This is a genomic window from Streptomyces sp. NPDC006551 (assembly GCF_040611675.1).
Classification (GTDB): Bacteria; Actinomycetota; Actinomycetes; order Streptomycetales; family Streptomycetaceae; genus Streptomyces.
The window spans coordinates 48519-161353 of record NZ_JBEXOT010000006.1 but is presented as its reverse complement, the minus strand read 5'-3'; the positions used below and the strand labels follow the sequence as shown (position 1 = coordinate 161353).

At 72.2% G+C, this 112835-nt stretch carries 101 protein-coding genes, 3 tRNA genes and 2 pseudogenes; 58 read left to right on the top strand and 48 right to left on the bottom strand.

Annotated elements, in window-relative coordinates:
* The first annotated feature begins 32 nt into the window (after positions 1 to 32).
* On the top strand, positions 33 to 806 hold the full coding sequence (locus tag ABZY12_RS09580) for a potassium channel family protein (protein ID WP_356888725.1): 774 nt from the start codon (positions 33 to 35) through the stop codon (positions 804 to 806).
* On the opposite strand, the gene ABZY12_RS09575 is transcribed toward ABZY12_RS09580, so the two are convergent.
* The gene (locus ABZY12_RS09575) at positions 787 to 1173 is read right to left on the bottom strand and encodes a peptidase inhibitor family I36 protein (protein WP_356888724.1); all 387 of its coding nucleotides are present in this window, start codon (positions 1171 to 1173) and stop codon (positions 787 to 789) included. The genes ABZY12_RS09580 and ABZY12_RS09575 overlap by 20 nt on opposite strands.
* 155 nt (positions 1174 to 1328) lie before the next feature.
* Positions 1329 to 2951 (bottom strand): MFS transporter, encoded by a 1623-nt coding sequence (locus tag ABZY12_RS09570; protein ID WP_356888723.1) that lies wholly within the window; start codon positions 2949 to 2951, stop codon positions 1329 to 1331.
* Positions 2952 to 3077: 126 nt separating this feature from the next.
* Here ABZY12_RS09570 and ABZY12_RS09565 point away from each other — a divergent pair, with 126 nt between their 5' ends.
* The 7 genes from ABZY12_RS09565 (at position 3078) to ABZY12_RS09535 (ending at position 11193) form a co-directional block, all read left to right on the top strand.
* A complete protein-coding gene (locus ABZY12_RS09565) occupies positions 3078 to 3707 on the top strand; it encodes a TetR family transcriptional regulator (protein ID WP_356888722.1) in 630 nt (209 codons plus the stop codon).
* Positions 3708 to 3839: 132 nt separating this feature from the next.
* On the top strand, positions 3840 to 5051 hold the full coding sequence (locus tag ABZY12_RS09560; protein WP_356888721.1) for an alpha/beta hydrolase: 1212 nt from the start codon (positions 3840 to 3842) through the stop codon (positions 5049 to 5051).
* A gap of 75 nt (positions 5052 to 5126) precedes the next feature.
* Positions 5127 to 5978, top strand: a complete 852-nt coding sequence (locus ABZY12_RS09555; RefSeq protein WP_356888720.1) for a DUF4429 domain-containing protein — start codon at positions 5127 to 5129, stop codon at positions 5976 to 5978.
* 468 nt (positions 5979 to 6446) lie between these two features.
* Positions 6447 to 7682: a histidine kinase gene (locus ABZY12_RS09550; RefSeq protein ID WP_356888825.1), complete on the top strand. Its 1236-nt coding sequence runs from the start codon at positions 6447 to 6449 to the stop codon at positions 7680 to 7682.
* Complete coding sequence (locus ABZY12_RS09545; RefSeq protein WP_356888719.1) at positions 7679 to 8365, top strand: response regulator transcription factor; 687 nt, start codon at positions 7679 to 7681, stop codon at positions 8363 to 8365. Before ABZY12_RS09550 ends, ABZY12_RS09545 begins: the two co-directional genes overlap by 4 nt.
* A gap of 654 nt (positions 8366 to 9019) precedes the next feature.
* Positions 9020 to 10000 (top strand): alpha/beta hydrolase, encoded by a 981-nt coding sequence (locus ABZY12_RS09540; protein ID WP_356888718.1) that lies wholly within the window; start codon positions 9020 to 9022, stop codon positions 9998 to 10000.
* Entirely contained in the window at positions 9997 to 11193 is a 1197-nt protein-coding gene (locus ABZY12_RS09535; protein ID WP_356888717.1) for an acyltransferase, read from the top strand. Before ABZY12_RS09540 ends, ABZY12_RS09535 begins: the two co-directional genes overlap by 4 nt.
* A 67-nt stretch (positions 11194 to 11260) precedes the next feature.
* Here the strand turns inward: ABZY12_RS09535 and ABZY12_RS09530 are convergent, their stop codons facing one another.
* Positions 11261 to 12271: an aldo/keto reductase gene (locus ABZY12_RS09530; protein WP_356888716.1), complete on the bottom strand. Its 1011-nt coding sequence runs from the start codon at positions 12269 to 12271 to the stop codon at positions 11261 to 11263.
* Between the two features lie 4 nt (positions 12272 to 12275).
* Positions 12276 to 12689: a MerR family transcriptional regulator gene (locus ABZY12_RS09525; RefSeq protein WP_356888715.1), complete on the bottom strand. Its 414-nt coding sequence runs from the start codon at positions 12687 to 12689 to the stop codon at positions 12276 to 12278.
* A 52-nt stretch (positions 12690 to 12741) separates the two neighbouring features.
* On the opposite strand from ABZY12_RS09525, the gene ABZY12_RS09520 reads away from it, so the two are divergent.
* Entirely contained in the window at positions 12742 to 13557 is an 816-nt protein-coding gene (locus ABZY12_RS09520; RefSeq protein WP_356888714.1) for a serine hydrolase domain-containing protein, read from the top strand.
* On the opposite strand, the gene ABZY12_RS09515 is transcribed toward ABZY12_RS09520, so the two are convergent.
* The 5 genes and pseudogenes from ABZY12_RS09515 to ABZY12_RS09495 all read right to left on the bottom strand — a co-directional run bounded on the left by ABZY12_RS09515 (position 13547) and on the right by ABZY12_RS09495 (position 19654).
* Positions 13547 to 14281 carry a hypothetical protein gene (locus ABZY12_RS09515; RefSeq protein ID WP_356888713.1) on the bottom strand — a complete coding sequence of 245 codons (735 nt, stop codon included), beginning with the start codon at positions 14279 to 14281 and terminating at the stop codon, positions 13547 to 13549. The two genes, ABZY12_RS09520 and ABZY12_RS09515, sit on opposite strands and share 11 nt — an antisense overlap.
* The gene (locus tag ABZY12_RS09510) at positions 14278 to 15732 is read right to left on the bottom strand and encodes a HAMP domain-containing sensor histidine kinase (protein ID WP_356888712.1); all 1455 of its coding nucleotides are present in this window, start codon (positions 15730 to 15732) and stop codon (positions 14278 to 14280) included. Before ABZY12_RS09510 ends, ABZY12_RS09515 begins: the two co-directional genes overlap by 4 nt.
* Positions 15729 to 16412 carry a response regulator transcription factor gene (locus ABZY12_RS09505; protein ID WP_356888711.1) on the bottom strand — a complete coding sequence of 228 codons (684 nt, stop codon included), beginning with the start codon at positions 16410 to 16412 and terminating at the stop codon, positions 15729 to 15731. Before ABZY12_RS09505 ends, ABZY12_RS09510 begins: the two co-directional genes overlap by 4 nt.
* A gap of 696 nt (positions 16413 to 17108) precedes the next feature.
* A pseudogene (murJ, locus tag ABZY12_RS09500) lies at positions 17109 to 18434 on the bottom strand (murein biosynthesis integral membrane protein MurJ); the annotation flags it as partial.
* 44 nt (positions 18435 to 18478) lie between these two features.
* Positions 18479 to 19654, bottom strand: coding sequence for a peptidoglycan bridge formation glycyltransferase FemA/FemB family protein (locus ABZY12_RS09495; protein ID WP_356888710.1), 1176 nt, complete (start codon positions 19652 to 19654; stop codon positions 18479 to 18481).
* Positions 19655 to 19841: 187 nt separating this feature from the next.
* Here ABZY12_RS09495 and ABZY12_RS09490 point away from each other — a divergent pair, with 187 nt between their 5' ends.
* Entirely contained in the window at positions 19842 to 21038 is a 1197-nt protein-coding gene (locus tag ABZY12_RS09490) for an Ig-like domain-containing protein (protein WP_356888709.1), read from the top strand.
* Between the two features lie 10 nt (positions 21039 to 21048).
* Here ABZY12_RS09490 and ABZY12_RS09485 read toward each other — a convergent pair whose 3' ends face one another.
* Positions 21049 to 21705, bottom strand: coding sequence for a pirin family protein (locus tag ABZY12_RS09485; RefSeq protein ID WP_356888708.1), 657 nt, complete (start codon positions 21703 to 21705; stop codon positions 21049 to 21051).
* A 107-nt stretch (positions 21706 to 21812) separates the two neighbouring features.
* Here ABZY12_RS09485 and fasR point away from each other — a divergent pair, with 107 nt between their 5' ends.
* The 5 genes from fasR (at position 21813) to fabF (ending at position 26699) form a co-directional block, all read left to right on the top strand.
* Positions 21813 to 22994 carry a fatty acid biosynthesis transcriptional regulator FasR gene (gene fasR / locus ABZY12_RS09480; RefSeq protein ID WP_356888707.1) on the top strand — a complete coding sequence of 394 codons (1182 nt, stop codon included), beginning with the start codon at positions 21813 to 21815 and terminating at the stop codon, positions 22992 to 22994.
* Positions 22995 to 23083: 89 nt separating this feature from the next.
* Positions 23084 to 24004, top strand: a complete 921-nt coding sequence (locus tag ABZY12_RS09475; protein ID WP_356888706.1) for an ACP S-malonyltransferase — start codon at positions 23084 to 23086, stop codon at positions 24002 to 24004.
* Between the two features lie 16 nt (positions 24005 to 24020).
* The gene (locus tag ABZY12_RS09470; protein WP_356888705.1) at positions 24021 to 25052 is read left to right on the top strand and encodes a ketoacyl-ACP synthase III; all 1032 of its coding nucleotides are present in this window, start codon (positions 24021 to 24023) and stop codon (positions 25050 to 25052) included.
* Between the two features lie 56 nt (positions 25053 to 25108).
* On the top strand, positions 25109 to 25357 hold the full coding sequence (locus tag ABZY12_RS09465) for an acyl carrier protein (protein ID WP_215067269.1): 249 nt from the start codon (positions 25109 to 25111) through the stop codon (positions 25355 to 25357).
* Positions 25358 to 25436: 79 nt separating this feature from the next.
* Positions 25437 to 26699 (top strand): beta-ketoacyl-ACP synthase II, encoded by a 1263-nt coding sequence (fabF, locus tag ABZY12_RS09460; RefSeq protein ID WP_356888704.1) that lies wholly within the window; start codon positions 25437 to 25439, stop codon positions 26697 to 26699.
* Between the two features lie 264 nt (positions 26700 to 26963).
* On the opposite strand, the gene ABZY12_RS09455 is transcribed toward fabF, so the two are convergent.
* Positions 26964 to 27458, bottom strand: coding sequence for a DUF3145 domain-containing protein (locus ABZY12_RS09455; protein ID WP_356888703.1), 495 nt, complete (start codon positions 27456 to 27458; stop codon positions 26964 to 26966).
* A gap of 270 nt (positions 27459 to 27728) precedes the next feature.
* On the opposite strand from ABZY12_RS09455, the gene ABZY12_RS09450 reads away from it, so the two are divergent.
* Entirely contained in the window at positions 27729 to 28607 is an 879-nt protein-coding gene (locus ABZY12_RS09450; RefSeq protein ID WP_356888702.1) for an SGNH/GDSL hydrolase family protein, read from the top strand.
* Between the two features lie 11 nt (positions 28608 to 28618).
* Positions 28619 to 29548 (top strand): aldose epimerase family protein, encoded by a 930-nt coding sequence (locus ABZY12_RS09445; protein ID WP_356888701.1) that lies wholly within the window; start codon positions 28619 to 28621, stop codon positions 29546 to 29548.
* A 51-nt stretch (positions 29549 to 29599) separates the two neighbouring features.
* Here ABZY12_RS09445 and ABZY12_RS09440 read toward each other — a convergent pair whose 3' ends face one another.
* Positions 29600 to 32122 carry a glycoside hydrolase family 3 C-terminal domain-containing protein gene (locus tag ABZY12_RS09440; RefSeq protein WP_356888700.1) on the bottom strand — a complete coding sequence of 841 codons (2523 nt, stop codon included), beginning with the start codon at positions 32120 to 32122 and terminating at the stop codon, positions 29600 to 29602.
* 149 nt (positions 32123 to 32271) lie between these two features.
* Between ABZY12_RS09440 and ABZY12_RS09435 the strand changes: the two genes are divergently transcribed.
* From ABZY12_RS09435 to ABZY12_RS09425, 3 genes are all read left to right on the top strand, one after another.
* Entirely contained in the window at positions 32272 to 32907 is a 636-nt protein-coding gene (locus tag ABZY12_RS09435) for a TetR/AcrR family transcriptional regulator (RefSeq protein ID WP_356888699.1), read from the top strand.
* 110 nt (positions 32908 to 33017) lie between these two features.
* Positions 33018 to 34274, top strand: a complete 1257-nt coding sequence (locus ABZY12_RS09430) for a pyroglutamyl peptidase (protein WP_356888698.1) — start codon at positions 33018 to 33020, stop codon at positions 34272 to 34274.
* A gap of 41 nt (positions 34275 to 34315) precedes the next feature.
* Positions 34316 to 35026: a carbon-nitrogen hydrolase family protein gene (locus tag ABZY12_RS09425; RefSeq protein ID WP_356888697.1), complete on the top strand. Its 711-nt coding sequence runs from the start codon at positions 34316 to 34318 to the stop codon at positions 35024 to 35026.
* A gap of 61 nt (positions 35027 to 35087) precedes the next feature.
* Here the strand turns inward: ABZY12_RS09425 and ABZY12_RS09420 are convergent, their stop codons facing one another.
* Both ABZY12_RS09420 and ABZY12_RS09415 read right to left on the bottom strand, forming a co-directional pair.
* The gene (locus tag ABZY12_RS09420) at positions 35088 to 35918 is read right to left on the bottom strand and encodes a pectate lyase (RefSeq protein WP_356888696.1); all 831 of its coding nucleotides are present in this window, start codon (positions 35916 to 35918) and stop codon (positions 35088 to 35090) included.
* Positions 35919 to 35929: 11 nt separating this feature from the next.
* The gene (locus tag ABZY12_RS09415; protein WP_356888695.1) at positions 35930 to 36757 is read right to left on the bottom strand and encodes an EI24 domain-containing protein; all 828 of its coding nucleotides are present in this window, start codon (positions 36755 to 36757) and stop codon (positions 35930 to 35932) included.
* Between the two features lie 111 nt (positions 36758 to 36868).
* On the opposite strand from ABZY12_RS09415, the gene ABZY12_RS09410 reads away from it, so the two are divergent.
* Positions 36869 to 39415, top strand: a complete 2547-nt coding sequence (locus ABZY12_RS09410) for a M14 family zinc carboxypeptidase (RefSeq protein WP_356888694.1) — start codon at positions 36869 to 36871, stop codon at positions 39413 to 39415.
* 70 nt (positions 39416 to 39485) lie between these two features.
* Here ABZY12_RS09410 and ABZY12_RS09405 read toward each other — a convergent pair whose 3' ends face one another.
* Positions 39486 to 39908 (bottom strand): organic hydroperoxide resistance protein, encoded by a 423-nt coding sequence (locus tag ABZY12_RS09405; protein ID WP_356888693.1) that lies wholly within the window; start codon positions 39906 to 39908, stop codon positions 39486 to 39488.
* A gap of 63 nt (positions 39909 to 39971) precedes the next feature.
* The gene (locus tag ABZY12_RS09400) at positions 39972 to 40991 is read right to left on the bottom strand and encodes an NADP-dependent oxidoreductase (protein ID WP_356888692.1); all 1020 of its coding nucleotides are present in this window, start codon (positions 40989 to 40991) and stop codon (positions 39972 to 39974) included.
* Positions 40992 to 41113: 122 nt separating this feature from the next.
* Between ABZY12_RS09400 and ABZY12_RS09395 the strand changes: the two genes are divergently transcribed.
* Positions 41114 to 41548 carry a MarR family transcriptional regulator gene (locus ABZY12_RS09395; protein ID WP_356888691.1) on the top strand — a complete coding sequence of 145 codons (435 nt, stop codon included), beginning with the start codon at positions 41114 to 41116 and terminating at the stop codon, positions 41546 to 41548.
* 7 nt (positions 41549 to 41555) lie between these two features.
* Here the strand turns inward: ABZY12_RS09395 and ABZY12_RS09390 are convergent, their stop codons facing one another.
* A complete protein-coding gene (locus ABZY12_RS09390) occupies positions 41556 to 42341 on the bottom strand; it encodes a hypothetical protein (RefSeq protein WP_356888690.1) in 786 nt (261 codons plus the stop codon).
* Between the two features lie 122 nt (positions 42342 to 42463).
* On the opposite strand from ABZY12_RS09390, the gene ABZY12_RS09385 reads away from it, so the two are divergent.
* The 6 genes from ABZY12_RS09385 to ABZY12_RS09360 all read left to right on the top strand — a co-directional run bounded on the left by ABZY12_RS09385 (position 42464) and on the right by ABZY12_RS09360 (position 50137).
* Positions 42464 to 43144: a hypothetical protein gene (locus ABZY12_RS09385; RefSeq protein ID WP_356888689.1), complete on the top strand. Its 681-nt coding sequence runs from the start codon at positions 42464 to 42466 to the stop codon at positions 43142 to 43144.
* A gap of 144 nt (positions 43145 to 43288) precedes the next feature.
* Positions 43289 to 44341: a rod shape-determining protein gene (locus ABZY12_RS09380; RefSeq protein WP_356888688.1), complete on the top strand. Its 1053-nt coding sequence runs from the start codon at positions 43289 to 43291 to the stop codon at positions 44339 to 44341.
* 45 nt (positions 44342 to 44386) lie between these two features.
* Complete coding sequence (locus ABZY12_RS09375; protein ID WP_356888687.1) at positions 44387 to 45910, top strand: GAF domain-containing protein; 1524 nt, start codon at positions 44387 to 44389, stop codon at positions 45908 to 45910.
* A 133-nt stretch (positions 45911 to 46043) separates the two neighbouring features.
* The gene (locus ABZY12_RS09370; protein WP_356888824.1) at positions 46044 to 47240 is read left to right on the top strand and encodes a NarK/NasA family nitrate transporter; all 1197 of its coding nucleotides are present in this window, start codon (positions 46044 to 46046) and stop codon (positions 47238 to 47240) included.
* A gap of 49 nt (positions 47241 to 47289) precedes the next feature.
* A complete protein-coding gene (locus ABZY12_RS09365; RefSeq protein WP_356888686.1) occupies positions 47290 to 48768 on the top strand; it encodes an acyl-CoA synthetase in 1479 nt (492 codons plus the stop codon).
* Positions 48761 to 50137 (top strand): carboxyl transferase domain-containing protein, encoded by a 1377-nt coding sequence (locus ABZY12_RS09360; protein WP_356888685.1) that lies wholly within the window; start codon positions 48761 to 48763, stop codon positions 50135 to 50137. Before ABZY12_RS09365 ends, ABZY12_RS09360 begins: the two co-directional genes overlap by 8 nt.
* A gap of 25 nt (positions 50138 to 50162) precedes the next feature.
* Here the strand turns inward: ABZY12_RS09360 and ABZY12_RS09355 are convergent, their stop codons facing one another.
* The 3 genes from ABZY12_RS09355 to ABZY12_RS09345 form a co-directional block, all read right to left on the bottom strand.
* Positions 50163 to 51416: an MFS transporter gene (locus ABZY12_RS09355; RefSeq protein WP_356888684.1), complete on the bottom strand. Its 1254-nt coding sequence runs from the start codon at positions 51414 to 51416 to the stop codon at positions 50163 to 50165.
* A complete protein-coding gene (locus ABZY12_RS09350; RefSeq protein WP_356888683.1) occupies positions 51413 to 51868 on the bottom strand; it encodes a GNAT family N-acetyltransferase in 456 nt (151 codons plus the stop codon). The genes ABZY12_RS09355 and ABZY12_RS09350 overlap by 4 nt, the downstream gene beginning before the upstream one ends.
* Before the next feature lie 81 nt (positions 51869 to 51949).
* The gene (locus ABZY12_RS09345; protein ID WP_356888682.1) at positions 51950 to 52432 is read right to left on the bottom strand and encodes a MarR family transcriptional regulator; all 483 of its coding nucleotides are present in this window, start codon (positions 52430 to 52432) and stop codon (positions 51950 to 51952) included.
* Between the two features lie 106 nt (positions 52433 to 52538).
* Here ABZY12_RS09345 and ABZY12_RS09340 point away from each other — a divergent pair, with 106 nt between their 5' ends.
* Positions 52539 to 52955, top strand: a complete 417-nt coding sequence (locus ABZY12_RS09340) for an organic hydroperoxide resistance protein (protein WP_356888681.1) — start codon at positions 52539 to 52541, stop codon at positions 52953 to 52955.
* Positions 52956 to 53081: 126 nt separating this feature from the next.
* Here ABZY12_RS09340 and ABZY12_RS09335 read toward each other — a convergent pair.
* The 3 genes from ABZY12_RS09335 to ABZY12_RS09325 all read right to left on the bottom strand — a co-directional run bounded on the left by ABZY12_RS09335 (position 53082) and on the right by ABZY12_RS09325 (position 53473).
* Positions 53082 to 53155: transfer RNA gene (locus tag ABZY12_RS09335), tRNA-Ile, on the bottom strand.
* 167 nt (positions 53156 to 53322) lie between these two features.
* Positions 53323 to 53395, bottom strand: a tRNA-Asn gene (locus ABZY12_RS09330).
* 5 nt (positions 53396 to 53400) lie between these two features.
* Positions 53401 to 53473 (bottom strand) — tRNA-Asn (locus ABZY12_RS09325).
* Positions 53474 to 53642: 169 nt separating this feature from the next.
* On the opposite strand from ABZY12_RS09325, the gene ABZY12_RS09320 reads away from it, so the two are divergent.
* The 4 genes from ABZY12_RS09320 (at position 53643) to ABZY12_RS09305 (ending at position 59260) form a co-directional block, all read left to right on the top strand.
* On the top strand, positions 53643 to 53957 hold the full coding sequence (locus ABZY12_RS09320) for a YtxH domain-containing protein (RefSeq protein ID WP_356888680.1): 315 nt from the start codon (positions 53643 to 53645) through the stop codon (positions 53955 to 53957).
* A 108-nt stretch (positions 53958 to 54065) separates the two neighbouring features.
* Positions 54066 to 55505, top strand: a complete 1440-nt coding sequence (locus ABZY12_RS09315) for an FGGY family carbohydrate kinase (RefSeq protein ID WP_356888679.1) — start codon at positions 54066 to 54068, stop codon at positions 55503 to 55505.
* 54 nt (positions 55506 to 55559) lie between these two features.
* Positions 55560 to 57293 carry an ABC transporter ATP-binding protein gene (locus tag ABZY12_RS09310; protein WP_356888678.1) on the top strand — a complete coding sequence of 578 codons (1734 nt, stop codon included), beginning with the start codon at positions 55560 to 55562 and terminating at the stop codon, positions 57291 to 57293.
* Positions 57293 to 59260 carry an ABC transporter ATP-binding protein gene (locus ABZY12_RS09305; protein WP_356888677.1) on the top strand — a complete coding sequence of 656 codons (1968 nt, stop codon included), beginning with the start codon at positions 57293 to 57295 and terminating at the stop codon, positions 59258 to 59260. Before ABZY12_RS09310 ends, ABZY12_RS09305 begins: the two co-directional genes overlap by 1 nt.
* Before the next feature lie 6 nt (positions 59261 to 59266).
* Here ABZY12_RS09305 and ABZY12_RS09300 read toward each other — a convergent pair whose 3' ends face one another.
* From ABZY12_RS09300 to ABZY12_RS09275, 6 genes are all read right to left on the bottom strand, one after another.
* Positions 59267 to 60490, bottom strand: coding sequence for an RNA polymerase sigma factor (locus tag ABZY12_RS09300; RefSeq protein WP_356888676.1), 1224 nt, complete (start codon positions 60488 to 60490; stop codon positions 59267 to 59269).
* A gap of 212 nt (positions 60491 to 60702) precedes the next feature.
* Entirely contained in the window at positions 60703 to 62595 is a 1893-nt protein-coding gene (gene dnaG, locus ABZY12_RS09295) for a DNA primase (RefSeq protein WP_356888675.1), read from the bottom strand.
* Positions 62596 to 62662: 67 nt separating this feature from the next.
* Positions 62663 to 63922 carry an FAD-dependent oxidoreductase gene (locus ABZY12_RS09290; protein WP_356888674.1) on the bottom strand — a complete coding sequence of 420 codons (1260 nt, stop codon included), beginning with the start codon at positions 63920 to 63922 and terminating at the stop codon, positions 62663 to 62665.
* A gap of 152 nt (positions 63923 to 64074) precedes the next feature.
* Positions 64075 to 65367 carry a deoxyguanosinetriphosphate triphosphohydrolase gene (locus ABZY12_RS09285; RefSeq protein ID WP_356888673.1) on the bottom strand — a complete coding sequence of 431 codons (1293 nt, stop codon included), beginning with the start codon at positions 65365 to 65367 and terminating at the stop codon, positions 64075 to 64077.
* A 37-nt stretch (positions 65368 to 65404) separates the two neighbouring features.
* Positions 65405 to 66319: a sirohydrochlorin chelatase gene (locus tag ABZY12_RS09280; RefSeq protein WP_356888672.1), complete on the bottom strand. Its 915-nt coding sequence runs from the start codon at positions 66317 to 66319 to the stop codon at positions 65405 to 65407.
* Positions 66320 to 66408: 89 nt separating this feature from the next.
* A complete protein-coding gene (locus ABZY12_RS09275; protein ID WP_356888671.1) occupies positions 66409 to 67101 on the bottom strand; it encodes a hypothetical protein in 693 nt (230 codons plus the stop codon).
* A 78-nt stretch (positions 67102 to 67179) separates the two neighbouring features.
* On the opposite strand from ABZY12_RS09275, the gene ABZY12_RS09270 reads away from it, so the two are divergent.
* The 3 genes from ABZY12_RS09270 to ABZY12_RS09260 all read left to right on the top strand — a co-directional run bounded on the left by ABZY12_RS09270 (position 67180) and on the right by ABZY12_RS09260 (position 71009).
* Entirely contained in the window at positions 67180 to 67941 is a 762-nt protein-coding gene (locus ABZY12_RS09270) for an aquaporin (RefSeq protein WP_356888670.1), read from the top strand.
* Between the two features lie 91 nt (positions 67942 to 68032).
* Complete coding sequence (locus tag ABZY12_RS09265) at positions 68033 to 68749, top strand: ElyC/SanA/YdcF family protein (RefSeq protein WP_356888823.1); 717 nt, start codon at positions 68033 to 68035, stop codon at positions 68747 to 68749.
* Between the two features lie 97 nt (positions 68750 to 68846).
* The gene (locus tag ABZY12_RS09260) at positions 68847 to 71009 is read left to right on the top strand and encodes a molybdopterin oxidoreductase family protein (protein ID WP_356888669.1); all 2163 of its coding nucleotides are present in this window, start codon (positions 68847 to 68849) and stop codon (positions 71007 to 71009) included.
* Here the strand turns inward: ABZY12_RS09260 and ABZY12_RS09255 are convergent.
* Genes ABZY12_RS09255 through ABZY12_RS09235 form a run of 5 tightly spaced genes read right to left on the bottom strand, consistent with a single transcriptional unit; the run spans position 70963 to position 76043 of the window.
* On the bottom strand, positions 70963 to 71433 hold the full coding sequence (locus tag ABZY12_RS09255; RefSeq protein WP_356888668.1) for a gamma-glutamylcyclotransferase family protein: 471 nt from the start codon (positions 71431 to 71433) through the stop codon (positions 70963 to 70965). The two genes, ABZY12_RS09260 and ABZY12_RS09255, sit on opposite strands and share 47 nt — an antisense overlap.
* Positions 71430 to 71753, bottom strand: a complete 324-nt coding sequence (cutA, locus tag ABZY12_RS09250; RefSeq protein ID WP_356888667.1) for a divalent-cation tolerance protein CutA — start codon at positions 71751 to 71753, stop codon at positions 71430 to 71432. Before cutA ends, ABZY12_RS09255 begins: the two co-directional genes overlap by 4 nt.
* 40 nt (positions 71754 to 71793) lie before the next feature.
* Positions 71794 to 73668 carry an ABC transporter ATP-binding protein gene (locus tag ABZY12_RS09245; protein ID WP_356888666.1) on the bottom strand — a complete coding sequence of 625 codons (1875 nt, stop codon included), beginning with the start codon at positions 73666 to 73668 and terminating at the stop codon, positions 71794 to 71796.
* The gene (locus ABZY12_RS09240) at positions 73665 to 75398 is read right to left on the bottom strand and encodes an ABC transporter ATP-binding protein (RefSeq protein ID WP_356888665.1); all 1734 of its coding nucleotides are present in this window, start codon (positions 75396 to 75398) and stop codon (positions 73665 to 73667) included. The genes ABZY12_RS09245 and ABZY12_RS09240 overlap by 4 nt, the downstream gene beginning before the upstream one ends.
* A gap of 15 nt (positions 75399 to 75413) precedes the next feature.
* On the bottom strand, positions 75414 to 76043 hold the full coding sequence (locus ABZY12_RS09235) for an NAD(P)H-dependent oxidoreductase (protein WP_356888664.1): 630 nt from the start codon (positions 76041 to 76043) through the stop codon (positions 75414 to 75416).
* Between the two features lie 78 nt (positions 76044 to 76121).
* Here ABZY12_RS09235 and ABZY12_RS09230 point away from each other — a divergent pair, with 78 nt between their 5' ends.
* The 3 genes from ABZY12_RS09230 (at position 76122) to ABZY12_RS09220 (ending at position 78380) form a co-directional block, all read left to right on the top strand.
* Entirely contained in the window at positions 76122 to 76943 is an 822-nt protein-coding gene (locus ABZY12_RS09230; protein WP_356888663.1) for an aminotransferase class IV, read from the top strand.
* 169 nt (positions 76944 to 77112) lie between these two features.
* Positions 77113 to 77610, top strand: coding sequence for a hypothetical protein (locus ABZY12_RS09225; protein ID WP_356888662.1), 498 nt, complete (start codon positions 77113 to 77115; stop codon positions 77608 to 77610).
* A gap of 140 nt (positions 77611 to 77750) precedes the next feature.
* Complete coding sequence (locus tag ABZY12_RS09220) at positions 77751 to 78380, top strand: class F sortase (RefSeq protein ID WP_356888661.1); 630 nt, start codon at positions 77751 to 77753, stop codon at positions 78378 to 78380.
* Here ABZY12_RS09220 and ABZY12_RS09215 read toward each other — a convergent pair.
* Positions 78375 to 79154: a TSUP family transporter gene (locus ABZY12_RS09215; protein WP_356888660.1), complete on the bottom strand. Its 780-nt coding sequence runs from the start codon at positions 79152 to 79154 to the stop codon at positions 78375 to 78377. The two genes, ABZY12_RS09220 and ABZY12_RS09215, sit on opposite strands and share 6 nt — an antisense overlap.
* Positions 79155 to 79425: 271 nt before the next feature.
* Between ABZY12_RS09215 and ABZY12_RS09210 the strand changes: the two genes are divergently transcribed.
* The 5 genes from ABZY12_RS09210 (at position 79426) to ABZY12_RS09190 (ending at position 85245) form a co-directional block, all read left to right on the top strand.
* Positions 79426 to 80823: an FAD-dependent oxidoreductase gene (locus tag ABZY12_RS09210; RefSeq protein WP_356888659.1), complete on the top strand. Its 1398-nt coding sequence runs from the start codon at positions 79426 to 79428 to the stop codon at positions 80821 to 80823.
* Between the two features lies 1 nt (position 80824).
* Positions 80825 to 83362, top strand: a complete 2538-nt coding sequence (gene nirB / locus ABZY12_RS09205; protein WP_356888658.1) for a nitrite reductase large subunit NirB — start codon at positions 80825 to 80827, stop codon at positions 83360 to 83362.
* A gap of 6 nt (positions 83363 to 83368) precedes the next feature.
* A complete protein-coding gene (gene nirD, locus ABZY12_RS09200; protein ID WP_356888657.1) occupies positions 83369 to 83710 on the top strand; it encodes a nitrite reductase small subunit NirD in 342 nt (113 codons plus the stop codon).
* A 38-nt stretch (positions 83711 to 83748) separates the two neighbouring features.
* Positions 83749 to 84333, top strand: coding sequence for a TetR family transcriptional regulator (locus ABZY12_RS09195; RefSeq protein ID WP_356888656.1), 585 nt, complete (start codon positions 83749 to 83751; stop codon positions 84331 to 84333).
* Positions 84334 to 84435: 102 nt separating this feature from the next.
* On the top strand, positions 84436 to 85245 hold the full coding sequence (locus tag ABZY12_RS09190; RefSeq protein ID WP_356888655.1) for an SDR family oxidoreductase: 810 nt from the start codon (positions 84436 to 84438) through the stop codon (positions 85243 to 85245).
* 22 nt (positions 85246 to 85267) lie between these two features.
* Here ABZY12_RS09190 and ABZY12_RS09185 read toward each other — a convergent pair whose 3' ends face one another.
* Positions 85268 to 85678 (bottom strand): VOC family protein, encoded by a 411-nt coding sequence (locus tag ABZY12_RS09185; protein WP_356888654.1) that lies wholly within the window; start codon positions 85676 to 85678, stop codon positions 85268 to 85270.
* Positions 85679 to 85821: 143 nt separating this feature from the next.
* Complete coding sequence (locus ABZY12_RS09180; RefSeq protein WP_356888653.1) at positions 85822 to 86277, bottom strand: group III truncated hemoglobin; 456 nt, start codon at positions 86275 to 86277, stop codon at positions 85822 to 85824.
* 71 nt (positions 86278 to 86348) lie between these two features.
* Between ABZY12_RS09180 and ABZY12_RS09175 the strand changes: the two genes are divergently transcribed.
* Positions 86349 to 86948: a hypothetical protein gene (locus ABZY12_RS09175; protein ID WP_356888652.1), complete on the top strand. Its 600-nt coding sequence runs from the start codon at positions 86349 to 86351 to the stop codon at positions 86946 to 86948.
* On the opposite strand, the gene ABZY12_RS09170 is transcribed toward ABZY12_RS09175, so the two are convergent.
* Positions 86890 to 87984 (bottom strand): hypothetical protein, encoded by a 1095-nt coding sequence (locus tag ABZY12_RS09170; protein ID WP_356888651.1) that lies wholly within the window; start codon positions 87982 to 87984, stop codon positions 86890 to 86892. The two genes, ABZY12_RS09175 and ABZY12_RS09170, sit on opposite strands and share 59 nt — an antisense overlap.
* A 68-nt stretch (positions 87985 to 88052) precedes the next feature.
* Positions 88053 to 89351 carry a hypothetical protein gene (locus ABZY12_RS09165; RefSeq protein ID WP_356888650.1) on the bottom strand — a complete coding sequence of 433 codons (1299 nt, stop codon included), beginning with the start codon at positions 89349 to 89351 and terminating at the stop codon, positions 88053 to 88055.
* A gap of 272 nt (positions 89352 to 89623) precedes the next feature.
* On the opposite strand from ABZY12_RS09165, the gene ABZY12_RS09160 reads away from it, so the two are divergent.
* Complete coding sequence (locus tag ABZY12_RS09160; RefSeq protein ID WP_356888649.1) at positions 89624 to 90784, top strand: alkaline phosphatase PhoX; 1161 nt, start codon at positions 89624 to 89626, stop codon at positions 90782 to 90784.
* On the opposite strand, the gene ABZY12_RS09155 is transcribed toward ABZY12_RS09160, so the two are convergent.
* From ABZY12_RS09155 to ABZY12_RS09140, 4 genes are all read right to left on the bottom strand, one after another.
* On the bottom strand, positions 90754 to 91776 hold the full coding sequence (locus ABZY12_RS09155; protein ID WP_356888648.1) for a winged helix-turn-helix domain-containing protein: 1023 nt from the start codon (positions 91774 to 91776) through the stop codon (positions 90754 to 90756). The two genes, ABZY12_RS09160 and ABZY12_RS09155, sit on opposite strands and share 31 nt — an antisense overlap.
* A 541-nt stretch (positions 91777 to 92317) precedes the next feature.
* A complete protein-coding gene (ppdK, locus tag ABZY12_RS09150) occupies positions 92318 to 95029 on the bottom strand; it encodes a pyruvate, phosphate dikinase (protein ID WP_356888647.1) in 2712 nt (903 codons plus the stop codon).
* A 429-nt stretch (positions 95030 to 95458) separates the two neighbouring features.
* Positions 95459 to 96595, bottom strand: coding sequence for a tRNA dihydrouridine synthase DusB (gene dusB / locus ABZY12_RS09145; RefSeq protein ID WP_356888646.1), 1137 nt, complete (start codon positions 96593 to 96595; stop codon positions 95459 to 95461).
* Positions 96596 to 97510 carry a helix-turn-helix domain-containing protein gene (locus tag ABZY12_RS09140; RefSeq protein ID WP_356888645.1) on the bottom strand — a complete coding sequence of 305 codons (915 nt, stop codon included), beginning with the start codon at positions 97508 to 97510 and terminating at the stop codon, positions 96596 to 96598.
* A gap of 197 nt (positions 97511 to 97707) precedes the next feature.
* Between ABZY12_RS09140 and ABZY12_RS09135 the strand changes: the two genes are divergently transcribed.
* Positions 97708 to 99084, top strand: a complete 1377-nt coding sequence (locus ABZY12_RS09135; protein WP_356888822.1) for an MFS transporter — start codon at positions 97708 to 97710, stop codon at positions 99082 to 99084.
* Positions 99085 to 99198: 114 nt separating this feature from the next.
* Here the strand turns inward: ABZY12_RS09135 and ABZY12_RS09130 are convergent, their stop codons facing one another.
* Positions 99199 to 99408 carry a DUF6243 family protein gene (locus ABZY12_RS09130; RefSeq protein WP_356888644.1) on the bottom strand — a complete coding sequence of 70 codons (210 nt, stop codon included), beginning with the start codon at positions 99406 to 99408 and terminating at the stop codon, positions 99199 to 99201.
* A 250-nt stretch (positions 99409 to 99658) separates the two neighbouring features.
* Between ABZY12_RS09130 and ABZY12_RS09125 the strand changes: the two genes are divergently transcribed.
* Complete coding sequence (locus ABZY12_RS09125; RefSeq protein WP_356888643.1) at positions 99659 to 100684, top strand: aldo/keto reductase; 1026 nt, start codon at positions 99659 to 99661, stop codon at positions 100682 to 100684.
* Between the two features lie 44 nt (positions 100685 to 100728).
* Positions 100729 to 101313 (top strand): TetR family transcriptional regulator, encoded by a 585-nt coding sequence (locus ABZY12_RS09120; protein WP_356888642.1) that lies wholly within the window; start codon positions 100729 to 100731, stop codon positions 101311 to 101313.
* A 70-nt stretch (positions 101314 to 101383) separates the two neighbouring features.
* Here the strand turns inward: ABZY12_RS09120 and ABZY12_RS09115 are convergent, their stop codons facing one another.
* Positions 101384 to 102766: a glycine--tRNA ligase gene (locus ABZY12_RS09115; RefSeq protein WP_356888641.1), complete on the bottom strand. Its 1383-nt coding sequence runs from the start codon at positions 102764 to 102766 to the stop codon at positions 101384 to 101386.
* A gap of 165 nt (positions 102767 to 102931) precedes the next feature.
* On the opposite strand from ABZY12_RS09115, the gene ABZY12_RS09110 reads away from it, so the two are divergent.
* From ABZY12_RS09110 to ABZY12_RS09095, 4 genes are read left to right on the top strand one after another with little or no spacing between them, the layout of a single operon-like run.
* Positions 102932 to 103945, top strand: a complete 1014-nt coding sequence (locus tag ABZY12_RS09110; RefSeq protein WP_356888640.1) for a metal ABC transporter substrate-binding protein — start codon at positions 102932 to 102934, stop codon at positions 103943 to 103945.
* Positions 103946 to 103974: 29 nt separating this feature from the next.
* Complete coding sequence (locus tag ABZY12_RS09105) at positions 103975 to 104739, top strand: metal ABC transporter ATP-binding protein (RefSeq protein ID WP_356888639.1); 765 nt, start codon at positions 103975 to 103977, stop codon at positions 104737 to 104739.
* A gap of 2 nt (positions 104740 to 104741) precedes the next feature.
* A complete protein-coding gene (locus ABZY12_RS09100; protein ID WP_356888638.1) occupies positions 104742 to 105632 on the top strand; it encodes a metal ABC transporter permease in 891 nt (296 codons plus the stop codon).
* A gap of 48 nt (positions 105633 to 105680) precedes the next feature.
* Positions 105681 to 106091, top strand: coding sequence for a transcriptional repressor (locus tag ABZY12_RS09095; protein ID WP_356888637.1), 411 nt, complete (start codon positions 105681 to 105683; stop codon positions 106089 to 106091).
* A gap of 87 nt (positions 106092 to 106178) precedes the next feature.
* On the opposite strand, the gene ABZY12_RS09090 is transcribed toward ABZY12_RS09095, so the two are convergent.
* Complete coding sequence (locus ABZY12_RS09090) at positions 106179 to 107051, bottom strand: isoprenyl transferase (RefSeq protein WP_356888821.1); 873 nt, start codon at positions 107049 to 107051, stop codon at positions 106179 to 106181.
* A gap of 19 nt (positions 107052 to 107070) precedes the next feature.
* The gene (recO, locus tag ABZY12_RS09085; protein WP_356888636.1) at positions 107071 to 107820 is read right to left on the bottom strand and encodes a DNA repair protein RecO; all 750 of its coding nucleotides are present in this window, start codon (positions 107818 to 107820) and stop codon (positions 107071 to 107073) included.
* Between the two features lie 129 nt (positions 107821 to 107949).
* Between recO and ABZY12_RS09080 the strand changes: the two genes are divergently transcribed.
* Positions 107950 to 108297, top strand: a complete 348-nt coding sequence (locus ABZY12_RS09080; RefSeq protein WP_356888635.1) for a hypothetical protein — start codon at positions 107950 to 107952, stop codon at positions 108295 to 108297.
* The gene (locus ABZY12_RS09075) at positions 108294 to 108554 is read left to right on the top strand and encodes a hypothetical protein (RefSeq protein WP_356888634.1); all 261 of its coding nucleotides are present in this window, start codon (positions 108294 to 108296) and stop codon (positions 108552 to 108554) included. Before ABZY12_RS09080 ends, ABZY12_RS09075 begins: the two co-directional genes overlap by 4 nt.
* Positions 108555 to 108563: 9 nt before the next feature.
* On the opposite strand, the gene ABZY12_RS09070 is transcribed toward ABZY12_RS09075, so the two are convergent.
* Positions 108564 to 108779 carry a hypothetical protein gene (locus ABZY12_RS09070; protein ID WP_356888633.1) on the bottom strand — a complete coding sequence of 72 codons (216 nt, stop codon included), beginning with the start codon at positions 108777 to 108779 and terminating at the stop codon, positions 108564 to 108566.
* A 633-nt stretch (positions 108780 to 109412) separates the two neighbouring features.
* On the opposite strand from ABZY12_RS09070, the gene ABZY12_RS09065 reads away from it, so the two are divergent.
* From ABZY12_RS09065 to ABZY12_RS09055, 3 genes and pseudogenes are all read left to right on the top strand, one after another.
* A complete protein-coding gene (locus ABZY12_RS09065; RefSeq protein ID WP_356888632.1) occupies positions 109413 to 110246 on the top strand; it encodes a hypothetical protein in 834 nt (277 codons plus the stop codon).
* A gap of 138 nt (positions 110247 to 110384) precedes the next feature.
* On the top strand, positions 110385 to 111761 hold the full coding sequence (locus ABZY12_RS09060) for an FAD-dependent oxidoreductase (protein ID WP_356888631.1): 1377 nt from the start codon (positions 110385 to 110387) through the stop codon (positions 111759 to 111761).
* Between the two features lie 145 nt (positions 111762 to 111906).
* Positions 111907 to 112835: pseudogene (locus ABZY12_RS09055) on the top strand (hypothetical protein); the annotation flags it as partial.

The following is a 112835-nucleotide window of genomic DNA, read 5'->3' as shown; positions in this document are numbered from 1 at the left end:
GCGGGCGAAGGCGCCCCCGCGTCCCGCCTACCATGCCCGGCATGAAGGAACGCTGGGAGAAGCACACCCAAACGCCACTGCTGGCTCTGGCAGTGGCGTTCGGCGTCGCGTACGCCATACCGATCGTGGCGCCGGACGCCGACCGCTGGGTCCACGAACTGTGCCTGGCCGTGGAGTGGGTCGTGTGGGGTGCGTTCGCCGTCGACTACGTCGTACGGCTGGCTCTGGCACCCGCCAGGTGGACCTTCGTCCGCAGGCACCCGCTGGACCTGCTGGCGGTGCTGCTGCCGCTGGTTCAGCCGCTGCGGCTGCTGCGTCTGGTCTCGACGCTCCTCCTCGTGGGTCGGCGGTCCCGGATGGCCCCGCAGATCACGCTCACCACCTATGTGGCGGGCGCGGTGGTGGGGCTGCTGATGTTCGGCTCCCTGGCCGTGCTCCATGTGGAGCGCTCGGCCCCCGACGGGAACATCAAGACGCTCGGCGACGCGGTGTGGTGGTCGTTCACCACGATGACGACGGTGGGCTACGGCGATCACGCCCCGACCACCGGTCTCGGCCGTGTCCTGGCCGTGGGCCTGATGCTGTCGGGGATCGCCCTGCTGGGTGTGGTCACCGCCAACATCGCCGCCTGGTTCATCTCCCGCTTCGAGCGGGACGACGCGGCCGATCGCCGGCAGACGGAGCTCCTGGAGACGCTGACGCGCGAGGTGAGGGAGCTGCGGGCCGAGGTGGCCCGCCTCTCGGCACCCGCCGTGCCCGCCGCCGTGCCCGAGCAGGCCGGACCGGCTACCGCTCCCAGATCTTGAAGGCTCTGACCTGGTACGGGGTCTGGGGCACCCACACCCCGCGGCCCGGATAGGTCTCGAACTCGCCGGTCTCCGCGCACTCGGCCGACTGGTAGACGGTGACGGGCCGTCCGGTCCGGTTGGCCAGGGCCTGGGCCGTTTCGCCCGCGGCCAGTGGCACACAGCTCTCGATGTCGGTGTCCGACAGCTCGTGCGTGTGCGCCTTCCCCTTGAAGTCGGCCTTTGGCCAAAGGCAGAGCTGGCCGGGTGCGCAGGCGCCGAGCCGGGGCTGCGGCGCGGCCGTGGCGGGCGTGGCCGGTGTGCCCGCCAGGAGCGTGGTGAGGAGGGCCGCCATCAGGGCGGCCGTGAGAACGGTCTTCGTACGCATGTCGTTACCCCCGCCGTTTCGTCACTCTCTGTAACCAAAACTCTGGCCCCCCTGACCGCCCGATGGGAAGGGGGTTCGGTCCGGTTCACCCGGATAGGTGCATGCCCCCGCCGGACCGGGTCCGGCGGGGGCATGCGTACACCCGTCACCTCACGTCAGATGTGGGCGCCGCCCGCACCCGCCTCCGCGTTCTCGCCGCGCTTGGTCAGCGTGGCGACCAGCGCCGCGACGACGGCGACGACACCGGCGACGGTGAAGGCCAGGCCCATGCCCTGCATGAACGTGTCGTGGATGACGCCGCCGATGGTGTCGAAGAGGTCCGGGGTCATACCGGGCGCCTTGGCCAGCTCCGGCGGGACCATGCCGAACTCGGCCGCCTGCTCCAGCTGGGGGTCGGCCGGCACGGGGATGCCGGCGTCCTTCCAGTTCTCCTCGAAGGCGCTGGAGACCTTGGAGGACATGACCGCGCCGAGCACGGCCGTACCGAGCGCGCCGCCGACCTGCATCGCGGCCTGCTGCAGACCGCCGGCGACGCCGGAGAGCTCCAGCGGGGCGTTGCCGACGATGACCTCGGTGGCGCCGACCATGACCGGGGCGAGGCCCAGACCGAGGAGGGCGAACCAGAGGGACATCGCGAAGGTGCCGGTCCCCTCGGAGAGGGTGATCATGCCGAACATCGAGGCGGCCGTGCAGACCATGCCGCCGACCAGCGGGATCCGCGGGCCGAACTTGGTGATCAGCGCGCCGGCCAGCGGCGAGGAGACGATCATCATCGCGGTCAGCGGCAGCAGGTGCAGACCGCTGTCGACCGGGCTGAGGCCCTTGACGCCCTGGAGGTAGAAGGTCACGAAGAACAGGCCGCCCATGAAGGCGAAGGCCATCAGGACCATCAGCACCACACCGGCCGACAGCGGGATCGAGCGGAACATCGCCAGCGGGATGAGCGGCTCCTTGACCTTCGTCTCCCAGAGGGCGAAGAGCGCGAAGAGGAGCACCGCGCCGCCCAGGAAGCCCCAGGTGTTGCCGCTCGCCCAGCCCCAGGACTCACCGGCCTTGATGATGCCCCAGATGAGGGACCCCATCGCCGCGGAGAGCAGCAGGATGCCGAGGACGTCGAAGGAGCGCGGGGCGTTCTGGGCGCGGTGGTCCCTGAGGATCACCACGCCGAGGACGAGCGCGAGGACGCCGACCGGCACGTTGATGAAGAAGACGGACTGCCAGCTGACATGCTCCACGAGCAGGCCGCCGACGATCGGGCCGCCCGCGGTGGAGGCGCCGATGACCATGCCCCAGATGCCGATCGCCATGTTCAGCTTCTCGGCGGGGAAGGTGGCGCGGAGCAGGCCGAGCGCCGCCGGCATCAGCAGCGCGCCGAAGAGGCCCTGGAGGACGCGGAACGCGACCACGAGCCCGATCGAGTCGGAGAGGCCGATCGCACCGGAGGCGGCGGCGAAGCCCGCGATGCCGATGAGGAAGGTCTGCCGGTGCCCGAAGCGGTCCCCGAGCTTCCCGGCCGTGATGAGGGCGACGGCCAACGCCAGCAGATAGCCGTTGGTGATCCACTGGACCTGGGCGAGTGACGCGCCGAGGTCCGTCTTGATGGCGGGGTTGGCGATCGCGACGATCGTGCCGTCGAGCGCCACCATCATCACGCCGACAGCGACGGCGAACAACGTCAGCCAGGGGTGGCCTCGCAGTCCCTTCGCCGGGGCCGGCGCGGGCTCCCTGGCACCCCCTTGACCCTGCGGGGCCTTTTCCACGGTGGTCTGACTAGTCATACCGGCGAGGCTAATGTCAGCCACTGACAATTGACAAAGCAATTCATGCGTCGGTAACTGTCACGTAGCTCACAGGTACCCTGAGCTGCACACAGCGTCGGAAAGTGGCGGAAAGAGGACCATGCGGTGACGGTTTCCGGGCTGCGGGAACGAAAGAAGCAGCGCACGCGCGACGCGCTGCTGCGGGCGGCCTTGGAGCTGTTCACGACCCAGGGGTACGAAGAGACCACCGTGGACGAGATCGCCGACGCGGTCGAGGTCTCCCAGCGCACCTTCTTCCGCTACTTCGCCTCCAAGGAGGACGCGGCCTTCGCCGTCCAGAAGATGGTGGAGGAGCGTTTCGTCCGGGCACTGGCCGAGCGACCCGCCGAGGAAGGCCCGCTCGACGCGATGCGCAACGCCGTGCTCAGCTCCTGGGACACCATCGGCGAGGCGATCATGGAGGTCGTGCCCGTCGAGCTGTACCTGCGGACCTTCCAGATGATCGAGTCGACACCCGCCCTGCTCGCCACCCATCTGCGCAGGACCACCGAGATGGAGGAGGCCATCGCCCGGCTGATCGCCGAACGCGAGGACCTGGACGTGGACGAGGACCCACGCCCCCGGATCGCGGTGGCGGCGTTCAGCGGCGTCATGCGGGTGACGGGCCAACTGTGGGGCCGGGGCACCGACCCGACCCTCGAGGCGATCCGCGCGCTGACCGAGCGCTACCTGGACCACCTGGGCCCGGCGCTCGAACCGCACTGGCGCGACTGACGACCGGTCAGGGGCCCCGAGCCGAGCGGGGCGTGCGCCCGCGCGCACGGAGCGTCACCCCCTCCCGTTGGCGGTGTGATCCCGGTCACCGCACGCACGGCGCCCTCCACGCGTCTTCTAGGGTGTGGCGCAGTGACTTCTCTCGACTCCTCCCCCACCCTCTCCGTCTGGCGCATGCTGCTCGCGCTGGCCGTGGTGTTCGTCCTCCTGGCGACCTCCGGCTGGACGACGCTGCGTGATCAGCGCGGGCCAGTGGGGGCGCGGGAGACCGCGCTCGCCTCCTGGACGCACGGCAGGATCGGCCACCGGGCGCTGCCCGACCCCGCCGCCCCCGCCCGTACGATCGCCGCGTTCTTCCGGTCGATCGGCCCGGCCCAGGGCGCCCGCCTCGCCGACGCGCACCCCTTCGTCGTCGGCAACCTCAACGGCGCGCCCCTCACCCTCCGCTACCGCGCCAACCGGCTCTCCCTCGCCCACGCCCTCGGCGCCGAGCGGGGCAGGGTCGAGGACCCCCGGCTCTCCGCGACCGGGCGCCACGAGGCCCTGCGCCGGGTGCACCGCTTCGCGTCGCTCATGCGGCAGGACCGCCAGATCCTCGCCTTCGACCCGACCGGCCCCGGTCGTACGGCCGAGGTGCTGGGCGATCTGGAACGGGCGCAGCGGGTCTCGGTGATCGTGCCCGGCGTCGACACCAATCTCCTCACCTTCCAGAAGACCCACCGCAAGTACTCGGCGCCGGCCGGGATGGCCGAATCGCTGTACGCCGCCGAACGCCGGGCCGCGCCCCGCGCCCGTACCGCCGTGATCGCCTGGGCCGACTACACCGCGCCCGTCGGGGTCGGCATCGACGCGGCGATCGGACGGCTCGCCGCGATCGGTTCCGTACGCCTGGTGGACATGGTCGCGGCCCTGCCCGGCGGCTCGCGCGTCAGCATCTTCTGCCACAGCTACGGCTCCGTGCTGTGCGGGGTCGCCGCCCCCCGGCTGCCCGCCCGGGTGACGGACGTGGCGGTCGCCGGAAGTCCCGGCATGCGGGTGGAGAGCGCGGCCGAACTGGCCACCCGCGCCCGGGTGTGGGCGATGCGGGACGCGGACGACTGGATCCGGGACGTGCCCAATCTGGACCTCGGCGGGGTGGGGCACGGGGCGGACCCGGCGGAGCCGGAGTTCGGGGCACGGCTGCTGTCGGCGGCCGGGGCGACCGGCCACGCGGGCTATTTCGAGCCGGGCACGGACAGCCTCGACAACTTCGCCGCGATAGGCGTCGGTTCGTACCGCAGCCTCACCTGTGCGGGCACCGACAGCGCTTGCCGCAGCGGAATCTCCGGTGCGGAAGGTGCCTGACGCGCGTAGAGCCCACGGGTTTCGGGCCCCCTCTCAGGGGCGACGCGCGGGCGCCCGACGCATACGATGAGGCACATGGGTGATGTGCTGGCCGGAATTCATGCCACCTGGGAGTTCGAGAGCGACGCCGTCGTCATCCGCTTCGAACGGGGGATCCGCACACCGAAACTGTTCCAGACGCTGCGCGAACGACGCATCCCGCACGAGGCGTTGGCGTCGGTGACGCTCGCCCCGGGCAAGCGGGGCACGGTCGTGCTGCACGCGGTGCCCAGACCGGGCGCCGATCCCCTGATGGAAGCGGCCGCGGGACAGCTGAAGGAAGGGCGCGACCCGTACCGGCTGGTGCTGCCGGCCGAGCGGGAGACCTTGGCGGAGTACTACGGGGACGAACTGAGAACGCTGCTCACCCCGGGGGCGGGGCCGTCGGAAGGGTTCCTGGTCGCGGCACCGGAAGGACCGCAGTCCTTCAAGGCCTTCGACGGGAAGGCGATCTTCGACGGCTCCTCGGAGGTCTCGTTCCGCTGGTTCGGCACGGGCGCCTCCTCGGAGAAGTGGAAGGCGGGCGACCAGACCTTCTCGGTACGGGAGCTCAGCGGGGTCGAGTGGCGCTCGCCGGACGTCTTCGACGGGTACCTGCGGCTGCTGCCCCGGGGCGGTGAACCGCGCCACGCGCAGGCGGACCGGGACCCGGCGGCCGTCGTCTTCGGCCTCGGCTACGGCCTGGTCCACGAGTCCCTGCCGTTCGCGGCGGCGGTCCTCGCGGCGATCCGGGGCGCGGGCCGGGCGGCGGCACCACTGGAAGCGGAACGGTTCGACCCCGCGGGGGTGGCCGAACGGATCCGGCATCTGGGGGAGCTGCACGATGCGGGCCTGGTGACGGACGAGGAGTTCACGGCGAAGAAGGCGGAGTTGCTGGCGCAGCTGTGAGGGGGCGGCGGGGGCGGTCGGCCTCGCGGCTCGCGGTGGGCGGGCGGCCTCATGGTTGACGGCTCGCGGTGGGCGGTCGGCCCTCATGGTTCGCGGCTCGCGGTGGGCGGTCGGCCTCGCGGTCGGGCTGTCTGTGCCGACTGCCTCGCGAGGGGCTCGCGGCTCATGGTCGACAGCTCGCGGTGGGCGGGCAGCCTCGTCGTCGGCGGCCTCGCGGGCGGCGCGGCCGGGATGTCGGGCCGTCGCCGGCCCACTGAGCGCGTCGGGCCCCTTCGCCCGGCGGCCCCGCCTCATACCCCGGTACGAGTCCGGGTCCAGCCCCTCGGTATGACGCTCCGCCGCGTCCCCTCTGCCTAACCTGAGCGGGCCATGCGTACCGACACCCCTGACACCACGCTCCCGGACTCCGCCGGACTCCCGTCCCGCGCCGCGCGCGCCGCCCGTCTCCTCTCCCCCGCCCGGGACGTCATGCAGGCGCTCGGCGTGGCGCTCGCGACGCCCACCCAGCCGGGCGCCCCGCTGCTCGCCCAGGCGCGGAAGCGCTGGCTGCGGCTGCTTCCCTACGGGGTGGCCTTCGCCTTCGTCGCCACGCTGCTCCCCGTCACCATCACGGTCCTCGCCCAGGACTACCAGGTCAACGGCGCCCTCGCCGGTGCCCTCGCCACCGCCCAGGCCGCGCCGCTGCTGCTCGCCGTGACCCGCCCCCTCCAGGCGTGGTGGATCATCGGGACCGCCGACATCGCCGGCGCGCTGCTGATGCTCCCGGCGGACGGCCTCGACGGGCGCTCCTGGCCGTGGACGCCGATGGTCGTCATCGGCTACCTCGCCCTGATGCTCGCCCTCGGCCTGCGCGAGTCGCGCCGGGCGCTGCTGGGGGTGTGGCTGGTGACCGGCGCCGCCGGGTTCCTCTTCGAACTGCTCTCGCGGCAGCACACTGACGGCATCCACATCCTCCTCTTCGTGCTGAGCGGCGTCGTCCTGCTCATCACGGCGACGCTCCGCGAGCGCGGCGACGCCGAGCGCCGGACGGCGGAGGAACGGGCACGCACCACCCTCCTGGAGGAGCGGGCCCGCATCGCACGGGAGTTGCACGACGTCGTCGCCCACCACATGTCGGTGATCACTGTCCAGGCGGACTCGGCGCCGTACCGGATCCCCGGCCTGCCGGAGGCGGCGCGGGAGGAGTTCACCTCGATCGCGGCGAGCGCGCGGGAGTCGCTCGCCGAGATGCGACGGCTCCTCGTGGTGCTGCGCAACGAGGGCACGGAGGGAGAGCGGGCCCCGCAGCCGGGGCTCGACCGGCTGCAGCAGTTGATCGAGGCGACGGTACGGGCGGGGGTGCCGGCCGAGCTGTCGATGGCGGCGGACCTCCGGGGTCTCAGCGAGGTGCCGCAGGCGGTGGACCTGTCGGCGTACCGGATCGTGCAGGAGGCGCTGGCCAACGTGGTGCGGCACGCGCCGGGGGCGCGGACCCGGGTGTCGGTCCGCGCGGAGGACGACTGGCTGGACGTGCTCGTCGTCAACGCCCCCGTGCCCGGGCGCACTTCGCCGCTGGAGGGCGGGACGGAGACCGGCCACGGGCTGGTCGGGATGCGGGAACGCGTACGGTTGACCGGCGGCACGCTGGACGCCGGGCCGCTGCCGGACGGCGGCTTCCGGGTCGCGGCCAGGCTCCCGCTGCGTACGAAGGACGAACGCCCGTGACCATCCGCGTGATCATCGTCGACGACCAGGCCATGGTGCGGGCGGGGTTCGCCGCGCTGCTCGCGGCGCAGGCCGACATCGACGTGGTGGGCGAGGCGCCGGACGGGCGGGCGGGCGTGGAGGTGGCCCGGTCGACGCGTCCGGACGTGGTGCTGATGGACGTACGGATGCCGGAGATGGACGGGCTCGCGGCCGCGCGGGAGGTCCTCTCGCCGCCGGTGGGTGTGGTGCACGTGCCGAGGGTGCTGATGCTGACCACGTTCGACGTGGACGACTACGTGTACGAGGCGCTTCGCGCGGGGGCGTCGGGCTTCCTGCTGAAGGACGCGCCGCCGGCGGACCTGATCGCGGCGGTGCGGGTGGTGGCGGGGGGCGAGGCGCTCCTGGCGCCGTCGGTGACGCGCCGCCTGATCGCCGACTTCGCCGCGTCGCGGCCGGCGCCGCGGGCGGACCGGGCGGCACTGCGGCTCAACGGCCTGACGCCGCGCGAGACGGAGGTGCTGGAGCTCATCGCGCGGGGGCTGTCGAACCAGGAGATCGCGGCGCGTCTGGTGCTCGCCGAGCAGACGGTGAAGACGCACATCGGGCGGGTGCTGGCGAAGCTGGATCTGCGGGACCGGGCGCAGGCGGTGATCTTCGCGTACGAGTCGGGGCTGGTCACGCCGGGGGACGCGGGGCGCTGACGCGGCCGGCGGCGCGGGGCGCTGACGCGGCCGGCGGCGCGCGGGGCCGGCGGCCGCCGCGCGGGGGCCTCTCCCCCACCCCGCCCCTTTCCGAAACCCTGACGGGACCTGGGGCTGCGCCCCCGTACCCCCGGGCGCGCCGGGGCGGCGCCACCCTGCGGCGCACCGATGCGCGCGGCCTCGGACTCGCGCCCCGAGTGGGCGGTGGGACCGTCGCGGAAGGCCCCGGCACCCCGAAGCGGCGCCACTCTGCGGCGCACCGATGCGCGCGGCCTCGGACTCGCGCCCCGAGTGCGCGGCGGGGCCCTGACGGAAGGCCCCAGTCCCCCGAAGCGGCGCCGATCGGCGCACCGAGTTTGCGGGGCCTCGCCTCGGGGCGTACGTGGCGCCCGGGCGGGCCCCCAAGGCGGGCAGAAGCCCCGCCCGAGCACCCCGTCACAAACGCCCCCACCCGGCAGCCGCGGTCGGCGTCGGGGCGCTCGCATGACGGTTTCTCCTGGGGAAATCCTCACCCCCGCGCGGGGGTTCGCGCCCCGTACACCCCCTACTGGGGTAGCAGCGCGGAGTTGGCGCTCCGGTGTGACGTGCCGTCACCCATGACCTTCCTACCTTCCTCTCGCCACGAACGAGAGACAGGAAGAGGGAGGGCAGGCTATGCGCCGCTATGCGAGGACCCTGGTCACCGTCGCGCTCACCACCACGGTGGTGACCGGGACGGCCGGGTGGGCGTCCGGGAGTGCGCAGCAGGCCGTGACCGGGGTGCCGGTCGGGACGGAGGCCTGGCGGGCGGAGGGGCTGCCCGATCCGGCGCGGATGACGGCCGCGCAGGTCGCCGCGTACTTCCGGGGGTTGGGCCCGGCCCGGCAGCGTGAACTCGTCCGCGCGCACCCCTCCGTCGTCGGGAACCTCGACGGCGCACCCCTTCCCCTTCGGTACGAGGCCAACGCCCTGACCGCGGGATCCCGTTACGCCGGGCGCCAGATCCTCGCCTACGACCCCCGTGGCCGGGGGCAGGTCGCCCTCGTCCAGGGGGACCTGGCCAGGGCCGAGCACGTCGCCGTCGTCGTACCCGGGTCCGACATCGACGCCGCAAACATCACGCCCCTCACCGACAAGGCCGACGCCCTGCGCCGCGCCGCGGGCGACGACACCGCCGTCGTCGCCTGGGCGGGCTACACGACCCCCGTCGGCGTCGGCGTCGACGCCGCCACCGGGAAGCTCGCCGAGGCCGGGGCCGAGCGGCTGACCCGCCTCGCCGACGGGCTCGACGCCGTCGGCGCCGCCGAGCCGGCCGTCTTCTGCCACAGCTACGGCTCCGTCGTCTGCGGCCTCGCCGCCCACGACCTGAAGGCCAAGGACCTCGTCGTTCTCGCCTCCCCCGGCATGCGCGCCGACAACGTCCGCGAGCTGCGCACCCCCGCCCGGGTCTGGGCCGCCAAGGACCCCTCCGACTGGATCGGCAAGGTCCCGAACGTCCGGTTCGCGGGGCTCGGCCACGGCGAGGACCCCACCGACCCCGCCTTCGGCGCCCGCCGGGTCCCCGCCGACGACGCACGGGGCCACGACGGCTACTTCGCGCCCGGCACCGGTTCCCTCCGTACCTTCGCCGCCATCGCCCGGGGTGAGGTCCGATGAACCGCCTCGCCGAGAAGATCGAGGGCCGGACGCCGGCCCACCGCGACCGGGCCGTGGACGGCCTGCGCGCCCTCGCCCTGCTCGCCGTACCGACCGGGCACTGGCTCCTCGGCGGCTTCACCCTCTCCTCCGACGGCGCCCTGCACAACGCCAGCCCGCTCTCGGCCTTCGGCGGACTCGCCCCGGTCAGCTGGATCCTCCAGATGCTGGGGATCTTCTTCCTCGTCGGCGGCTACGCCTCCGTCCTGTCGTACGCCGGACGGAAGGGCTCCACCGGCGACTGGCTCAAGGCGCGCCTCGCGCGCCTCGGCCGCCCCGTCCTCGGCGTCACCGCCGTCTGGGCTCTGCTGCTGCCGCTGCTGCACCATGGGTTCGGGGTCCCCGGCGACACCCTGCGGACGGCGTCCACGCTCGTCATCCAGCCGCTCTGGTTCGTCGGCGTGTACACGATCGTCACCGCCCTCACCCCGCTCTGCGTCCGGGCCGCCCGCCGGCTGGGCGCCTGGGCGGCCGCCCCGCTGCTCGGCTCCGTCGCCGTCGTCGACCTCCTGCGCTACGGGCCGTACGCCGAGGCGGTGCCGTCCTGGCTGAGTGCGCTCAACATCCTCCCCGGCTGGCTCTTCGCCTACCAGCTCGGCGTCTCGTGGGCCGAGGGCCGGATCACCCGGCGGCACGCCTGGGGCCTGCTGCTCGGCGGCGGGGCGCTCTTCGCCGCCCTGCTCCTCGTCTTCGGGTACCCCGCCTCGATGGTCGGCGTCCCCGGCGAGGCCCGTACCAACTCCCACCCGCCGTCGCTGCTCGTCCTCGCCCTCGCCGCCACGCAGAGCGGCGCCGCGATCCTCCTGCGGGACCGGCTCGGGAAACTGCTGAAGCGGCCCGCGCTGTGGGCGCCGGTCGTCGTGATCAACCTGTCGGCGATGACGATCCTGTGCTGGCACCAGACGGCGATGCTCGCCGCCGCGATCCCCGCCTCGTACGTGGGTGAGATCCCCGGTCTGGTCGGCGCGCCCGACACCGTCGGCTGGATCGCCGCCCGGCTGGCCTGGATGCCGCTCTTCGCCGGACTGCTCGTTCTCGTCGGGCGGTACGCGCGCGGCTTCGAGTCCCCGTGGACGCGGACCGGCACGGCGCGGCGGGCGGCGGCGGGACTCCTCGCGGCGGGCTTCGCGGTCTTCGCCCTGGGGCTGGCGTGAGGCAGCCGCGCACGGTTCACGCCGGGGTCGTGCGAGGGTCTGCCAACGCGCCGGTCCCCGGCGGGCGTTACTCCCGCGCCGCCGAGGTGAAGCTCATGTCCGGGTACCGGTCCCCCGCCACCTCGGCGGCGATCGGCTCCAGTTCCGCGAGCTCCGCCTCCGTCAGCGTGATCCGGGTGGCCGCCGCGTTCTCCTCCAGGCGGGCGCGCTTGCGGGTGCCGGGGATCGGGACGACCGTCAGACCGTGCACCGAGGACCGCTGCTGCACCCAGGCGAGGGCGATCTGCGCGGCCGTCGCCCCGTGCGCCGCCGCGATCTTCAGGACCGGCGCGAGGAGCGCCGCGTTCCGCTCCGCGTTCTCCCCCGTGAAGCGGGGCTGGTACTGGCGGAAGTCGCTGCCCGACAGGTCCTTCGAGGCGTCCACGAAGGCACCGGTCAGGAAGCCCCGGCCGAGCGGGGAGTACGGCACGAAGGTGACGCCGAGATCCGCCGCCGCGCCGACGGCGCTGCGCTCCACGTCGCGCGAGAACAGCGACCACTCCGACTGCAGCGCGGCGATCGGATGCACGGCGTACGCCTCCCGCAACTCCGCGCCCGTGACCTCGCTCAGGCCGAGGTGGCGCACCTTGCCCTCTCGTACCAGCTCCGCCATCGCGCCGACCGACTCGGCGAGCGGGACGTCCGGGCTCCGCCGGTGCATGTAGTAGAGGTCGATGGTGTCGACGCCGAGACGGCGCAGGCTGGCCTCGGCGGACTTCCTTATGTACGCGGGGTCGTTGTTGATCCCCCGGTAGTGCGGGTCGTCGGCGCGGCGCTCGATCGCGAACTTGGTGGCGAGGACGATCTCGTCGCGGTGCGCGGCGACGAACGGGGCCAGGAACTCCTCGTTGGCCCCCTGCCCGTACACGTCCGCGGTGTCGATCAGGGTGACACCGGCCTCCAGGGCCGCGTCGAGGGTGTCGCGGGCGGCGGCCTCGTCGGTGTCGCCGTAGAACTCGCTGATGCCCATGGCACCGAAGCCCTGGACGCCGATCTCCGGTCCGTCCGTGCCCAGCCGGACCGTGGAAATCCTGCTCATCGGGTCATGCCTTCCCGTAGTGACTGATCTTGAGGTCCAGAACGGCGAGCGTGTCGTGGAGTTCCTCGATCCGGGACAGCACGTCCCGCCGGGTGGTCTCCAGGAGCTCGCGCCGTTCGGCGAAGGTGTGGTCGCCCTCCCGGACCAGCTCCGCGTACCGGACCATCGAGGCGACCGGCATCCCGGTCAGCCGGAGCTTGCCGACGAAGGTCAGCCAGCCCAGGTCGCGGTTGGTGAAGCGCCGCTGGCCGGTGTGCGAACGGTCGACGTGCGGCATCAGCCCGATCCGCTCGTACCAGCGCAGGGTGTGCGCCGAGAGCCCGGTCCAGGCGGCCACCTCGCTGATCGTGTAGCGGTCCTGACCGTCCGGCCGCGGAAACGCGGGGTCCTGCGAGATGGTGCCTGCGATCACGCTCATGGCCTCCACGCTAGAACCTTGGAGTGCACTCCAAGCAAGTAGGCTCGGCCACATGCAGAGCCTGGCGTTGATCGAGAACTGGCCCGTCCCCACCGCGGCCGCCGCCGTCGTCCGCGCGGACGGCACCCTGGCCGGGTCCCACGGCCCCACCGGGCAGCGGTTCCCGCTCGCCTCCGTCACCAAGCCGCTCGCGGCGTACGCCGTCCTCGTCGCGTACGAGGAGGGGGCGATCGACCTCGACGAGCCGGCCGGGCCCGAGGGCGCGACCGTCCGGCACCTGCTGGCCCACACCTCGGGCCTCGCCTTCGACGAGCCGAAGGTCATGGCCGCGCCGGGTGCGCGCCGGATCTACTCCAACAGCGGCTTCGAGGCGCTCGGCGACCATGTCGCCAAGGCCACGGACATCCCGTTCGCCGACTACCTCCACCAGGCGGTCCTGGAACCGCTGGGCATGACGTCGACGACGCTGGAGGGCTCTCCCGCCAAGGACGCGGTGTCGACCGTCGACGACCTGGTGCGGTTCGCGGCGGAGGTGCAGGCGCCCCGGCTGCTCGACGCCCGCACGGTGCTCGACGCGATGACGGTGACGTACCCCGGCCTGACCGGCATCCTGCCGGGCTACGGCCATCAGAAGCCCAACGACTGGGGGCTCGGCTTCGAGATCCGGGACTCCAAGTCGCCGCACTGGACGGGGGCCTCGTCCTCCCCGCGTACGTTCGGGCACTTCGGCCAGTCGGGCACGTTCCTGTGGATCGACCCGGACGCGCGGGCCGCGTGCGTGGCGCTGACCGACCGGGCCTTCGGCCCGTGGGCGGTGGAGGCGTGGCCGCCGTTCACGGACGCTGTGCTGGCCGAGCTCAGGGCGTAGGGGAGGCCGAGGGCGCGCCCGTCGCGCCGGGCGGTCGGGCGGTCGTGGCGGCGCCATCGGTGCCGGAGGGCTGCGGAGAGGTGCCATCGGTGCCGGAGGGCTGCGGAGAGGTGCCCGGCTGTGTCGACGAGGGCGCGCCGACCAGCAGATCGTCACAGCGGTCCTCGGGCAGCGTGCCGCCGGGACCGCTCAGGACGACGGAGGCGCGGCCGTCGATGTCCTCGGCGTAGGCCGCGGTGCACACCAGCTGGCGCAGCGCGGTGCCGTCGAGTCCGTCGAGGGCGAAGGAGACGTCGACCCGTAGCCGGAGACTGCCGCCCGGGCCGCCCTTGTCGGCCTTCGATGTGATCTGGCCCTCCTTGCCGACCGGGGACAGCCGGGTGGACAGACCGGCGGCCCGGTCGTCCTCGTTCGGTCCGGCGAGCAGGGCGGCGAGCGTCTTGGCGGCGATGAGCCCGCCACCGCGGCGGTATTCGGGGGCCACGTCCGGCCCCAGCTCGTACTCCTCCCCCAGTCCGTCGAGGGGCCAGCCCCTCTCACGGGCGACCGGCATCAGCCGGCCGTCGGCGTCCACGAAGAAGAGGAGCATCCGGCTCTGGGGGACCGGCACGACGGCGACGGTCGCCGGCCCGCCGGCCTCCACGACGTCGGTCTCCCGGATACCGCAGCCGGCCAGCGCGAGTGTGCCCGCGAGGGCGGCGGCCAGCCGCCTCCCGCGCCTCACAGCGGGATCCGAACGGTGAAGAGGCCACCGCCGTCGGGGTGGTTCCCGGCGGTGACCGTGCCGCCGTGCAGCCGGACGTTCTCCAGGGTGATGGCGAGGCCGAGTCCGCTGCCGGCGGAGCGGGTGCGGGCGGGGTCGGCCTTGAAGAAGCGGTCGAAGACGTGCGGCAGGACCTCGTCGGCGAGGCCCGGCCCCCGGTCGGCGACCTCGGTCACCAGCAGGCCGCCCTCGGTGTACACCCGTACCGTCACCGGCGGCTTCCCGTGGCGCAGCGCGTTGCCGATGAGGTTGGCGACGACGACGTCGAAGCGGCGCGGGTCGAGGCGGGCGCGCACGCCGTCGGGCAGCTCGGTGCGGACGAGCGACGGGTCGGTCCAGTGGCGGTGCTGGAGGGTCTTGCGGACGCAGTCGGCGGCGTCCACCTCGTCGGTGTGGAGCTCGGCGGCGCGCGCGTCGAAGCGGGAGATCTCCATGAGGTCCTCCACGAGCACGGCGAGTTTGCCGGTCTCGGCGCTGATCAGCCGTACCGCCCGGGCCGTGTCCGTGTCGAGGCCGGCGGCGTCCTCGTCGAGCACCTCGGTGACGGCGAGCATGCCGGCGAGCGGGGTGCGCAGTTCGTGGGAGACGTCGGAGGCGAAGCGGCGGGCGCGGGCCTCGGCGTGCTGGAGTTCGACGACGGAGCGTTCGAGTGCGGCGGCGGATTCGTTGAAGGTGCGGGCGAGATCGGAGAGTTCGTCACTGCCCTTGGCGTGGATGCGGGTGTCCAGCCGGCCCTGGCCCATGGAGTCGGCGGCCCGGCGCAGCTCCCTGACCGGGCGCAGGACACTGCGAGCGGCGAGCAGAGCGGGGATGAGGGCGATGGCGAGGGCGGGCAGGGCGCCGTCGCGGGCGGCGAGGACCATCGCCTCGACGTTGGACTCCTCGGCGTCGAGGTCCATGACGGCGTAGAAGACGAGGCCGGTGCGGTGCAGGCTGTCGCTGCTGGCCCCCGTTCTGAAGACGGCGGGTACGGCGACGGTGAGATAGGGCCGGCCGTCCTTGACCACCCGCTGGAAGCTGCCCTGCACGGAGGCCCGGGCGCGGGCGCGGAGTTCGGCGGTGATGACGGTGGAGGTCGGGCGGTCGGTGGAGGAGACGCGCAGCGAGCCGTACTCCGCGTAGACGCGCCAGGTGCGGGGCTTGCCCTGCCGGGCGATGTGCTGGAGGACCGGTCGCAGGGACTCGGCGTCGACGGGCAGCTGGATGCCGAGGACCTCGACCTGCTCGCGGAAGGCGGACACGGCGGTGTCCTGGGCCTGTTCGAGGATGGCGTTGCGGGCGGCGCGGTAGGTGAGGGCGGCGGTGGTGCCGCAGCCCACGGCGGCGACGAGGAGGAAGGCGAGGACGAGCCGCGTGCGCAGCCCGAAGGCGCGGCTTCGGACGCGGCGTGGCCGCAGGGCGCGGCGGCTCACAGCGGGCCGAAGCGGTAGCCGAAGCCGCGCAGGGTCTGGATGTAGCGGGGGGCGCCGGAGGGGTCCTCGATCTTGGTGCGGAGGCGGCGGACGCAGGCGTCCACGAGGCGGGCGTCGCCGTGGTAGCTGTGCTCCCAGACGTGTTCGAGGAGCTGCTGGCGGCTGAAGACCTGCTCGGGCGCGGCGCTGAGGTGGAGGAGGAGCTTCAGCTCGGAGGGGGCGAGGGCGAGGCGTTCGCCCGACTTGGCGACGGTGAGTCCGGCCCGGTCGACGGCGAGATCGCCGTGGAACTCGACGGCCGGCCGGCCGGTCCCCGGCTCCTCGATGCGGCGGAGCACGGCGCGGATGCGGGCCTCGATGACCTCGGTACGGGCGGGCTTGACGATGTAGTCGTCGGCGCCGGCCTCCAGGCCCACGACCACGTCGAAGTCGTCGCCGCGCGCGGTGAGCATGATGATCGGCAGTTGGCTGTTCTCGCGGACCCGGCGGCAGACCTGGACCCCGTTCATGCCGGGGAGCATCAGGTCGAGCAGCAGCAGATCCGGCCGGAACTCGTCGAGGGCGGCGAGACCCGCCTCGCCGGTCGCGGCGGTGCGGACCTCGTGCCCGCGGCGGCGCAGACCCAGTTCGACCCCTTCGCGTACGGAGGGGTCGTCTTCTATGAGGAGGACGCGAGGCATGGTGTGGAGTATCCCAAGGGTGGGGGGAGCCGGCCGTCAGCGGCGGGGGCGCAGGCGTCCGGCGGCGGTGGTCAGGAGGGTCTGGAGCTCGGTGAGGCGGAGGGGGCGGGCGAGGCCGGCGAAGACGGCGAGGATCGTCGCCGCCCCGGCCCCGCCTGCGGCGAGCGGACCCGCCGGCGCGACGGCGTCGACGACCCCGACCGCGAAGCCGGCCGCCGGCACGGCCGCGACCAGCAGCCGCGCGAGCGCCCGCCCATCACCGCGGCCCTCGACCCCGGACGCTCCCGGCACCGGGTGCACGGCGGGGGCGACGCCCGGTGCCGTACCGCCGCCGTCGGCACTGGCACCCGGGCCGCCCGCCGCCGGCCAGGCGTAGGGCGCCGCAACCGCCGGGCCGTCCGGCGCTCCCGCACCCGCCGAGGTGGCCGGCGCCGCGACGGCCGGGGCGGCGCCCGGTGCCGTACCGTCGTCGGCGGCCCCGGGCGCCGGGCCGTCTCCGGCAGTCGGCCGACCGGCCGGCCCGGCCGGGACACCGGCAACCGGCGGCCACCCGTCCGCCGGAACCGCACCCGCGGACGCGCCCGTCGGGCCGCCCGCCTGCCCGGCCGCCGGAACCGCACCCGCACCCGCCGTCGGCGCCGAGGCGTTCGCCACGCACGCCACCCCCGCCGGGCCCGCCTCGCCCGTCGCGAGCCGTGCCAGGCGGCGGCGCAGGACGTACGCCGTGAGGGCCCAACCCGCCCACAGGGCCGTGGAGTAGCCGAGGGACAGGCCCGTCACCGTCCAGCGGGCGGGGAGGAGGGTCGCGGCCGTCAGGGAGAGGGTGGCGTTGAGTGCGGCGATGACGAGGTTCAGAAGGAAGGGGGTGCGGGTGTCGCGCAGGGCGTAGAAGGCGCGGGTGCAGACGTACTGGCCCGACAGGGCGATCAGGCCGGGCGCGAGGGCCATCAGGATCCAGGCCATCGACCGGACCGCCTCCGCGTCGGTCCTGCCGTACTGGAAGACGAGGGCCATCAGCGGCACCGCCAGCGCGAACAGGGCGCACGCCGCAGGCACGATCGCCGCCGCACTGGTGCGCTGTGCGTACGACACGTCCCGCCGCACCCGCGCGTGGTCGCCGTCCGCCGCCGCCGCACTCATGCGGGGCAGCAGCGCGGTGACCAGGGCGACGGTGACGATGCCGTGCGGCACGGCCCACAGCAGGTAGGCGTTGTTGTACGCGGCGAGGCCGGCGCCCTCGGCGACACGGCCGGCCGCGGTGGCGATCCGGGTCGTCAGCCAGTACGCGGCCTGGTTCGTGAGGACGAGCAGCACCAGCCAGCCGGCCGACCGCAGCGGCGCCGCCAGCCCGCTGCCGCGCCAGTCGAAGCGGGGCCGCCAGCGGAATTCGGCGGCGCGCAGCGACGGCACGAGCGCGAGGGCCTGGAGCGCGATGCCGGCGGTGGTGCCCCAGCCGAGCAGCGCCGTCTCGCCGGCGGTGAGCTCGCCGCTGTCGGTGACGGCGAGGTACAGCCCGAAGACGGCCACGACGACCACGTTGTTGAGGACCGGCGTCCACATCATCGCGCCGAACCGGCCGCGCGCGTTGAGCACCTGCCCGAGCAGCGTGAACAGCCCGAGGAAGAAGATCTGCGGCAGGCAGTACCGGGTGAAGGCGACCGTCATGGACGCCTGCGCGCCGGTGTAGCCGGTGTACGCCTCGACGATCGCGGGCGCCGCGTACACCGCGCCCGCGGTGAGCGCGGCGAGGGCGAGAACGCAGACGGTCAGCAGCCGGTCGGTGTAGGCGGCGCCGCCGTCCTCGTGCTCCTTCGCGGCCTTGACCAGCTCCGGTACGAAGACCGCGTTGAGCGCGCCGCCGAGCAGCAGCATGTACACGATGGTGGGGACGGAGTTGCCGACGGAGTAGCCGTCGGCGACGAGCCCGGTGCCGAGGGCGGCGGCGACGACCGCCGAGCGGACGAAGCCGGTGGCGCGCGAGACGAGCGAGCCGGCGGCCATGAGCGCGCCGCTGCGCAGCACGGACGGGGCCCGGCGCTCCGTCGGGCGCTCCGCGAGGACGGCCGTCACCGACGGGCCAGGTACGCCTGGAAGGCGCGGTACAGCGTGTGGTTGGTCGTGCCGTCCATGGGTGTCTCCCACTCCCCCAGCGTCTCGACGGCCTGCCCGCCCGTGCCGAGCTTCCAGCGCAGCAGACCGTGGGCACGGACGTCCGGATCAAGGGTGGAGGGTATCCCGCGCATGTCGTAGACGTGGGCGCCGAGGGCGTGGGCGTCGAGCATCATCCGCCACTGCAGGGCGTTGGAGGGACGGACCTCGCGGCGGTGGTCGGCGCTGGCGCCGGTCTGGTACCAGACGCGGCGGCCGACGGTGATCATCGTGTGGGCGGCGAGGATCTCGCCCTCGTGGCGGGCGAGGTAGAGCTTCATCCGGCCCGGTTCCTCCGCGTTCAGGACCGCGTACTGGCGTTCGTAGTACGCGAGGGAGCGGCCGAGCCGGAAGCCGTCGCGCTCCTCGGTGATCCGCAGGAGGCGGTAGAAGTCGGGCAGGTCGGCGGCGGAGCCGACGACGACCTCGACGCCCGCCTTGCGCGCCTTGCGGACGTTGCGCCGCCACTCCTGGTTGAGGCCGTTCCACAGGTCGTCGGTGGTGCGGCCGGCGAGGGGCACCTGGTAGACGTGGCGGGGCTGGGCGTCGGCACCGTCCGTGCCGTCGGCGGAGTCCCCGCCGCAACGGCGCCAGCCCCGCGCCCGCAGCCGTTCGGCGACGGCGGTGCCGAGCGGGTCCACCTCGTCGGCGAGGACGTCGGCGAGACGCCGGCCGGGCCCGGTGTTCGCCTTGAGGGTGGCGGCGTTCCAGCGGCGGAAGGCGGGCGAGGGCCCGATGCGTACGGCGAAGGCCCCGGCGGCCCGCAGATGGCCGAGCAGCGGGGTGAGCCAGCCGTCCATGTCCGGGTCGGTCCAGTCGGCGACCGGCCCTTCGGGGAGGTAGGCGAAGTACTTGCGGGTGCCCGGGAAGGGGCGCAGCAGGACGAGGGCGACGCCGGTGAGTTCGCCGGACGCCGGCCCCCATCCGAGGAGTTGGTGGCGCCAGCCTTCCTTGACCGCGGCCCAGGAGGGCAGTTGGAGGAAGCCGGCGCCGGCGCCGGTCCTCGTGAGGAAGGCGCGGTACGCCTCGGCGGTGAGGGGCTCCGGGCTGATGGGGGCGCGGTGCGGTGCGGCCGTCACGAGCAGAGCTGACACAACGTGAGCCTCCTGGTTCCGCCCCTCGGTCGGGGGGCGCACAGGATGCTCACAGCCGTCCTTGACCGGTCCGCGCGGTGAATGTGACCGGACGATGACCATTCCTCTGCAGCCCTTGTCACACGGCACCGGGGGCGCGTACGGCGGCCTACAGTCCGGGCATCCCACGACTTTTCCGGAGGCTTCCGTGATTCCCGTACGCCTGCGCCCGCGCGCCCGAATACGCCCCGTAGTCGCGGCCGTCGCACTGTGTTCGGCCCTGACCGCCTGTACGGCGGGGGCGGCCGAGCCGACGGGGGCGGTGGGCGCGCCCCGCGCCACCGGGAGCCCGGCCCTCCCGGCGAAGGTGACCGTGGTGAAACCGGCGGCCGGCCGGACGGTGACGGTCACCGCCTCGGGCGGCACCTTGACGGCGGTGAAGGTCGTGGACGCCGAAGGCGGGGTGCTCGCGGGTCGCACGGCCGCCGACGGGACGTCCTGGGTCTCGGAGCGCAAGGCGGTGCCGGGCACCTCGTACCGCGTGGAGGCGACGGCCCGTACCGCCGACGGCAAGGAGTCGACGAGCCGGTCGGCGTTCTCGACGCCGGAGGCGCCGCTGGTCAACAAGCTGACGCTGGCGCCCGGGAAGGACACCACGGTGGGGATCGGGCATCCGCTGTCGATCGTCTTCGACCGGCCGGTGACGCACAAGGCGGAGGTGGAGAAGCACCTCAAGGTGACCACCTCGAACGGCACGGTCGGTTCCTGGGGCTGGCTGAAGGACTGGTCGGGCAAGGACCGGGTGGACTGGCGGCCCAAGGAGTACTGGAAGCCCGGGACCCGCGTGACCCTCGACGCGCGGCTCGACGGGACGGACTCGGGCGGGGGCTGGTTCGTACGGGACTACCGCACCGGGTTCACCGTCGGAGCGGCGCAGGTCGTCAAGGTCGATCTCGACCGCAAGCGGCTCGCCCTGGTCCGGGACGGCAGGACGGTGCGCACGATCCCCGTCTCGGGCGGTACGCCGGGCGGCGACAAGCGGTCGTGGCGGGGGACGGCGGTGCTGATGGCGAAGGAGGGCACGATCAACATGAACTCGGAGACGGTCGGGCTCGGTGACGCGTACGACAAGATGGTCGACCACTCGATGCGGCTGACGTGGTCGGGGATGTACGCCCACGCGGCACCGTGGAACGCGAGGTGGTTCGGGCGCGCGAACCGCAGTTCGGGCTGCATCGGCATGAGCGACGCCGACGCGTCGGCGTTCTACGCGGCGGTCCGGGTCGGCGACCCGTTCGAGATCACCGGCGCGGACACCAAGGGCACGGTGGCTCCGGGCAACGGCTACGGCGCGTGGAACCTGACCTGGGAGCAGTGGAAGGCGAAGAGCGCGCTCGGCGGCTGATCCCCGCGCCTCACGGCGCGCGCATCTCCCAGAGGAGGACCTCCGCGTCGGCGGTCGCGAGGAGTGCGAGGTCCTCGGCTCCGGTGACGCGGGCCGCGTCGCCGGGGGCGAGCTCCTCGCCGTCGAGGCGGACGGTGCCCCGCACGACGTGCGCGTACAGGAAGTCGGCGTCGGGGACCGCGGTCCGCTCGCCCGCCGCCAGGCGCCGGACGTGCAGCATCGCGGCCGCCTCCGGAAGCGCGTACGGGGTCGAGTCGGCGATCCCGCGCACGATCTCGTACGAGGGGTCGCCACCCGGCTCCAGGGGCGCGAGCCACATCTGGACGAAGACCAGCGGCACGTCGGCGTCGTTGCGCTCCTCGTGCCGTACGCCCGCGGCGGAGCTGAGCCGCTGGACGTCCCCTGGGCGGACGACGGTGGTGTGACCGGCCGAGTCGTGGTGGGTCAGCTCGCCCTCGACGACCCAGGTGACGATCTCGGTGTGACGGTGCGGGTGCTCGTCGAACCCGGCGCCGGGCGCGAGCCGCTCCTCGTTGCAGGCGAGGATCGCGCCGAAGCGGAGGTTGTCGGGGTCGTAGTGCGCCCCGAACGAGAACGCGTGCCGTGTCTCGATCCCGGAGCCGGGGTCTCCTCCGGGATAGCGGTCCCCGGCACGCTGAATGCTCATCACGGCAGTCACGGTATCCGCTGCGCCCACCCGTTCCGCCCCGGCGGGACAAAGGCCCACAACCCCCCAGGCCGCACATCGGCGTCCCGATGAGGCACCCTTGGTCCGTGCCTGAACCCACGAACGCCGCTCATCCGCACCCCGCGACCCTGAAGCGCCTCGAACAGTCCTCCGGGCGGCTCGCCGCCAACGCCATTGCCCGCATGGACGAGACGCTGCCGTGGTATCGCGCGATGCCGCCCGAGAACCGGTCGTGGATCGGGCTGGTCGCCCAGGCCGGTATCGCCGCGTTCACCGAGTGGTTCCGGCATCCCGAGACCCCGCAGGCCATCTCCACCGACGTCTTCGGCACCGCCCCCCGCGAACTGACGCGCGCGATCACCCTGCGCCAGACCGTCGAGATGGTCCGCACCACCATCGAGGTGATGGAGACCGCGATCGAGGAGGTCGCCGCCCCCGGCGACGAGTCCGTCCTGCGTGAGGCGCTCCTCGTCTACGCCCGTGAGATCGCCTTCGCGACCGCCCAGGTCTACGCCCAGGCCGCCGAGGCACGCGGCGCCTGGGACGCACGCCTCGAATCGCTCGTCGTCAACGCCGTCCTCTCCGGCGAGGCCGACGAGGGCGCCGTCTCCCGCGCCGCCGCCCTCGGCTGGAACTCGCCCGACCACGTCTGCGTCGTCCTCGGCACGGCCCCCGACGGCGACAGCGAGCTGACCGTCGAGGCGATCCGCCGCGCCGCCCGGCACGCCAAGCTCCAGGTGCTGACCGGCGTCCTCGGCGACCGGCTCGTGGTCATCGCCGGCGGCAACGACAACCCGCTCCAGGTCGCCAAGGCCCTGATCGGGCCGTACGCGGCGGGGCCGGTCGTCGCCGGGCCCGTCGTGCCCGACCTGCTCGCCGCGACCCGGTCCGCGCAGGCGGCCGCCGCCGGACTCAAGGCGTGTTCGGCCTGGCAGGACGCCCCGCGCCCGGTCCTCGCGGACGATCTGCTGCCGGAGCGCGCGATCGCCTCCGACCCCTCGGCTCGCGAACAGCTGGTGGAGGAGATCTACAGACCGCTGGAGGAAGCGGGATCGGCGCTCCTCGAAACACTGAGCGTCTATCTGGAGCAGGCGAGCAGCCTCGAAGGCGCCGCGCGGATGCTCTTCGTCCACCCCAACACCGTGCGCTACCGGCTCCGACGTGTGACCGACGTCACCGGTTGGTCACCCTCCGATGTCCGTTCCGCCTTCACGCTGCGGATCGCGCTGATCCTGGGGCGCTTGGCCGACGGAGATCCGCAGTCCTAGACTTTTGTCGAACACCAACAATTCCCCCGACGGTTCTTCGTCCTTGTCCCCACGGGCGCCCGGGACCGTCCGCAAGAGAGAGTGTGAGGGTGCTCGTACTCGTCGCTCCCGGCCAAGGCGCTCAGACGCCCGGCTTCCTGACCCCCTGGCTCGAACTGCCCGGCGCCGCCGACCGCGTCGAGGGCTGGTCCGAAGCCATCGGACTCGACCTCGTCCACTACGGCACGAAGGCCACCGCGGACGAGATCCGCGACACCGCCGTCGCCCAGCCGCTGCTGGTCGCGGCCGGCCTGCTGTCCGCCGCCGCGCTCGGCGAGGGCGCCCCCGGCGCCGTCGCCGGTCACAGCGTCGGTGAGATCACCGCCGCCGCGTTCGCCGGTGTCCTCGACGACACCGCCGCGCTGCGTCTCGTACGGACGCGTGGTCTGGCGATGGCCGAGGCCGCCGCGATCACCGAGACCGGCATGTCGGCGTTGCTCGGCGGCGACCCCGAGGTGACCGTCCCGCACCTCGAGAAGCTCGGTCTGACCCCGGCCAACGTGAACGGCGCCGGCCAGATCGTGGCTGCCGGAACGTTGGAGCAGCTCGCCGCCCTCGCGGAGGACAAGCCCGAGGGCGTCCGCCGGGTCGTCCCGCTCCAGGTCGCCGGCGCGTTCCACACGCACCACATGGCCCCCGCGGTCGCGAAGCTGGAGGCGGCGGCGAAGGAGCTGACCGTCGCCGGCCCGACCGTGCGCTACGTCTCGAACAAGGACGGCCAGGTCGTCACCGAGGGCGCGGAGATCATCGCGCGTCTCGTCGGCCAGGTCGCCAACCCGGTCCGCTGGGACCTGTGCATGGATACCTTCCAGGCGCTGGGCGCCACCGCGCTGATCGAGGTGTGCCCCGGCGGCACCCTGACCGGTCTCGCCAAGCGCGCGCTCCCGGGTGTCCGCACGGTGGCCCTGAAGACCCCCGACGACCTCGACGCGGCCCGCACGCTGATCGCCGAGACTGCAAGCGCAGCCTGAGAAGGAGCCGAGAAGCATGTCGAAGATCAAGCCCAGCAAGGGCGCCCCGTACGCGCGGATCCTGGGTGTCGGCGGCTACCGCCCGACCCGGGTCGTGCCCAACGAGGTGATCCTCGAGAAGATCGACTCGTCCGACGAGTGGATCCGCTCGCGCTCCGGTATCGCCACCCGCCACTGGGCCTCTCCCGAGGAGACCGTCGCCGCGATGTCGGTCGAGGCCTCGGGCAAGGCCCTCGCCGACGCCGGGGTCGACCCCGAGCAGATCGGCGCCGTGATCGTCTCGACGGTCTCGCACTTCAAGCAGACCCCGGCCGTGGCCACCGAGATCGCCGACCGGATCGGCGCCGGGAAGCCGGCCGCGTTCGACATCTCCGCCGGCTGCGCGGGCTTCGGCTACGGCCTGACGCTCGCCAAGGGCATGATCGTCGAGGGTTCCGCCGAGTACGTCCTCGTCATCGGTGTCGAGCGGCTCAGCGACCTGACCGACCTGGAGGACCGCGCGACGGCCTTCCTGTTCGGCGACGGCGCCGGCGCGGTCGTCGTCGGCCCCTCGGACGAGCCGCACATCGGCCCCTCGGTCTGGGGTTCGGAGGGCGACAAGTCCGAGACGATCAAGCAGACCGTGCCGTGGAACGAGTTCCACGTCGGCGACGTCTCGAAGCTGCCCCTCAACGAGCAGGGCGAGATCAAGTTCCCCGCCATCACGCAGGAGGGCCAGGCGGTCTTCCGCTGGGCCGTCTTCGAGATGGCGAAGGTCGCCCAGCAGGCGCTGGACGCCGCCGGCATCACGGCGGACGACCTGGACGTCTTCATCCCGCACCAGGCGAACATGCGGATCATCGACTCGATGGTGAAGACTCTGAAGCTGCCGGAGCACGTGACGGTCGCCCGTGACGTCGAGACCACCGGCAACACCTCGGCCGCCTCGATTCCGCTCGCGATGGAGCGGCTTCTGGCGACCGGGCAGGCGAAGAGCGGCGACACCGCGCTCGTCATCGGCTTCGGGGCGGGTCTCGTGTACGCCGCGACGGTCGTTACCCTCCCCTAGGCACCCCGGATCCTCCGGAAGCCCCTTACCGAAGCAATCACAGAAGGAGCGCCAACATGGCCTTCACCCAGGAAGAGATCGTCGAAGGTCTCGCGGAGATCGTGAACGAGATCGCCGGCATCCCGGCCGAGGACGTCCAGCTGGACAAGTCCTTCACCGACGACCTGGACGTCGACTCGCTGTCCATGGTCGAGGTCGTTGTCGCCGCCGAAGAGCGCTTCGACGTCAAGATCCCGGACGAGGACGTCAAGAACCTCAAGACGGTCGGCGACGCGACCGACTACATCCTGAAGCACCAGGGCTGATTCGGCCCCTGCTGACTCGGTCTGCCACCCGGCGGTGGCGCCGTCATTCGACCATCACACACGTGGAGAAAGAATTCCTGTGAGCTCGACCAATCGCACCGTGGTCGTCACCGGTCTCGGCGCAACCACACCGCTGGGTGGCGACTCCGCATCGACCTGGGAAGGTCTGATCGCGGGACGCTCCGGCGTCAAGCCCCTCGAGGGTGAACGCTTCGCCGAACTGCCCGTCCAGATCGCCGCGCCCGCCGCGGTCGACCCGGGTGAGGTTCTGCCCCGTCCGCTGGCCCGCAAGCTGGACCGTTCGGCGCAGTTCGCGCTGATCGCGGCCCGCGAGGCGTGGGCCGACGCGGGCTACACCGCTCCGGCCGGTGAGGACGAGAAGATCGCGCCCGAGCGGCTCGGCTCCGTCATCGCCTCCGGCATCGGCGGTGTCACGACGCTGCTCGACCAGTACGACGTGCTGAAGGAGAAGGGCGTCCGCCGCGTCTCCCCGCACACCGTTCCCATGCTGATGCCGAACGGCCCCTCCGCCAACGTCGGTCTGGAGGTGAACGCCCAGGCGGGCGTGCACACTCCGGTCTCCGCGTGCGCGTCGGGCGCCGAGGCGATCGGCTACGCCGTCGAGATGATCCGTACCGGCCGGGCCGACGTGGTCGTGGCCGGTGGCACGGAGGCGGCGATCCACCCGCTGCCGATCGCGGCCTTCGCCAACATGATGGCGATGTCCAAGAACAACGACGAGCCCACCAAGGCCTCGCGTCCGTACGACACCGCCCGTGACGGCTTCGTGCTCGGCGAGGGCGCCGGGGTCGTGATCCTCGAGTCCGAGGAGCACGCGAAGGCGCGTGGCGCGCGGATCTACTGCGAGGTGCTCGGCCAGGGCCTGTCGGCCGACAGCCACCACATCGCGCAGCCCGAGCCGACGGGCCGGGGCATCGCGGCCGCGATGCAGAACCTGCTGGACACGACGGACCTCAAGCCGTCCGAGGTCGTCCACCTCAACGCGCACGCCACGTCGACGCCGCAGGGCGACGTCGCCGAGATCAAGGCGCTGCGGAAGGTCCTGGGCGACGACCTGGACCATGTCGCGATCTCCGCGACGAAGTCGATGACGGGTCACCTCCTGGGCGGCGCGGGCGGCATCGAGACCGTCGCGACGGTCCTGGCGCTGCACCACCGGGTCGCCCCGCCGACGATCAACGTCGACGACCTGGACGAGAACGTCGACGCCGACATCGTCCGCGACGAGCCGCGCGACCTGCCGCAGGGCACGATCGCCGCGATCAACAACTCGTTCGGCTTCGGCGGCCACAACGTCGTGCTGGCGTTCCGCACGGTCTGACACTCGGTCACGTGCGAGGCCCGCCTCCGGCCCGGGGGCGGGCCTCCGCCATGTCCGCCGGACGGAGTCCGGCACAGCGCCCCGAAGCCCGCGAAGCGTCGCGAGGGGCGCACGAGGAAGAGGCCAACTCGTTCGGCTTCGGCGGCCACAACGTGGTGCCGGCGTTCCGCACGGTCTGACCGACACTCACGTATGAGGCCCATCCCCGGCCGGGGTGGGCCTCCGCCATGTTCGGACGGGGCGTCAGCCGCCCGGCAGGGCTCCTCAGACGACCTGGTGGAGCCAGCGGACGGGGGCGCCTTCACCCGCATAGCGGAAGGGCTCCAGTTCGTCGTCCCAGGGCTTGCCGAGCAGCTTGGCGATCTCCGCCTCCAGCTGCGTCTCGCCCTGCGCCGAGCGGGCCAGGGCGGCCCGCAGGCGGTCCTCCGGGATCAGGATGTCGCCGTGCATGCCCGTCACCGCGTGGAAGATGCCCAGTTCGGGGGTGGCGCTGTAGCGCTCGCCCTCGGCGGTGGGGCAGGGCTCCGCGGTGACCTCGAAGCGGAGCATCTGCCAGCCGCGCAGCGCCGAGGCGAGTTTGGAGGCGGTGCCGGTCTCGCCCTGCCAGGAGAACTCGGCTCTCCAGGTGCCGGGGGACGCCGGCTGACGGATCCAGTCGAGCTGGACTCTCGCACCCAGGACACCCGCCACCGCCCATTCGACGTGCGGGCACAGCGCGCGCGGTGCGGAGTGAACGTACAGAACTCCACGTGTCGTCACCGGGACCTCCAGTGTGGGACGAGGTTCGCCTTTCCCAGCGGCCTCAGTAAACAGCATCGGGAGTAAAACTTCGCAAACCCCCGAAAAAGGGACAGCATGTGACGTGATGTAATTTACCGGAGCCGGTTGGCAAAGGTGCCTCTGGTTCGACGGGGAAAAGCTACCGTGCCGCACCGCCCTTGGGGTGACGTACGGTCGGTCCGGAGGCGGGTGAACACCAAGCTTTCACTCGCCAGGACGCCGAACGAACGCCGAAGGAGGAGCCGGGGCATGCGCGGCCCACATCGTTTCCGTACCGCCGTCGCCTCCGCGGCGGCGCTGCTGCTGGGCGCGGGCGGGCTGTCCGGCTGCGACGCGGCGGCGCCGTCCGTACGGGCGAAGCCGAGGCCCGCTGTTGTCTGGGACCCCTCCCCCTCCTCCGTGGCCGCCGTCGGCGACTCCATCACCCGCGCCTTCGACGCCTGTGCGGTCCTGGCGGACTGCCCGGAGGTCTCCTGGGCCACCGGCACGGACGCCGCGGTCAACAGCCTCGCCCTGCGGCTCCTCGGCCCGGAGCGGGTGACCGCGCACAGCTGGAACCTGGCGCGGACCGGGGCCCGGATGGCGGAGCTGCCGGGGCAGATGGAGCAGGCCGCCGCCGCGAAGCCGGAGCTGGTGACGGTGATGATGGGCGCGAACGACGCCTGCCGGGACCGTACGGACCTGATGACCCCGGTCGCGGAGTTCCGTGCCTCCTTCGCGGCGGCGCTGGCCGCGCTGCGGACGGGCGCGCCCAAGGCGCAGGTGTACGTGGCGAGCGTGCCGGACCTGATGCGGCTGTGGTCGACGGGGCGGGTCAGTGCGATGGGCCGGGAGGTCTGGAAGCTGGGGCTCTGCGCCTCCATGCTGGCCGACCCCCAGGATCTGAGCGCGGCCGCCGAGCGGCGCCGGACGCTGGTGCGGGACCGGGTGGTGGCGTACAACACGGCCCTGAAGGAGGAGTGCGCGAAGGACGCGCGCTGCCGGTACGACGGCGGGGCGGTCTTCGCCTTCCGTTTCGGCGGGGTGCAGCTCAGCCCCTGGGACTGGTTCCACCCGAGCAGGGACGGCCAGGCGCGGCTCGCGGAGATCGCCCACCGACAGGTGACGGCGCTGAATCCGCCCGCGTAGGGTTCCGGATCATGAGGATCACGAGTGAGCCCTTCGGTTCGGTCGACGGCACGGGCGTGCGGCGCTGGACGCTCGAACGGGGCGGCGTGCGGGTGCGGGTGCTGACGTACGGCGGCATCGTCCAGTCGGTCGAGACGCCGGACCGGGACGGCGCCCGGGGCGAAGTGGTCCTCGGCTTCCCCGATCTGGAGGGATATCTGAAGCAGCCGGAGCCGTACTTCGGCGCCCTGGTGGGGCGTTACGCCAACCGGATCGCGGACGGCACCTTCACCCTCGACGGCCGGACGCACCGGCTGGCCCGCAACGGCGGTCCGCACAGCCTCCACGGCGGCGAGCGCGGCTTCGACAAGCACGTGTGGGACGCGGAGGAGGTCACCCACGGGATCAGGCTGTCGCGGGTGAGCCCGGACGGCGAGGAGGGCTTCCCCGGCCGCCTGGAGGTCTCGGTGACGTACCGGCTGAAGGAGGACGGGACGCTGCGGATCGGCTACCGGGCGATCACGGACGCCCCGACGGTGATCGCGCTGACGAACCACTCGTACTGGGACCTGGGCGGGGAACACGAACTGCGGGTCTCTGCCGGGCACTTCACCCCCACGGACGGGACCGGGATCCCGACCGGGGAGATCGCCCCGGTGGCCGGCACCCGGCTCGACTTCCGTACGGCGCGGCCGGCCGGGGTCGGGATCGACGACAACTTCGTGCTCGACGCGGGCGCCGTGGACGCCTGCGAGCTGTACTCGCCCGTGACCGGGCGCGTGGTGACGGTGCGGACGACCGAACCGGGGCTCCAGGTGTACGCGGACGCGATGTTCTCCGGGATCGCCCTGGAGACCCAGCACTTCCCCGACTCGCCGAACCGGCCGGAGTTCCCGTCGACGGTGCTGCGGCCCGGCGAGGTCTACCGATCCACCACGCACTTCGACTTCGGGACGCGCTGAAGCCCCGGGGCGGCTGTCAGGTTCCGCCCCGGGGCCGGTCATAGCGGGCTCCTAGACGTTCAGCGTGGCCGTCAGGCGGGTGTCGGCCAGGGAGTGCGCCGCCCTGACCTCGTACGTACCGGGGACGAAGGTCCAGTCGTTCTTCTCCTCGTCCCAGATCTCGAAGGCCCTGCGGGGCAGCGGGATCTCGACCTCGACGGACGCGCCGGCGGCGGCCTCGACGCTCGCGAAGCCGGCCAGCCAGCGCGCCGGACGCTCGATCGGGTCCGATGCCGCCGCGAGGTAGATCTGGACGACCTCGCGGCCGGTGCGGGTGCCGGTGTTGGTGATCCGGACCGTGGCCTTCCCCGTGGTCGTCTCCAGGGAGTCGTACGACCAGGTGGTGTAGCCGAGGCCGTGACCGAAGGCGTACGCGGGGACGGCGCCGGCCCTGTCCCAGGCGCGGTAGCCGATGAACACGCCCTCGTCGTAGGCGAGTTCGCCGTCGGTGGGGGTGGTCGCGGTGACCGGGGCGTCGGCGAGGGCGGCGGGCCAGGTGGTGGGCAGGCGTCCGCCGGGCTCGGCGGCGCCGGTCAGGACGTCGGCGAGCGCGGCACCGCCCTCCTGGCCGGGGAACCAGCTGAGCAGGATCGCGGCGACGTCCTCGCGCCAGGGCATCTCGACCGGGGAGCCTGCGTTGACGACGACGACGGTGTTCGGGTTGGCGGCGGCCACGGCCCGTACGAGATCGTCCTGGCGGCCCGGGAGGGCGAGGTCCGTGCGGTCGAAGCCCTCGGACTCGACGCGCTCGGTGGTGGCGACGACCACGACGGCGGTGTCGGCGGCGCGGGCGGCCTCGACGGCTTCGGCGATCAGTTCGTCGGGGTCGCGGCGCGGACCGAGGTGGACGAAGGAGAACATGACGGCCGGCAGCGGGGCGGCGAACTCCTTGTCGAGCGGGTGGAGGAGCGACACCTCGACGCTCTCACCCGCGGTGAGCGCGACCTTGGCGCGTTCGACGGGGGCGCCGAAGAACGCCTCGAAGGGGTCGGTCTCCGGCCCCATCGACTGGACGCCGTCGAAAACGGCCTCACCCGCGACGGTGAGGGTGAAGGCACCGAGGCCCCGGGTGCCGAAGGAGTGCTCACCGCTCTCGCGCGGGGTGAACGTGCCGACGACCTCGACGGAGGCGAGGGCCTCGTGGGTGACACCGGCCGGGAGGTCGTCGCCGATCCACTGGACCTGGCCGTTGGGCAGGCTGCCCTCGCCGAGGACCTTGCCCTCGGCGTCGCGGCAGACCGCGCGGAGGGTGAACCCCTGCTCGGCGGGGGCGAGTTCGTCGCTGGGGTCGGCGCCGATGGAGAAGGTCAGGGCGCCTTCGCGCAGGGCGGCGGTGAGGCCGTCGAGCGGGGAGACGGTGTGGTCGGGGAAGACCTGGGCGGAGCCGCCGCCGAGAACCCGGGCGTCGCGGGCGGCCGCGCCGGAGAGGGCGACCGTACGGCCGGGCTTCAGGGGCAGGGCCGCGCTCCCGTCGCGTACGTCCTCGTGCGCCCCGCCGCGCGCCTCCCCGCGCACCCCGTGGCGTTCCTCGTTGCGGACGAGGACGAAGCCTCGGTGGGCGATCTCGCGAGCCAGCGCGTCGCCGTCGAGGGGGGCCGGGGGCTCGGTGACGACCGGCGGGGCGCCGTCGAGGGCGCCGACGCGGGCGGCGAGCCGCAGGACGTTGCGTACCGCCGTGTCGACGGCCGACTCCTCGACCTCGCCCGCGCGGACGGCGGCGGCGAGCGCCTCGCCGTAGACGGTGTGCGGGCCGGGCATGGCGACGTCGAGGCCGCCCTCGATGTCGCCGGTAGTGGAGCGGGCGGCCATCCAGTCGGAGACGTTGAAGCCGTCGAAGCCCCACTCACCGCGCAGGACCTCGTTGACGAGGTGGTGATGCTCGGTCATCGTGACGCCGTTGACCTGGTTGTAGGCGGTCATGATGCCCCAGGGCCGGGCGTTCTCGACGATGGCCTCGAAGGGGGCGAGGTAGAGCTCGCGCAGCGGGCGCGCGGCGATCTTGTTGTCGACGGTGAAGCGGTCGGTCTCGGCGTCGTTGGCGACGAAGTGCTTGACGGTGGTGCCGACGCCGCCGTCCTGGACGCCCTGGACGTAGCCGGTGCCGATCTCGCCGGTGAGGTACGGGTCCTCGCTGTACGCCTCGAAGTGGCGGCCACCGAGCGGGGTGCGGTGCAGGTTGACGGTGGGGGCGAGGAGGACGTGGACGCCCTTGCGGCGGGCCTCCTGGGCGAGGAGGCGGCCGGCACGGCGGGCGAGCGCCGGGTCCCAGGCGGCGGCGAGGGCGGTCGGGGACGGCAGGGCGACGGAGGGGTCGTCGGCGGTCCAGCGGACGCCGCGGACACCGATCGGACCGTCGGACATGACGAGGGACCGCAGGCCGATCTCGGGCAGGGCCGGGAGCGACCACATGTCCTGTCCCGCGAGCAGCCGGGTCTTGGTGTCCAGGTCGAGCCGGGCGAGGGCCGCCTCGACGGCTCGCTCGCGGGCGGCGTCCCCGCCGGCGTCCGTACCGCCCTCCGCGCTGATCTCTGCCACGGCCGTACCTCCTCGTCGAAGTGCTGAGGGGCCCATGGTGACGCTCGTACCTGTAGATCGGTAGGTTACGTTATTTATTCGTTACTTTAGGATGACGTACGGTCCTCTGCGACGGGACCTCCGGAAGGGACCACGAAAGGGGCCGGGCGATGGTGCGGGCCAGGAGCGAGGAGCGGCGCGCGGACATCCTGCGGGCGGCCCTCGAAGTGATCGCCGAGCGCGGCTACCGCGGCGCCTCGCTGGCCTCGGTCGCCGAGCGGGTCGGCCTGACCCAGCAGGGGCTGCTGCACTACTTCCCGACGAAGGAGGCGCTGCTCGTCGCGGTCCTGGAGGAGCGCGACCGGTGGGACACCAGCGGCGGCCGGGGGCGGGAGGGCTGGCGGCTCGACCTGCTCGACTCCCTCGTGGAGTACAACGCGATGCGGCCGGGGATCGTGCAGACCTTCTCCGCGCTGCTCGGCGAGAGCGTGACCGACGGCCACCCGGCGCGGGAGTTCTTCACCGAGCGGTACGCCCAGGTCCGCGGGGAGATGGCGAAGGTCCTGCGGATGGAGTTCGGCGAGCGGCTGCCGGGCGGCCTCACCCCGGAGCGCGCCGCGCCCCTGCTCACTGCGGTGATGGACGGGCTGCAGTACCAGTGGCTCCTGGATCCGGCCGCGGTGGACATGCCCGCGGCGTTCCGGGACTTCCTGGCGCTGCTGCGGGGCGACGGGGACGTCCGAGGCGACCGAGGCGACCCAGGCGACCCAGGCGACCGAGGCGACCCAGGCGACCGAGAAGGGTGACGCGACGGGGACGTCCGAGGCGACGGCGCCGCGGCCCATGGGACGTATGAGGGCGCCGTAGCGCAAGTCGCGGGCGGGACGGGATACTTCGCGGGCCCGTTCCCGGTCCCATGGAAGGCTCGCCCGTGCCCCGGATACGCACCGCCTCGCTCGGACTCGCCCTGCTCACCACCGCTCTCGCCTTCGTCTCACCACCGGCCTCGGCCGACACGGGCGGCGACACCGGCACGGTCGAGGAGGCCCGGCTCGACCGGGCCGCGCCCCAGGAGATCCTGCGGCGCAGCGGATTCGACACCGTGGCACCGGAGTTCGGCCGCGCGCTGGCGGGTGCGGACTCCTACCGGGAGGCCGAACGGGCTGTCGCGCACCAGGCCGCCCGCCTGTGGCGGCGCGCGGTCGACCGCGCCCAGGGCCGGGGGCCCGCGCACGGGGACCTCAGCCGGGACGACGACCGGCCGCTGTACTGGGCACGGCTCGGCATGACCCGCGAACTGCGCACCTGGAGGCCGGAGTTCGTTCTCGACGACGCCGCTCGGGCCCGGCTGCTCGACCGGCTCGAACGCTCCTCGCGCGGCCAGGACTCGATCCACCACCCGCCGGGCAAGGGCGTCAAGCGGGTGCTGATGACCGGCTTCGACCCGTTCACGCTCGACCGTGACGTACGGATCGGCAATCCGTCCGGGGCGACCGCGCTGGCCCTGGACGGCACCTGGATCCGTACGGCGGACGGGACCCTCGCCCGCGTCGAGACGGCCGTCTTCCCGGTTCGCTGGGCCGACTTCGCCGACGGCACGGTGGAGCGGACGCTGCGCGCACACCTGCCGCGCGTGGACCTGTTCACCACCGTGAGCCAGGGACGGGTGGGCCGCTTCGACATCGAGCGGTTCAACGGGGCGTGGCGGGGCGGCTTCCCCGACAACGAGAACCTCTCCCGTACGGAGACGGTCCCGGTCGCGGACCCGGCGACCCAGCCGCAGTGGACGTCGACCACCCTCCCGTACCGCGCGATCGTGGCGGCGGACACCGGGCGCTTCCCGGTGTACGACAACACGGCGGTGACCGAGATCCCGGCCGGGTCGACCGTGCCGGTGGCCCACCCCGACGGGCCGACGGAGGGCTCCACAGCCCGGGCTGGCGGCGGCGGTGACTACCTCTCCAACGAGATCGCCTACCGGGCCACGCTCCTGCGCGACCGCCTCGGACTGCGGGAGCTGCCCGGCGGCCATGTCCACACGCCGGTCCTCCGGTTCGGGGCGGGCAACACCGATCCGGCGACGGGCTCGGTCACCGATCCGGAGTTCGTACGGAACCGGCTCGACATCATCGCGCAGGTGAGGGCGGTCATCGGGGTGGCCGCCTCCTCCTGAAGGGGTTCCCCAGGGGCCGGGGCGGCGGAGATGATGGCGGCATGATCGTCGCAGCAGCGCAGTTCACCCCGGTCCCGGGGGACATCGATGCCAACGTCCGCACCATGGCGGACCTGATCCGGTCGGCCGGCGCCGAGGGCGCCCGGCTCGTCGTCTTCGCCGAACTGTCCCTCACCGGGTACGAGCCGACCCTCGTCCACGGCGACCCGGGGCTCCACCTCGCCGAGGACGACGCCCGGCTCGCCCCGCTCCGGGACGCCTGCCGCGCCGTCGCGGCGGCGGCCGTCGTCAACGGGCCGGTGCGGACGGCGCACGGCCGGCCCGGCATCACCTCGCTGGTCGTCGGACCGGACGGCGGCCTGCTGACCCGCTACGACAAGCGGCATCTCTACGGCTTCGAGCAGGAGGTCTTCGCCGCCGGCGACCGGGACGGCCGGTTCACCCTCGACGGCGTCCGGTTCGCTCTGGCCACCTGCTACGACAACCGCTTCCCCGAGATCGCGGAGCGTGCCGCCGCCGACGGCTGCCGGGTCTATCTGGCGAGTTCGGTGCTCACGGTCGACAACGACTCGTTCGAGAAGGTCTATCCGGTACGCGCGCGGGACTTCGGGCTCCAGGTGGTGATGGCCAACGTCCTGGGCCGTAACGAGGCGGGCGTGTGCGCGGGGGCGAGCGGCGCCTGGGGCACGGACGGCGAGCGGATCGCCGACGCGGGGACCGTGGACCCGGGGTACGCCCTCGCCGACGTCTGACCCGCGGCGGAAGCCGTGGGCGGGGGCCCGCCGGCCGCCGCCGGCGGGCTCCCGCTCCCCGTCACTCGTAGGAGAGGTCGGAGGCGGTGTAGCGGCAGGTGACGCCGTCGGGACCGGAGCCGATCTCGGTCGGCTCCTTGCCCGTGTTGTTTCCGGTGAACCGGACGCACGGCTTGATCTTCTTCTTGGCGTCGCCGTGGATGCGGACCTCGCGCAGGGCCGCGGTGTCGCCGTAGTTGGCGTTGACGCCGACGATCGACCCGCCGGGAGCGGTGACGTCCACGTCGTTGATGATGATCGAGCGCTTGTACTGCTTCTTGCAGTTGCCGCAGGAGCGGACCAGCTTGCCGAAGTCCGACACCTGGAACTTGGTCACGACCAACTTGCCCGCGCCGTTGAACTGGAAGACCTTGTCCGAGGCCTTCCGGGCGCCGCCGCCGTACACCGTGTAGACCGCCGAGGCCGACGTGCCCTTGAACGTGGCGGCGTCCTCGCCGACGTCCTCCCACCAGACGTTCTGCAGCGTGCAGCTGCCCAGGCAGTGGATGCCGTCGGCGGCCGGCGAACCGATGATCACGTTCTTGAGGACGGCGCCGTCCTTGAGCACGAAGATCGGGTCCTGGCCTTCGCCCTGGCCACCGGAGCCGAGCTCGCCCGTGCCGTAGAACCGCTTCATACCACCGTCGTACGGGCCCGAGACCTCGATGGTGCTCGGGACCGGCTTGCTGCCCTTCGCCTCGGGCCAGGCCGTCGCCGCGCCGGCCGGGGACAGCAGGCCGCCGGCGACGACGGCCGCGCCGGTGATGCCGAGGGCGGCCAGACCACCGATCAGAGCCCGACGGCGACCTGTGCGCCGCCTGTGCCGAGTGCGCTGTTCAGCTTGTGCGTTCATGCGTTCTTCCTTCAGTGGGGGAGATCGTGCCTCTCCTTGTCGCCACCGGAAGAAGAAACGTTGCCGCCCGTCGGGGTGCCGTTCCCGTCGTCGCCGCGCGCCGACTCCCCCGTCAGCTCGCGGGCCATCAGCGTGGCCCCGGCGACCGCGCCGGGCATGAGGAAGACCGCTACGAACGGCACCAGGAAGGAGACCGCCAACGGGACCCCGAAGCCCAGGGTCAGCATGCGCCGGCCGCGCAGCATCCGCAGCCGGTCCTTCAGTTCGACGCCCCGGCGCTGGAGGGCGACGGACGTCAGCTCATGGGCGAGGAAGAAGCCGGAGACGCAGAAACCGATGACCGGGACCACCGTCTGGCCGACGACGGGGATGAAGCCGCAGGCGAAGAGGAGCACGCCGTAGAACGCGACCCGGAGCAGCACCTTGAGGCTGTCCCGCGCCGAGATCCACAGCTCGCGCCAGAGCGGCAGACCGGACTCGGGGACGTCTCCGCCCTCCGTGCGGTCGACCTGCTCGGAGAGCGACTCGTAGAACGGCTGGCCGACCAGGAGCGTCACCGCGGTGAAGGTGATGACCGCGAGGAAGAGCCCGAAGACGAAGACGAGGGCGGTCAGGAAGCCGCGGAACAGGCCCTGCCAGGGCGAGGTCCAGTCGTCGGCGAACGGGGTCGCCCAGGCCGTCAGGTCGTCGGCGCCGTAGCCGAGGCCGATGAGCGCGCCCCCGTACAGGACGAGGGTGACGAGTCCCGGCAGCAGGCCGAAACCGAACCACCGCCCGTGCCGGCCGACCCACTTCTGACCCCGCACCAGATAGCCGAAACCGGCCCCGAAATCGCGCATGCGATCACCCTATCGGGCCTGCGGCGCAGGCCCCCTTGTTGTCCGGGGCACGACAGGGTAGACCCCTGCGTACTGATCACTCGACTGATCACCTACGGAGGTTGCGTACGTATGGCGAAACCCGGACCCGTCCTGATCACGGCCGCCTGCACCACCCTCGGGGCCCTTCTCCTCACCGCGCTGCCCGCGAACGCCGCACCACCCGGGCCGCGTGATCCCCGTCCCGTACGCGAAGGAGCCGGCCGTGACACGGCCGTGCCGCCTCTTCTCGGCCCGTCCGCCGCGCGGGGGGAGGGCCTTCTCGGGGACGTTCCTCTCGCGGACGGCCCCACCTCCGTCCCGGGAGCGTCTCCGCACAAGGACGGCGGGTATCCGCGCCGTACCGTCCTGACCGCCCCGGCCGCCGACCCGGCCGACAAGTCGATCAAACTGGGCCTGGCGCCGTACCACTCCCTCGCACCGCGCCTCAACGCGCTGCAGCGACTGGGCGACCGGGTGAGCGTCGAGGTCGCCGGGCGCTCGGCCCGGGGGCACGAGCTGTATCTGGTCACCGTCACCGCCCCGGAGTCCGCCGCTCAGGCGCGCGAGCAGGAGCGGATGCGGGAACGGATCGAGAACGCTCCGTTCGCGGCCGCCAAGGACCCGCGCATCAAGGCCGCGTACAAGACGCCGGTCCTCATCAACAACAACATCCACGGCAACGAGTGGGAGGGCACGGACGCGGCCCTGGAACTCGTCGAGGAGCTGGCCCGCGCCACCGACCGCAAGACGGCGGCGCTGCTGGCGACGACCCGCGTCCATCTGAACGTGACCGCCAACCCGGACGGCCGGATCGCCGGGACCCGCGCCAACGGCAACGGCTTCGACCTCAACCGGGACTTCATCACCGCCTCGCAGCCCGAGACGCGTGCGATCCGGCGGATCGCCATCGACCGGCAGCCGGCCGTGATGCTCGATCTGCACGGGTACGTCAACGGCACGCTGATCGAGCCGACTACCCCGCCGCACGGCGAGAACTACGAGTACGACCTCTTTCTGAAGAACTCCTACGCCAACGCGCTCGGCATGGAGAAGGCGGTCAACGGCCTCGGCTACACGGCGGCGAAGGACGGCGTGGAACCGGCGGTCATCCCCTTCCGGGACTGGCCGGAGGGCTGGGACGACTGGCCGCCGATCTTCACCCCGCAGTACATGCCCTTCCAGGGGGCGGTCGCCGCGCACACCATCGAGTTCCCCATGACCGTGAACAACGCGGCGTACGAGTCGCTGCCGGTGGCCGAACTGCGCCGCCGGGCGGCGATCAACGTCGACGTGGCGGGGGCGGCGATGCGCGCCACGCTCGACTACGCGTACCGCAACCGCGCTTCGGTGATCGCCGACCAGATCGAGACGTTCCGGCGGGGCGCGGCGGGCGAGGCGCAGCGGCCGGTGTCCGAGGAGACGGTGCCGGGCGTGCCGGGGATCGGCCCGGAGGACGTGTACACGACCTCCTTCCCGCGCGGGTACGTGATTCCGGCGGGCCGGTCGCAGCGGAGCGCGGTGGCGGCCGCCCGGCTCGTCGACCATCTGGTCGCCAACGACGTACGGGTGGGGCGGACGGCCGACGGCTCGTACGTCGTCGACCTGCGCCAGCCCAAGCGCGGGATGGCGAACGTGATCCTGGCCGAGGGCCGGGACATCAGCGCGGACGTGTCGACGATGTACGACATCTCGGGGTGGAGCCTCGGGCTGCTGTGGGGCGCGACCGTGCGGAAGGTCACCGACGGCCCGCTGCCCGCCTCGGTGCGCGCGGTCCGCTCCGCCGCCCCGACCGGCCGTGTGGCACCCTTCGGCGATCTGCTGCTGCGGCTCGACGACCCGAGGGAGCTGGCGGCGGTCAACGCGCTGCTGGCGCGGGGTGTGAAGGTGCGCCGGACGGCGGACGGCTCGGCGGTCGTGCCCGCGTCGGCGCGGGGCGCGGCGCGGAGCCTCGCGGACCGCTTGGGGGTGGTGTTCCGGGCGACGAAGGAGCGGGGCACGGCGCCGCTGGAGCGCACCAGGGTCGCGGCCTCGGTGACGGCCGGTGAGCTGTTCGCGCTGCGGGAGATGGGCTTCGAGGTGGTGCCGGTGTCGACGGAGACCCTGAACGCGGGCTTCGACTGGTCTACGGCCGAGGTCCTGTTCGTGTCGCGGGGCCTGGACCACGGGCGGCTGACCCCGGCGGCGCGGGAGGCGCTGCGGGCGAGCGGCGTGGGGGTGGTGGGCATCGGCTCCGCGGGCGCGGCGTTCAACGCGGCGGCGGGGCTGCTGCAGGCCACGGCCGTGGAGGGCAACGGGGACGCCAACGGTGTGGTGGCGGTCCGCAACGCGGGCGGGGCGATCACCGGGGGCGCGCCGGGGCACACCTTCGTCTACTCCCCGCTGTGGTTCACGCGGCTGGGGGCGGGGGTGCGCGCCGAGCAGACCTACGGGCCGGGCAGCCCGCTCGTCTCGGGCCACTGGCGGGCTTCGGGCGCCGAAGGCCGGGGCGGCCCCGCCGACGCGGCGGGGCAGGCGTCGGTGGTGAGCGGGACGGCGGCCCATGGCGCGCCCGTGGTGCTGTTCGGCACGGAGCCGCTCTTCCGGGACCACCCGAAGGGTGTGTTCGCACAGGTCGGGCGGGCTCTGCTGACGCGGTAGCGCGGCGGGGAAGGAAGAAGGCCGCACCCCGGTCGGTCGGGGTGCGGCCTCTCCCTAGGGTACGCGCAACTCAGACGGCCAGCTCGACCGTGATGTTGCCGCGCGTGGCCTTGGAGTACGGGCAGACCTGGTGGGCCTTCTCGATCAGGCTCTTCGCGGTCTCGGCGTCCACGTTCGGGATGGTCGCCGAGATCTTGACGATGATGCCGAAGCCGTCGTCGTTCTTGCCGATGCCGACCTCGGCGGTGATCGTCGAGCCGGAGACGTCGGCGTTCTCGTTGCGGGCCACGACGCCCAGCGCGCCCTGGAAGCAGGCGCTGTAGCCGGCGGCGAAGAGCTGCTCGGGGTTGGTGCCGGCGCCGGAGCCGCCCATGGCCTTGGGCGGGTTGACGACGACATCGAGCTGACCGTCGTCGGTGGCGACCCGGCCGTCGCGCCCGTTCTCGGCGGTGGCGATGGCCGTGTACAGGACGTCGGACTGCTGTATGGACATCTGAGTCTTCCTTCTGCTGTTTCGCCGCGACTCGCGCCCACGATCGCGACGGCTGAGGAGAGACTAGCCGGTCACCGAAACGATCATCTTCCCGGTGTTGTCTCCGCGGAGCACACCGAGGAAGGCCTCGACCCCGTTCTCGACGCCCTCCACGAAGGTCTCGCGGTACTTCAGCTCGCCGGAGCGCAGCCAGCCGCCGACCTCCTGGACGAACTGCTCCTGGAGGTCGTAGTGGTCGCCGACGAGGACGCCCTGGAGGCGCAGCCGCTTGCCGATGATCATGGCCATGTTGCGCGGCCCGGGCACCGGCTCGGTGTCGTTGTACTGCGCGATCATGCCGCAGATGGTGGCGCGGCCGTGCACGTTGAGCGAGGAGATCGCGGCCTCGAGGTGGTCGCCCCCGACGTTGTCGAAGTAGACGTCGATGCCGTCGGGTGCGGCCTCGCGGAGCTGGTCGCGGACGGGGCCGTTCTTGTAGTTGAAGGCGGCGTCGAAGCCGTACTCCTCGACCAGGACCTTGACCTTCTCGTCCGAGCCGGCGGAGCCGATGACCCGGGAGGCGCCCTTGAGCTTCGCCATCTGGCCGACCTGGCTGCCGACGGCGCCGGCCGCGCCGGAGACGAAGACGGCGTCGCCCTCCTTGAAGGAGGCGACCTCGAAGAGACCGGCGTAGGCGGTCAGGCCCGTCATGCCGAGGACGCCGAGGTAGGCGGAGAGGGGGGCCAGCTCGGGGTCGACCTTGGTGGCGTGCCGGGCCGGGACGTCGGCGTACTCGCGCCAGCCGAGGCCGTGCAGGACGTGGTCGCCGACGGCGAAGCCCTCGGCGTTGGAGGCGACGACCCGGCCGACCGCGCCGCCGTCCATGGGGTGGTCGAGCTTGAACGGCGGGATGTACGACTTGACGTCGTTCATCCGGCCGCGCATGTACGGGTCGACGGAGAAGTGCAGGTTGCGCACCAGGATCCGGCCCTCGGCGGGTTCGGCGACGGGCGTCTCGCGCAGGGCGAAGTCCGCCGGGGTCGGCCAGCCGTGCGGGCGGGCGACGAGGTGCCACTCACGGCTGGACGCGGGAAGTACGGACATGAGCACGGCCTCCTGGGAAACGTTCACAACGAGAAAGCTTCACGCTGCGGATACTTAACAACGTGAAACAACCATGCTCCTGGATATTTCATGTTGTCAAGTATCTGGGTACGATGACGTCCATGGCCACCCCACGGACAGACCCCCTGACGCGCGAAGTCGTCGAGCTGATCGGCAGCGTCGTCGCGCGGTACTACGAGGAGTACGAGCAGGCGGCCGCGCAGCACTCGCTGACCGGCGCCCAGGCCCGGGTCCTCGGACTGCTCTCCCTGGAGCCGGTGCCGATGCGCAAGATCGCCCAGAAGCTCAAGTGCGAGCCGTCGAACGTCACCGGGATCGTCGACCGGCTCGAATCGCGCGGCCTGGTGGAGCGGCGCCCCGACCCGGCCGACCGGCGGGTCAAGCTGGCCGCGCCCACCCCGGAGGGGCTGGACACCGCCCGTCGGCTGCGGGACTCCCTCGACTTCGCCCGCGAGCCGCTCGGACAGCTGACGGTGGTCGAGCGCACGCTGCTGCGGGACCTGCTCAAGCGGATGCTGGGCGAGGACTTGGTGTAACCCGCGCCTACCAGCACCAGAAGAGGACGCAGGTCGTCTTGGCGGGGGCGGGCGTCGGGGACGGGGGCGGCGTCGTCGCCCCGTCGCCGGGGCGGCCCGTGGGCGTGGGACCGGGCGGCGAGGAGCTGTCCCCCGGGGTGGGTTCGCCGGCCGACGGCGAGTCCGACGCGGACGGCGAGTCGGAAGGTGAGGCTTCGTCCGGCGGGCCCGTGGCGCCGCCGTCGGAGCCCTCCGAGCCGTCGCCAACCGAGCCCGGCCCCGAGCCGCCGGAGGCGGCGACCGAGGGCTCGCCCGGGACGGGAGCCCGCGAGCCCGCCGGGGAGACGGAGGCCGGTTTGTCGACCGGGCTCGGCCCGTCGGACGGCCCCGTGCTCAGCGAGGGCACCGGAGGCAGCGACGTCTCGACGACGTCCTCCTCCTCGACCGCGGTGGCGACCCTGCCCTTCTCGGGCGCCAGGGCCAGCTTCGCCATGCTCACCGTTCCGGCCGCGAGCACGATCCCGAGGGTGCCCACCAGGACATTGCGGCCCTTGCGACTGCGCCCGCGCCTGCCCTTGCGCGCGGCCCCTCGCCCGGCCGCGGCGGGCCCGGCGGCGCCCCGGCGCGCGGCACGACGGCCTGCCGAGGGCGCGCGCGGAGGCTCGACGACGTCCAGTTCGTAGACGTGTTCGGCCTCGGCCGCGTACTCGGTGGCACGAGGGGCTTCGTACCGCAGCTCCTCGACGGGGGTTCCGCACCCCGCACAGGCGAGGGCGCCGTTGAGATGCCGTCGGCACTGTTGGCAGTAGTCCATGGCGCCCGCAGGCTACGTGTCCCGCGGACAACACAGGTAGCCGTGAACGTGAGGATCCTGTGAGGGAATCCCGATTCACCGGCGCGCCGTCACCAATCTCCCGCTTCGGGCAGGATGGGCCCATGGAGTCACCGACGAGCGGATCGGGCGGACCACCCGAATCGGGCGGACCCTCCCGTTCCACCCACTCCGCCGGAGCCCCAGGACCCACCGAATCCACGCCATCCGCTCGGTCCGCCCCCTCCGCCGAGCCTTTCGGTCCGCGCGAGTTCCAGCTCGTCCTGCTGCGCCGGATGGCCGACCACCAGCCGGACCTGGCCGAGGACGCGCGGCGCGCCCTGGGCGCCTCCCGCACCGAGATGCGGGAGGCCAACCGGAGGTGGCAGGCATGGACTCGTGCCCGGCGCGGACCGGGTGAACTCCACCGGTACCGTTCGGCGCTCGGCGAGCCCGAGTCCCGCCATGTCGTCGAGGCGTACTCCGCCGAGATCCTGCGGTGGCCCCTGCCGCTCTGGCCCGACCTGCGCTGGGAGGTCGCGATCGGCCCGATCGGCCGCCGCACCCCCACCCAGGTCTGGGGCCGGGGCCTGGTCCGCGCGCCGGGCGCGCCCGCCCCGGAGCTGCGCACGGAGGCCGATCTGCGGCCGTGGAGCTGCACCCTGGCCGAGGTCGGGAACGCCTTCCCGCCGGCCCGCCCGCGCGAGGGCAGCGCGCCCACCCGCCTCCAGCTCGACTTCACCCTCCCCGACGGCACCCGGCGTACGGCCGAGTTCACCTGGGGCCTGTTCCAGCGACTCCTCTGACCTGCCGCCGACCGGAGGCGCACCCCCGGGCGGCTCAGCCCAGCGCGCGCCGCGGACGCCGGAAACGCACGATGCGAACAGAACGCCGAAGCACACCGCGTACCACCTCGCTCCGTGCCGGCACCGCACTCCGGAGGATCTGCCGTGACCGTCAGTCTTGAGCAGCTGCGCCGCTGCCATGTCGCCGTCGACCTGGGCGCCGCCCGCACCCGGGTCTTCGTCAAGGGCGCCGGCCTCGTCGTCGACGAGCCCAGCGTCGCCGCCGTGAACACCCGTACCGGCGCGCTGATCGCCGTCGGCGCGCTGGCCGAGAAGATGACCGGCCGCACTCCGGACTACATCCGGGTCACCCGGCCCGTCTCCGGCGGCACCGTCGTCGACATCGAGATGGCCCAGCGGATGCTCCGCCACCTCCTCGGCGAGAAGCTCCGCCGCCAGCTGCGCCGCAAGCCCCGGCTGCGCGCCGCCGCCTGCACCCCGCACGACAGCGACCCGCTCGCCCAGCGCGCCGCCGTCGAGACCCTGGTCGGCCTGGGAGCGCGACGGGTGGAGCTGGTCGACACCCTGATCGCGGCGGCCGTGGGCTGCGGACTCCCCGTCGAGCAGCCCACCGCCACCATGATCATGGTGTGCGGGGCGGCCACCACCCAGGTCGCGGTGCTGTCGCTGGGCTCGATCGTCACCGCCCAGCGCATCCCGGTCGGCGGCGACGCGATCGACCACGCCGTCATCCAGCACCTGCGCCACCAGCACGAGCTGATGCTGCCCAGCCAGTCGGTCCGCCCGCTGCAGCTGGCCCTCAGCGGCAACGGCCTGACCCTCCAGGGCCCGGCCTCCACCGAGATCCACGGCCGGGACGTCGCGACCGGCCTGGCCCGGTCGGTGACCGTCGACACCGCCGCCGTACGGGACGCCATCCACACCCCCCTGACGGCCGTCCTCGACGGCATCGGCAAGATCCTGCGCGAGTGCCCGCCCGACCTGGTGGCCGATCTCGCCGAACGCGGCATCATGATGGTCGGCGGCAGCGCGCTGCTGCCGGGCCTCGACCAGATGCTCCGCGAGGCGACCGGGATGCCGGTGCACATCGCCGAACGGCCGGACGTGTGCTCGATCCTCGGGCTCGGCGCGATGCTGGAGGGCAAGATCCAGCCGATGGTCCTCGACCCGCTGGACCCGCTGACGGACGCGGAATGACCGCCCCGACGTTCCGATTTCTTCCGCTTGTACGACAATGAACCCATGTCGATCAAGGACGCGGACGGTCCGGCTCCCCGGCTGCCGACTCTGCTCGAAGCGGTCCTCAGCGTCGGCACCGACCTCGAACTGCGGGCCACGCTCCAGCACATCGTGGACTCCGCGGCCGAGCTGACCGGGGCCCGCTACGGTGCGCTCGGGGTCGTCGACCCCGAGCGCCGCCGCGTCACCGAGCTGTTCACGGCCGGATTGACGGAGGCGGAACGGCAGCGGATCGGCCGCCTCCCCGACGGGCGCACCGGGGTCATCGGGGCTCTGCTCCAGGACCCCCGGCCGCTGCGGCTCGACGATCTGACGACCGATCCACGCTCCTGCGGGGTCCCGGCGGGGCATCCCGCGATGCACTCCTTCCTCGGCGTCCCGATCCGCGTGCACACCGAGGTGTTCGGCAATCTCTATCTGACCGAGAAGCGGGGCGGGCCCTTCACCGAGGAGGACATCGCCCTGCTGCGGGTCCTCGCCTCCCAGGCCGGGATCGCGATCGGCAACGCCCGGCTCTACGAGACCGCCCGGCAGCGCGAGCGCTGGATCGAGGGCGCGGCCGCGGTGACGACGGCCCTGCTCACCGGCGAGCCGGCCGAGGACGCGCTGATGACCGTCGCCGAGCGGGCGCGGCTGCTGGCGGACGCCTCGGCCGGGGTCGTCCTGCAGCCCACCGCCGAGGGCGGGATGGAGATCGTGGCCGCCTCGACGGTCGACGACCCCGGGGACCTGATCGGTACGACGATCGCGCCCGGCTCCCCCGTACTCACACAACTGCTCGGCGGGGAGCCGGTGTTCGTCGAGGACTCGGCGACCGATCCCCGGATGACGACGCATGTACGGTCGCGCTTCGGGCCCTCGATGATGCTGCCGCTCCAGAGCGGCGGAAGGCTCATCGGCACCCTCGCCCTGCCCCGGCGGCGCGGCGGCGCTCCGTACTCGGCGGTGGACCGGCTGCTCGCCTCGCAGTTCGCCTCCCAGGCCGCGCTCGCGCTGGTCCTGGCGGACGCGCGGAACGACCGGGAACGGCTCGCGGTGTACGAGGACCGGGACCGGATCGCGCGCGACCTGCACGACCTGGTCGTCCAACGGCTCTTCGCGACGGAGATGATGCTGGAGTCGACCCGGCGGCGGGCGGCGGAGTCCTCCGAGGAGAACGCGCTCCTCGGCCGGGCGGTGGACGAACTCGACTCCACGATCCAGGAGGTGCGGACCACCATCTTCGCCCTCCAGCAGCCACCGGCGGACGCGCCGGCCTCCTTCCGGGGCCGGGTGCTGCGCGAGACGGGCGGCGCGGCGGCCCTGCTCGGCTTCCAGCCCTCGGTCCACTTCTCCGGCGCCGTCGACACCCTCATCGAGCCCGGGGACGCCGACGGGCTCCTCGCCGCCCTGCGCGGCGCGCTGGCGGCGGCCCACCGGCGGCCGGGCGTCACCGCCATCACGGTCGAGGTGGCGATGACGCCGGCCGGCCCGCGGCTGACGGTGGCGGACGACGCACGGCCGCCGACGACGGTGAACTGGCCCTGACCGCCGTCCCAGCGGCATCCCCGCGCGCACCCCGTACGGCGCAGTCCGGCGCGCCCGTCCGGACGGCGCGGACTTGACTGGTGGGGTGGACACCGTCGCGAAGCCCTCCCCAGCCGCGTACCGGAACCTGGTGATGGCCACGATCGGCTTCACGCTCACCTTCTGGGCGTGGGCCCTGATCGCGCCGCTGGCCGGCTGGTACGGCGACCGGCTGGAACTGAACTCCTTCCAGCAGTCGTTGCTGGTCGCCGTCCCCGTCCTGGTCGGCTCCGTCGGCCGGATCCCGGTGGGCGCGCTCACCGACCGCTACGGCGCCAGGCTGATGTTCCCGCTCGTGTCGGCGCTCACGATCGTGCCCGTCCTGCTGCTGATCCCGGCGAAGAACTCGTACGGCGCGATGCTCGCCGTCGGCTTCCTCCTGGGCCTGGGCGGCACGACGTTCGCCATCGGCATCCCGCTGGTCAACTCCTGGTTCCCGCCCGCCGAGCGGGGCCTCGCGCTCGGTGTCTTCGGCATGGGCATGGGCGGGGTGGCCCTCTCCGGCTACTTCACGCCGCGCATCGCCCGGCACGGCGAGGATCTGCCCTTCCTCGTCGTCGCGATCACCCTCGCCGCCTACGCCGTCCTCGCCTTCCTCCTCATCACCGACCGCCCCGACCGGCCGGTCCCCACCGCCTCCCTCGCGTCCCGGCTGGGCAGGGCGGGACGGCTGCGGGTGACGTGGGAGCTGTCGGCGCTGTACGCGATCGGGTTCGGCGGCATCGTCGCCTTCGGCGTGTACCTGCCCACGTACCTGAAGACCTGGTACGCGCTCGACCCGACCGACGCCGGCACCAAGGCGGCCGGGTTCGCTCTGGTGACGGTCGTCTTCCGGCCGTTCGGCGGCTGGCTCTCCGACCGGGTCCACCCGGCGCTCGTCACCGCGGGCGCCCTCGGCCTCGTCGCCCTCTTCGCCATCGTCCAGGCCTTCGACCCGGCCCTGAACCCGGGCGGCACCGTCGCGCTGCTGTGCATGGCCGCCGGGCTCGGCACCGCCAGCGGTTCCGTCTTCGCGCTGGTCGCCCAGGTCACGCCGCAGCCGCAGGTCGGCAGCGTGACGGGCATCGTCGGAGCGATGGGCGGGCTCGGCGGGTTCGTGCCGCCGCTGGTGATGGGCGCGATCTACAGCGCCGAGGACTCGTACTCGATCGGCTTCATGCTCCTGTCCGACCTCGCGCTCGCCGGCTGTGTGTACGCCTACGGCCGGATGCGGACCATCAGGCCCACGGAGGACGCGGGCGGCGGCGGGCGACCGCCCGAGGTGAGCAAGGTCGCAGCGCCCCGCACCTGACGCGCGGGCAGAATGCTTTCGGCATCCCTCGACGCGAGGAGAACGACCGATGAGCGCGCTCTTCCCGGCCCTCGCTGCCGGTCCGGCCCCCGCGGGCGGTTCGGCCGGTGGTGACCGGACCGCGCTGCGCTGCGGCGCCGACGCACTGACGTACGACGAACTGGGCGCGGCCGCGGGCGCGCTGGTCCCCCGGCTGAAGGACGCGGGCCGGGTGGCGGTCTGGGCCACGCCCACCGCGCGGACGGCGGTCGCGGTGGTGGCGGCGCTCCTCGCCGGGGTTCCGGCGGTCCCGCTCAATCCGCGCACCGGCGAGCGGGAACTGGCGCACATCGTCGGTGACAGCGCGCCCGGCCTGGTCCTCGCCGGCGCGGAGGACGACCTGCCCCCGGGGCTCGCGGCCCTGGAGCGGATCGACGTGGACGTGCGGGCCCGGGGCCCGTTGGCGGTGGAGCCGGACTCGGCCGAGTCCGCCGCCCTGGTCGTCTACACCTCCGGCACCACCGGGCCGCCCAAGGGTGTGGTGCTCTCCCGCCGCGCGATCGCCGCCTCGCTGGACGCCCTGGAGGAGGCGTGGGCGTGGACCGCGGACGACGTCCTCGTGCACGCGCTGCCGCTGTTCCACGTCCACGGCCTGATCCTGGGCGTTCTCGGCCCGCTGCGCCGCGGCGGGTCGGTGCGGCATCTGGGCACGTTCTCGGTGCGGGGCGTGGCCGACGCGCTCGGGAAGGGCGGCGGCACGATGCTGTTCGGTGTGCCGACGATGTACCACCGGCTGGCGGACGCGCTGGACGAGGACCCGGCGCTGGTACGGGCGTTGCGCGGGGCGCGGCTGCTGGTCTCCGGCTCGGCGGCGCTGCCCGTCCACGACCACGAGCGGATCGCGGCGGCGACGGGCCGTCAGGTCGTCGAACGGTACGGGATGACCGAGACGCTCATGCTGACGAGCGTGCGCGTGGGCTCGGGCCCGCGGCCCGGGTCGGTGGGGCTGCCCCTGCGGGGCGTGGAGCTGCGGCTCGTGGAGGAGGACGGGACGGAGATCGGGTCGGACGACGGGGAGGCCGTCGGTGAGATCCAGGTCCGGGGACCGAACCTCTTCACGGAGTATCTGAACCGGCCGGACGCCACGGCCGCCGCCTTCGACGGGGACTGGTTCCGCACGGGCGACATGGCGGTCCGGGACCCCGACGGGTCCGTACGGATCGTGGGCCGCAAGGCGACCGATCTGATCAAGAGCGGCGGTTACAAGATCGGTGCGGGAGAGATAGAGAACGCGCTCCTCGACCACCCGGCGGTGCGGGAGGCGGCGGTGACCGGCGAGCCCGACCCGGACCTGGGCGAACGGATCGTGGCCTGGGTGGTCCCGGCGGACGCGGCGCGCCCCCCGGCCGCCGAGGAGCTCGCCGGACATGTGGCGGCCCTCCTCGCCCCGCACAAACGCCCCCGGGCGGTGCGCTTCCTTTCCGCCCTGCCGCGCAACGACATGGGCAAGGTCCTGAAGAAGGCGCTCCCGGAGGCCGGCCGTGGGTGAGCCGGCGGGGGCGGTGGGGCGACCCTCGGCCCGTGAGGCGATCGCGCTGGTCACGGACGACTTCGTGGGCGCGCCGGGTGGCGCCGAGGGGCCGCCGGAACCGGATGGCCCTCTCGCCTGGGCCGGTTACGGCGCCGCACGCGCGCGTGCCCGCGAGCTGACCGGGGAGGACGAGTCCGTCGTCCACGGCACGGCGACGATCGGCGGCCGCCCCTGTGTCCTGGTGGCGTTCGAGTTCGGCTTCCTGGGCGGCTCGCTGGGGCTGGCGGCCGGTGACCGGCTGGTCGCCGCCTACCGCGCGGCCCGGGAGCGGCGGATTCCGCTGGTCTCGCTCGTGGCGACGGGCGGCAGCCGGATGCAGGAGGGCATGGTCGCCCTGACCCAGCTCCAGCGCGTGGCCGCCGAGACGGTACGTCTGAGGGAGTCCGGCGTCCCCCATGTCGCGGTTCTCCGCGACCCCGCGACCGGCGGCGGCTGGGCCACCGTCGGCGCCGGCGCGGACGTCGTCCTCGCCCTGCCCGCCGCCCAGGTCGCCTTCGCGGGCTCCCGGGTCCGCCCCCGGGACGCCGACCCGGCGGCCTACACGGCGGAGGACCAGGCGGCCCACGGCCATGTGGACGCGGTCGTCCCCCCGGAGGAGCTGAGGAGCACGCTGTCCCGCTGGCTCCGCCTCCTGACGGGCGGCCGGGACCCGGCCTCGGCTGACCCGCCCGCCCCCGCTCCGCCGCCCCACGCGCCCGCCGACGCGGCACCGCCCGGAACCGGGTGGGAGGCGGTCGGGCGGGCACGGGACCCGGGGCGGCCCCGGGCCGGGGCGTATCTCGACGCGTACTTCGACGAGCGGGCGGCGATCCGCGGCGACCGGGCCGGCGGGGTGGACCCGGCCGTGGAGTGCGGGTTCGGACTCCACCGGGGGCGGGTCGTCGCCTACGCCGCGCAGGACGGCACGGCGACCAGGCCCGCCGGTTTCCGGACCGTGGCCCGGCTCGTGCGGCTCGCGGCCCGGCTCGGGATCCCCGTGCTGACCCTGATCGACACGCCCGGCGCCGCCAACGACGCCGAGGCCGAGCGGGCCGGGGCCGGCCCCGCCATCGCGGAGGCGTTCGCCGCGATCGCCGAGGCCCGCACTCCCGTCACCTCCCTCCTGATCGGCGAGGGCGGCTCCGGCGGCGCCCTCGCCCTGGCCGCCCCCGGCAACACCTGGGCCACGCCGAGCGGTTACTTCTCGGTGATCGCGCCCGAACTCGCCGCAGCGATCCTCAAGCGCGACGCCACCCATGTCCCGGCGACCGCCGACCAGTTGCGGCTGCGCCCTCAGGACCTGGTCGAACTGGGCGTCGTCCGCGGCATCGTGACCCGCGGCGCGTGACCAGCCGCCGCGCGGTGAGGCCGGTTCAGGCGGTCGGGTCGACGGCGTCGTACCGGCGGAAGCCGCGTCCGTACAGGGCGAGCAGACCGACGGCGAGGACGCAGGCGATTCCGCCGCCGGTGATGGCGACGGCGGGCGAGGTGAGGTCGGCGACCGAGCCGGCCAGGAAGTCGCCGAGCCGCGGGCCGCCCGCGACGACCACGATGAAGACGCCCTGGAGTCTGCCGCGCATCTCGTCCGGGGCGGCGACCTGCATCATCGTGTTCCGGAAGATCATGGAGACGGTGTCGGAGTAGCCGGCCAGGGCGAGGAGGATCAGCCCGAGCCAGAGCTCACGGGTGAGGCCGAAGGCGGCGATCGCGGTGCCCCAGCAGGCGACGGCGAGCAGGATGGCCTGGCCGTGGTGGCGGATGCGGCCCTGCCAGCCGGACAGGACTCCGCCGAGGAGCGCCCCGGCCGCGGGGGCGGCGGCGAGCAGCCCGGTGGTGCGTGCGTCGCCGTCGTACCAGACCACGGCGACGACCGGGAACAGCGCGCGCGGATGGGCGAGGATCATCGCGCAGAAGTCCGAGAAGAACGTCATCCGCAGGTTGGGGCGGGTGGCGAGGAAGCGAAGCCCGTCGAGGACGGAGGCCCGCTTGGTGCCGGTCCGGTCGGGGAGCATGGCGGGCAACCGCCACATCGCGTACAGCGCGGCGAAGAAGGCGACGGCGTCGACGAGGTACGCGGTCTGGTAGCCGGCGACGCCGACGATGAGGCCGCCGAGGCTCGGGCCGACGAGGGTGCCGAACGTCGTCGTCATGGAGTTGAGCGCGTTGGCGGCGCGCAGCTGCTCGGGCGGCAGCAGCCGGGGGATCATCGAGGTGCGGGCGGGCGAGTTGAGCGCGGCGCAGACGGACTGCAGGGCCACGATCGCGTACAGGAACCAGACCCGGTGGAACCCGGCGAACGCGGCCGTGGCGAGCGCGGCGGACAGCACGGCGGAGCCGGCGGCGCTGAACAGCCCCAGCTTGCGGCGGTCGACGGTGTCGGCGATGGCGCCGCCGTACAGCCCGAAGACGATCAGCGGGACGAGCGAGAAGAGGCCCACGAGGCCGACGGAGAACGGCGAGCGGGTGATGTCGTACACCTGGAGCGAGACCGCGAGGGCGGTCATGCCCTGGCCGACCCAGGAGATCGTGTTGCCGAACCAGAGGCGGCGGTAGTGCGCGGAGGTCCGCAGCGGCGTGAGGTCGGCGAAGAGCCGCCGGCGCTCGGGGGCGGGGGCGGGCGCGCTCACGCGACGTCGAACCGGAGCTCGGGCCTGGCCCAGTAGATCCGGCCGGTGGGCGCGACGGTGCCGGTCCGGTGAGCGCCGGTGCGCAGATAGAAGTCCTCGGCGGGCGGATGGGCGACCACCTTGACGGACGCGATCCCGGCCGCGCGGGCCTCCCCGACCATGTGCTCCATGAGCATCCGTCCGATGCCGCGTCCCTGGGCCTCGTCGGCGACGAAGGCGAGGTCGAGCTCGGCCTCGCCGCCGTCCTCCAGGACCAGGGCGTAGAACCCGAGCACCCGATCGCGCTCGTCGACGGCGACGTGCACGCGGTGGTGCTCGATGTACGGACCGCCGACGACGTACCCGTCGACCATCACGGCGTAGTCACCGCGGTAGGCGCCGGATTTCCGGACGAGCCGCGTGAGCCGCTGGGAGTCGTCGGCGGTGGCCCGCCGGAGGGAGAGGGAGGACATGGAAGGGAGTATAGGGGCGAAGGTGTCTTAAGGTCCTTACAATTCTCCCGCTCGCGTGGGCGAGGACCCGCAGGCCGGCCCTCAGCCGCAGGCGGTCAGGTCGTCCGGGTCGACGGTGTCGAGGCGGGCCGCCAGGTCTGCCAGCTGGACGCGCAGCGCGCGGATCTCCTCCAGCGACATGCCCGTCGCGGCGGCGATCCGCCGCGGCACGCCGAGGGCCTTCTCCCGCAGCTCGGCTCCGCTCGCGGTGACCCGGGCGGTGACGGAGCGCTCGTCCTCGGCGCTGCGTCGCCGCTCCACGTATCCGACCGCCTCCAACCGCTTGAGGAGCGGCGACAGCGTGCCCGAGTCCAGCCTCAGACGCTCCCCGATCCCCTTCACCGGCAGTTCACCGTGCTCCCAGAGCACCAGCATCACCAGGTACTGCGGGTAGGTGAGGCCGAGTTCCTTGAGGGCGCCGCGGTAGATCCCGTTGAACGCGCGGGTGGCGGCGTGCAGCGAGAAGCAGATCTGGTGGTCGAGCCGGAGGAAGTCCTCGTCCCGGGCCGTGTCGAGCGTCTCCATGCCTCCAGGTTACGCGAGACCCGATTCAATTGCGCACAACTCAATTGTGCGCTATCAATGACAGGGCACCCCACCGCACACCCGTGGACAGAAAGAGAAGTCACCGATGAACGCGATCTACACCGCCGTCGCCACCGCCAACGGCCGCGAGGGCCGCGCCGTCAGCTCCGACGGCCACATCGACCTCCCGCTCGCCCACCCCCAGGCCCTTGGCGGCAACGGCCAGGGCACCAACCCCGAGCAGCTCTTCGCCGCCGGCTACGCGGCCTGCTTCGCGAGCGCCATGGGTGTGATCGCGCGCCAGGAGAAGATCGACATCACGGACGTCTCGGTGACGGCCGAGGTCAGCATCGGAAAGGACGAGGCCGACAACGGCTTCGGTCTCGGGGTCGTCATGCGTGCCGAGTTCCCCGACCACCTCCAGGGCGAGCCGGGCCGCGAGCTCCTGGAGAAGACCCACGCCTTCTGCCCGTACTCGAAGGCCACCCGCGGCAACATCCAGGTGGACCTCGTCATCGAGTAGTCCCGCGAATCAGCCGTCCGGGCGACGGCACGAAAAACCCCCGGCGTGTCGTACGTGTCGTACGTCACGCCGGGGGCATTGTGGTCGCCGTACAGGTGGAAACGTTCCTGCTTGCGCGACCCCGGGTGGGGCGGGTGGGACTCGAACCCACGGCCGACGGATTATGAGTCCGCTGCTCTAACCGGCTGAGCTACCGCCCCTTGACGGCGTGGCGCGTACATGTGTGCGCGCCGTCTGCCGCAGCATAGCCGCTCATACGATCTCTTGCTGTGGATGGTCGACTACGCCTGACCTTGAGGACTTCCCCCGGCACGCCATGGTTCCCGGAGACAAGAAAGAGGACCCCTAAGGGTCCTCTTTCTCTCTGCTCCCCCGGCTGGACTCGAACCAGCAACCCTCCGGTTAACAGCCGAATGCTCTGCCAATTGAGCTACAGGGGATCGCGCTCCCCCGACTGGACTCGAACCAGTAACCTGCCGGTTAACAGCCGGCTGCTCTGCCAATTGAGCTACAGGGGATTGCTGCGGTTGCACCGAACGTACCCACCTCGGGTGTTCCGGGCGGCGCTCGTTCGCTGCGACACATACATTAGCGCAAGCAGGGGGGTGCTCCGCCAATCGGTGTGCCGTGGGCGCTCGTGGGCACCAGTGAGACATCAGGGAAGCTCCAGGGAAGGGTGGTGCCGCCGTGCGGTACAAGCTGACGTTCGTCGTGGGACTGGCCCTCGGTTACGTCATCGGCACTCGGGCCGGTCGCGAGCGCTACGAGCAGTTGAAGAAGTCGGCACGAGATCTCACCCAGAACCCGGCCGTGCGCAACGCGGCCGAGTCGGCCGCCCAGACCGGGCGCGAGGTCGCGGGCAAGGCGATGCACGTCATGAGCGACAAGGTCGGCGACAAGCTGCCCGCGTCGGTCACCGACCGGGTCCACGCCCTGCGCCGGCACAACGGTCATGTCAACACCAACGCCCCCGAGGACGACTGGGGCACCAGCAACACCTGACGATCCGGTGATCACCCGAGCGGGCGGGGCCCGGCGCCGCGCTCGAAAACGCGTGCCTTACCCCCCGCTCGGTCCCCCTACTCCTCCGCGTGCGGCAGAATCTTCGGCATGGGGATAGTCGCCGGTCTGGACAGCTCTGCTGGTTTCACACGCATCGTCGTCTGCGACGCGGACACGGGAGCCGTACTGCGGCAGGGCCATGCCCCGCATCCCGGCGAGCCGAAGGCCGCCGACGTCGATCCACAGGCCTGGCTGCTCTCGCTCGGTGAGGCGGCGTCCGGCGGGCTCCTCGAAGGCGTCCAGGCCATCGGCGTCTCCGCCCAGCAGCACGGGCTCGTACCGCTCGACGCGCAGGGCGGCCTGGTGCGGCCCGCCATGGTCGGCAACGACAAGCGGGCGCAGGTGGCCGCCGCCGACCTCGTCGAGGCCCTCGGCGGACGGCAGGCCTGGGCCGAGGCCGTCGGGTCGGTCCCGCAGGCCGGTCAGCCCGTCGCCAAGCTGCGCTGGCTGGCCCGCACCGAGCCGGAGAACGCCCAGCGTGTCGCGATGATCCTCCAGCCGCACGACTGGCTGGTCTGGCAGCTGCTCGGGCGGCCCGTGCGGCGCACCACCGACCGCGGCGCCGCGTCGGCGACCGGCTACTGGTCGGCCGGCTCCGGCTCCTACCGCCCCGACCTGGTCGAGCTGGCCCTCGGCCACCAGGCCGTACTGCCGGAGGTCCTCGGCCCCGCCGATGCCGCCGGCACTACCCCCGAGGGGCTGCTGATCTCCGCCGGCACGGGCGAGACGATGGCCGCCGCCTTCGGGCTCGGCCTCGGGCCCGGCGACGCGGTCGTCTCCCTCGGCGCCTCCGGCTCCGTGATGGCGGTGCACCACCAGGCGCTCGCCGACCCGCAGGGCATGATCACCTCCTTCGCCGACGCGACCGGCATGCACCTGCCGGTGGTGCACACCTCCAACGCGGTACGGGCGCTGCGCGGCAGCGCCGAGATGCTGGGCGTGGAGAACCTGGAGGAGCTGTCGGCGCTCGCTCTGAAGTCGACGCCCGGCGCCTCGGGCCTGGTCCTCCTGCCCTACCTGGAGGGCGAGCGGACCCCGCGGCTGCCGCACACCGCCGGCACGCTCAGCGGTCTGCGCCGCGAGTCCATGAAGCCCGAGCACTTCGCGCGGGCCGCCTTCGAGGGCATGCTCTGCTCGCTCGCCGACGCCATGGACGTGCTGCGCGGCCGGGGCGTCGAGGTGCGCCGGGTGTTCCTGCTCGGGGCGGCGGCCGAGCTGCCCGCCGTCCAGGCCCTCGCGCCGGCGGTCTTCGGCGCGCAGGTCGTCGTCCCCCAGCCGGCGGACTACACCGCGCTCGGTGCGGCCCGGCAGGCCGCGTGGGCGCTCGGGGTCTCCCGGGGCACGCTCTCGCCGGCCGCGCCCCCGGCCTGGCAGGGCGCGGCGGCCCAGATCTTCGAGCCCGGCGAGGAACTGGCGGTGGGTCAGGCGGTGCGACAGCAGTACGCGGCGACCCGGGACCAGATCCACCCGGGCGCGTTCGGCTCCTGAACACGCGCCTAAACCAGTCGTAACGTCCGCGGGGCGCGGGCGATAGTAGAACCCGTGCTCATAAGACTTCTCCGAACCCATCTCGGACCGTACAAGAAGCCCATCGCCCTGCTGGTGCTCCTGCAGCTGCTGCAGACCTGCGCCTCCCTCTACCTGCCCACCCTGAACGCCGACATCATCGACAACGGTGTCGTGAACGGGGACACCGGCTACATCCTGCGCTTCGGTGCGCTGATGATCGCGGTCTCCGTGCTGCAGGTCGTCTGCAACGTCGGGGCGGTGTACTACGGGGCACGGACCGCCTCCGCGCTCGGCCGGGACGTGCGCGCCGCTGTCTTCGAGCGGGTGCAGTCCTTCTCGGCCCGGGAGGTCGGCCAGTTCGGCGCGCCCTCGCTGATCACCCGTACGACCAATGACGTCCAGCAGGTGCAGATGCTGGTCCTGATGGCGTTCACCCTGATGGTCTCCGCGCCCATCATGTGTGTCGGCGGCATCATCATGGCGCTGGGGCAGGACGTGCCGCTGTCGGGTGTGCTGCTCGCCGTGGTGCCGGTCCTGGGCATCGCGGTGTCGCTCATCGTGAAGAGGATGCGGCCGCTGTTCCGGACCATGCAGGAGCGGCTCGACACGGTGAACCGGGTGCTGCGCGAGCAGATCACCGGCAACCGGGTGATCCGGGCGTTCGTGAAGGACGACTACGAGCGCGAGCGGTTCAAGGGGTCGAACACCGAGCTGACCGATGTGTCGATGGCGACCGGACGGCTGATGGCGCTGATGTTCCCGACCGTGATGACGGTCGTGAACGTCTCCAGCGTCGCGGTGGTCTGGTTCGGGGCGCATCGCATCGACAGCGGCGGGATGGAGATCGGCGCGCTGACCGCCTTCCTCGCCTATCTGATGCAGATCGTGATGGCCGTGATGATGGCCACCTTCATGTTCATGATGGTGCCGCGCGCCGAGGTGTGCGCCGAGCGCGTCCAGGAGGTCCTCTCCACCGACAGCAGTGTCGTACCGCCCGCGGAGCCGGTGCGCGAGCTGCGGCGGCGGGGGCATCTGGAGGTACGGGGCGCCGACTTCCGCTACCCGGGTGCCGAGGAGTCCGTCCTCAAGGAGATCGAGCTGGTCGCCCGGCCTGGCGAGACGACCGCGATCATCGGCTCGACGGGCAGCGGCAAGTCCACCCTGCTGGGTCTGGTGCCGCGGCTGTTCGACGTGACCGGCGGCGAGGTGCTCGTCGACGGGGTGGACGTGCGCAGGCTCGATCCCGGGCTGATGGCGCGGACGGTCGGGCTCGTCCCGCAGAAGCCGTATCTGTTCTCCGGGACGGTGGCGACGAATCTGCGGTACGGAAATCCCGACGCGACCGACGAGGAGCTGTGGCACGCGCTCGAGGTCGCTCAGGCGGCCTCGTTCGTGAAGAAGCTGGACGCCGGGCTGAACGCGCCGATCGCGCAGGGCGGGACCAATGTGTCCGGCGGACAGCGCCAGCGGCTCGCGATCGCCCGGACGCTGGTGCAGCGGCCTGAGATCTATCTCTTCGACGACTCGTTCTCGGCGCTCGACTACGAGACGGACGCCCTGTTGCGGGCCGCGCTGGCCGAGGAGACGGCGGACGCGACCGTGGTGATCGTCGCCCAGCGGGTGTCGACCATCCGGGAGGCCGACCGGATCGTGGTCCTCGACGAGGGCCGGGTCGTCGGCACCGGACGCCACCACGAACTGATGGCGGGCAATGAGACGTACCGGGAGATCGTGCTCTCCCAGCTGACCGAGGCGGAGGCAGCCTGATGGCCGGTCCTGGCGGACGAATGATGGCCGGCGGCGGCCCCGACCAGCGGTCCATGGACTTCAAGGGGTCCGGCAAACGGCTGCTGAAGGCCCTGGCGCCCGAGCGGGGCGCGCTGTGGCTGATGCTGATCGCCTGTCTGCTCAGCGTGGCGGGCGCGGTGGTCGGGCCGAAGATCCTCGGCAAGGCGACCGACCTGGTCTTCGCGGGCGTGGTAGGACGGCAGATGGCCGACGGCACCACCAAGGCGCAGGCGCTCGACGCGCTGCGGGCCAAGGGCGACCACGGGATGGCCGACATGCTGTCCGGGGTCGACTTCACCCCCGGTCAGGGCATCGACTTCACGGCGGTCGGCCATGTCCTGCTGTGGGCGCTGGCCATCTATGTGGCGGCCGGGCTGCTGATGCTGGTCTCCACCCGGATGTCGATCAAGGTGATCAACCGGACGGTCTACCGGATGCGGGAGGACGTCCAGGCGAAGCTGGCGCGGCTTCCGCTGTCGTACTTCGACAAGGCCAAGCGCGGCGAGGTGCTCAGCCGGGCGACCAACGACATCGACAACATCTCGCAGACGCTCCAGCAGTCGATGGGGCAGCTGATCAACTCGCTGCTCACCATCGTCGGCGTCCTCGCGATGATGTTCTGGATCTCGCCGCTGCTCGCGCTGGTGGCGCTGGTGACCGTGCCGGTGTCGGTCGTCGTGGCGACGCGGATCGGCAAGCGCTCGCAGCCGCACTTCGTGCAGCAGTGGAAGTCCACGGGCAAGCTCAACGCCCATGTGGAGGAGATGTACACCGGTCACGCGCTGGTGAAGGTCTTCGGGCGGCAGGAGGAGTCGGCCGCCGGCTTCCGGGAGCAGAACGAGGCGCTGTACGAGGCCGGGTTCAAGGCGCAGTTCAACAGCGGTGTCATGCAGCCGGTGATGTTCTTCATCTCGAACATCAACTATGTGCTGGTCGCCGTGGTCGGCGGGCTGCGCGTCGCGAGCGGCACGCTGTCGATCGGCGATGTGCAGGCGTTCATCCAGTACTCACGGCAGTTCTCGATGCCGCTGACGCAGGTGGCGTCGATGGCGAACCTGGTCCAGTCGGGGGTCGCCTCGGCGGAGCGGATCTTCGAGCTCCTCGACGCCGAGGAGCAGAAGCCGGACGCCCCGGTGAGCGAGCGAAGCGAGACGGGGGCGCCCCCGGCCGGAGGCTGGGGGAACCCGTCCGAGGTCAAGGGCAAGGTCGCCCTGGAGCGGGTGTCCTTCCGCTACGAGCCGGAGAAGCCGCTCATCGAGGATCTGTCGCTGACGGTGGAGCCGGGCCAGACGGTCGCGATCGTCGGCCCGACGGGCGCGGGCAAGACCACGCTGGTCAACCTGCTGATGCGGTTCTACGAGACGACGGGCGGGCGGATCACGCTCGACGGCGTCGACGTGGCGGAGATGCCGCGCGACGACCTGCGGGCCGCGATCGGCATGGTCCTCCAGGACACCTGGCTGTTCGGCGGGACCATCGCCGACAACATCGCGTACGGCGCGGCCGGGGAGGTCACCCGGGAGCGGATCGAGGAGGCGGCGCGGGCCGCGCACGCCGACCGGTTCATCCGTACGCTGCCCGACGGGTACGACACCGTCCTCGACGACGAGGGCTCGGGCGTCAGCGCGGGTGAGAAGCAGCTGATCACCATCGCGCGGGCGTTCCTGTCCGATCCGGTGATCCTGGTCCTCGACGAGGCGACCAGCTCGGTCGACACCCGTACGGAGGTGCTGATCCAGAAGGCGATGGCGCGTCTGGCGCACGGACGGACGAGCTTCGTCATCGCGCACCGGCTCTCCACCATCCGGGACGCGGACGTGATCCTGGTGATGGAGAACGGCTCGATCGTGGAGCAGGGCACGCACGACGAGCTGTTGACGGCGGGCGGGGCGTACGCCCGGCTGTACGCCGCGCAGTTCGCCCAGGCGGTCGCCGAGGTCGACTGAGGCACATCAGTCGAGGTAACCGCGCAGTTGGTCGGCGAAGGCGTGGTCCCGCAGCTTGTTGAGGGTCTTGGACTCGATCTGGCGGATGCGTTCGCGTGTCACGCCGAAGAGCCGTCCTATCTCCTCCAGGGTGCGGGGCCTGCCGTCGTCGAGGCCGTAACGGAGCTGGACGACCTTGCGTTCGCGCTCGCCGAGGGTGGAGAGGACCGCCTCCAGGTGCTCGCGCAGCAGCAGGAAGGCGGCGGACTCGACGGGGGACGCGGCGTCGCCGTCCTCGATCAGGTCGCCGAGCGCGACGTCGTCCTCCTCGCCCACGGGGGCGTGCAGGGAGACCGGTTCCTGGGCGAGCCGCAGCACTTCGCCGACCCGCTCGGGGGGCAGGTCGAGCTGGGCGGCGACCTCTTCCGCGGTGGGTTCGCAACCGCGCTCCTGGAGCATCCGGCGCTGGACGCGGACGACCCGGTTGATCAGTTCGACGACGTGGACGGGGACGCGGATGGTCCGGGCCTGGTCGGCGAGGGCCCGGGACATCGCCTGGCGGATCCACCAGGTCGCGTACGTCGAGAACTTGAAGCCGCGGGCGTAGTCGAACTTCTCCACGGCCCTGATCAGGCCCAGGTTGCCCTCCTGGACCAGGTCGAGCATGGTCAGACCGCGCCCGACGTACCGCTTGGCGACGGAGACGACCAGGCGCAGATTGGCCTCGATGAGCCGTCGTTTGGCCATCCGGCCCATGACGACGAGCCGGTCCAGATCGAGCGCCAGCTGGGAGTCCAGGTCGGCGGCCGAGGCCAGCCTCTCCTCGGCGAAGAGCCCGGCCTCCACCCGGCGGGCGAGTTCGACCTCCTCGGCGGCGGTGAGCAGCGGGATGCGGCCTATCTCCCGCAGGTACTGGCGGAAGAGGTCGGAGGAGGGCCCGTTCCCTCCGGGATCGGCCCGTCGGGGGATGGGGGACTCGGGCGGCTCGGGGGACTCGTCGACGAAGTCGTCGGGGTCGGCCGCCTCCGGGTGGCCGGCGGCCGGGCGCTGTTCGGGCACGACAGGGGTCGGGGGCAGGGTCCGGGTCTGCACGGGGGCGACCTCCAGGGTGATCGCTGCCGGATCGGGGGCGTGCGGCAGCGGGACGGGGGCGGCCGGGCCGCTGTTCTCCGTCCCGTACACAATGACCGGAACCGCGGGGGTGATCGGCCCATGGTCGATGGACCGGCCGCGCTCCGAGGACTCGGGCACCGGACCCAGTGTGGGGTACGACACATCGCCGCCACGAGGGGCGTGCGGTGACTTTTTGAGTCCGGACGACTACGAAGGGGGACTTCGCCCGATGGACCGGCGGGGCTACGAGCGGCGACGGTCGGAGCGCCGAGGACGTCCGGAGGGGCGCCGCCCGACGACCGGGCGCTGAGCGGGATGCTCTTCGACCCGGCGCTGTGACACGTCGCGTATTACAGCGCCGCGGCTCCGTTGTTCCGCAGCGACTGGCCGTACTGGGTGAGCACCCACAGCTCGTTCTGTACGGCCGCGAGCCGCTCCGGGTCGCCGTTCGCGCCCAGGCGGGCCAGGGTGCCCTGGATGTCGCGGATGCGGCGGTCGACGGCGCGCAGGCGGACCGTGACGAGCTGGTCGCCGGCGTAGTTCTCGTCGACGGTCTTGGCGAAGATCGCCTCGACGGCGAGTTCGGTGACGAGCGCGCGGACGGTGTCGTTGGGCGCGGCCTCGCGGACGGCGGCCAGATAGTCGGCGGGGGCGCCGGTCGCGCCGCCCGCGTCCTGGATGCACTGGCGCACGGCGGCGTAGGGCGGGGCCGTGAACTCGTCGATGCCGTACGCGTCGAAGGCCGGGGAGACCAGTTCGGGGCGCTGGAGGGCCAGCTTGAGCAGCTCGCGCTCGGTGCGGTGGGCGGGGCTGCGCAGATTGAGCGCGGGGCCGGCCTGGGCGGCGGGCGCCTGCATCGGCGGGGCCGCCTGGCGGTTGCGGTCGGCGGGCGCCGGGCCGCGTCCACCGCGGTCGCGCGACCAGCGGGCGATCTGGGCGACGCGCTTGACGACGAACTGGGTGTCGAGGATGCCGAGCATGCCGGCGAGCTGGACGGCGACCTCGTGCTGCGAGGCGATGTTCTTGATCCGGGCGACGATCGGCGCGGCCTCGTCGAGGGCGGCGGCGCGGCCGGCCGGAGTCTCCAGGTCGTAGCGGTTCACGATCTGCCGCAGGGCGAACTCGAAGAGCGGGGTGCGTGGCTCGACGAGTTCGGCGACGGCCTGGTCGCCCTTGGCGAGGCGCAGCTCGCAGGGGTCCATGCCGTCGGGGGCGATGGCGATGTAGGTCTCGGCGGCGAACTTCTGGTCGTCCTCGAAGGCGCGCAGGGCGGCCTTCTGGCCGGCGGCGTCGCCGTCGAAGGTGAAGATCACCCGGGCGGAGCCGTTGTCCATCAGGAGCCGGCGAAGGATCTTGATGTGGTCGCCGCCGAAGGCTGTGCCGCAGGTGGCGATGGCGGTGGTGACGCCGGCGAGGTGGCAGGCCATGACGTCGGTGTAGCCCTCGACGACGACGGCGCGGCTGACCTTGGCGATGTCCTTCTTCGCCAGGTCGATGCCGTAGAGGACCTGGGACTTCTTGTAGATCGGGGTCTCGGGGGTGTTGAGGTACTTGGGGCCGTTGTCGTCGTCGCGCAGCTTGCGCGCGCCGAAGCCGACGACCTCGCCGCCGACGTCCCGGATCGGCCACATGAGCCGGCCGCGGAAGCGGTCGATGGGGCCACGTCGGCCGTCCTGGGAGAGCCCGGAGAGGATCAGCTCCTTGTCGGAGAAGCCCTTGCCGCGCAGGAAGCGGGTGAGGTGGTCCCAGCCGGCCGGGGAGTATCCGACGCCGAAGTGCTCGGCGGCGGCCTGGTCGAAGCCGCGCTCGGCGAGGAACTTGCGGCCGATCTCGGCCTCGGCGCCGCCGAGTTGGTCGGCGTAGAACTGGGCGGCGGCCTTGTGGGCCTCGACGAGGCGGATCCGCTCGCCGCGCTGGTGGCCGGGGTTGTAGCCGCCCTCTTCGTACCGCAGGGTGATGCCCGCCTTGGCGGCGAGGCGCTCGACCGTCTCCGAGAAGGAGAGGTGGTCGATCTTCATCACGAAGGCGATCGTGTCGCCGCCCTCCTGGCAGCCGAAGCAGTGGAACAGGCCCTTGCTGGGGCTGACCTGGAAGGAGGGCGACTTCTCGTCGTGGAAGGGGCAGAGGCCCTTGAGGTTGCCGCCGCCGGCGTTGCGCAGCTGGAGGTACTCGGACACGACGGCGTCGATCGGGACCGCGTCCCGTACCGCCTTCACGTCGTCATCGTTGATCCTGCCTGCCACGCGTGAAGTCTACGGGGGGTCCGGGGGGTCGCCCCCCGGGAAGACACCGCCGGTGTGGGGGAGGCTTTCAGAGCAGACTCTCCAGGGGTACGGAGGGGTCCGCGAGGGCATCGGTGTCCACCGGGGACTGGGCACGGACGAGCCGCTGGACGGCCTCTGTGACGTCCCACACATTCACGTTCATCCCGGCGAGCACCTTGCGGTCCTTGAGCCAGAAGGCGATGAACTGCCGCTTGCCGACGTCGCCGCGCAGGACGACCTGGTCGTACGCCCCGGGCGGCGCCCAGCCCGAGTACTCCATGCCGAGGTCGTACTGGTCGGAGTAGAAGTACGGGACGCGGTCGTAGGAGACCGGCTGCCCGAGCATGGCGCGGGCGGCGGCGGGGCCGCCGTTGAGGGCGTTGGCCCAGTGCTCGACGCGCAGCCGGGTGTGCAGCAGCGGGTGGTGGGCGGCGGCGACGTCGCCGGCCGCGTAGATCTCCGGGTCGGAGGTGCGCAGGGACTCGTCGACGGCGATGCCGCCGCCGTGGGCGCGGTCGACGAGGTTGAGGCCGGCGGTCTCGGCGAGGGCGGTGCGCGGGGCGGCGCCGATGGCGGCGAGGACGGCGTGGGCGGGGTGCTCCTCGCCGTCGTCGGTGCGGACGGCGAGGACCATGCCGTCCTGGCCGACGATCTCGGTGAGCCGGACGCCGAAGTGGAAGCGGACGCCGTGCTCGGCGTGCAGGTCGGCGAAGAGCTGGCCGAGCTCGGGGCCGAGGACGTGGTGGAGCGGGGTGGGTTCGGACTCGACGACGGTGACCTCGGCGCCGTAGCCACGGGCCGCGGCGGCGACCTCCAGACCGATCCAGCCGCCGCCGGCGATCACCAGATGACCGTTGTCGCGGCCGAGGGCGGCCAGGACGTGGCGGAGCCGGTCGGCGTGGGCGAGCCGGCGCAGGTGGTGGACGCCGGCCAGTCCGGTACCGGGGATGTCGAGGCGGCGCGGCTCGGCGCCGGTGGCGAGGAGGAGCCGGTCGTAACGGATGACGGTGCCGTCGCCGAGGCGTACGGTGCGGGCCTCGCGGTCGACGGCGGTGACGGGCTGGCCGAGGTGGAGCTCGATGTCGTTGCGCGCGTACCAGGCGGGCTCGTGGACGAAGACGGTGTCCCGCTCCTCCTTGCCGGTGAGGTAGCCCTTGGAGAGCGGTGGGCGTTCGTAGGGGTGGTCGCGTTCGTCGCCGATGAGGATCACCCGGCCGTTGAACCCCTCGTCGCGGAGAGTCTCCGCCGCCTTGGCCCCGGCGAGTCCTCCGCCGACGATGACGAAGGTCAGATCTGCGTCGACCACGTTGATTCCTCCTCGTTGCGACCGGTTCCACGCTACGCCTCCGGGCGTTCGGCGAGCCGTACCGCCCCGAGCCCCCGAACGAGCGTCCCGCACGCAGGGTGATGGCGGAAGGGGGCGAGGCGGGAGTGTCCGGCCAAGATCCGCCGGGCGCCCTACCGGCCGTGGAGGCGGAGGCGGGCGTGGAGGGTGCGGGCGGAGGCGTCGGTCAGGGAGGAGATCTGGTCGATGATCACCCGCTTGCGCGCGCGGTCGTCGCCCGCGGTGTCGAACAGGGCGCGGAACTGCGGGTCGAGGCCCTCGGGTGCGCGGGCGGTGAGCGCCTCGGCGAGTTCGGCGAGGACGATGCGCTGGTCGGCGCGGAGGACTTCCTGCTCGGCGCGCTGCATGACGTACCGGTCGGCGACGGCCTTGAGGACGGCGCATTCGTTGCGGGTCTCGCGGGGGACGACGAGTTCGGCGTCGTACCGCGTGAGGCGGCCGGTGCCGTACCGCGAGCGGGTGGCGCCCTCGGCGGCGAGACAGAAACGGCCGATCAGCTGGCTGGTGGCGTCCTTGAGGCGGGCCTGCGCGACGGCCGATCCGTCGTACCCGTGCGGCCACCACTCCTGCTCGACCAGGCGGTCGAGGGCGTCGGCGAGCTCCTGCGGGTCGGTGTCGCGCGGTACGTAACGGCCGATGGCGACGGTCCAGATGTCGGCGCGCTCGGGCTCGGAGAAGAGCATGTTCGGGTCGATGTGTCCGGCGTGCAGTCCGTCCTCGAAGTCGTGGACGGAGTAGGCCACGTCGTCGGACCAGTCCATGACCTGGGCCTCGAAGCACTTGCGGTGCTCGGGGGCGCCTTGCCGGGCCCAGTCGAAGACGGGGAGGTCGTCCTCGTACACGCCGAACTTGGGCGAGTGGGGGTCGTCGGGGTGGCCGCCGCGCGGCCAGGGGTACTTGGTGGCGGCGTCCAGGGCGGCGCGGGTGAGGTTGAGGCCGACGCTGACGAGGTCTCCGGTGGCGTCCTGGACGAACCGCTTGGGTTCGATCCGGGTGAGGAGGCGGAGCGACTGGGCGTTGCCCTCGAAGCCGCCGCAGTCCTTGGCGAAGTCGTTGAGGGCCTGCTCGCCGTTGTGTCCGAAGGGCGGGTGGCCCATGTCGTGGGAGAGGCAGGCGGCTTCGACGAGGTCGGGGTCGCAGCCGAGGGCGGCACCGAGTTCGCGGCCGATCTGGGCGCACTCCAGGGAGTGGGTGAGCCGGGTGCGGGGGCTGGCGTCCCAGGCGTGGCCGCGGGTGCCGGGGGTGACGACCTGGGTCTTGCCGGCCAGCCGTCGCAGGGCGCTGGAGTGCAGCACGCGCGCGCGGTCGCGCTGGAAGGCGGTGCGCCCGGGGCGCTTGTCGGGCTCCTCGGCCCAGCGTTCGGTCGCGGTGTCGTCGTAGCCCGGGGTGTCCGTGATGCCTTCCATGCACCGAAGGTAACCGCCGGGACCGACAGACATGCCCTCAAGCGGAGGCGAGTTCCCGTGGGGAGGCGGAGGCGGGCATGGCCAGGGAGCGGTCGTAGCGGTGGAGGATCAGGCGGGCCAGGGCGGGGTGGGCGCCGAGGGGGGCGGCGGCGATCCAGGGGGCGTGGGCGGCGGTGCGGGTGGCGAAGAGGCCGGGGGCGGTGAAGCAGGAGGCGACGGCGATCCGGTGCCGGCCGCGGGCGGCGAGGAGGCGCAGGGCGTCGGGGACGGTGGGGGTGGCGGCGGAGGCGTACGCGGGGACGACGGGCACGTCGCCGAGGCGTTCGCCGAGGAGGGCGGCGGTGCGACGGATGTCGGCGAGGGACTCGGGGTCGCGGGAGCCCGCGGCGGCGAGCACGACGGCGGCGGAGCGCGAGGCGCTGTCCCGCGGGGTCCAGCCGGCCTCGGCGAGCCGGTCCGCGAGGGCCTCGACGAGCAGCGGGTGCGGGCCGAGCGGGGCGGCGATCCGGGTCCGTACGGCGGGCGCGGTGGCAGCGGCGGCGGGCAGGTCGTGCTTGACGTGGTAGCCGCGGCCGAAGAGGAGCGGCACGAGTACGGCGTCCCGGCCGCCCTCCTCGGTGAGAGCGGCGAGGGTGTCGGTGAGGAGCGGGGCGTTCAGCTCGACGTGGGCGAGGCGGACGTCGAGGCCGGGCCGGAGTTCGCGGACCCGGTCGAGCAGCAGGGCGAGGGTGGCGCGCGCCCGGGGGTCGCGGCTGCCGTGGCCGACGGCTATGAGGGTGGGGGCGGTGCCGCTCATGAGCCCGCGCGTTTCGTCGGAGTACTCGTGGGCGGCGTCGGTTCGCCGGCCGGGGCGTCCGGTCGGGCGCATCTGGCTCAGCTGGACGCCGAGCTGCGCCGTGATCCGGCCGAGCAGGTCGGCGGTGCTGTCGAACGTGCTGTCCGGCTCCGTCATGCACCGATCCTGACGGCGGCACGTTGCCTGCCCGTTGCGCGGGCGTCACGAGTGTTTACCGCGCCCTCACCCCGCGCCCCTGTGTCGTGTCAGGCGCCGGTGTCCAGCCAGACGCGCAGCGGGCCGATCTCCTCGAAGCCGACGGAGAGGGCGGGCGCCAGGTCGTCCCCCGATTCGTAGCCGACGGCGGGGACGCCGTCGTCCACCAGCCCCAGGCAGCCGGTCCACACGTCGGCCGGGTCGGTGCCCTCGGCGGCGAAGAGGTTGGAGAGGCCGGTCACGGGGCCGCTGTCGCTGAGCACCGCTCCGCCGACGATCCGGCCGTCCGTGCCGTAACCGGCAACCACGCGCGTCGCCGGGTCGGCGAGCAGCTCGGGGCGGAACAGGGCGGCCTCGTCCGGGGCGTCGCCGCTCCAGGCGGCCGCCCAGGCGGCCAGCTCCTCCGGGGCGCGGACCGGGCGCCACGACGCGATCGGCGGGGGAAGGGGGAGCCCGGCCGGCCGGTGGATCCACCGGGCCTCGAACAGGAGCCGGAAGCCTTCGTCCGCCAGGTCGAGGCGGGCGAAGCTGTCCTTGACCGAGGCGCCGGGGGTGTCGCGGTCGATGCCGTCGAGGACGTCGCGTACCGACGCGTCGGCGGTGAGCGTCACGGCGTCGGGGTAGTACGGCGGGGTGCGGCGGCCGCTGGTCCAGGTCCGCGGGCCGAAGGCCCCGGGCCGGCCGTGGGCACGGCACATCGTCTCGCACCACTCGGCGTTGTTGCGGACGGCTTCGGTGATCATGCGGGGATGGTACGGCCGCCCTCCGAACCACCACCCCTCCTTTTCAGACCTTCCATAGTGCGGAATATATTTTCCACTATGAGAAGGTCTTCCTCCGCTCTCCCGACGCTCCCCCGGCGCGTGGTCGCCGAACTCGTCGGCACCGCCGCCCTGGTGGCCGTCATCATCGGGTCCGGCATCCGCGCCGGTGATCTGAGCCAGGACATCGGCGTGCGCCTGCTCGCCAACTCGCTCGCCTCCGCCATCGGGCTCGGGCTGCTCATCACACTCTTCGGCCCCCTGTCCGGCGGCCATCTCAACCCGGTCGTCACCCTCTCCGACTGGTGGTCCCGCCGGGGCGAGGACGGCGCCCCGGGCGTCCGCGAGGTCGGCCTCTACCTCGCCGCCCAGCTCGCGGGGGCCGTCACCGGCGCCCTGCTGGCCGAGGCGATGTTCGGGCGGACGCCGGGGGCCTGGTCCACCCAGGCGCGGTCGGAACCGCACCTCCTGCTCGGCGAGACCGTCGCCACCATGGGGCTCGTCCTGCTCATCGAGGGCCTGCGCCGCGCGGGCCGCGCCACGTTCGCCCCCGTCGCCGTCGCCGGATACATCCTGGCGGCGATCTGGTTCACCTCCTCGGGCTCCTTCGCCAACCCCGCGGCCACCGTCGGCCGCGCCTTCTCCGACTCCTTCACCGGCATCGCCCCCGGCTCGCTGCCCGGCTTCATCGGCGCGCAGCTCCTCGGCACCCTGCTCGGCATCGCCCTCGCGGCCGCGCTCCACGGCCCCGGGCACGGGCCCGGGCGCCGCCCCGGCGAACCGAACGGTCCCGTTCTGCGTCGAACACGTCGAACGGGGTGACGGGGCGGGCGAGATCCACGGAGGTTGGTCCATGCGAGGTGTACGGGTGCGGGTGCGGTTCCCCGCCCGGTCGACGCGGGTGTACGCCCGGATGATCCGGGTGTGCGCCCGGCTGGTCCGGTTCCTCGCCCGGCTGGGCGGAGCCGTCCGGCTCCCCCGCGCCACCCGGGCCCGCCGCCGGACCGCCCAGGCCGTCATGCTCGGCGCCGTCCTCGCGCTCGCCCCGGCCACCTGGACGCACGCCGTCGCCGACAGCCGGCTCCGTACCACCGCCGACGTGCCCGCGCGGGACGTCGCCGTCGTCTTCGGCGCCGGCCTGTGGAAGGGCCGCCCCACGCCGTACCTCGCGCACCGGCTCGACACCGCCGCCGAGCTCCACCGCTCGGGCAAGGTGAAGGTCGTCCTCGTCACCGGCGACAACAGCCGGGCCGAATACGACGAGCCGGACGCCATGCGCGCGTACCTCACCGCACGCGGGGTGCCGGACGACCGGATCGTCAGCGACTACGCCGGCTTCGACACCTGGGACTCGTGCGTCCGCGCCAAGAAGATCTTCGGCGTCGACCGGGCCGTCCTCGTCACCCAGGACTTCCACGTCGAACGGGCCGTGGCCCTCTGCGGAGCGGCCGGCGTCGAGTCGTACGGCGTCGGGGTCGCCGAACCCCACGACGCCACCTGGTACTACGGCGGCGCCCGGGAGCTGTTCGCGGCCGGCAAGGCGGCCCTGGACGCCGCGCTGCGCCCCGACCCGCGCTTCCTCGGCGACCGGGAGCCGGGCGTGACGGAGGCGCTGGCCTCGGCGCGGTAGCCCTCACCCCGGGGCGGGCCGCCGGCTGAGCACGATGCACCGTTCCCGTAATCCGGCGCGACCCCGGCCGTAACACGCCCGTCGCACGCTCTGGTACATGTCCGAGGCTGTCACCACCCCCACGCACTGCCCCTACTGCGCCCTCCAGTGCGGTATGTCGCTGAGCCCCAAGGCGGGCTCCGTGGAGGTGGTCGACCGCACCGACTTCCCCGTCAACCGGGGCGCGCTCTGCGGCAAGGGCCGCACCGCCCCGGCCGTACTCTCCTCCCGGGTCAGGCTGACCGAGCCCCTGGTCCGATGCCCTGACACGGGTGCTCTGAAGCCCGCCACCTGGGAGGAGGCACTCTCCGCCGTCGCCGACGGCCTGCGCCGAACCCGCGCCGACCACGGTGCCGATGCCGTGGGGGTCTTCGGCGGCGGCGGCCTCACCAACGAGAAGGCGTACGCCCTGGGCAAGTTCGCCCGGCTCGTCCTCGCCACCTCACAGATCGACTACAACGGCCGCTTCTGCATGTCGTCGGCCGCGGCCGCGCACCACAGGGCGTTCGGGCTCGACCGGGGCCTGCCCTTCCCCCTGGAGGACATCCCGCGCACCGGCTGTGTGATCCTCGTCGGCTCCAACCTCGCCGAGACCATGCCGCCCGCGCTGCGCTACCTCACCGAGCTGAAGGAGAACGGCGGGAAACTGATCGTCGTCGATCCGCGCCGCACCCGGACCGCCGAGCACGCCGATCTCCATCTCGCGCCGCGCCCCGGCACCGACCTGGCACTCGCGCTCGGGCTGCTCCACCTGGTCGTGGCCGAGGGCCGCACGGACGAGGAGTTCATCCGGGAACGCACCGAGGGGTGGGAGGCGGCGCGGGCCGGGGCGATGTCCCACTGGCCCGAGCTGGTGGAGCGGATCACCGGGGTGCCGGTGCCGCTGCTCCGGGACGCGATGCGGATGTTCTGCGACGCCGAGACCGGCATGGTGCTCACGGCGCGCGGCCCCGAGCAGCAGTCCAAGGGCACCGACACGGTCGGCGCGTGGATCAACCTCTGCCTGGCGACCGGGCGGGCCGGCCGGCCGCTGAGCGGGTACGGCTGTCTCACCGGACAGGGCAACGGCCAGGGCGGCCGCGAGCACGGCCAGAAGGCCGACCAGCTCCCGGGCTACCGCAAGCTGGACGACCCCGCCGCCCGGGCGCATGTGGCGAAGGTGTGGGGGGTGGCGCCGGAGTCGCTGCCGGGTCCGGGCCGCAGCGCGTACGAACTCCTCGACGCGCTCGGGCGGGATGTGAGGTCCCTGCTGCTCATGGGCTCCAACCCGGTCGTCTCCGCACCGCGCGCCGCGCATGTCGAGGAGCGGCTGCGCTCGCTCGACTTCCTGGCCGTCGCGGACGTGGTCCTGTCCGAGACCGCCGAACTGGCCGACGTGGTGCTGCCCGTCACCCAGTGGGCGGAGGAGACCGGCACCACGACCAACCTGGAGGGCAGGGTGCTGCTGCGGCAGCGGGCGCTCACCCCGCCGCCGGGGGTCCGCAGCGATCTGGAGGTGCTGCACTCCCTCGCCGGGCTGCTCGGCTGGGAGAAGGGCTTCCCGACCGACCCGGAGGAGGTCTTCGGCGAGCTCCGCCGTGCCTCGGCCGGCGGCCCCGCGGACTACTCGGGCATCAGCTACCGGCGCATCCGCGAGGAGAACGGCGTCTTCTGGCCGTGCCCGGAGGTCGTGGAGCCGTCCGAGGCCGCGGCGGAGCTCGCCGACGGCGGGCCGGCCGCCCCGGCCGACGTGGCCCGCGTGGCCGGCGTCCACCCCGGGACGCCCCGGCTCTTTCTCGACCGGTTCGCCACGCCCGACGGGCGGGCGCGGTTCGTCGGCGTCGTGCACCGGGAGGCGGCCGAGGAGACCGACGCCGAGTATCCGATCGTGCTGACGACCGGGCGGGTCGTCTCGCAGTACCAGTCGGGGGCGCAGACCCGGCGGGTCGACGAGCTGAACGCGGCCGCGCCCGGCTCGTTCGTGGAGCTCCATCCTCGGCTCGCCGACCGGCTGGGGGTGGCCGACGGCGAGCGGGTCGCAGTGGTCTCGCGGCGCGGCCGGTCGGTGGTGCCCGCGCGGATCACCGCGACCATCCGTCCGGACACCGTGTTCATGCCCTTCCACTGGCCGGGCGAGGGACGGGCCAACACGCTCACCAATCCCGCCCTCGACCCCATCTCGCGGATGCCGGAGTTCAAGGTGTGCGCGGTGCGCCTGGAGTCGGTGGAACCGACCGGCTGAACCAGTCGCCACCGGTGACGGGCGGCCCCAGCGGGACCCCCGGCGCGGCGAAGTAGACCCAGGCCCGTACGGCGGCCCCGTCCCGGACCCGGAGCACCTCCCGCTCCACCCGCTCGTACAGGTTGCGCGGATGGCCGGGCCCCCGGTACTCCTCCAGCAGGTCGAGTACGGCGAGCAGTTCTCCGTACGCGCCGGGCGCGGCGGTCACCAGGTCGCCCGCGATCCCGGCCGCCGTGCCGGCCACGGTCCGGCCCTCGGCCGGTACGGCGTACGGATAGCCGGGGCCGTCGTACAGCAGCGCGCCGGCGAGCCGGGCGGGTTCCTCGGCGACCGTGCGGCCGAGGAGGAACCGGTCGTGGTTGTACGCGCCCGGGCGCAGGGTGCCGTACACGAAGAACGGCAGCTCCCGCGCCGCGGTGCTCACGGCGCGACCGTCTCGGCCGCGAGCCACGCGAGGTAGCCGGCGGAGCCGCGGACGACGGGGGTGGCGATGATCTCCGGGGTGTCGTAGTCGTGCGCGGCCAGGAGGTGGGCCTCGAGGGCCGCGTAGGCGGCCTCCGTCGTCTTGAAGACGACCTGCCACTCCTCGCTCGTCTCGATCGCCTGCTGCCAGTGGTAGACGGAGGTCACCGGACCGGAGATCTGGGCGCAGGCGGCGAGCCGTGCCTCGACGGCGCCGCGGGCGAGCGCCTCGGCCTTGTCGGCGCTGTCGGTGGTGGTGAGTACGGTGAGTGCGAGGGTCACGCCCCTCACCGTACCCACCCGCGCGCCGGCCCCGCCCCCGTCAGGCCGCGGGCGCGAACTGGTCTGCGTACAGCCGGGCGTAGGCCCCGCCCGTCGCCAGCAGCTCGTCGTGCGTGCCCTGTTCGGCGATCGAGCCGTTCTCCATCACCAGGATCACGTCCGCGTCGCGGATGGTGGAGAGCCGGTGCGCGATGACGAAGCTCGTCCTGCCCCGGCGCAGGGAGGACATCGCCCGCTGGATGAGGACCTCCGTGCGGGTGTCGACGGAGCTGGTCGCCTCGTCGAGGACCAGGATCACCGGGTCGGACAGGAACGCCCGGGCGATCGTGATGAGCTGCTTCTCGCCGGCGCTGAGACCGGCGCCGTCCTCGTCGAGGACCGTGTCGTAACCGTCGGGCAGCGTGCGGATGAACCGGTCGGCATGGGTGGCCATGGCGGCCTCGACGATCCGTTCGCGGGAGACGTCCCCGGGAACTCCGTAGGCGATGTTGTCGGCGATGGTCCCGCCGAACAGCCAGGTGTCCTGGAGGACCATGCCGATCCCGGCCCGCAGGTCGTCGCGCGACATCTCCGCCACGTCGACGCCGTCGAGAGCGATCCGCCCGCCCGTCGTCTCGTAGAACCGCATCAGCAGGTTGACCAGAGTGGTCTTGCCCGCGCCCGTCGGGCCGACGATCGCGACCGTCTGGCCCGGCTCCACCGTCAGCGACAGATCCTCGATGAGCGGCTTCTCCGGCTCGTAGCGGAAGGCCGCCTTCTCGAAGGAGACCCGGCCGGTGACCTGCTCGGGGCGCCGGGACACGGCCGGGCCGGGTGACTCCTCCTCCGCGTCGAGGAGGTCGAAGACGCGCTCGGCGGAGGCGACGCCGGACTGGAGCAGGTTGGCCATGGCCGCGACCTGGGTGACCGGTCCGTTGAAGTCGTACGAGTACTGGATGAACGCCTGGACGTCACCGATCGTCAGCGTGCCGGAGGCCACCCGCAGTCCGCCGACGACCGCGATCAGGACGTAGTTGAGGTTGCCGACGAACGTGAGGGCCGGCTGGATGAAGCCGGACATGAACTGGGCGCGGAAGCTCGCCGCGTACAGCTCGTCGCCGAGCTCGTCGAAGCGGGCCACGGCCTCCTCGCGCCGCCCGAAGGCGACGACCTCGGCGTGGCCGGTGAACATCTCCTCGACATGGCTGTTGAGGCGGCCGGTGACGGCCCACTGCCGGACGAACTGCGGCTGGGCCCGCTTGCCGATCCGGGCCGCCACGAAGACGGACAGCGGCACGGTCGCCAGCGCGACGAGGGCGAGCAGCGGCGAGATCCAGAACATCATCACCAGCACGCCGACGAGGGTGAGCAGCGCCCGGATCATCTGGCTGAACGCCTGCTGGAGGGTCTGGGTGATGTTGTCGATGTCGTTGGTGGTGCGGCTGAGGACCTCGCCGCGCGGCTGCCTGTCGAAGTACGACAGGGGCAGCCGGGCGAGCTTGCCCTGGGCGCGCTCGCGCAGCCGGTGGCCGGCCCGCTGGACGACGGTCGTCGCGAGCCGCTGCTGCAGCCAGTTCAGCGCGGCGGAGCAGGCGACGAGCGCGAAGGCGAGGGCCAGGGCCGTGGCGACCGCGGGGAAGTCGACGCCGGCCGGGCTTCCGGCGCCGGAGACGACGAGGTCGGTGGCGTGTCCGAGGATCCTGGGGCTGAGGACGGCGAGACCGACGGCTGCCGTGGCGGCGGCGAGCACGGCGAGCAGCCGGGGGCGTTCGGGTGCCATGGTGCGCAGCAGCCGCAAGCCGGAGGAGCGGAAGTCCAGCGACCGTTCGAGGGCGGGGGTGCTCAAGCCGGGCCCGCGCTGCGGGACGGCGGGGCCTCGGCGTTCGGGGGCGCGCCGTTCCTTGCCGTGCCCCTCCTTCCGGCGTGCGTCGCTCATGCCGCTTCCTCCTCGGTGAGCTGGGAGAGGACGATCTCCCGGTAGGTGGGGTTGTCGCGCATGAGTTCCTCGTGGGTGCCGCTGCCGACGGCGCGGCCCTGGTCGAGGACGACGATCCGGTCGGCGCCGCGGATGGTGGAGACGCGCTGGGCGACGATGACGACGGTCGCCTCCGCCGTCTCCCGTGCGAGTGCCTCCCTGAGCCGTGCGTCGGTGGTGTGGTCGAGGGCGGAGAAGGAGTCGTCGAAGAGATAGACCCGGGGGCGGGCGACGAGGACCCGGGCGATCGCGAGGCGCTGGCGCTGTCCGCCGGAGAGGTTGGTGCCGCCCTGCGCGACCGGTGCGTCGAGTCCTTCCGGGAGCGCGCGGACGAAGTCGGCGGCCTGGGCGACCTCCAGGGCGTGCCACAGCTCCGCGTCGCTCGCCTCGGGCTTTCCGTACCGCAGATTGCTCGCCACCGTGCCGGAGAAGAGGTACGGCTTCTGCGGGACGAGGCCGACGGTGCGGGCGAGCAGGGTCCGGTCCATGGTGCGTACGTCGACGCCGCCGACGCGGACCTCGCCGCCGGTCGCGTCGAAGAGGCGCGGTACGAGGCCGAGGAGGGTGGTCTTGCCGCTGCCGGTGGAGCCGATGAGGGCGGTGGTGCGGCCGGGGAGGGCGGTGAGATCCACCCCGCGCAGGACGGGTTCCTCGGCGCCGGGGTAGCCGAAGTCGGCGCCGACGATGTCGAGCCGGCCGGGGCCGTGCAGTGCGCGGACGGGCGCGAGGGGCGGGGCGACGGAGGGCCGGGTGTCGAGGATCTCCTGGATGCGTTCGGCGCTGACCTCGGCGCGGGGCATGTGCATCAGCAGGAAGAGCACCATCATCACCGACATGAAGATCTGGAGCAGGTAGCCGAGGAACGCGATCAGCGAACCGGCCTGCAGAGCGCCGGAGTCGAGCCGGTGGGCGCCGACCCAGATGATGCCGACGGTGGCCAGCTCCCAGATGATCAGGACGATCGGGAACATCAGGGCCTGGAGGCGGCCGGAGCGCAGTCCGACCTCGAACAGTTCGTCGTTGGCGGCCGCGAACCGGCGCTGCTCGTGCCGGTCGCGGACGAAGGCGCGGACGACCCGGATGCCGGTGATCTGTTCGCGCATCACCCGGTTGACCCGGTCGACACGCTCCTGCATGCCGCGGAAGAGAGGGCGCATCCGCAGGACGACCGTGCCGACGGCGCCGCCGATCAGCGGGACGAAGAGCAGCAGGAGCAGGGCGAGCGGGATGTCCTGTTCGAAGGCCATGACGATGCCGCCGACGCACATCAGGGGCGCGGCCACGAGCATCGTCAGGACGAGGACGGCGAACGTCTGCACCTGCTGGACGTCGTTGGTGGTGCGGGTGATCAGGGAGGCGGTGCCGAAGCGGCTCATCTCCCGCGCGGAGAAGTCCTGGACACGGCGGAAGGCGGTGGCGCGCAGGTCGCGGCCGATCCCCATGGCGATCCTGGCGCCGAAGTAGGTGGCCGCCGCCGCGGCGGCCGCCTGGAGGAGGGTGACGGCGACCATCAGGCCGCCGCCGGACAGGACGTGTGCGGTGTCGCCGCGCAGCACGCCGTTGTCGATGACGTCGGCGTTGAGGGTGGGCAGGGTGAGGGAGGCGAGGGACTGCAGGAGCTGGAGGAGGACGACCAGGACGAGGATGCGCCGGTGGGGCCGCAGCCGGCCGGCGACGAGTCTCAGGAGCATGGGTCCGGTTCCCCCTCAACCCGCGTAGGCGCGGACGGCCTTGGCGTCGCGCAGAGCCCGTGCCCACCAGGCGATCTGGTCGAGCATCGTCTTGGCGGCGGCGTCGGGCCCGGTGGGGTCCTTGTGACCGCCGTCCTCCTCGAACTGGCCGTGCGCGTGGGGGAAGGCGACGGTGTCGCGGACGGTCACGGCGTGCAGCTCGGCGTAGACCTGGCGCAGGTGCTCGACCGCTCGCAGACCGCCGGAGATCCCTCCGTAGGAGACGAAGCCGACGGGCTTGGCCTGCCATTCGGTGAAGTGCCAGTCGATGAGGCTCTTGAGGGAGGCGGGGAAGGAGTGGTTGTACTCGGGGGTGAGGACGACGAAGGCGTCGGCGGCGGCCAGGACCGGGGAGACCTTGGCGAGTTCGGCGCGGACGGCGGCGTCGGGGCGGTAGGAGAGGGAGGTGGGCAGGTCGATCTCGGCCAGGTCGACGACGTCGACGGTGAAGTCCTCGCGCCCGGCGGCCTGGGCGAGGAACCAGTCGGCGATGACGGGGCCGAACCGGCCCTCGCGGTTGGAGGCGACGATGACGGCGAGCCTCAGCGGCGCGGAGGCACCGGCGGCGACGGGGTACGTGGAATTCGCGGCGTTCTTGATGTCCATGCCGGTGATCGTGGTACCTCAACTTTACTTGAGGTCAAGCGCGGATTCCGGGACGCGCCCCGGGCATACGGTGGAGCCATGACGACGGCACCGCTCCATGTGGAGATCGACGGCTCCCCCGCCCCCGACCCCGAGCTGCTCGCCACCCTGATGGGCGGTTACGGCCACTTCACCGCGATGCAGGTACGCGACGGGCGGGTGCGGGGCCTCGGCCTCCATCTCGACCGGCTCGACCGCTCGACCCACGAGCTCTTCGGCACGGGGATCGACGCCGGGCGCCTCCGGGTCCTGCTCACCGGCGCCCTGGAGGCGGCGGGACGGCGGGACGCGGCGGTCCGCGTGTATGTGTACGCGGGCGTACGCGTCGTCGTCACCGTCCGGGAGCCGGCCTCGATGCCCGCCGCACCGCAGAGCCTGAAGTCCGTCGAGTACTGGCGCCCGGCCGCCCACATCAAGCACGTGGGCGGCTTCGGCCAGAGCTACCACGGCGACGCGGCCCGGCGCGCCGGCTTCGACGAGGCCCTGCTGACCTCTTCCCACGGCGAGATCGCGGAGGGCGCGGTCACCAACATCGCCTTCTGGGACGGCACTTCGGTGGTCTGGCCGTCGGCCCCGTGTCTGACCGGGGTCACGATGGCCCTGCTGGAACCGCGTCTGCCGTCCGCGAGGCGCCCGGTGACCCTGGCGAGCCTGCGGGACTTCCGCGCGGCCTTCGTGACGAACTCGCGCGGGATCGCGCCGGTGGAGCGGATCGACGAGGTCCGGTTCGAGGTGGACGAGGAGCTGATGGGGCGGGTGTACGCGGCGTACGCGTCGGCACCCTGGGAGCCGCTGGAGGCGGGGCGGTCCGGCGGACCGGGGTCACCCGTTTGGCACGAGTCGTCGACTGACGCCTCGTAAACAGCTCTGACCTGCGTAAACGGTGGCGATGCAAGGCGACACACCGCACCGGACGGCGTAATTCTGACTTTCCATCAGCAGGCGCGTGGCGCGCCACGGCTCTTACCTCGGTCCTAGAGACGGCTCGGAACGGCCGCTCGGAAGACCGCTCGCGCGCCACGGAGGACCCATGCGCAACCCTGCCCGCCCGCTCACCGCAACCGCGCTGTCGGTCGTCGCGTTCGGCGCTCTCGCCGCACCGGCGGCGTACGCCGGGGACTTCCACACCCTGGAGGTCTATCCGTCCTCCGCGACACCGGGCACGACCATCACCGTCAACACCCTCGCCTGCGGCTCCAAGGGGCACGGCATCGGCGACGCCCAGTCCCTCGGCGCGGGCGAGTTCCAGCTGAACCCGAGCACGCACAAGGAGGTCGTGGTCGGGCAGTTCACGGTCCCGCACCATGCCAAGCCTGGCACCTACGGCATCAGCGTCGCCTGCGACAACGGCAAGACGGCTCGCGGCCACCTCGTCGTCAAGCACCGGAGCCCGAGCGGGCACGTGAAGACCGGTGTCGGGGGCAGCGTCGGCCCCGACACCGCCCAGATCACGGCGGGCGCGGCGGTGCTGGCCGCGGCTGCCGTCGGCGGTACGTGGCTCCTGCGTCGTCGGGCGAGCGGCACGTAGGCCGCTAGGACAGGCCCCAGGGCCCCGGCGAGGTCGGCCGGACTTCCCCTAGCCGTACCGCACGTCCTGCCCCCGCCGCGCGCCCGCATACGGCCCGGCGGGGGCAGGGCCACATCCTCGTACCCCGGAGAAGGAGCCGCGTGAGCAACAAGAGCAAGGGCTGGGGCATAGCGGTCGCCGCGTGCGTCGGCATCTGGCTCGTCCAGAACGGCTCGGAGAACGTCACCCCGCCCGTCCCCTCCGCCGCCCAGGCGTTCGCCGCCGGACCCAACGCGCACACCGACGCCGCCGCCGATCCGCTGCCGCCCTCGGCGCCGGTCCGGCTGCGGATCCCCGAGATCGACGTGGACGCCCCGATGATGCGGCTCGGCCTGGACGCGGGCGGTTCGCTCGACGTGCCGCCGGCGAGCGACCGCAACATCGCCGGCTGGTTCGAGGGCGGCACCCCGCCCGGCGCCAAGGGCACCGCGATCGTCGCCGGCCATGTCGACAACGCGCAGGGGCCCGCCGTCTTCTACGCGCTCGGCGCGCTCAAGAAGGGGAACAGGATCGAGGTGGACCGCCAGGACGGCCGTACCGCGGTCTTCACGATCGACGCCGTCGAGGTCTACGACAACAAGGACTTCCCGGACGAGAAGGTCTACGGGGAGCGGGACCGGGCCGAGCTGCGGGTGATCACCTGCGGCGGCGGGTTCTCCGCGAAGTCCGGCTACCAGGGGAACGTGGTGGCCTTCGGCCATCTCATCGGCGTACGCGAGGCGTCCTCATGACCACTGGTCGAAGGCGAGCTTCGCGACCAGCGAGAAGACGACGAACAGCAGTACCCCGCGCACGAACTCGGCGCCCTTGCGGAGCGCCATCCGCGCCCCGATCATGCCGCCCGCCAGATTGAAGACGGCCATGATCGCGGCCAGCTGCCACAGCACGGTGCCCTGGTAGGCGAACATCGCGAGCGCGCCCGCGTTGGTGCAGACGTTGACGATCTTGGCGGTGGCGGAGGCCGTCACCAGGTCGAGATGGAGGACGGCGGTGAGCGCGAGGACCAGGAAGGTGCCGGTCCCCGGGCCGAACAGGCCGTCGTAGAAGCCGATGCCTCCGCCGACGAGCACGATCGCGGCGACGATCCTGGCCCGGCCGACGGGCGCCTTGTTCTCGCCCTGGGTGCCGAAGGACGGCCGCAGCATCACGAACGCGGCCACGCCGAGCAGCACGACCATGATCACCGGGCGCAGGACGTCGCTGCTGATCCCGGCGGCGAAGAAGGCCCCGCCCATCGACCCGGCGAGCGCCGCGAGCCCGATCCGTACCGCCGTCGCCACCTTCACCGGCGCCTTGCGCACGTAGGTGACGGCGGCGCCGGACGTGCCGACGATCGCGACGGCCTTGTTGGTCCCGAGGATGTGGGCGGCCGGGACCTGCGGAAGCCCGAGCAGCAGCGCGGGCAGCAGAAGCAGCCCTCCTCCGCCGACCACGGCATCGATCCAGCCGGCCACGAGAGCGGCCGCACAGAGCAGGACGAGAGTGGTCAGGGATATGTCAGGCATGCCCGTGAGCCTAGGGAGGCGATGGTTGTGCCGTCCATCGATCCCTGGAGTGCTGAGCTACATCTGAGGTTGCGCTCCGTCTGAGGTCGCGCCGCACTCGCCGGTATACGAGTGATCACCGCCGGCCGGCGGCCTGGCCTCACCTCCGGGCCCCCGCCCCCGTGAGGGGCGCGCGCCTCACAGCGCGCTCCCGCCGGAGCGGAGATCAGCGTTCCGTACGGGAAACAGTCGGGATGCCGACGGGTAACACCCGCCCCGCACTCTTCGAGACATGAGTACACGGATCGTGGTGGTCGGCGGCGGAACGGCGGGCGCCCGGCTCGCCCAGCGCCTGCCGGTCACCCTCCTCGGCGAAGAGCCGCACGCACCGTACAACAGGGTGCTGCTCGCGGACGTCCTCGCCGGGCGGTACGAGCCCGAGGTGATCGCGCTGCCCGCTCCCCAGGAGCCGGTGCGGCGCGGGGTGCGGGCGGTGCGGATCGACCGCGCCGCCCGGATCGTGGAGTGCGAGGACGGGACGTCTGTCGGCTACGACCGGCTGGTCCTGGCGACCGGCTCCAACCCGGTGCTGCCGCCGCTGCGCGGACTGCGCGGGTCGCGGCTGCCGTCGGGCGTCCACCCGTTCCGTACGCTCGACGACTGTCTGGAGCTGCGCGCGCTGGTACGGCCGGGCGTCCGCGCGGTCGTCATCGGCGGCGGGCTCCTCGGCGTCTCCGCCGCCCGCGCGCTGGCCGCGCTGGGCGCCGAGGTGGTGCTGACACAGCAGGGCGAGCGCCTGATGGAGAGGCAGCTGGACGAGCAGGCGTCGGCGTTGCTCCGGGCGCATGTGGAGTCCCTCGGGGTCGAGGTGCACACCGAGTGCCGCGTCAGCGGTCTGCGCCAGGAGGGCGGCGCGGTCACGGCCGTCGAACTCGCGGACGGCTTCGTGCTCGACGCCCAGGTCGTGGTGCTGGCCTGCGGGGTCAGGCCGCGCATCGGTCTCGCCCGGGACGCCGGCCTGGAGGTCCGTACCGGCATCGTCGTCGACGACGAGCTGCGGACCTCCGATCCGTTCATCCACGCCATCGGCGACTGCGCGGAGCACGACGGCCGCGTCTACGGCCTGGCGGGCCCGGCCCTGGAACAGGCGGACGCCCTGGCGGGCGTCCTGCTGACCGCGACGGCGGACCCGGCACCGATCACGACACCGGTGACGGCAGGCCCGGCACCGAGTACGGCGGGCGCGGCACCGGACACGGCTCCGGACACGGCGGGCACGACGGAGGGCCCGGCACGGGTCACGGCGGGCGCGACGGAGGGCCCGGCACCGGTGACTTCGGGCCCGGCAGCGGTCACCGCCGCGACGGCGGATGCGGCGCCGGTCACGGCGGGCGCGCCCGCCTACACCGGCACCCGGGCGCTGACCCGGCTCACCCTCGGCGGGGCCGAGTCGCTCGACCTCGCCGCCTTCGGCGAGGCCACCCCCCGGCCGGGCGACGACGTCGTCCAGCTGACCGACGCCACCCGCCGCGCCTACCGCAAGGTCGTCGTGCGCGGCGACCGGCTGGTCGGCGGCGTCCTCCTCGGCGATCTCGCCGCGGTGGGGGCGCTCGCCCGGGCCTGGGAGGGCGACGAGGCCCTTCCGCACGCTCCCCTGCTCCACCTGCTCACCCATGACGGAGGCTCCTGAGATGTCGACCATGCCCGTGCACACCCCCACCGTCGTCCTGGTCGGCCACGGAATGGTCGGCCAGCGCTTCCTGGAGGCGCTGGCGGACCGGGGCGTCACCGAGCGCGCGCGGGTCGTGGTGCTCTGCGAGGAGCCCCGCCCCGCCTACGACCGAGTCCAGCTCACCTCGTACTTCAACGGCCGCACCCCCGACGATCTCTCCATGGTCGAGGACGGCTTCATGGCGAAGCACGGCATCGAGCTGTACGTCGGTGACCCCGCCGAGACGATCGACCGCGAGGCCCGTACGGTCACCGCGCGCTCCGGCCAGGTCTTCCCGTACGACACGCTGGTCCTGGCCACCGGCTCGTACCCCTTCGTCCCGCCCGTCCCCGGCAAGGACGCGCGCGGCTGCTTCGTCTACCGGACGATCGAGGACCTCCTCGCGATCGAGGAGTACGCCAAGACCTCGACGACCGGCGCGGTCGTCGGCGGCGGTCTGCTCGGTCTGGAGGCGGCCGGCGCGCTCAAGGGGCTCGGCCTCGACACCCACATCGTCGAGTTCGCGCCGCGGCTGATGCCGGTGCAGGTCGACGAGGGCGGTGGCGCCGCGCTGCTGCGCACGATCGAGCAGATGGGGCTGAGCGTCCACACGGGCACCGGCACCCAGGAGGTCATCACCGAGGACGGCACGGTCACCGGGATGCGCCTGTCGGACGGCTCCGAACTGGCCGTCGACATGGTCGTGTTCTCCGCGGGCGTACGGCCCCGGGACCAGCTGGCCCGCGACTGCGGCCTCGCGGTCGGAGAGCGCGGCGGCATCGCGGTCGACGAGCGGTGCCGTACCTCCGACCCGTCGGTGTACGCGATCGGCGAGTGCGCGCTGGCCTCGGACGGCAAGGTGTACGGCCTGGTGGCGCCCGGCTACGAGATGGCGCTGACGGCGGCGGCGACGATCGCCGACGAGGCCGTGGCCGGCTTCACCGGCGCCGACATGTCGACCAAGCTGAAGCTGCTCGGGGTGGACGTGGCCTCGTTCGGCGACGCGCACGGCACGGCCGAGGGCTGCCTCGACGTCGTCTACTCCGACTCCCGCTCCGGTGTCTACAAGAAGCTCGTGGTCGACCGCGAGGGTGTGCTGCTCGGCGGTGTGCTGGTCGGCGACGCCGACTCGTACGGCATGCTGCGGCCGCTCACCGGTTCGGTGCCGCCCGTCTCACCCGAGCAGCTGGTGCTGCCGGCGGGCGCCGGGGCGCCGGTCGCGCTCGGCCCGTCGGCGCTGCCGGACGACGCCGTGATCTGCTCCTGCCACAACGTCACCAAGCACGCGATCACCCAGTGCTCGACGCTGCCCGAGGTGAAGAAGTGCACCAAGGCCGGCACGGGCTGCGGCAGTTGCGTGAAGCTGATCGGCCAGCTGCTGCCCGCGGCCACCGACAAGGGGCTGTGCGGCTGCTTCTCGTACACCCGAAGCGAGCTGTACGAGATCACCCGCACGCTGCGGCTGACCTCCTTCGCCGAGCTGATCGACTCGCACGGGCGGCCGGAGGCGCGCGGCGGTGACGGTTGCGAGGTCTGCAAGCCGACCGTCGGCTCGATCCTGGCGTCCCTGGCCCCGACTCTCGAGTTGGGCGGCTACATCCTCGACGGCGAGCAGGCCTCCCTCCAGGACACCAACGACCACTTCCTCGCCAACATGCAGCGCAACGGCTCGTACTCGGTCGTGCCCCGGATCCCCGGCGGCGAGGTGACGCCGGAGAAGCTGATCGTGATCGGCGAGGTGGCCCGTGACTTCGGGCTCTACACCAAGATCACCGGCGGTCAGCGGATCGACATGTTCGGCGCCCGCGTCGAGCAGCTCCCGGCGATCTGGACCCGGCTCGTCGACGCGGGCTTCGAGTCCGGTCACGCGTACGGCAAGTCGCTGCGCACGGTGAAGTCCTGTGTGGGGCAGACCTGGTGCCGCTACGGCGTCCAGGACTCGGTGAAGATGGCGATCCAGCTGGAGCTGCGCTACCGCGGTCTGCGCTCACCGCACAAGCTGAAGTCGGCGGTCTCCGGCTGCGCCCGCGAGTGCGCGGAGGCGCAGTCGAAGGACTTCGGCGTCATCGCGACGGCGAGCGGCTGGAACCTGTACGTGGGCGGCAACGGCGGCGCGACCCCGCGCCACGCCGACCTGCTGGCCCAGGATCTGTCGGACGCCGAACTGGTCCGCCTGATCGACCGGTTCCTGATGTTCTACATCCGCACGGCCGACCGTCTCGAGCGCACCTCGACCTGGCTGGAGCGCCTGGAGGGCGGGCTCGACCACCTGAAGGACGTGGTGGTGCACGACTCGCTCGGGCTGTGCGACGAGCTGGAGGCGCTGATGGCCGCGCACGTCGAGGACTATCAGGACGAGTGGGCGCAGACCCTGGACGACCCGGACCGGCTGCGCCGTTTCGTCTCCTTCGTCAACGCGCCGGACGCGCCGGACCCGTCGGTGAAGTTCGTACCGGAGCGCGACCAGATCAAGCCGGACCTGACGGTCCTCACCATCGGAACTCTGGAAGGGGTCTGAAGCCCGATGAAGCTCGAACTCTCCCACGACGTCGAGGCCGACGCCTGGACGGTGATCTGCGACGAGGCCCGGCTGACGCCCGGCCGGGGCGTGGCGGCGCTGCTGCCCGACGGCCGGCAGGCGGCGCTGTTCAAGGACCGGGCGGGCCGCGCGTACGCGATCGACAACCGTGATCCCTTCACCGGGGCGCAGGTGCTGTCCCGGGGACTGCTCGGCTCGGCGGGCGGACGGCCGTTCGTGGCCTCGCCGCTGCTGAAGCAGCGCTTCGACCTGGAGACGGGCCGGTGCCTGGACGACGACGAGGTGACGGTGACGGTGTATCCGGTCCGCACGATCCCCCACGACTGACTTGACCGTACGTTCCAGATAGATCTAGGGTCCCGATCGTGGCCAGGCCCAAGGAATTCGCTCCGGAAGCCGCGCTCCAGTCAGCTCTCGAACTGTTCTGGCGGCGCGGCTACGAGGCGACGACGATGTCGGACCTCGTCGAGCACCTCGGGATCGGCCGTGCCAGCATCTACGCCACCTTCGGCAACAAGCGTCAGCTCTACATGAAGGCGCTGGACTGCTACCTTCGGACGCGCGACCCGCTGATGACCGAGGAGCTGTCCCAGCCGGGGCCGGCCCTGCCCGCCATACGCGCTCTGATACGTCGGTACGCCGTCGAGGCGGGCGCCGAAGAGACCCGCCTGACCGGGTGTTTCATCACCAACTCGGCGGCGGAGCTGGGTCCGCACGACGAGGCCGTGGCGCGCCGGATAGAGCTGAACTGGGAGCAGATCGAGACCCTGCTGCACGCGTCGCTCGTCCGGGCCCGCGCCCAGGGCGAGCTGTCCGCGGACCGCGATCCGCGGGCGCTGGCCCGGATGCTCCTGGTCCTGATGCAGGGCATCCGCCTGGTCGGCAAGGCCTCGTCGGACCCGACCAGGGTGAGGGACGCGGCGGAGCAGGCACTGGCACTGCTGGACTGAGCAGAAGTCACGGGCAGGAAGGGCGCCACACGGCGCCCTTCCTTTCGGCCCACATATTGGAACGTACGGTCAAATATTTTCTTCTCAGGGAGTCGTCACCGCATGTCCGCACCCACGTCCGCATCCATGTCCGCACGCACGTCCGCACCCGCGTCCCCACGTTTCACCGACAAGACCGTCCTCGTCACCGGCGGTGGTACCGGGCTCGGGCAGGCCATCGCGCTCGCCTTCGCCGCCGAGGGGGCGAAGGTCGTCGTCGCGGGCCGCAGCGCCGGCACCCTGGACGAGACCCTGTCCCTGATCAAGGCCGCCGGCGGCACGGCGGCGGCCGTCACCGCCGATGTGTCCCGCGCGGAGGACGTCCGCGCTCTGGTGCGCCGGACCGTCGAGCTCTTCGGCGGCCTCGACGTCGCCGTGAACAACGCCGGGGTCTTCCGGGGCGGCCACGCGGCCGCCGACTTCCCCCTGGAGGACTGGCAGACGCTCATGGACATCAACGTCACCGGTGTCCTGCACTCCCTCCAGGCCGAGGTCGCCCATATGCGGGCCAACGGCGGCGGCGCCATCGTCAACGTCTCTTCCAACCTCGGCCCGCACGTCCGTGTCCCGGGCGTCTTCGGCTACCAGGTCTCCAAGGCCGCCGTCTCGGCGCTCACCCGCGCCGCCGCCCGCGACCACATCGCCGACGGCGTCCGGATCAACGCGGTCAGCCCCGGCGCCTCGGAGGCCCCGATGTCGCTGCTGCCGGGCGAGACCGAGGCCGAGCGGGAGGTCCGGATGAAGGAGCAGTCGCCGCTCGGCCGCGTCGCGGCCGCCTCGGAGGTCGCGGCCGCGGTCCTCTACCTCGCCTCGGAGGACGCCGGCTCGGTCGTCGGCACGGACCTCGTGATCGACGGGGGCGTCTCGGCCTGACGTCGTGGCTGCCGGGGGGTGGTCAGCCCTGCACGGCGGAGGGGTCCATCCAGACCAGCTCCCAGTGGTGGCCGTCGGGGTCCGTGAAGGAGCGGCCGTACATGAAGCCGTGGTCCTGGGGCTCCTTCGCGGGGGACCCGCCGCCGGCCAGGGCCGCGTCGGCCAGCTCGTCGACCTTCTCCCGGCTGTCGCAGTTCAGCGCGAGCAGCACCTCGGTGGTCTTCGTGGCGTCGGCGATCTCCTTGCCGGGCTTGGTGAACTCCAGGAAGCGGGGCTCGGTCATCAGCATCGCGAAGATCGTGTCGCTGATGACCAGGCACGCGGTGCTCTCGTCGCTGAACTGCGGGTTGAAGGAGTAGCCGAGCTTGCTCCAGAAGCTCTTCGAGGTCTCGAGGTCCTTCACGGGCAGGTTCACGAAGATCATCTGGGTCATGGCGGTCTCTCCTCTGGATGCGCTCTCGGCGTGCGCTCCGTGGCGGGCGCTTTCAAGAGGTAAGACGGCGGAGGCGGACGGAACTCATCGCCGCGCCGAGGATTTTCTTCGTGGCCCGGCCCGGCGGCCTTCCGCGGAGACTCTCAGGCGGCGGAACGCAGCTCCAGCACCGCGAGCGGGACGAAGCCGGGGCCCTCGCCGGTGGTTCCGGCGTCCCGGCCGGCGAGCCGGTGGAGCATCGCGAGGGCGATCCGCTCGCCCTGGGCCTTGGCCCGCTCGGCGACCGGCCCCCGGTGGAGACCGTCGACGGCGGCGTGCCAGAGCTGGACCCAGCGGCCGAAGTGGGCGGCGGTGAGCGGGCGGGCCTCGTCCAGGGCAGCGTGCGGGGTGAACGCGTCGCGGTCGTAGTCGGCCGTGCGGAAGAGCGAGCGTTCCCAGAAGTCGGCGATCCGGGGCAGGTGGGCCTCCAGGTCCGTGCCGGCGCTTTGGGTGAAGTACGGGCCGATGAGCGGGTCCGCGAAGGCCGCCGCGTAGAAGCGCCGGAGAAGGACGTCGAGGTCGTGGCGGTCACCGATGTCCCGGGTGTGGGTGGTGCTCATGTCCCGAAGTCTTCCCCCGTGTGCGGCGTCCATCCAGTGCCGAAGGTCCCGGCTCCGGATAGCGTCGGAGCATGAGCCCCGCCGGGAAGAAGATTACCGAGAAGCTGTCGGACGAGGCCCTGGCCGGCGCGACCGGCAAGAGCTGGGCCGAGTGGTTCGCCCTGCTCGACGCCTGGGGCGCGACGGACCGTGGGCACACCGAGATCGCCCGCCACCTCGTCGACGCCGAGGGCGTCAGCGGCTGGCACGCGCAGTCGATCACGGTCGGCTACGAGCAGGAGCGCGGGATGCGCGAGGTCGGGCAGTCCAGCGGCGGCGGCTGGCAGGCGAGCGCGAGCAGGACGGTGAACGCCCCGGCCGAGCGCTGCACGGCCGCCTTCGCCGACGACGCCCTGCGCCGGCGCTGGCTCCCGGACGGTGATCTGGAAGTGCGCACCCACCGTCCGGGAGTGTCGGTGACGGCGGACTGGGACGGGGGCACCAGCCGGATCTCGGTCTACCTCACCGCGAAGGGCCCGGCGAAGACCCAGGTCGGCCTCGGCCACACCAAGCTCCCGGACGCGGACGCGGTGGCCGCCTACAAGGAGTTCTGGCGCGAGCGGCTCGGCGCGCTCAAGACGCTGCTGGAGTCCGAGGGCCTCGGAGACACCCCCCGAGACCCCAGCGGCTGAGCGTCCCGCTCTCCTTGTCGTACGTGAGCCAGGTGCCGTCCCCGAGGGGGCGGGCGTAGTCGTCGACGGGGCCCGAGGGATAGTCGACGGCTCCGCGTATCCGCAGGGTGCGGGCGTCCAGGAGCCAGTGCCGGGCCGTGTCCGGGTCGTCCTCGTACTCGAGGGTGGAGGCGATGACGGTGTCGCCGTCGACGAATCCGCACGCCCAGTCCCAGCACGGCGGGTCCGCGTCGTCCTCCGGCACCGGGGGTTCCCCCGTCGCGAGCACGGACCCGTCCAGGGCATGCAGCCGCAGGTCCGCGCCGTAGTGCTCCATCGTCAGGAAGCCCTCGTGGTCGGGATGGACGTCGAAGAGGATCCGGTCCAGCGTCTCGTTCAGGTCCCAGGTGGTCAGCGTGTCGCCGTCCCAGCGCCCCCAGTACAGCAGGATGCCGTCCTGCCCCATGCCGATGTCGAGCCCCATGTGGACGCCGTCGGGGTGGGAGAGGTGGCGCGAGCCGGAGGCCACGCTGTCCAGCGCAAGCCGGGCGAGCTCGCGGCCGTCCCGGGCGTCCAGGACGACCCACAGCTCCCGCCACTCCTCCCCCTCCCCCTCGACGACATGGGCCCAGACGAACCGGCCGTCGTCGGACACCCGGCAGGACCCGTGCTCGTGGCCGGGGCAGACCTGTCGCTCGTCCCCGGTGTGCGGGTGACCGATCTCCGGGCCCCAGCAGCCGTGCCCGTACTGCCACAGCGTCTCGCCGCCCGCGGCCACGGCCCGTACCTCACGCTGGCCCGAGAACACCGCGAACGTCCCGTCCGGGCTCACCGAATGGACCCCGCGGTCCCACTCGGGCCAGGGCGACGTGAAGACGGCGACCGGCGACCGCTCCCCCGCCAGCAGCTCGTCCAGGTCGTGGACCTCCAGTTGGTGTCCGTCCAGTAGCAGGGTTCGGCGGGAGCCACCCCACCGGGCCTCGAAGGCGTGACCGTGGACCAGTTCGTCCCCGCCCGGCAGTGCCACCGAGTCGAGCAACAGTGGGGTGATCGTCATGGTCCGAAGGTAGCGAACCGCACGGACATCGCCGTCCGCTCGGAGCCGCTCGGACAGGGCCGCCCCGGTCAGCGGTCGACGGAGAACACCACCCGGACCCCTTCCGTGGAGTTGATCCGCTCGTTCAGCCCCCAGATCCGCCCGGTCGACGGCGAGTAGCCGAGGTTCTGCGTATAGACCGGCGAGGTCGTCAGGACGTGTGGTGCCGCGTCGGCCAGGGTTTTGTGGATGCAGGAGTACCGGGCTCCGGACGGGTCCCCCGAGCCGCCGCCGACCCCCGACGGGCAGTCGCCCGCGAGGTACCAGGCGGTGCCGTCGGTCGCCGCGCCCTGCATGGCCCAGATCGGGGAGGAGTAGGCGACGGTGGCGTGCCCGTAGGGCAGCGCGGAGGTGGCGTCGAGCGCCCAGCGGATGACGCGGCCGCCCGCCGCTCCCGGCTTGTACTCGGCGGAGACCAGACCGTCCTGGCCCGAGCGGTCGAGGCTGAGGGAGTTGAGGCAGGGGCGGTCGCCGGTGGTGGTCGCGCAGGCGCCGCCGTCGGCGCTGGTGACGTACTCGCCGATCATCGGCAGGGCGTAGTTGCTCCAGCGGGCCGAGGAGGTGGTGCCGGTGATGCCGACGGCCTCGGTGCTGGAGTTGACCTTCCAGATGTGCCGGAGGTCGAAGACCTGGAGCCAGCGGCCGTTGGCGACGAAGACGCGGTTGCCGTACCAGACCACGCCGTCGGCATGGCTGCTCACGCGGGTGAAGCCGCCCTTGCCGTTCGCGTCGAGGGTCGGCTTGACCAGCAGCAGGTGGTTGTACCGGACCTGTCCGTCCTCGGTGTTGACGAGGCTGACCCGGGCGAACTCGTCGCGTACGGGGTTGGGGCCCTGCAGCCCGCGGCTGAAGTGCCAGGAGGCGAGGTGGGCCGAGCGGCCTTCCCAGGTGCCGCCGGGCTGGGCGTCGTAGGAGCCGCTGATGCCCTGAGGGGTCCATCCGCCGGCGTCGGTCCAGGAGTTGGAGGTGTCGTCGCCCTTGTCCCAGCAGAAGCCGTCGGGGTTGAGGCCGGCGGCGAGACCGGTCCGGTGGCACAGGCCGTCGATGCCGGTGCGGCCTCCGGAGGTGAGGACCTGGGTGGCGTTCCGTACGGTGACGGCGCCCTGGGACTCGACCGCCTTGATGGCCCTGTCGTGGTCGGCGAACGTGGTGCCGGCGTTGAGCCGGAACTCCGCGACGGCCGCCGGGTCGACGCGTCCGAACGGCATCGCCGCCTGTGCCTCACCCGCCCCCGCCGTCACGACGGCGAGGCCGCCGGCGAGCGTGGCGAGCGCGGAGCCGAGCACGGCGATCCGGATTCTCCAGCGAGTCTTCCCTGTGCGTGTCATGGCGCGAGAGCCTAGCCAGCCGCACCGCCGGTGGGCAGACCGGGCCCTGGGGCGCCCGGGACCCCACCCCGGGGCGGACGGGGACCACGCCCGACCGGGACCCCACCCGGCCGTCGCCCGCGCCGGTCGCGGAGAGCGATCAGGCGCCCGCCGCTTCCCCTTCATCGGGCGTTGCTGCACAGTCAACTCGGTAGTTCTAGGTTCCGGAAGCGCGCGACCCCGCCGCCGACCGGGCGGTGGGGCGGTCACCACCACCCCCTCTGGAGTGAGACGTGGAGCGACGCAGTTTCCTGCGTGGAGCGGTCATCGGCACGTCGGCCGCCGCCTTCGGCGGCACCCTGATGCGCGGTGCCGCCTACGCGGCGCCCGCCCAGCCCGGCGCCGGCCCTTACGGGGCCCTGGGCGCGGCCGATGCCAACGGCATCCAGCTGCCCAGCGGTTTCACCAGCCGGGTGATCGCCCGGTCCGGCCAGAAGGTCGGCAGCACCTCGTACATCTGGCACAACGCCCCCGACGGGGGCGCCTGCTTCGTCGACGGCACCGGTTGGATCTATGTCTCCAACTCGGAGATCAACCCCGGCGGCGGCGCGAGCGCGGTGAAGTTCAACTCGTCGGGCTCGATCACCGGCGCGTACCGCATCCTCTCCAACACCCGTACCAACTGCGCGGGCGGCAAGACCCCGTGGAACACCTGGCTCTCCTGCGAGGAGGTCAGCCTCGGCTACGTCTACGAGACCGACCCGTACGGCGTGAACGCGGCCGTCCGCCGGGACGCGATGGGCAAGTTCAAGCACGAGGCCGCCGCCGCCGATCCCGTCCGCAAGGTGATCTACCTGACCGAGGACGAGAGCAACGGCTGCCTCTACCGGTTCATCCCCACCACCTGGGGCAACCTGTCCTCCGGCACGCTCCAGGTCCTGAAGGCCGGTACGGCCACCTCCGGCTCCTTCACCTGGGCGAACGTCCCCGACCCGGACGGCTCCCCCACCTACACCCGCGACCAGGTCTCCGGAGCCAAGCGGTTCAGCGGCGGCGAGGGCTGCCACTACGCCAACGACACCGTCTGGTTCACCACCAAGGGCGACAACCGCCTCTGGCAGCTCAACCTGACGAACAGCACCTACGAACTGGCCTACGACGACTCGCTGGTCAGCGGCGGCGGCGCCCCGCTGACCGGTGTCGACAACGTCACCGGCTCGTCCTCCGGCGACCTGTTCGTCGCCGAGGACGGCGGCAACATGGAGATCTGCGTCATCACGCCGGACGATGTCGTCGCCCCGTTCCTGCGGATCAACGGCCAGTCCGGCTCCGAGATCTGCGGACCGGCCTTCTCCCCCGACGGCAGGCGGCTGTACTTCTCCAGCCAGCGCGGCACGAGCGGCAGCTCCTCGGGCGGAATCACCTACGAGGTGACCGGCCCGTTCCGCGCGTAACACGGCTCCTCGGCGCGCCGTTGGGCGCCGCCCAGCAGGGCGGCGCCCAACGGCGTCAGCGTGTGCAGGACCGCGTTGCCGTGGCGCAGGGTGGCGACCAGCCCCGCCTCGCGCAGCACGCCCGCGTGCTGACTGGCCGAGGCGAGGGACACTCCTGCCCTGCGGGCCAGTTCGCTGGTGGTGCTGCCGTCGCCGATGGCGTGCAGCACGGCGGAGCGGGTGTTGCCGACGAGCTTGGCCAGCGAGGAACCGCCCGGTGCGTGGAGGGTCGGCGCCTCGCAGTGGGTGATCGGGTAGACGAGCACCGGGGGCAGGGCGGGGTCGCGCAGCACGACCGGGGTGCCGCGGCAGAAGTACGAGGGCTGGAGCAGCAGCCCCCTGCCGTCGAGATGGAGATCGCGGTCGACGGGATAGTCGGCCTCCAGGACCGGGGCACGCCAGCGGAACATCCGCGGCAGCGAGGCGAGCAGTTCGTCGGCGCCGCCGTCGAGCAGCGCCCGGCCGCGCACGGCGCGGTCGGCCTCGACGCAGGCACGGACGTGCGGCCAGTACGGCTCGATGGCGGCCCGGTGGTAGCTGCGCAGGGCCCCGATGAGCCGGCTGAACGGTTCCGCGCCGCCGTCGGCGAGGGCGCGCAGCGAGTGGGGCACGGTCCGGCCGCCGACCCGGTCGGCGCCCAGCTGCGCCAGTTCCGTGTGGAGCCGGGCGGGCGGGGTCGCGCGGACCGCCTGGAGCCCCTCGTCGAGGCCGTGGACGCCCTCGGCGGGGGTCAGGAAGTCCGGGAAGTAGCCGCGGCTGGGGACGAGGGCGGCGAGCAGTCGTGTCTCACCGTTCAGCCGTGTGCGGGTTTCCGAGCGCCATTCTCCGTAGACGACCGGACCACGCCGGTCCCTTAAACGATGAAAACTGAGAATCGTTTCCCACAGAACGTCCGGCCGGGCGGCCATCCGCACCCCGGCCAAGTCGTTTCCTGTGAAATGAATCCGCAGCATGGAACCCCCACCTGTGCACCCGCAACCACCCCCTCCGATGAGTATGCACAGCATCACTGCACGTTACCAGGGTGTTTCAGCCACACTTGAAAAGCATCGCGGTGGACGGGGGCGAAACGAAAGGCTGTGCGTGTCGGGCGGGAAACCTTCAGGACCGAGGTGACGTGACGAAGACCGTGGGGGGCTTCTCACGTCCGGCGGCGGTCGGCGAGGGTTGCGGCTCACCTGCCCGGCATGGGTAATGGGCGCGGTCACCGGGTGGGGATCCGGTGGCCGCGCCCGCCTCGTTCTTTGCGGTCCGAATCGTGAAAAGGTTCAACGGCGAATAATTCAATCGCGCGAAATTGAACAGGAACTCACAGGGCCCCGACATCCGGGTGCGGGACGAACCGGCACCTTGCGTACGGACGAAATACGACGGGGCGGACACCTCCGCACAAGGTGTCCGCCCCGTCTCTCTTGCGACCCGGAGCCGCCGCCCGTCGGTGAGGGTCGAGTTGACCGACGGCGGCTCCGGTGGTCTTTGCTACTGAACGGATGTTCAGCGGCTGTCGCTGCCGCTCGACTGCGCGGCCGCACGGCCGGCCTCCAGGCGCGCCACCGGGATCCGGAACGGCGAGCAGGAGACGTAGTCGAGGCCGACCTCGTGGAAGAAGTGCACCGACTCCGGGTCGCCGCCGTGCTCACCGCAGACGCCGAGCTTGATGTCGGGGCGGGTGGCCCGGCCGGACTCGACGGCGCTGCGTACGAGCGCGCCGACGCCGTCCTTGTCGATGGTCTCGAACGGGGAGACGCCGAAGATGCCCTTCTCCAGGTACGCGGTGAAGAAGCTGGCCTCCACGTCGTCCCGGGAGAAGCCCCACACCGTCTGGGTGAGGTCGTTCGTGCCGAAGGAGAAGAACTCGGCGGCCTCGGCGATCTGACCGGCGGTCACGGCGGCGCGCGGCAGCTCGATCATGGTGCCGAGCGCGAGCTTCAGCTCGACGCCGGTCCGGGCCTGCACCTCGGCGATGACCTGCTCGGCCTCGTCGCGGACGATCTCCAGCTCCTGGACGGTGCCGACGAGCGGGATCATGATCTCGGCACGCGGGTCGCCCTTGGCGTCGATGCGCTGGGCCGCGGCCTCGGCGATCGCCCGGACCTGCATGGTGAACAGGCCGGGGATGACCAGGCCGAGCCGGACGCCGCGCAGACCCAGCATCGGGTTCTGCTCGTGCAGCCGGTGCACGGCCTGCAGCAGGCGCAGGTCGTTCTCGTTGGGGTCCTTGCGGGCCTCGGCGAGGGCGACGCGCACCGACAGCTCGGTGATGTCGGGGAGGAACTCGTGCAGCGGCGGGTCGAGCAGACGGACCGTGACGGGCAGGCCGTCCATGGCCTCGAACAGCTCGACGAAGTCCTGCTTCTGCTGCGGGAGAAGGGCCTGGAGGGCCTCCTCGCGCTCCTCGTCGGTGTCGGCGAGGATGAGCTTCTCGACCATCTCGCGGCGCTCACCGAGGAACATGTGCTCGGTGCGGCACAGGCCGATGCCCTGCGCGCCGAAGCGGCGGGCGCGCAGCGCGTCCTCGGCGTTGTCGGCGTTGGCGCGGACGCGCAGACGGCGCACGCGGTCGGCGTAGGCCATGATCCGGTGCACGGCGGCGACCAGCTCGTCGGCGTCGTCGGCGCCGGCGTGCATCCGGCCCTCGAAGTACTCGACGACCGGGGACGGCACGACCGGGACCTCGCCGAGGTACACCTTGCCGGTGGAGCCGTCGATGGAGACGACGTCGCCCTCCTCGATGACCTGGCCCGAGGTGGTGGTCATCCGACGGCGCTTGGTGTCGACCTCGAGCTCCTCGGCGCCGCAGACACAGGTCTTGCCCATGCCCCGGGCGACGACGGCGGCGTGCGAGGTCTTGCCGCCGCGCGAGGTCAGGATGCCCTCGGAGGCGATCATGCCGTCCAGGTCGTCCGGGTTGGTCTCGCGGCGGATCAGGATGACCTTCTCGCCGGAGCGGGACCACTTGACGGCCGTGTACGAGTCGAAGACGGCCTTGCCGACGGCCGCGCCCGGGGAGGCGGCGATGCCGCGGCCGATCTGCTCGACCTTCGCGTTCTCGTCGAACTTGGGGAACATCAGCTGCGCGAGCTGGGCGCCGTTGACGCGCTGGAGCGCCTCCGCCTCGTCGATCAGGCCCTGGTCGACGAGCTGGGTGGCGATCCGGAAGGCGGCACCGGCGGTGCGCTTGCCGACACGGGTCTGCAGCATCCACAGCTGGCCGCGCTCGATCGTGAACTCGATGTCGCAGAGATCCTTGTAGTGGGTCTCCAGCGTCTCCATGATCTGCATCAGCTGGTCGTACGACTTCTTGTCGATCGACTCCAGCTCGGCGAGCGGCACGGTGTTGCGGATACCCGCGACGACGTCCTCGCCCTGCGCGTTCTGCAGGTAGTCGCCGTAGACGCCCTGGTGGCCGGAGGCGGGGTCGCGGGTGAAGGCGACGCCGGTGCCTGAGTCCGGGCCGAGGTTGCCGAAGACCATCGAGCAGACGTTGACGGCGGTGCCGAGGTCGTGCGGGATGCGCTCCTGGCGGCGGTACAGCTTGGCGCGGTCGGTGTTCCAGGAGTTGAAGACCGCCTCGATGGCGAGGTCCATCTGCTCGCGCGGGTCCTGCGGGAAGTCGCGGCCGGCCTCGGCCTTCACGATCTTCTTGAACTGCTTGACGAGCTTCTTCAGGTCGGCGGCGTCGAGGTCGGTGTCGACGGTGACCTTCTTGGCGGCCTTGGCCTCGTCGAGCGCGTCCTCGAAGAGCTCGCCCTCGACGCCGAGGACGGTCTTGCCGAACATCTGGATGAGACGGCGGTACGAGTCCCAGGCGAAGCGCTCGTCGCCGGCCTGGGCGGCGAGACCGGCGACCGACTCGTCGGACAGGCCGATGTTGAGGACCGTGTCCATCATGCCGGGCATGGAGAACTTGGCGCCCGAGCGTACGGAGACGAGCAGCGGGTTGTCGGCCTGGCCGAGCTTCTTGCCCATCTTCTGCTCGAGGGCGTCGAGGTGACGGCTCACCTCGTCGCGGAGCTCGACCGGCTCGGAGCCGCTGTCGAGGTAGACCTTGCACGCCTCGGTGGTGATCGTGAAGCCGGGAGGTACCGGCAGGCCGAGGTTGGTCATCTCGGCCAGGTTCGCGCCCTTACCGCCGAGGAGGTCCTTCAGGTCCCTGTTGCCCTCGGTGAAGTCGTACACGAACTTCTGATCTTTGTTTTCCGACACGGGTCTCGACTCCTCGACGACTCGGTGGCTGCCCTGACGGCGAGGAACATACCCAGATCGAAGGCTTCTGGGGAGGTACGCCTAGCGGTCGCCGGGGCTTAACCACCCGTCCGCCACCAGATCGAAAGTAACTGACGGGTAGCTTCCGCTTTCAGACTCCGAAGCCCGCTTGACTCAAACCAGAGCTTACGCGCTCACATGAGCGGCTTGTGGAGCATCTGCGTTCAACTCTTGAACGCAAGAGGGGTGGCACCCAGTGCCACCCCTCCATGAGTCCAACGCCTCGCAATCCGCTCATCTGAGCACACCCTCTATCAAGGGTGGCGAGGATCACGCCGCGGAAACGGCTGGATTCCCACGATCCGGACCTGATCACGAGGGTCGGAACGCCCCACCGGACTCCGGCCGTCCGCTCCGTCCGGACCTCTGTCAGCCGCCTGACGTGTCGAGTTCCGCGTCCTCGCCCACACCGGCGCAGTCGTACGGATCCTTGAGCCAGCCGTCCGGCAACACGACCCGGTTGTTGCCCGACGTACGGCCGCGCGGGCCGTCCGCGCCCACCGGCCAGGGCTGGTCCAGGTCCAGCTCGCTCAACTGAGCGCTCAGCTCGTCCAGGGACGAGGTGATCGCCAGCTTCTTGCGCATCTCCGAGCCGACCGAGAAGCCCTTCAGATACCAGGCCACGTGCTTACGGAAGTCGATGACACCGCGCGACTCGTCCCCGAGCCATTCGCCGAGCAGGCGGGCGTGGCGCACCATCGCGTCCGCGACCTCGCGCAGCCCCGGCTGGGCGTAGGCGCCCGTGCCCTCGAAGCCGGCCACCAGATCGGCGAAGAGCCACGGCCGGCCCAGACAGCCACGCCCCACGACCACGCCGTCGCAGCCGGTCTCGCGCATCATCCGCAGCGCGTCGTCCGCCGACCAGATGTCGCCGTTGCCGAGCACCGGGATCTCCGGCACGTGCTCCTTGAGCCGCGCGATCGCGTCCCAGTCGGCCGTACCGCCGTAGTGCTGGGCCGCCGTCCGCCCGTGCAGGGCTATCGCCGTGACCCCCTCCTCGACCGCGATCCGTCCCGCGTCGAGGTAGGTGATGTGGTCGTCGTCGATGCCCTTGCGCATCTTCATGGTGACCGGCAGGTCGCCCGCGTTGGTCACGGCCTCGTTCAGGATCGCCCGCAGCAGGGGCCGCTTGTACGGGAGGGCGGAGCCGCCGCCCTTGCGGGTGACCTTGGGGACCGGGCAGCCGAAGTTCAGGTCGATGTGGTCGGCCAGGTCCTCGTCCACGATCATCCGCACGGCCTTGCCGACCGTCACCGGGTCGACTCCGTAGAGCTGGATCGACCGCGGCTTCTCGCTGTCGTCGAAGCGGATGAGCTGCATGGTCTTCTCGTTGCGCTCGACCAGCGCCCGCGTCGTGATCATCTCGCTGACGAACAGTCCCTTGCCGCCGCTGAACTCACGGCAGAGGGTGCGGAAGGGGGCGTTGGTGATGCCGGCCATCGGCGCGAGCACCACCGGCGGCTGCACGATGTGCGGCCCGATGGCGAGAGGAGAGAACGCGGTCATTCAGCTATTGTCCCGCACCGCGCCGACAGCCGGTCGCCCCTCCCGCGCGCACAGCTCCCGCAGGCGGTCGAGGCCCGCCCGGGACTCCTCGTCCACAGGCACGTACGTCACCAGCCGCGGCCCGGAGGTGGGGCCCAGCCAGAGGTTGGTGTGCTCCAGATGCAGCGTTCCGACATGGGCGTTACGGATGATCTTCGTCCGGCCGCCCTGGGCCACCACCTCGTGGCGGGCCCAGATCTCCCGGAACTCCGGCGAGGCCGCCTGGAGCCGGTGCAGCAGCGCCTTCCACGCGGGCTCGGCGAGGTGCTCGGCCATCGAGGCGCGGAACTTGCCCGCCATCGCGCGCGTGACGCCCGGCAGCTCGGCGACGGAGGACCGCCACTCCTCGTTGGTGAAGGCCAGCCAGATGCAGTTGCGGTCCTCGCGCGGCAGGGCGTCGAGATCGCACAGCAGCCGCCCGTACGTGCGGTTGTACGCGAGGATGTCGTACCGGCTGTTCTGGATGCAGGCCGGAACCGGCTCCAACTGGTCCAGCATCTGGCGCAGCGCCGGGGTGACGGTCGGGCAGGGCGTCCCGGGATCGGGGTCGACCGCCCCGGCGAGGGCGAAGAGATGGGTGCGTTCGGTCGGGTCCAGGAGCAGGGCGCGTGCGAGGGCGTCCAGGACCTGGGGGGAGACATGGATGTCTCGCGCCTGTTCCAGCCAGGTGTACCAGGTGACGCCGACGGCGGAGAGGTGCGCGACCTCCTCGCGGCGCAGGCCGGGAGTGCGGCGGCGCCTGCCCCGGGGCAGGCCGACCTGCTCGGGTGCGATGCGCTCGCGGCGGCTGCGCAGGAAGGCGGCGAGTTCGTTGCGCCGGATGTCGGGTTCCGTGCCGGGGTGATCTGTGCGCGCCGGCGCCACCATCGTCGTCATGCTCCCAGGGTGCGGATGGGCTCAGCCCATTACCAGGTACTGCTGGTACCAGGATGAAGAGACTCTGGTACCAGGCTACGTGAGGAACGACGGTGGGCCTCGTGCGTACTACAGCCTCCGCTCCCTCCGCCCCCTCCGTCCGGGCCACCGGCGCCGCGCCCGGCGTCTCCGGCGCGGTCGTCGACCATCCGGCGCCCGTGCTCGGCTCGCTCGGCCTGTTCACCCTCCTCCTCGGCGCCGCACTGCCGCTGATCGACTTCTTCATCGTCAACGTCGCCCTGCCGACCATCGACCACGACCTGGCGGCCGGTCCTGCGATGCTGGAGCTGGTCGTCGCCGGTTACGGCCTCTCGTACGCCGTGCTGCTCGTGCTCGGCGGGCGCCTCGGGGATCTCTTCGGACGTCGCCGGCTCTTCCTCGCGGGCATGGCCGCCTTCGGTGCGACCTCGCTGGCCTGCGGGCTCGCACCGGATGCCTGGACGCTCGTGGGTGCGCGGGTGGCACAGGGTGCCTCCGCCGCGCTGATGCTGCCGCAGGTCCTCGCGACCATTCACTCCTCGACGACGGGTGCGCGGCGCGCCAAGGCGCTCAGCCTGTACGGGGCGACCGCCGGTCTCGCGATGGTCGCCGGTCAGATCCTGGGCGGGGTGCTCGTGGCCGCCGATCTGGCGGGCAGCGGCTGGCGGGCGATCTTCCTGGTCAACGTGCCGGTGGCGGTGGCCGGGGTGCTGCTCGCCGTCCGTACCGTCCCGGAGACCCGTTCGGAGCGTCCGGCGCCCGTGGACGTCCTCGGCACGCTGCTGCTCGCCCTGGCGCTGATCACGCTGCTGGCCCCGCTGACGGAGGGGCGGGCGGCGGGGTGGCCGCTGTGGACCTGGCTCGCGCTGGGCGTCTTCCCGTTCGCCGCGGGCGCGTTCTGGTGGGTGGAGCTGCGGGCCGACCGGAAGGGCCGTACGCCGTTGGTGCCGCCGAGCCTGCTCGGTCTGGTCTCCCTGCGCCGGGGGCTCGCCCTGGTCCTGCCGTTCTCGATCGGCTTCGGCGGCTTCATGTTCGTGATCGCGGTCGCGCTCCAGCAGGGGCTGGGCATGGGCGCGGTGGTCTCGGGTCTCGCGCTGGTCCCGATGGCGGTGGCGTTCTTCGGGGCCTCACTGGCGGGGCCGCGTCTGGTCCGCCGCTGGGGCACCCGGATCGTCACGGCGGGCGGACTGCTCCAAGCGCTCGGCATCGCCCTGCTCGCCGCGGTGTCCTGGCGCTCCTGGCCGGACCTCTCGGTCTGGAGCCTGCTCCCGGGCATGGCGGTCGCCGGCCTCGGCCAGGGGCTCCAGCTCCCGGTCCTCTTCCGGGTCGTCCTCTCCGAGGTCCCGGGGGACCGGGCGGGCGTGGGCAGCGGGGTCATGGTGACCACCCAGCAGTCGGCCCTGGCCCTGGGCGTGGCCACGCTGGGCTCGCTGTTCCTGTCCCTCTCGGCCTCCGGCTCGATGGGCACGGCCCTGACCACGACGCTCCTGGTCCAGCTCGGCGCGGTGGTCCTGACGGTCCTGCTGAGCCTGCGCCTGCCGCGCACGGTGAGCTAGAGCGGATCAGGGCCGGCGAGACACCCCCAGGGGGCGTCCGCGGGGCGCACATCCGCCGTACGGAAGGGGCCCGGGTCACTGTGGACCCCGGCCCCTTCGTCGTACCCGCCGGTGTTACTCCTGGCCGCCCGTGGCGGTCTCGGCGCCTTCGGTGCCCTCGGTGCCCGCCGCGCGCTCGCGCATCTTCCTCAGCAGCTCCTGCTTCTGGTCGTCAGCGCTCTTGCGGTCGGCGTTGCTGCTCTGAACGGCGCCCTGCTGGTCGGCGCGGGACAGCTTCTTGCGCTGTCCGCCGACGCCGAGGAGGTTGTTGCGGCCCTTGGCCATGGGGTTCTCCCATCAGTGAGAAATGCGGTGGTGAGTCGGCTGGCGCTGCGCGGGAGTCGAACCCGCGGCGCTCTCACTCGTAGAGCTGGAAGAACGAAGACATGACGTAGACGCTACCCCGGCTTCCGACGCGGCGGCACACCGTTTTCCGGCCGCGCCACCCTCACGAGTGACAAACATTGAAATCTGTCATCCGTCATGTCATGCTTGTCATGCGTCACCCTCCGATCCCCTTTCCGAGGAGACCCTCATGACCTCCCTCCCCACCCGCTCCCTCGGCACCGCCGGCCCCGAGGTCTCCGCCCTCGGTCTCGGCTGCATGGGCATGTCCGCCCTGTACGGCGAGAGCGACCGCGCCGAATCGATCGCGACCCTCCACGCGGCGCTCGACGCGGGCGTCACGCTCCTGGACACCGGCGATTTCTACGGCATGGGGCACAACGAACTGCTGATCAACGAAGCCCTGCGCACCGCTCCCGCCGCCGCCCGCGAGAAGGCGCTGACCAGCGTCAAGTTCGGCGCCCTGCGCACGGTCGAGGGGGACTTCACCGGCTATGACGGCCGTCCGGCCGCGGTGAAGAACTTCGCGGCGTACTCCCTCCAGCGCCTGGGCACGGACCACATCGACATCTACCGGATCGCCCGCGTCGACCCCGACGTCCCGATCGAGGAGACCGTCGGCGCGATCGCGGAGCTGGTCGAGGCCGGGCACGTCCGCCACATCGGCCTCTCCGAGGTCGGCGCGGACACCCTGCGCCGCGCGGCGGCGGTCGCCCCGATCGCCGACCTGCAGATCGAGTACTCCCTCATATCCCGGGGCATCGAGGAGAAGATCCTGCCGACCGCCCGCGAGCTGGGCATCGGCGTCACCGCGTACGGCGTGCTCTCCCGCGGTCTGATCAGCGGCCACTTCACCCGGGACCGGGAGCTGGCGCCGGGCGACTTCCGGGGGATGAGCCCGCGCTTCCAGGGCGACAACCTCCACCGCAACCTGGACCTGGTGGACCAGCTGCGGGCCATCGCCGAAGCCAGGGGCGTGACGGTCGCGCAGACCGCGATCGCCTGGGTGCTCAGCCAGGGCCCCCGGCGCGGCGTCGACATCGTCCCGCTGATCGGCGCCCGCCGCCGGGACCGTCTCACCGAGGCGCTCGGCGCCCTGGACGTGACGCTGGACGCGGCCGACCTCGCCGCCATCGAGCGGGCCGTGCCGGTGGGCGCGGCGGCCGGCGAGCGCTACCCCGCGGCCCAGATGGCGCACCTGGACAGCGAGCACTGACCGGTCCGACGCCCTGCCGTTCGGCTGACAGGTACTGTCAACCCATGCCCACCGAGACCCTCACCGCAGAGCGCATCCTCGAAGCCACCGAGGAGGTGCTGCGGCGCTACGGCCCGGCGAAGGCCACGGTCGTCGACGTGGCCCGGGTGCTCGGCGTGAGCCACGGCAGCGTCTACCGCCACTTCCGTACGAAGGCCGCGCTGCGCGAGGCGGTCACCCACCGCTGGCTGACCCGCGCCGAGGTCGCCCTGGCCGAGCTGATCGAGGCATCGGACCGGCCTGCGACGGAGAGGCTGCGCGCCTGGTTCGCCGGCCTCTTCGAGGCCAAGCGCCACAAGGCGGGCGACGACCCCGAGCTCTTCGCCACCTACGGCGTCCTGATCGACGAGAGCAGCGGCGTCGTGGAGCACCACATCGACGTCCTGATCAGCCAGGTCCGTACGATCGTCGAGGAGGGCGTCCGGGGCGCGGAGTTCACCGCCGCCGACCCCGACGCGACGGCCCGCGCGCTCTTCGACGCGACGTGCCGCTTCCACGACCCGGCCTATGCCCCGGAGTGGCGGCGGCCCACGATCGAGGCCGAGTTCGACGCGGTGATGGATCTGCTGCTGCGCGGCCTGCGCGCCTGACGACACCACGCCGAAGCCCCCGGTTCCGTCGAACGGAACCGGGGGCTTCGGCGTGTCAGTGGTCCGACCGTCAGCAGCCCAGCAGGCGGCTGCCCAGGTAGCCCTGGATCTGGTCGAGGGAGACGCGCTCCTGCTTCATGGTGTCGCGCTCGCGCACGGTCACCGCGTTGTCGTCCAGGGTGTCGAAGTCGACGGTGACGCAGAACGGCGTACCGATCTCGTCCTGGCGGCGGTAGCGACGGCCGATGGCACCGGCGTCGTCGAACTCGATGTTCCAGTTCTGCCGCAGGTCGGCGGCGAGACCCTTGGCCTTCGGCGACAGCTGCGCGTTGCGGGACAGCGGCAGGACGGCGACCTTGACCGGCGCGATGCGCGGGTCGAGGCGCATCACGGTGCGCTTCTCCATGACGCCCTTGGCGTTCGGGGCCTCGTCCTCGTTGTACGCGTCGAGCAGGAAGGCCAGCATCGTGCGGCCGACACCGGCGGCGGGCTCGATGACGTACGGCGTCCAGCGCTCCTGCGCATCCTGGTCGAAGTAGAGCAGGTCGTTGCCGGACGCCTTGGAGTGCGCCTTCAGGTCGTAGTCGGTGCGGTTGGCGACACCCTCGAGCTCGCCCCACTCGCTGCCGCCGAACTGGAAGCGGTACTCGATGTCGGCGGTGCGCTTGGAGTAGTGGGAGAGCTTCTCCTGCGGGTGCTCGAACCAGCGCATGTTCTCCTCACGCAGACCCAGGCCGGTGTACCAGTTCCAGCGCTGCTCCATCCAGTACTCGTGCCACTGCTCGTCCTCGCCCGGCTTGACGAAGAACTCCATCTCCATCTGCTCGAACTCGCGGGTGCGGAAGATGAAGTTGCCCGGAGTGATCTCGTTCCGGAAGGACTTGCCCATCTGCGCGATGCCGAACGGCGGCTTCTTGCGCGCAGTCTGCAGCACCTGGCCGAAGTTGGTGAAGATGCCCTGAGCGGTCTCGGGACGCAGGTAGGCGACGGAGCCGGAGTCCTGGGTCGGGCCGAGGTGGGTGGAGAGCAGACCGGAGAACTGCTTGGGCTCGGTGAAGGTGCCCTTGTTGCCGCAGTTGGGGCAGTTGAGGTCGGCGAGGCCGTTCTCGGGGAGACGGCCGTGCTTCTCCTCGTACGCCTCCTCCAGGTGGTCCGCGCGGTAGCGCTTGTGGCAGGAGGTGCACTCGGTCAGCGGGTCCGTGAACGTGGCGACGTGACCGGAGGCCTCCCAGACCTCGGTGGCCAGGATCACCGACGAGTCGATGCCGACGACGTCCTCGCGCGAGGTGACCATGTAACGCCACCACTGACGCTTGATGTTCTCCTTCAGCTCGACACCCAGCGGTCCGTAGTCCCAGGCGGCCTTCTGGCCGCCGTAGATCTCACTGCACGGGTAGACGAAGCCACGGCGCTTGCTCAGGCTGACGATGGTGTCGATCTTGTCGGCGGCCACGGTGCTCTCTTCATTACGACGACGAAGTGCGAATGCCTCAGATTACCGGCGCCGCCACCCCCCGTATCAAATCGGTCCGGCCCGGCCTCCGCGCCGGTCGGGCGTGGCCGGGAACACAAGTGGGACAATTGACAATCGTTTCCAATTTTGTTGAAAATGAGTGTCATGAACGTACGCCGCCTCATACCCACCGCCGCCGTCGCCGGAGCCGTCTCCCTCGGGCTCGTCACGCTGTCCGCCTGCTCCGGGACCTCCGACGCCGCCGGCCGGCCGAGCGACGGCAAGCTGAGCGTGGTGACGTCGTTCTACCCGATGCAGTACCTGGCCGAGCAGATCGGCGGCGACCACGTCTCCGTGAACACGCTCACCAAGCCGGGCGTCGAGCCGCACGACCTGGAGCTCAAGCCGAAGCAGATCGGCGAGCTCGGCGAGGCCGACTACATCCTCTACCTCAAGGGCATCCAGCCCGCCGTCGACGAGGCGATCAAGCAGGCCGGCGTCAAGAACACGGTCGACGCCGCCACCCTCACGAAGCTCGAGGAGCACGGCACCGCGGTCGGCCACGACCACGCCGGTGAGACCGCCGAGGAGCACGCCGCCCACGAGGACGAGGCGCACGCCGACGAGCACGGCCACGAGGGCCATGAGTCCGAGGCCGGCGCCGACCCGCACATCTGGCTCGACCCCGTGAAGTACGCCGAGGTCGCCAAGGGTGTCGGCGCCTCCCTGGAGAAGGCCGACCCGGCCCACGCGGCCGACTACAAGAAGAACACCGACGCCCTGGTGAAGAAGCTCGGCGACCTGAACACGGCGTTCGAGACCGGCCTGAAGAACACCACCACCAAGACCTTCATCACCACCCACTCCGCCTTCGGCTACCTCGCCGAGCGCTACGGCCTGGACCAGGAGGGCATCTCCGGCCTGGACCCCGAGTCCGAGCCGAGCCCCGCCCGGGTCAAGGAGCTCCAGGACATCGCGGCGAAGGAGAAGGTCTCCACCGTCTTCTTCGAGACCCTCGCCAGCGACAAGACCGCGAAGACCCTCGCCGGCGACACCGGTCTGAAGACCGACGTGCTCGACCCGCTGGAGGGAATTACCGACCGGTCCAAGGGCGATGACTACATCGAGGTCATGCGGTCCAACCTCGCCGCGCTGCAGAAGGCCCTCGGCGCCAAGTGACACCCACGCACGTATCGGAGGCACGAGCCATGGCCATCGACCCCGTTCTTTCCGTCCGCGGAGCCACGGCGGCCCTCGGCTCGCGCCCCGTCCTGCGCGGCATCGACCTCACCGTTCACCGCGGTGAGGTCGTCGCGCTGCTCGGCGCCAACGGCTCCGGCAAGTCGACCGCCGTCCGCGCCGTCATCGGCCAGGTGCCGCTGACCGACGGCTCCATATCCCTGTTCGGCACGGAGCAGAAGCGATTCCGCGACTGGTCCCGGGTCGGTTACGTACCACAGCGCACCACCGCCGCAAGCGGCGTGCCCGCCACGATCCGCGAGGTCGTCTCCTCGGGCCGGCTCTCCCGCCGCAAGCTCGGCTTCCTCACCAGGACGGACAAGGCCGCCGTCGAGCGGGCCATCGAACTGGTCGGCCTCGCCGACCGCGCCAGGGACTCCGTCTCCGCCCTCTCCGGCGGGCAGCACCAGCGCGTCCTGATCGCCCGCGCCCTCGCCTCGGAACCCGAACTGCTGATCATGGACGAGCCGATGGCCGGCGTCGACCTCGCCAGCCAGGAGATCCTCGCCGCGACCCTGCGCGAACAGGTCGCCGACGGCACCTCCGTCCTCCTCGTCCTGCACGAGCTGGGTCCGCTGGAGCCGCTGATCGACCGGGCCGTGGTGCTCCGTGACGGCTGCGTCGTGCACGACGGCCCGCCGCCGAAGGCCGTCGGCCAGCACGCGCTGCCCGGCCACGACCACGTACATCCGCACGCGGCCGACGAGCCGCTCCGCACGGGACTGCTGACCTGATCATGGATTTCCTCGAGCCCGCTTTCATGCAGCGGTCGCTTCTCGCGGCCGTCCTCGTCGGCATCACCGCCCCCGCCGTCGGCATCTACCTCGTCCAGCGCCGCCAGGCGCTGATGGGCGACGGCATCGGCCATGTCGCCATGACCGGCGTGGGCCTCGGCTTCCTGCTGAGCTCCAGCCCGGTGTGGATGGCGACCCTGGTCGCCGTGATCGGCGCCGTCCTGATGGAACTGATCCGGGCCTACGGCAAGACTCGCGGCGACATCGCGCTCGCGCTCCTCTTCTACGGGGGCATGGCGGGCGGCGTCATGCTGATGAGCATCGCCGACGGCTCCAACGCCAATCTGCTGTCGTACCTCTTCGGATCGCTGTCGACCGTGTCGGACGCGGACGTCACCGCGATCGCCGTCCTCGCCGCCTTCGTGATCCTCGTCACCGTCGGCCTGCGCCGCCAGCTGTTCGCGGTCAGCCAGGACGAGGAGTTCGCCCGCGTCACCGGCCTTCCGGTGCGCGCCCTGAACCTGCTCGTCGCGGTCACCGCCGCGGTGACCGTCACGGTCGCCATGCGCGTCGTCGGCCTGCTGCTGGTCAGTGCGCTGATGGTGGTCCCGGTGGCAGCCGCCCAGCAGCTGTCCAAGTCGTTCCGTACGACCTTCGTGCTCGCGGTCGTGATCGGCGTCGGCGTCACCCTGTCCGGCACCATCACGACGTACTACCAGGACGTGCCGCCGGGCGCGACGATCGTGCTGCTCGCGATCGGCGTCTTCATCGCCCTCACGCTCCTCGCGACGCCTCTGGCGAGACGACGGGCCCGGGCGGCGGAGGCGGCGTCCGCGGAGTGCGACATGGCCGTCCCGGCCACCCGGCGACCGACGGACGACGTCACCGCCTAGGGGGCCTGGCAGAATGACGGGGGCAACGAAGATTCCAAGGAGGCCCCTGTGGCGACGGCAGGACCCCCCGTACGCGGCCGCTCGACCAAGCAGCGGGCCGCGGTGTCGGCCGCACTGAACGAGGTGGACGAGTTCCGCAGCGCCCAGGAGCTGCACGACATGCTCAAGCACCGCGGCGACTCGGTCGGCCTGACCACGGTCTACCGCACGCTGCAGTCCCTGGCGGACGCGGGCGAGGTCGACGCGCTGCGCACCAGCGACGGCGAGACCGTCTACCGCCGCTGCTCGACCGGCGACCACCACCACCACCTCGTCTGCCGCGTCTGCGGCAAGGCGGTCGAGGTCGAGGGCCCGGCGGTGGAGAAGTGGGCGGACACGATCGCGGCGGAGCACGGCTTCGTGAACGTGGCCCACACGGTCGAGATCTTCGGCACCTGCGCGGACTGCGCGATGAAGTGACCTGACACGCACGCCGAAGGGCCCGCCCCGTACGACAGGCGGGCCCTTTTCGCGTGCGCTCACGTTCAAACGCGGGTGTCCCTCACGTCACGCCGTGGGGGGAACCGCGGCATCCGCCGGGCCCTGCGCCGGGACGGTCCCGTTGCCCATCGCCGCGCGGTCCTCGGCCGGGATCGCGCCGAAGCGGCGGTCGCGGGAGGCGTACTCGACGCACGCCCGCCACAGGTCGCGACGGTCGAAGTCCGGCCACAGCACGTCCTGGAAGACCATCTCCGCGTAACTGCTCTGCCAGATCAGGTAGTTGGAGGTGCGCTGCTCGCCGCTGGGGCGCAGGAAGAGGTCGACGTCCGGCATGTCCGGGTAGTAGAGGTACTTCTGGAAGGTCTTCTCGTTGACCTTCGACGGGTCCAGCTTCCCCGCCGCCACGTCCTCCGCGATCTTCTTCGCCGCGTCGGCGACCTCGGCGCGGCCGCCGTAGTTGACGCAGAAGTACAGGGTCATCGCGTCGTTGTCGACGGTCTGCTCCTGGGCGATCTGCAGCTCCTGGACGACCGACTTCCACATCTTCGGCATGCGGCCGACCCAGCGGATGCGGATGCCCAGCTCGTTCATCTCGTCGCGCCGGCGACGGATCACGTCCCGGTTGAAGTTCATCAGGAAGCGGACCTCCTCCGGCGACCGCTTCCAGTTCTCCGTGGAGAAGGCGTAGAGCGACAGGTTCTTCACCCCGAGCTCCAGGCAACCCTTCAGCACGTCGAGGACGACGCCCTCGCCGACCTTGTGCCCCTCGGTGCGCGGCAGCCCGCGTTCCTGCGCCCAGCGGCCGTTGCCGTCCATGACGCACGCGACGTGGTTCGGCACCAGCTCGCCGGGAAGCTTCGGCGGGCGGGCACCGGACGGGTGCGGCTCTGGGACCTTGTACTCACGCCGGTTCCGTCCGAGGATTCCGCGTCGTGCGATGGCCATGGCGATGGATCTCCTAGCTCTTCTCTACGTACCGCAGCGAGCGCAGGCCGCGCTCCAGGTGCCAGTGCAGATAGGCGGACACCAGTCCGCTGCCCTCCCTGACGTGACGTGGCTCGCACGCGTCCGCCGTCGCCCAGTCGCCGGTCAGCAGCGCGCTGAGCAGGCCGATGGCCTCCGGAGAGGGTACGACGCTGCCAGGCACGCGGCAGTCGCCGCATATGACTCCACCCGCCGCGACCGAGAAGAAACGGTTGGGCCCGTGGAGGCCGCACTTCGCGCAGTCCTCGAAGCTGGGCGCGTACCCGTTGACGGCGAGGGAGCGGAGCAGGAAGGCGTCGAGGATGAGGTGGGGGGCGTGCTCGGCGTTCGCGAGGGTGCGCAGGCCCCCGACGAGCAGCAGGTACTGCTGCACGGCCGGCTCGCCCTCGTTGTCCGTGAACCGCTCGGCGGTCTCCAGCATCGCCGTGCCGGCGGTGTAGCGGGCGTAGTCGGTGACGATGCCGCTCCCGTACGCGGCGATCGTCTCGCTCTGCGTGCAGAGCGGCAGGCCGCGCCCGACGAGCTCACTGCCCCGGGCGAAGAACTGCACGTCGACGTGGGAGAAGGGCTCCAGCCTGGCCCCGAACTTCGACTTCGTACGCCGCACACCGCGCGCCACGGCGCGTACGCGGCCGTGACCGCGGGTGAGGATCGTGATGATGCGGTCCGCTTCGCCCAGCTTCTGGGTGCGCAGCACGATGCCGTCGTCGCGGAACAGACTCATGCCGTCCATTCTCCCGTACGGGAGAAGCGCTGCGGCCCGGGACGGGTTGTCCCAGGCCCGTTCGTCCGGCCCCGGCCCGGCCGGACCGGTACGGTACGAGAATCCGCCCCATCCGCACCGGAGGCCTCGGTGAGTGCGCAGCCCGACGGCCCTCACGGGCCGCTGATCCCGTTCTCCGAACTCACGCCTGATGCTCTACGGGCGGCAGTGGCGAAGATCGCGCCGAGCCGGATCCCGGCGCTCACCCAGCACCTCTTCGAGGCGACCACGAACGCCCAGCAGACCCAGAGCCTCGCCCCGTTGCGTGCCTTCGTCCACTCGTGGGCGGAGTTCGTCGCGATCGAGCGATATCCGGAGCGAGCGGCGCGCCTGCGGGAACTGGAACGGACCGTGAACGAAGGCGTCGCGGACCCGACAGAGGCAATCGTCGAGATCCGCCGGATCCGGGAGACGGCGGAGTCCGAGGCCGGACTGTGAACGACTGGTCCTGGGACTGCAACCCGAGCCAGGAGTACATCACCGACGGCCTGCCCCCAGGCGTGGTGGCAGAGGTGGAACGCCTGGTCACCGAACTCGCCGCCCTCGGAAACGAGGCGCCGAAGGTCGGCCGGCCCATCGACCGCGAGGGCGGACTGCGGGAGTTCGACATCCTCGGCGGCCGGGGCTTCATCAGCTTCCTGGCCGCCCCTCGCCGCGAGTGCGTCTACATCCGCGACATCACCTGGTACGGCTGAGCCCGCGACTCAGGACACCTCACCGCGGCTGCGGGCGTTCGCGTGTGCCGTGGCCGCGCTCAGCCGCTCGGCGGCGGTGGCGGCGCGCACCCCGTCCGGCTCGCAGTCCCACTCGCGCCCGCCGCCGATCGGCCTGAGCTGGAGGTACGGACCTTCATGCCCCATGACCGTGCCGACCTTCCCGGTGCGGATGTCGACGACGTACGACCCGATGGGCAGTTTCATGGCCGGCTCTCTTCCCCCGGCAGTACGGCCGCCGGTCGGCGCGCCGTCTCCACCGTGCAGCGTCCCAGTTTCGATGAGCGACCGAGAGGATCGGCGGCGAGTGAGCACGTCGAGCCGGAGCGAGGACAGCGTGATTCCCGCCCTCGCGAGTGCGCCGCGCAATTCCTCTGCCACCTCCTGAGCTTCTCGTACGGCCCCCGTTGCCGGCCGCTCTCGTTGTTCCTTCACCAACGCATCCCTTTCCGAATCCATTTCCCGCTTACCGCATCCGGGGCGGTGCCGGATCCGTAGAATCGGCAGATGCGCGGTTCCCCCAACTGCGGTGTCCAGCAGGTGAGTTAATCCATGGCCAGAGGTCGGCGTCAGGACGCGTGGAGTTCTTCGGCGAGCTGCTGAAGGACCTCGGGAGGCGGCGGCGCGGCGGGCTTCTTTCCCGGTGTTCGTATCCGGCCGGATACATCGGACAGTTCGAGCAGGCGATTCGAAAGCCGCAAGCGGAAGTGGCGCAGCGAATCGACGAAGTCACGCGCAGGCGCCCCGTCCCGCCCGGACACGACTGCCGGCAGGGGCGGCCCTCGTGCTCGTCGGCGCGAACGGCTGACGCGAACCGTCTCCGGCCCTACGATCCCGCTCATGTCGATCACTCCGTCCATACCCGTCGTCCAGGGCAGCAAGAAGACCTCCCTCCAGTACGAGGGCGACGCACTGCTCCTGCGCCGCTCCCACGAGGAGGTGCGCATCCCACTGGCGGCGGTCGCCCGAGTCCGTGCCGAGGGGCGGTCCGTCGCGGTCGAGCTGACGGCGCCGGCCGAGGCGGAGCCGGTGGCGCATCGGATCGACGGGGTGAGCGAGGCGGGGGCCGCCATGTTCGTCGCGACCGTGAACGCCGCCCTGCCCGAGGCGCCCGGGCGGGACACGACGGTCGACGGGTCCGCCCTCGTCGAGGCGCGGACATGGCCGAGGAGCAGGCGGGAGAGGAAGGTGCGGCTCGTCAAGCTGTGGTCGGCCGCCGCCGTCGGCCTGGTCGTGGTCCTGTGTGTGCTCATCTCCGTCGCCGGGGAGGCGGTCGGGGTGGTCCTCTTCGTGCCCATGGGCGGCGCCGCGGCGGCCTCCCTCGTCGGGAGCGGCGTAGCCCTGTCCAGCTGGTACCGGGAGTGGCGCCTGACGCGGCATGGCATCACGACCTTCGCCGCGGAGGTCCCGGGCGAGCCGGGGATGTACCTGTACACGGATCCGGCGGGTCTTGTCCGCAACGTGTTCACCTGGGCGGGCCGCGTGGCCGTCAAGGTCAGCTACGACCCGCGGGACCCGGGGAACGTGATCCTCCCGAGGTCGGCGCTGGTGCGGCGCGGGGAGCTCTGCCTCGGTCTCTTCCTTGCCTTCTGCGGGCTCTTCATCTTCGCCGGCATGGTCCTGATGACCGTCGAGGCGTTCCTCGGCACACTCGATCTGTCCGAACCCGCGTAGCCTCCCTTTGGACTCCCATAAGTCCGGCTTATGGGGCCATAGACCGGGGGCGGGTACCGCTCCGCGAAGGGCGTTAATTAGGGTGACCTAAGTGACGGCAGCTTTCGCCGTCACGTCGCTTGCGAAGGGAACCCAGACATGCCCCGCCCTCTCCGGGTCGCGATCGTCGGCGCCGGCCCCGCCGGAATCTATGCCGCCGATGCGCTGCTGAAGTCCGAGGCCGCCGCCGAGCCGGGCGTGTCGATCGACCTCTTCGAGCGGATGCCGGCTCCCTTCGGCCTGATCCGGTACGGCGTGGCCCCCGACCACCCCCGGATCAAGGGCATCATCACCGCCCTGCACCAGGTGCTCGACAAGCCGCAGGTCCGCCTCTTCGGCAACGTCGAGTACGGCGCCGACCTCCACCTGGACGACCTGCGCGCCTTCTATGACGCCGTCGTCTTCTCCACCGGCGCCATGGCCGACCGCGAGCTCCGCATCCCCGGCGTCGAGCTCGACGGCTCCTACGGCGCCGCCGACTTCGCCTCCTGGTACGACGGGCACCCGGACGTCCCCCGCACATGGCCGCTGCACGCCGAGAAGGTCGCCGTGCTCGGCGTCGGGAACGTGGCCCTCGACATCGCCCGCATCCTCGCCAAGACGGCGGACGAGCTGCTGCCGACGGAGATCCCGCCGAACGTCTACGACGGCCTCAAGGCCAACAAGGCCGTGGAGATCCACGTCTTCGGCCGCCGCGGCCCCGCGCAGGCGAAGTTCAGCCCCATGGAGCTGCGCGAGCTGGACCACTCGCCGAACATCGAGGTCATCGTCAACCCCGAGGACATCGACTACGACGAGGGCTCGATCGCCGAGCGCCGCAAGAACAAGCAGACCGACATGGTCGCCAAGACCCTGGAGAACTGGGCGATCCGCGATGTCGGCGACCGCCCGCACAAGCTCTTCCTGCACTTCTTCGAGTCGCCGGCCGAGATCCTCGGCGAGGACGGCAAGGTCGTCGGTCTGCGCACCGAGCGCACCGAGCTCGATGGCACCGGCAACGTCAACGGCACCGGCAAGACCACCGACTGGGACGTGCAGGCCGTCTACCGCGCCGTCGGCTACCTCTCCGACGAGCTGCCCAAGCTGCCCTGGGACACCGTGTCCGGCACCGTCCCGGACCAGGGCGGCCGCGTGATGGAGGAGAGCGGCGAGCACCTGGCGTCGACGTACGTCACCGGCTGGATCCGGCGCGGTCCGGTCGGTCTCATCGGCCACACCAAGGGCGACGCCAACGAGACCGTCGCCAACCTCCTCGACGACTTCGCCAACGGCCGGCTGCTCACGCCGGAGACCCCGGAGCCCGAGGCGGTCGTCTCCTTCCTGGAGTCCAAGGGCGTCACGTACACGACGTGGGAGGGCTGGTACGCGCTGGACGCCGCCGAGAAGGCGCTGGGCGAGCCGCAGGGCCGCGAGCGCGTGAAGATCGTCGAGCGTGACGAGATGCTGAAGGCCAGCAACGCGGTCACTCCGAAGTAGCACACGGCGGCCCGCCCGGGCCCGACTCGTCCGCAGCGGCGCTGCGTACGAGTCGGGCCCGGGCCTGTTTCGCACCATCGCACCGCTTCGACGGCCGTCTCCCCCGCTCCTATGCTGAAAGAGCCGGGAAGGGAAGTGAGCGGCCATGGCCGTCCCCGTCGAAGAGGCCGCCCCTGCCGTGGAACGGGCACGGGACGCGGCTTCGCGTGAGTCCTGGGCCGAGGCGTACGTCCTGCTGCGCGACTTCGACCGGCATCCCTCGCGCCCGCTCGCGCCCGGGGACCTGGACATCCTCGCCGACGCCGCGTGGTGGGCGGGCCACATCGACGAGTCGGTCGCCGCCCGGCTGCGGGCCCACGCCGGGCACGCGGCGGCCGGCGACCACCGGGGGGCGGGGCACGCCGCGTGGTGGCTGGCCTTCGAGTACCGCTGCCTGGGACGGCCGGCGGCCGCGGCGGGCTGGCTGCACCGGGCCCGCCACCACCTGGAGCGGGAGCCGGAGTGCCCCGAGCAGTGCTACCTCGCCTGGACCGACGCGGAGGAGGCCCAGGAGCACCGCGACCCGGGCGCGGCCCTCGCCGCCGCGCTGCGGATGAACCGCATCGCCCGGCACTCCGGCAGCCCGGACCTCATCGCCCTGAGCCGCCAGGCCCACGCGGCGGTCCTGCTGGCGAACGGGCGCCGGGCGGAGGGGCTCGCCCTCCTCGACGACGCGATGTGCGCGGTGACGGCGGGCGAACTGAGCGGCATGTTCACCGGCTGGCTCTACTGCCTGGCACTCACCGAGTGCATGGAGGCCGCGGACCTCGGCCGTGCGGTCGAATGGACCTCCGCCGCGATGACCTGGTGCGAGGCCCCCTGGTCACAGCACGTCCGCCGACCCGACGGCATGGGGGCGCCGCCGGGAGCGCCGGGCGCGGCAGGCGCCGCTGGAACGGCCGGCACCGCTGGACCGCCGGGCACTGAAGGCACCACGCGCACGGCCGGCACCGCTGGACCGCCGGGCACTGAAGGCACCACGCGCACGGCCGGCACCGCTGGACCGCCGGGCACTGAAGGCACCACGCGCACGGC

Excerpts from the sequence above, each read along its gene's own strand:
- ABZY12_RS09130 (WP_356888644.1), bottom strand. The coding sequence starts at position 99,408 with ATGGCCAAGGGCCGCAACAACCTCCTCGGCGTCGGCGGACAGCGCAAG.
- ABZY12_RS09530 (WP_356888716.1), bottom strand. The coding sequence starts at position 12,271 with ATGAGCAGGATTTCCACGGTCCGGCTGGGCACGGACGGACCGGAGATC.
- ABZY12_RS09165 (WP_356888650.1), bottom strand. The coding sequence starts at position 89,351 with ATGACACGCACAGGGAAGACTCGCTGGAGAATCCGGATCGCCGTGCTC.
- ABZY12_RS09575 (WP_356888724.1), bottom strand. The coding sequence starts at position 1,173 with ATGCGTACGAAGACCGTTCTCACGGCCGCCCTGATGGCGGCCCTCCTC.
- ABZY12_RS09525 (WP_356888715.1), bottom strand. The coding sequence starts at position 12,689 with ATGAGCGTGATCGCAGGCACCATCTCGCAGGACCCCGCGTTTCCGCGG.
- ABZY12_RS09110 (WP_356888640.1), top strand. The coding sequence starts at position 102,932 with ATGAACGTACGCCGCCTCATACCCACCGCCGCCGTCGCCGGAGCCGTC.
- ABZY12_RS09350 (WP_356888683.1), bottom strand. The coding sequence starts at position 51,868 with ATGTCCTCCCTCTCCCTCCGGCGGGCCACCGCCGACGACTCCCAGCGG.
- ABZY12_RS09420 (WP_356888696.1), bottom strand. The coding sequence starts at position 35,918 with ATGAACGCACAAGCTGAACAGCGCACTCGGCACAGGCGGCGCACAGGT.
- ABZY12_RS09210 (WP_356888659.1), top strand. The coding sequence starts at position 79,426 with ATGAGTACACGGATCGTGGTGGTCGGCGGCGGAACGGCGGGCGCCCGG.
- ABZY12_RS09180 (WP_356888653.1), bottom strand. The coding sequence starts at position 86,277 with ATGAGCACCACCCACACCCGGGACATCGGTGACCGCCACGACCTCGAC.
- ABZY12_RS09270 (WP_356888670.1), top strand. The coding sequence starts at position 67,180 with ATGAGAAGGTCTTCCTCCGCTCTCCCGACGCTCCCCCGGCGCGTGGTC.
- ABZY12_RS09105 (WP_356888639.1), top strand. The coding sequence starts at position 103,975 with ATGGCCATCGACCCCGTTCTTTCCGTCCGCGGAGCCACGGCGGCCCTC.
- ABZY12_RS09540 (WP_356888718.1), top strand. The coding sequence starts at position 9,020 with ATGCGCCGCTATGCGAGGACCCTGGTCACCGTCGCGCTCACCACCACG.
- ABZY12_RS09470 (WP_356888705.1), top strand. The coding sequence starts at position 24,021 with ATGTCGAAGATCAAGCCCAGCAAGGGCGCCCCGTACGCGCGGATCCTG.
- ABZY12_RS09155 (WP_356888648.1), bottom strand. The coding sequence starts at position 91,776 with ATGCTGCGGATTCATTTCACAGGAAACGACTTGGCCGGGGTGCGGATG.
- ABZY12_RS09505 (WP_356888711.1), bottom strand. The coding sequence starts at position 16,412 with ATGCCTCGCGTCCTCCTCATAGAAGACGACCCCTCCGTACGCGAAGGG.
- ABZY12_RS09340 (WP_356888681.1), top strand. The coding sequence starts at position 52,539 with ATGAACGCGATCTACACCGCCGTCGCCACCGCCAACGGCCGCGAGGGC.
- ABZY12_RS09430 (WP_356888698.1), top strand. The coding sequence starts at position 33,018 with ATGGAAGGCTCGCCCGTGCCCCGGATACGCACCGCCTCGCTCGGACTC.
- ABZY12_RS09415 (WP_356888695.1), bottom strand. The coding sequence starts at position 36,757 with ATGCGCGATTTCGGGGCCGGTTTCGGCTATCTGGTGCGGGGTCAGAAG.
- ABZY12_RS09410 (WP_356888694.1), top strand. The coding sequence starts at position 36,869 with ATGGCGAAACCCGGACCCGTCCTGATCACGGCCGCCTGCACCACCCTC.
- ABZY12_RS09230 (WP_356888663.1), top strand. The coding sequence starts at position 76,122 with ATGACGACGGCACCGCTCCATGTGGAGATCGACGGCTCCCCCGCCCCC.
- ABZY12_RS09535 (WP_356888717.1), top strand. The coding sequence starts at position 9,997 with ATGAACCGCCTCGCCGAGAAGATCGAGGGCCGGACGCCGGCCCACCGC.
- ABZY12_RS09275 (WP_356888671.1), bottom strand. The coding sequence starts at position 67,101 with ATGATCACCGAAGCCGTCCGCAACAACGCCGAGTGGTGCGAGACGATG.
- ABZY12_RS09190 (WP_356888655.1), top strand. The coding sequence starts at position 84,436 with ATGTCCGCACCCACGTCCGCATCCATGTCCGCACGCACGTCCGCACCC.
- ABZY12_RS09405 (WP_356888693.1), bottom strand. The coding sequence starts at position 39,908 with ATGTCCATACAGCAGTCCGACGTCCTGTACACGGCCATCGCCACCGCC.
- nirB (WP_356888658.1), top strand. The coding sequence starts at position 80,825 with ATGTCGACCATGCCCGTGCACACCCCCACCGTCGTCCTGGTCGGCCAC.
- ABZY12_RS09245 (WP_356888666.1), bottom strand. The coding sequence starts at position 73,668 with ATGAGCGACGCACGCCGGAAGGAGGGGCACGGCAAGGAACGGCGCGCC.
- ABZY12_RS09305 (WP_356888677.1), top strand. The coding sequence starts at position 57,293 with ATGGCCGGTCCTGGCGGACGAATGATGGCCGGCGGCGGCCCCGACCAG.
- ABZY12_RS09550 (WP_356888825.1), top strand. The coding sequence starts at position 6,447 with ATGCAGGCGCTCGGCGTGGCGCTCGCGACGCCCACCCAGCCGGGCGCC.
- ABZY12_RS09315 (WP_356888679.1), top strand. The coding sequence starts at position 54,066 with ATGGGGATAGTCGCCGGTCTGGACAGCTCTGCTGGTTTCACACGCATC.
- ABZY12_RS09125 (WP_356888643.1), top strand. The coding sequence starts at position 99,659 with ATGACCTCCCTCCCCACCCGCTCCCTCGGCACCGCCGGCCCCGAGGTC.
- ABZY12_RS09385 (WP_356888689.1), top strand. The coding sequence starts at position 42,464 with ATGGAGTCACCGACGAGCGGATCGGGCGGACCACCCGAATCGGGCGGA.
- ABZY12_RS09235 (WP_356888664.1), bottom strand. The coding sequence starts at position 76,043 with ATGGACATCAAGAACGCCGCGAATTCCACGTACCCCGTCGCCGCCGGT.
- ABZY12_RS09445 (WP_356888701.1), top strand. The coding sequence starts at position 28,619 with ATGAGGATCACGAGTGAGCCCTTCGGTTCGGTCGACGGCACGGGCGTG.
- ABZY12_RS09555 (WP_356888720.1), top strand. The coding sequence starts at position 5,127 with ATGGGTGATGTGCTGGCCGGAATTCATGCCACCTGGGAGTTCGAGAGC.
- ABZY12_RS09390 (WP_356888690.1), bottom strand. The coding sequence starts at position 42,341 with ATGGACTACTGCCAACAGTGCCGACGGCATCTCAACGGCGCCCTCGCC.
- ABZY12_RS09140 (WP_356888645.1), bottom strand. The coding sequence starts at position 97,510 with ATGACGACGATGGTGGCGCCGGCGCGCACAGATCACCCCGGCACGGAA.
- ABZY12_RS09465 (WP_215067269.1), top strand. The coding sequence starts at position 25,109 with ATGGCCTTCACCCAGGAAGAGATCGTCGAAGGTCTCGCGGAGATCGTG.
- ABZY12_RS09345 (WP_356888682.1), bottom strand. The coding sequence starts at position 52,432 with ATGGAGACGCTCGACACGGCCCGGGACGAGGACTTCCTCCGGCTCGAC.
- ABZY12_RS09260 (WP_356888669.1), top strand. The coding sequence starts at position 68,847 with ATGTCCGAGGCTGTCACCACCCCCACGCACTGCCCCTACTGCGCCCTC.
- ABZY12_RS09065 (WP_356888632.1), top strand. The coding sequence starts at position 109,413 with ATGTCGATCACTCCGTCCATACCCGTCGTCCAGGGCAGCAAGAAGACC.
- ABZY12_RS09120 (WP_356888642.1), top strand. The coding sequence starts at position 100,729 with ATGCCCACCGAGACCCTCACCGCAGAGCGCATCCTCGAAGCCACCGAG.
- ABZY12_RS09570 (WP_356888723.1), bottom strand. The coding sequence starts at position 2,951 with ATGACTAGTCAGACCACCGTGGAAAAGGCCCCGCAGGGTCAAGGGGGT.
- ABZY12_RS09060 (WP_356888631.1), top strand. The coding sequence starts at position 110,385 with ATGCCCCGCCCTCTCCGGGTCGCGATCGTCGGCGCCGGCCCCGCCGGA.
- ABZY12_RS09425 (WP_356888697.1), top strand. The coding sequence starts at position 34,316 with ATGATCGTCGCAGCAGCGCAGTTCACCCCGGTCCCGGGGGACATCGAT.
- ABZY12_RS09365 (WP_356888686.1), top strand. The coding sequence starts at position 47,290 with ATGAGCGCGCTCTTCCCGGCCCTCGCTGCCGGTCCGGCCCCCGCGGGC.
- ABZY12_RS09580 (WP_356888725.1), top strand. The coding sequence starts at position 33 with ATGCCCGGCATGAAGGAACGCTGGGAGAAGCACACCCAAACGCCACTG.
- ABZY12_RS09175 (WP_356888652.1), top strand. The coding sequence starts at position 86,349 with ATGAGCCCCGCCGGGAAGAAGATTACCGAGAAGCTGTCGGACGAGGCC.
- ABZY12_RS09280 (WP_356888672.1), bottom strand. The coding sequence starts at position 66,319 with ATGACGGAGCCGGACAGCACGTTCGACAGCACCGCCGACCTGCTCGGC.
- ABZY12_RS09215 (WP_356888660.1), bottom strand. The coding sequence starts at position 79,154 with ATGCCTGACATATCCCTGACCACTCTCGTCCTGCTCTGTGCGGCCGCT.
- ABZY12_RS09100 (WP_356888638.1), top strand. The coding sequence starts at position 104,742 with ATGGATTTCCTCGAGCCCGCTTTCATGCAGCGGTCGCTTCTCGCGGCC.
- dusB (WP_356888646.1), bottom strand. The coding sequence starts at position 96,595 with ATGACCGCGTTCTCTCCTCTCGCCATCGGGCCGCACATCGTGCAGCCG.
- ABZY12_RS09395 (WP_356888691.1), top strand. The coding sequence starts at position 41,114 with ATGGCCACCCCACGGACAGACCCCCTGACGCGCGAAGTCGTCGAGCTG.
- ABZY12_RS09225 (WP_356888662.1), top strand. The coding sequence starts at position 77,113 with ATGCGCAACCCTGCCCGCCCGCTCACCGCAACCGCGCTGTCGGTCGTC.
- ABZY12_RS09240 (WP_356888665.1), bottom strand. The coding sequence starts at position 75,398 with ATGCTCCTGAGACTCGTCGCCGGCCGGCTGCGGCCCCACCGGCGCATC.
- recO (WP_356888636.1), bottom strand. The coding sequence starts at position 107,820 with ATGAGTCTGTTCCGCGACGACGGCATCGTGCTGCGCACCCAGAAGCTG.
- ABZY12_RS09450 (WP_356888702.1), top strand. The coding sequence starts at position 27,729 with ATGCGCGGCCCACATCGTTTCCGTACCGCCGTCGCCTCCGCGGCGGCG.
- ABZY12_RS09520 (WP_356888714.1), top strand. The coding sequence starts at position 12,742 with ATGCAGAGCCTGGCGTTGATCGAGAACTGGCCCGTCCCCACCGCGGCC.
- ABZY12_RS09400 (WP_356888692.1), bottom strand. The coding sequence starts at position 40,991 with ATGTCCGTACTTCCCGCGTCCAGCCGTGAGTGGCACCTCGTCGCCCGC.
- ABZY12_RS09170 (WP_356888651.1), bottom strand. The coding sequence starts at position 87,984 with ATGACGATCACCCCACTGTTGCTCGACTCGGTGGCACTGCCGGGCGGG.
- ABZY12_RS09185 (WP_356888654.1), bottom strand. The coding sequence starts at position 85,678 with ATGACCCAGATGATCTTCGTGAACCTGCCCGTGAAGGACCTCGAGACC.
- nirD (WP_356888657.1), top strand. The coding sequence starts at position 83,369 with ATGAAGCTCGAACTCTCCCACGACGTCGAGGCCGACGCCTGGACGGTG.
- ABZY12_RS09375 (WP_356888687.1), top strand. The coding sequence starts at position 44,387 with ATGTCGATCAAGGACGCGGACGGTCCGGCTCCCCGGCTGCCGACTCTG.
- ABZY12_RS09370 (WP_356888824.1), top strand. The coding sequence starts at position 46,044 with ATGGCCACGATCGGCTTCACGCTCACCTTCTGGGCGTGGGCCCTGATC.
- ABZY12_RS09070 (WP_356888633.1), bottom strand. The coding sequence starts at position 108,779 with ATGAAACTGCCCATCGGGTCGTACGTCGTCGACATCCGCACCGGGAAG.
- ABZY12_RS09485 (WP_356888708.1), bottom strand. The coding sequence starts at position 21,705 with ATGAGCATTCAGCGTGCCGGGGACCGCTATCCCGGAGGAGACCCCGGC.
- ABZY12_RS09265 (WP_356888823.1), top strand. The coding sequence starts at position 68,033 with ATGATCCGGGTGTGCGCCCGGCTGGTCCGGTTCCTCGCCCGGCTGGGC.
- ABZY12_RS09285 (WP_356888673.1), bottom strand. The coding sequence starts at position 65,367 with ATGGAAGGCATCACGGACACCCCGGGCTACGACGACACCGCGACCGAA.
- ABZY12_RS09435 (WP_356888699.1), top strand. The coding sequence starts at position 32,272 with ATGGTGCGGGCCAGGAGCGAGGAGCGGCGCGCGGACATCCTGCGGGCG.